This window comes from Nocardioides sp. BE266 (genome assembly GCF_031457855.1).
Lineage (GTDB): Bacteria > Actinomycetota > Actinomycetes > Propionibacteriales > Nocardioidaceae > Nocardioides.
On record NZ_JAURTI010000010.1, the window covers coordinates 56,254 to 138,000 of the forward strand.

Sequence of the window (81,747 nt, forward strand, 5' to 3'; positions counted from 1 at the left end):
GCCCGAGCTCAAGCGCCGCGGCTGCGACGTCGTGGTGATCAGCGCCCACAGCGGCGCCGACACCTCGTCGTCGTACGGCGACGCGCTGCCATGGCCGGAGAACGCCGCCTCCTTGGTGGCCGAGCAGGTTCCCGGCGTCGACGCGATCCTCGTCGGGCACGCCCACCGCGACATCCCCGAGCGCTTCGTCACCAACACCGCCACCGGCCAGCAGGTGCTGCTGGTCGAGCCGGCCTACTGGGGCATGCGCGTGGCTGTGATGGACCTCGACCTCCAGCACCACCACGGCCGCTGGAAGGTCGTCGCCTCCCACGGGCAGACGCTCAACTCCAACACGGTCGATGGCGACCCGAAGGTGCTCGCGGCCGTGCGCCGCCAGCACGAGACGGTCGTCGACTACGTCAACTCCCCCGTCGGCACCTCGGCCGCCGCGCTGTCCGCGGCCCGTGCGGTCGTGGAGGACGTGCCGATCATCGACTTCGTGCAGTTCGTGCAGGCCGACGCGGTGAAGGCCGGGCTCACCGGCGCCGACGCCGCGCTGCCGGTGCTCTCGATCGCCGCGCCCTTCAACCGGGCGGCGTCCTTCCCGGCCGGGCAGGTGACGGTGCGCGACGTCGCGGGCCTCTACATCTACGACAACACGCTGCTCGGCGTGAAGGTCACCGGCGCCCAGGTCAAGGACTACCTCGAGTACTCCGCGCGCTACTTCCAGCAGGTGTCGGGACCCGGCCCGTTCACGATGGCGCAGGTGACCAACGCGGTCACCCCGACCGCACCCAACGGCACGCCCGACTACAACTTCGACACCGTCGCCGGCCTCGACGCCCCGCTGACGTACGACATCGACGTCGCCCAGCCGGTCGGCTCGCGCATCCTCAACCTGTCGTACGACGGCCAGCCGGTCGCGCCGGGCCAGGAGTTCGCGATGGCGGTCAACAACTACCGCCAGTCGGGCGGTGGCGGCTTCCCGCACGTGAGCACCGCCCCGGTGGTCTACAACCGGCAGAACGAGATCCGCCAGCTGCTCATCGACTGGGTGACGGCCAACGGCACGATCGACCCGGCCGAGTTCGCCTCGGTCGACTGGCGGCTCGTGTCGGGCGGCCAGCCGATCACGGTCACCTGATCACGAGCTGATCAGGACCCGGCGCGGCTCCTCGTCCCTGCTCCGATGTCCGGCGGCCACGCCGGCGAGCAGGCCGAGGAGCGCACCGGGGACGACCCAGCGCCAGCCGGACAGCGAGATCCACGACGCGTCGTCCGCCGGCGCCGGGGTCGCCGGCTGGCTGGCGGCCTGGGTCGCGAGGGGCTCACCCGGAACGTTGACGATCGCCGGCCCGCCGTCCTGCTGGACGACGCCGTTCAGAAGGCCGACGAGGCGGTCGGCCGGGCCGAGTTCCTGCCACTGGCCGATGGCGTCCTGGGTGACCGTCGTCGACACCCACGCCGTGCCGTCGGGGTCGATGTGGATCCGGTCCCAGCGCCACGGCGTGACGTCGTGGATCATCCAGGTGAGGTTGTAGTTGTCGCCGTCGTAGCCCGGCGGCTCGGCCTCGCCCACCGTCGCCCCGTCGGGCAGCAGCCGGACGATGGCGTCATAGGCCTGGTCGGAGTAGTAGAGCCCGCCGGCACCCGCGCCGACCTTGGTGACCAGCACGCTGGTGGGGCCTCCCGCGTCGGAGGTGGTGGGCAGCCCGATCAGGGCGGAGAGGGCGAGCACGGCGACGGCCAGGATCCTGCGCATGGCTCCTCCAGTGGAGTGAGGGGATGCAGGAGGTACACCGCCGGTGCCCGCGAGGTTCCCTATTCGCCCGACTCGGCGATCGCGGTCGCCTCCTCCTGCGTGAGGTCGCCCTCGAGGCGCAGGGTGAGGTCGTCGTGGAGCCAGACGAGGGTGGGCGCCGCCAGCCGGGAGGGCAGGTTCCGAACGTCGCCGTCCGGCGAGACGACCGTGACCTCGTGGGGCACCGGGATCCAGAGCGCGTCCCGGCCCGAGACCGTGGCGAACCCCGCGTCGGGCGCGGTCTTCCAGAAGAGCGGCTCGACCGAGCCCCGGAACTCGTCGAGGCGGACCGTCCCACCGTCTGTCTCCCAGCTGAGCGAGACCACGGCCGCGTCTTGTGAGATCTCGACGGCGTCTGGTGCGCCGAGGGCCTCGGGTACGACCGGGTCGAAGCCGGCGCGCTCGGCCGCGTCCTCGAGGCGGACGTCGCCGGTGGCCGGCGGAACGGTCGGCTCCTCGGTCGCCGGGTCGCCCGAGGTCACCGAGACGCCGTGGAAGCCGAACCACTCCCGGATCGTCGCGCCGACCGGCGAGGCGACCACGCCACCGGCGAGCAGGCCCAGGAACACACCTGCCGCCCACCGGCGCCACCGCCGGACGGGCCGCGTCGTGCGGACCCGCTCCATCACGGCCGCCTCGAGCCCGTCGGGCACGTCCACCTTCAGATCGCCGGCCAGCGCGGCCAGCTGCTCCTCGAGCGTCTCAGGCATGGTCCACCTCCTCCCTCGTCGAGCCGAGCTCCTCGCGCAGCCGTTTCAGCCCCCGGCTCAGCCGCGACTTCACCGTGCCGCGGGGCACGCCGAGCACGACGGCCGTCGAGGCCTCGTCGAGGTCGAGCAGGCAGCGGCAGACGACCACGCGTCCCATCGCCTCCGGCAACCGCTGCACCGCCGCGAGCAGCCGCTCCTTCTCCTCGCGGTCGGCCACCTCGGCGGCGGGGTCGATGAGCTCCGGCGGCAAGGATGTCGTTGCGCGTTCCTCGCGCGCTGATCGTCGTACGACACCACGGTGGGCGTTGCGGGTCTCGTTGGCCACGATCCGCAGCAGCCAGGGCCGGAACGGGCGGTCGGTGCGGAAGCGGTCCAACGACCGGTATGCCTTCACCAGCGCCTCCTGCACCACGTCCTCGGCGTCGCCGCCCGCACCCAGCAGCACCGCCGTCCGCATCGCCATCGGGGCGTGCCGGCGCACGAGCACGGCGTACGCGTCGGTGTCACCGGCGCGCACCCTGCCGATCAGCTCGGCATCTGGCGTCGCATCGTCCTCGGCGCTGATCGTCGCTCCCGTCCAGAGGGTCCCAGCACCGTGTCTACACCGCTGGAGCGGTGGAGGTTCCCGTCAGCAGCTCCGGTCTTGACTGGTTCTTGACTGTTCAATGAACATCGCGCCGCAGCCAGCGGGTACGACTCCAGCTCGGCGGAACGTCCGCCGATCCGACCCTGGAGATCTGTGCTCTCACTGACCTACATCAGCTCGACCACCGCAACCCTCACCAAGGAGCAGCTGGACGCCCTGGTGCGCAGCGCTCGAACGAAGAACGAAGGTCTGGGCATCACGGGGATGATGCTCAACGCGCGCGGCACCTTCATCCAGACCCTCGAGGGCCCCCACGAGTCCGTCGATGCGTTGTTCACGCTCATCGACGCCGACCCCCGACACCACCATCTGTTCATCGTCCGCCGCGAGGAGATCGCGACCCGACGGTTCACTGCGTGGTTCATGGGCTACCGCGAGATCTCGAAGGCCACGGCCGAGACCATCCCCGGCTTCACCGACTACCTGCGGACCGGCGAGATCCAGGGCCTGACCTCCCAACGCCACGCCACCCTGACCTCCCACCGCGTCTTCCACGAACGCGTCGCCTGAGCCCGGGTCTCGTCGGCCACGATCCGCAGCAGCCAGCAGCACCGCCGTCCGCATCGCCCTCGGGGCGCGCCGGCGCACGAGTACGGCGTACGCGTCGGTGTCCCGCCGCGCACCTGCCGATCAGCCGATCAGCTCGGCATCTGGCGTCGCATCGTCCTCGGCGCCGATCGTCACTCCCGCGCAGAGGTGTCCCAGCACCGGCCCACACCGCTCGAGCGGCGGTTTCAGCCTTGGTCTACGTCCGCCTGGCGAAGGTGACCTTGTTGTCGGCGTGGATGGTCATGGCGTAGCGCGAGTCGTGGGCGAGGCGGTGGTGGCGGGGGCATAGGAGGCGGCCGAGGGCGAGGTCGGTGAGGCCGCCGCGGGACCAGGGGTCGTCGTGGTGGGCGTGGCAGCCGGAGGCGGTGGTCTCGCAGCCGCGGGCGGTGCAGCCGCCGTCGCGCAGGCCGAGGGCGATGCGCTGTGCTTTGGTGAACAGCCGCCGGCTGCGGCCCAGGTCGAGCGGGATCGAGTGGCCGTCGAGGACGACGGGGATGATGCCGGCCTCGCACGCCAGCCGCCGGGCCTGCCCTGCGCTCATGCGGGAGCCGTCGTCGAGCAGCGCGGTCGCGTGCTCGCCGAGGAGCTGCTCGAGGCTCATGGTGACCACGACGGTCGCGTTGACCCCGGCTGTCTGCGGTGTGGCGTCGGTCGGGTAGCGCTCGACGTACTCGATGAACGCCTCGCCAAGCCGTCGGCGCAAGGGCTTCCAGTCACCGGACTCATCACGCAGCTCGGCCTCGGGGTGGCGGGCCGGGTTCGCGAGAGCGAGGAGGTGCCGCTTGAGCATCGCGCCGATGTGCGAGGGCACGGTGAACCGGCCGTGGCAGCGGCCCTTGCCGTCGTCGACCATGGTGAAGTCGACGGTCGCGGCGGCCCGGGACTCCTCGGCCTCCAGCACCGCCGCCTCCTGGATCTCGCCCAGCTCCGGCGCGACCACGTCGAGGATCCGCCTGCCCAGCCTGCGCAGCGCCTTGGCGTCGTGCTCGGCCGCGGCGGCGAGGAGGTGGTCACGTGCCTGCGCCCGGACCGTCGGGTCGATGATCCGGGTCGCGCCCTCCGCAGTGTGAACGGTGGCAGGGATCGCGTCGACCGCGTGGACGATGACGCGCGCCTGCTCCACCCGCAGCTCGCCTGTGCCCAACGCCCGGCCGGTCGGAGCGTGCAGGTCGTCCTCCAGCGCGCGGCCGAGCTTCGTCAAGCGCGCCGCGTCCGCGTGGGTGTGCCGGCTGCGCCCGGCCCACCACTGGTGGAAATGACGAGCCCCGGTCGCGTCCCCGAGCCGGCGTCGGTCAGCCTCGGCTACCACGCGGCACAGCTCGCGGGTCAGGCGACTCACCGCGGCGTCCAGCTCGTCGACCAGCCGCACGACGTCGTCATCCGACAGACCTCCGAGCGACACCTCGCCCACCTCGGTGAGCGACCCGTGCACCCGCGCCAGCACCTGGCTCACCACCGGCGACGCCTCCGGCTGCGTGCCAGGAGCACGCCACACGTCCGCGTGGGGCTGCTCGGCAGGTACGGCGCTCACTGGCTGGCCCCTCCGCACCCTCATCGGGCGCATGGACGACTTCGGTCGTGGGCCTGGTGTCAGTGAGGTGCGTGCAGCCGGATGTGTGGCTTCAGGAAGGACCCGAGCTCGCTGGCTCGAAACTATGTTCGATTCTACGCGTTGTGTCCGACAGCGTCAACTCCAGAACTGACGGACGTCGGAGCGCTTCGACGCACCTCCGGAGGACGGTGGTCGGGGTTACGCGCTGGCCTCGTCTGTCGCGGTGGCATCGGCGCCGGTCGCGTCGAGGGACCGGGGAGCCAACGGGCGTCGGGCCAGCCAGCCGCACCAGATCGCCAGCCCCGACCAGGCGAGGAACGGGCAGAACCAGACGGGTGTCCAAAGTGAGCCGGTCACGAACCCGCCGGCGAGGATCGTGAGTACGACGGGTTCGCGGTCTGCGGCGCGACGACGCAGGGCGGCCAGTACGAAAAGCAGGAGCCCGGCAACCACACAGGAGATGAACTGCCAAGGCACGAGCAGCACCCACGTCAGGCCGTCTGCCCGACGCGACTCGAACGACTCGGCATAGCTGGCGAACCTGAACGGCCAGAAGTCCGCTGCACCTGCCACCGCGGCAACCAACGCGCACGCCTGAACTCCGCGGCCGAGGACGACGCCAGCTCGACGACGCCCGATGCGGACGTCGGAGCCGGCGCGTCGGACCAGCACCTCAAGCCCTGGGAGCACGAGCAGCATCGCCAGCGGCAGCGCCTTGGCCGCGTCCATCCAGGTCAGGCCGAGGACGAGTCGCTGCTCATTGACCGACGTGCGCCCATGGGCGCTGTACTGCTGAAGCCAGACGGCAAGCCAGACCGATGCTGCGCAAGCCACACACGCCGCGGCAATCCGCAGCAACCCACCCGTCACCGGTCCGGTCACCCCAACAGGGTGCTCCGCCTGTAGACATTTCGACCACCATTTTCGGGCACGCGCAATGACGGGAGCCGCGCGGACCATCGAGTCCACCCGCCTTCACCCGCGGACGCGCTTGCCCGACCGCTCACGTCGCGGCTCCTTCAGCCACGCGGAAGGCGGCGGTTTGACGCACCTATCGCATGAGCTTCTGCAGGTGCGCGGCCGGCGCGCTGGCGCGTACGCTGGTTCAGCGCCGGCCGCGCGAGCCGGTGCCCGCGAGCGCGGCTCGCAGGACATGGAATTGACGCCCGCCGCGCGGCATCCATCCGACGGCCGCATGGCCGCCGTCTCCAAGCGCGATGGTGAATGCCTCGGGAGGGCTGCCCTCTCGCGTCACGTTCAACGGCGCTGTCCACCCCTGTCCGGCTCGCTTGTACCTGGCTCGCAGTTGCGGCTCCCCGCCTTTGGCCGCCCACACCACCAGCGCATCCCCGCGCCGGTTCACTGCGAGCTGCGCGTCGGGGTTGACCGAACCCGGGTGCGTGACGTTGGAGGCAAGGATGCAGGGCCGGCGCCACTCGCCGTCAGCGCGACTCCACCTGATCAACAGGCCTCCGCCGTCCCACCACCCCAGCAGCGCTCGCCCCTTGGTATCTGTGCCTAGGGGGTTCCAGAAGAACCCATCAGTCGGTGCCGGGTGCCGCGTCGGAGACTGCCAGCGGCCCGAAGGGGTCATGCGCACGGTGAACTGCGACCCAGGCACTGGGTCCCCTTCGTACCCAGTGCGATCACGCAGGACCACCGCGGAACCGTCGGCGCTGACAGTCAAGTCGTGACCCAGGAATCCGCCACCGGGGAGACGTTCCGGGGAACCCCACCCACCCTCGACAGTGCGGCGGACTGCGTACAGGCGTTCGCGAGCGTTGTTCCCCCGACTGAACAGCAACACGACCCGACCCGCATCGTCGATACCCGCCTCTCGCAGCGACGCGTCCTTCGCGACCAGCTCCGCGGGGCCCCACCCTGCGCCGGCGGTCGGCCGGTAGGAGGCGAACAGGCGCTGGCGTGGCCCCTCGAACTGAGTCCAGGCCACCACAGCAGCGCCGGACGAGTTCACTCCAAGCGCATGACCCGAGACGAAGCCAGCTCCCAGCACCGCCGGCAAACTCGACCACCCGCCGCCGGACGAACCTCGGTCGGCGACCGTGACCTCGTAGATCTCGTTGAAGTGGGAGGGTCCGCCGGTGTATCCAAGTCCGTCCGAGAACCACATCAGCGTTTGCACGCCTGCCGCGTCCGCAGCCAGGACGTCGTGCAAGCCGGACCCGTGGAACCCTTGGCGGTGCTCGGGATCCGGAGGACCCGCGGGCGACTGAGGGTCGCCGGGTCCGGGCGGGACGTCCAGAGTGCGAATCTCCCCAGCGTCCAACGAGACGGTCCACGCGACCGTCGCCGCGCCGGTGCGACTCACGAACACATCGTCAAGCGTCCCGTACACGGGTAGACGGTGCGTCACGGTTTCGCCCATGCGCCGCAGGCGCTTCGGCTCCGAGAGGCACGGCGCCGGCCCATCGTCAGCAGTTTCTCGAACCGTGCCGACCTCGGTTGCTGTCTCGGTGGTAGCCACTGCTTCTGGCGATTGCTCGCCCGGTGAGCCAGGCGAATCCTCTACCGCACACGCAACTGCGCTGCCCAGCAGCAGCGACACCACCGCCAGGCGGTGAGCGGTGCTCAGTCTGTGGGTGCCCATGCGGCGAGTGTGCGACAGCCATCGCGCTTCCGCCCAGGGCTACCGTCCCGATCACGCCGGGAACTTCAGGCACATGCTCATCGGCATGAGCGTCGCTCCGCGGGCGTCGTTCGGCGGCGCAATGGGTCAGCCTCAGGAACGCAGCAAATCGACGTGAGCGTCGCTCCACGAGACATATGTATTGACTGACATGAGCTCGACGGACGACGAGGTCCCGGGCTTCACTGTCACGCTGCCGAACAGTTCTCCAACATTCTGGTCACCGTCGAACAGATCCACCGTCACGAGCACGTCTTGATACGTGTCGCTGGGGTTGTCGATTGAGATTGTGCCGGCGAACTCACCGGCATCCCCTTGTTTGACGTCCAGGTCGCTGAAGTCGGGGTCGCTGCCGGTCACGGTCTCCGCCCCGCCTCCGCCGAGGGCGTTGGGGATCGGGATGGGTTCGCGACCGGTGAAGCCTGACCAAGCTACGTAGCTGGATACGACAAACGTGCAAACAAGGAGAACCGCGAAGGCTCTCTTGATGCGCTTGATCATCTGTGGACCTTCGCTCGAGGTTGACCAGCACATGATGTCGCGGACCGTCCACCGGCGCTGGAGATTGAGGCACCTCGGGCCGCGCGGCTCGCGGCGAGGTGACGCTGCTTGACCGCTGCTTGACCGAGCCAAACGAACCCTGCGTCAGGCGTAGTCCTTCGCCACGTACCGCCCATCCGGCGTGATCGGGTCGTCGACGTTGATCGCCTCGACCGCCTCGGTGAGCTCGGCCTCCTCGATCGGGGGGCGGCGGTCGAGGTGGACGCCGGCGATCATGCAGCGCACCGATCCCCCGGCCAGCTCGATCGTCGGGATCTCGACCGCGACGATCTCGCAGGACTCCTCGATCGCGGCGACCTGCTCGGGGCGCAGCGAGCGCTTGGCCCGGGCCGACATGGCCATGACGTAGCGGCGCCTGCCCTCCGGCGTACGTCCGCAGAGCTCGACGGCGTTGCCGGCGAACTCCCGGATCTGCTCCTCGGTCAGCTCCACGATGGTGCGGCCGGTGACGGCGAGGCGCTCGCGCACCTGCTCGCGACGGTGCGCGTCGGGGATCATCTCCAGGGCGATCATCGCGACGTCGGTGCCGATGCAGGCGATGACGTTGGTGTGGTAGACCGGCACGCCCTCGGAGTCGACCGCCTCGAAGGCCATCGGCTCGTAGTTGAAGTCGGTGCAGAAGCGCTCCAGCACCGCGACGTCGGCACGGTGGCTGCGCGCCGTGTAGGCGACGCGGGACACGTGGTCGAGCACCATCGCGCCGGTGCCCTCGAGGAAGATGCCGTCGGGCTCGAGGCCGGAGTAGTCGACGATCGTCTGGACGCGGTACTCCGACTTGAGCATCTCCAGCACGTCGGCGCGACGCTCGTGGCGACGGTTGGAGGCGTACATCGGATAGACCGCGACGCTGCCGCCCGCGTGGGTCGAGACCCAGTTGTTCGGGAAGACGCTGTCGGGGCGGGTGTGGTCGTCGTCGTCGAACACGTGCACCCGTACGCCGACCTCGCGCAGCGCCGCCGCGAGCGCATCCATCTCCGCCAGCGCATGCTCCGACGTGGTGAAGTCGGACTGTCCCTCGGGCGCGTCGGCCTGGAAGGCGTTGTCGGCCGCCGTCGCCGGGTTCGGGACGAAGTTGGTCGCGCGGATGAGGATGACTGCGGAAGGGGCCTGGGCACTCACGGGAGGAATGTAGCCGGATCAGAAGCTGCTGGAGCCACCGCCACCGGAGCCACCCGAGCCGCCTCCCCCACCGAAGCCGCTCGACCCGCCGCCACCGCTGAACCCGCCGCCTCCCGATCCGCCCCCGAAGCCGCCGAAGCTGCTGCTCGAGTTGTTGCGGCTGGCCGCCGCGGCCGCTGCCGCCCGGCGGGCCGCCCGGCGCCGCTGCTCGGCGTCGCGCTGGTCCTGGCGGGCTCGCGCCGCGGCCGCGTGGGCGCGGTCCTTGGCGGCGTCGGCACCCGAGGTGATCGCGGCCAGCGAGGCGGTCTCGGCCTCGGCCTCCGCGAGGAGCGACCTGGCCTCCTCGAGCAGCGCCCGGGCGCCACCGCCGACGTCGCGCTGCGACACCTCGCCGGCAGCGGCAGACACGGCGGACGCGGCGCCCTCGAGCGCGCGCTGGGCGGCCTCGTGGTCGGCGATGCCGCGGTCGACCACCGCCCGCGCTCGCACGAGACCGGCCTCGGCCTCGGCGAGCCGGGCGTCGAGCCGGAGGTAGGGCGGCTTGCTCGCCGTGACGTCGGTGCCCACGGCGGACGCGTCGGACCGCAGGGTCGACACGTCGGGCACCTCGGCGAGGAAGGTCATGGCCGCCGGGTGGGTGGTGACCTGCCCCTGGATCGCGTCGGCCTCGACGACCGCGCGCTGCGCCCGCAGCGGCAGGTCGACGGCCAGCGCCCGGAGGTGCTCCTGGGCGGCCGCAGGTGCGCCCGCGTCGGTGGCGACGGACTCGGCGCTCGCCTGGGCCGCGGTGATCTCCTCGCGGGCCTTGGCGAACTGCTGGTCGCCCATCGAGCTGTGCCGCTCGATCGTGGCCAGTGCCCCGTCGAGCGCCTTGCGGTCGGCCGCGGCCCGGTCGACGGTCGACCGGATGCCCTCGACGCAGCTCGGGTCCTGGTCGCGCTCGAGGCCCTCGGTCGTGACGTACGCGTCGGCGATCGCGGCGTCGAGCGCGGTCATCCGCGCGCGTAGGGCTGCCGTGTCGTCGAGCAGCGCGGCGCGGAAGGCGGCCAGGCCGACCAGCCACGCACGATGCCCGTCGAGGTCGGCGGTGGCGCGCTCGAGCAGCGCCGCGGCGTCGCCGTACCTCTGCTCGGTGACCAGCGCCGTGACTGCGCGGGCACCCTCCTCGGCGGTCTGCGGCGCGGGGTCGTTGTCGGTGGTCTGGTAGCCCTCGGAGCGGCGCGCCACGATCAGGCTGGACACGTCGGTGGCGGCGGCACGCAGCCCCTCCACCCGGCCGGGCAGCTCCGCGCGCAGGGTGTCGTAGGCGGAGAGCCGCTCCTCGACCGCAGCCATCGCGGCGCGGGCCTCCCCCAGCCCCTTCGTGGCGATCGTGACGTCGTGGGCGCCGCGTTGCGCCTCGTCGGTGTCGGCCTTCGCGATCGAGGTGGCGGTGTGCCGGTCGGCGAGCTCGAGGTAGGTCGCGGTGGCGCCCTCGCGGGCGGTGACCGCCTCGGCGTGGGCGGAGCGGATGGCGTCGGCGACCGAGTCGCTGACCGCGGGCAGCGCGGCCACGCGGGCGTCGATCAGCTCGTTGCTCTCGTCGAGGTCGAACCACGCCTGCGCCATGTCGGTCACGGCGGCCGTCAGCGCAGCACGAGCTGCGGCACGCTCCTTGCGACGGCGGCGCAGCCGGACCGCGCCGTAGCCGCCCGCGCCGGCGGCGACCAGGCCGACCGGCACGGCCAGGGCCCACGGCTGCACGTCGGTGGTGTCGCTCCCGACGCCCACCCCGGGGTCGACGGGGAAGTCGGTCGGGTAGCCGGTCGGGTCGTCCGTCGGGTCGTTGGTGCCCGGCGTCGCGGCGTAGGCCCGGCCGTAGGCACGGAGCCCGGCGACCATGCCCTCGGTCCACTCGCCGTTGCCGAACCGGGGTCCCATGGCGTTGCGCTCGATGCGCGGACGCGCGGCGTCGAAGCAGTCGAAGGCCCAGCCGTCGTAGTGGCCGCCCTGGCGGCGGTCAGCGATCGAGACGCCGAGGACGAGGAGCGAGCGCCGCCCGCCGGCGCGGAAGCCCCAGCCGCCGCACTCCTGGCGCGCCGCCACCATGGCGTCGTACACGTTACCGGGGGTGTCCTGCCAGGCGATCACCTTGACCGTCACGCGGTCGTCGAAGGCCGCCTTCGCGGCCCGGGTCACGGCCTGCTCGTCGAGCACGCCGGCGTCGTCGAACACGACCCCGGGGTCGCAGAGGTCCCCTGCTGCCGACGCGTGCGACGGCACGAGCGCCATCCCGCACGCCACCACGGCGAGCGCCGCAGCCCTGCGCAACCGACCGGTCATCGGCGATCCCCCACTCCCCCGCGGAACCCGCTGTCTAGGTGCCGGCGGAGATCTTCCCGACGGCAGCCGCCATCAAACCAGCCACCTCGCCCGGATCGTGGCGGATCGCCGAGTCGTAGCAGGTCAGCTCGGTGACGAGCCAGCCCGGCACGTCGCTCGGGCTCCACATGCCCGACGGCACGATGCCGCGCTCCTCGACGAACGCGACCAGGCGCTCGTTGACCTCGTCCGCCTCGCCCTGGGCGTAGGCGAGGAACGTGCCGATGTGCGGCACCTCGGGCCAGGTGGTGAAGCCGTGCTCGTGGAGGGCGGCGGCGAGGTCGATCCCCCACTGGCGGTACGACGCGAACTCGGGGAGGAACTCGCGCAGGCCCTTCAGCCCGCCGATCGCCGCGGCCGTCATCGAGAAGATCGTGCCGCCCATCCGGGCCCGCCAGGAGCGGAGCTCGCCGGCGAGGTCCTCGGGGCACACGACGAGCGCGCCGCTGGCGCCGCCGAGGCCCTTGTAGAGCGAGACGTACATCGAGTCGACGAGCTCGCCGATCTCGGCCAGGCCCTTGTCCCAGTGGGGAGCGGACTCCCAGATGCGGGCGCCGTCGGCGTGGAACGGCACGCCGCGCTCGCGGGCGGCGGCTGACAGCCCGACCAGGTCGTCCCAGTCTGGTAGGAGGCAGCCGGCGTCACGCAGCGGCAGCTCCACCATCACGGCGCCGAGCCGTCCACCGATGGCGGCGAGGGACTCGGCCGTCGCCGTCTCGCGGCCGGTCGTCAACCACTCCAGCTCGAGCCCGAGCACCCGCCGCGGGCCGTCCTGCTCGTGGTGGACGAGGTGCGACAGGTCGGGCAGCGCCACGCGCCGCGAGCCGGACCGGTCGCACCACGCGCGCAGGGCCGCCTGCTGGGCCATGATCCCGCTCGGGAACATCACCGCCGCGGGCTTGCCGAGCAGCTCGGCGACCTCGGACTCGAGCTGCGCGACCGCGCCGCGCTCGCCGTAGCGGTCCCAGTCGAGGTCGTGCTCCTCGGCGAAGGCGGCCAGCTCGGCCAGCATCGCGGCCGGCGTCGATGCCGGTCGCGAGAAGATGGTCTCCGCGGTGGCCGAGGCCGCGCGGAACCGGTCCTGGAGCTCGGTCACCTCAGGCCTGGCGCTTGAACCAGTACGTCGTCTCCGGCCCGGGGATGACCTGGACGAGCTCCCAGCCGTTGACGCCGAGCGAGGTGAGGAGGTCCTCCCACGACTCTGTGCCCGCGACGAGCGCCTCCGGGTCGGCGTTGTAGCCGCCGACCTCGACGTTGCCCTGGTCGTCGACAGTGATCTCGAGGTGTGCCCAAGCAGCCATGCGGCGATCCTGCCATGCCGGTCAACGGCCCAGCGCCCACTCCTGCCGCACGTGGCAGGCCCCCGACTCCCACCACGTCAGCTGGAGCCGGTCGAGGACGACCTCGACCGGAAGCACGTCGGCCAGCAGGACTGCGGTCGAGGCCAGGTCGACGACCTCGGAGGCCGCGTCCACGGTGAGGTGCGGACGCACGTCGTCGAACTCCCCGCCGTACGGCGGCCAGGCGGGGAAGGCGGCCACCAGCCGTGCCGTCAGGTCGCGCAGCGGACCGTCGGGGTCGGGCACGACGTGGATGATCCCGTTGGGGAACTGCGCGAGGTCGGCGAGGCGGACCCGCACCGGCGGAGTCGCGGCCACCAGCTCCGCGATCCGGCCCAGGACCTCGGCCGACGGGTCGGGGTCGAACGGTCCGAGCGCGGTGATGTGGGCGTGCCCGAAGCGCGGGTCGGTGGAGACGAAGCCCGCGTCGTAGTGGGCTGTCCGGGCGCGCACCCACTCCTCGAGCGGCGGGACCGGCAGCTGGAGGACGGAGTGGCCGGTCACGGGCCAAGACTGGCAGGTGCCGACTCCGCATCCGCCCCCTAGGCTGGCCCGGCCATGGACCAGACCCGCATCGCGCCGCCCTCGCCCACCGTCGCCGCCCGCGCGCAGGAGCGCCTCGCCGGGCTCGCCACACCGCCGGGCGCGCTCGGTCGCATCGGGGAGGTCGGCGCCTGGCTGGCCGCCGCCCAGGGCGAGGTTCCGCCGCGCCCGCTGGACGACGTACGACTCGTGGTGCTGGCGGGCGACCACGGCGTCGCCGCGCACGGGGTCTCGGCGTACCCACCGGCGATCACCGAGGCGATGGTGCGCACGATCGTGTCCGGCCGCGCCGGCGTCTCCGCGCTCGCCGCGGCGCACGGGGTGAGCGTCCAGGTCCTCGACGTCGCGGTCGACGCCGACCTCGCCGACCTGCCGCCCGAGGTGACCGCGCACAAGGTGCGGCGCGGCTCCGGGCCGATCCACCTCACTGACGCGCTCACCCGCGAGGAGACCGAGCAGTCCCTCGCCCTCGGCGCGCGGCTGGCCCGCGAGCACGTCGAGTCCGGCGCCCAGCTGCTGATCACCGGCGATCTCGGGATCGGCAACACCACGCCCGCGGCGGCTCTGGTCGCCGCCGTGCTCGGGCTGCCCGCCGACGAGGTGACCGGCCGCGGCACCGGCATCGACGACGACGGCTGGACCCGCAAGCGCGACGTGATCGCCCAGGCGCTCGCCCGCGCCGAGGGCCGCACCGAAGACCCGGTCGACGTCCTCACCGCGCTCGGCAGCGCCGACCTCGCCGCCACGACCGGCTTCCTGGTCTGGGCCTCCACGCTCGGCACCCCGGTGCTGCTCGACGGCCTGATGTCGGTCGCCTGCGCGGTCGTCGCCGAGGCGATGGCGCCGGGCGCGAGCGCGTGGTGGGTCGCCGGGCACCGCTCGACCGAGCCCGCGCAGACCCACGCCCTGAAGTCGCTCGGCCTCGAGCCGCTCCTCGACATCGGCATGCGGCTCGGCGAGGGCTCCGGGGCCGTGGCCGCGCTGCCGGTGCTGCGCTCGGGCATCGCGGTGATGCGGGACGTCGCGCTGCTGTCCGAGATCCTCCCTTCGTGACCCGAGCCTCGACGCTGCGTGACGGCTGGCTGCACGCGACGAGCACCCTGAGCGCCGTCCGGGTGCCCCCGCCGAGCCGGGTCGACCGCGCGGTCGCAGGTACGGCGATGGTGCTCGCGCCGGTGGCCGCTCTCCCCCTCGGCGCGGCCGCGGCTGTCGTCGTGCTCGTCGCCGACCTGGTCGACCTCCCGGCCCTCGCGACGGCGTACGTCGTGCTGCTCACGCTCGCCCTCGGCACCCGCGCCTTCCACTGGGACGGGCTCGCGGACACCGCCGACGGCCTCACCGCCTCCTACTCCCCCGAGCGCTCGCTCGAGGTGATGCGCACCGGGCCCGTCGGCCCCGCGGGCGTCGTCGCCGTGGTGCTGGTGAGCGGGATGCAGGCCGCCGGGCTCACCGCCGTCGTACGCCACGAGCACGCGTGGTGGGCCGTCGGCCTGCTGGTGTGCGCGTCGCGGGCCGCGCTCGCCGTGTGCTGCGTGCGCGGGGTGCCGGCCGCCCGCGCCGACGGGCTGGGCGCGACCCACATCGGCGCCGTCCCCGTCGTCGGGGCGATCGCCACCCTGCTCGTGGCCGCGGTCGCGACGGCGTTCGCCGGGCACGCCCTCGGGTCGGCAGTGCCGACGCTGATCGGTCTCGTGGTGATGGTGGCCGCGGTCCTCGCGCTCCTCCTGCGGTGCGTACGACGACTCGGCGGGATCACGGGCGACGTGCTGGGCGCGGCCACCGAGCTGTCGTTCGCCGTGCTGGTCCTGGCCGCAGCGACCGTCTGAAACGATGGCCGCCATGCGGATCCTGGTCACCGGTGGCGTGCGGTCTGGCAAGTCGACCCACGCCGAGGCGCTCGTCGGCGAGGGCCCCGCGACCTACGTCGCCGCCGGTCCTACGCCCGACGTCGACACCGACCCCGACTGGGCCGCGCGGATCGCCGCGCACCGCGCGCGACGGCCTGCCACCTGGACCACGCTCGAGACCCAGGACCTCGCGACGGCCGTCCGCGAAGCGGACGCCCCCGTGCTGATCGACTGCCTCGGCACCTGGCTCACCGCCGTCATCGACGACGCCGGCGCCTGGGAGCAGGACAACGACGTCGTCCTCGGGCTCGTCGTGGCGCACGTCGACGAGCTGGCCGCCGCGGTGCGCGACAGCGCGCACGACGTCGTCCTGGTGACCAACGAGGTCGGCCTCGGTGTCGTCCCCGAGCACCGCTCCGGCCGGCTCTTCCGCGACCTGCTCGGCACGGTCAACCAGCGCGTCGCCGCGGCCTGCGACGAAGTGCATCTCGTGGTCGCCGGGCGCGTGCTGCGGCTCTAGCGGTGGGCCTTATCGTCGCTGCATGACCTCACTCGTGGCCGAGGTGATGCTCCGGTCGCCGATCGTGCTCGACCGGTCGGCGACCGTGGACGAGGTGCGCACTGTCTTCGCCGGCACCCACGTCCACATGGTGCTCCTGACGCCGACCGGTCGCGTGGGCGAGCCGCTGCTCGGCACGCTCGTCCGCGACGACCTGGCCGCGCCCGAGATGGCCCGGGGTCCGGTGCTCCCCCACGCCCGGCTCGCCGGCCGGACGGTGGGCGCCGACCTGCTTGCGGACGACGTACGACGCTCGATGCAGGCAGCCGGGAAGCGCCGCGCCGCCGTCGTCGACGCCGGCGGGCTGCTCCTCGGGCTGCTCTGCCTCAAGCACCACGGCGGCGGCTTCTGCACCGACGCCGGCGTCGCCTCCCGCCGGGCCGCGCGCAGGTCCGACCAGTCGGAGGCCGTCAGCCGACCGCCTGGAACCTGACCTCGGCCGCGAGCCCGTCGTCGGGGCTGGTGCCACCGCAGGAGTACGCGCTGCCGCCACCGCAGCCGGTCATCCGGGTGCTGCCGTTGGCCAGCGTCACCTCGACCGAGGAGACCTTGCCGTTGACGAACGGCACGATCACGAAGCCCCTGCCGTTCTTCGCGACCGGCACCGGGGTGGTCCACGTGCCACCGCCGGCGCGGTTCACGGTGACGACCGCGCGCGCGACCTTGGCGTCGTCGAGGTCCACCCGCACGAGGAGCAGCTTGCTGCCTGCGAACGGCAGCACCTCGCCGGTGGCGCTGGTGAGGTGGTCGAGGGTGGCGCTGCGTCGTGCGCTGGGCGACTTGCGGGCCAGCTGCACGCTCTCGATCGTGTTCGGCGCGGTCGGGTAGGCCTGCTCGACGGCCTCGTCGTAGGAGTCGGCCGGGTGCTGGTTGGCGTCGGCGTAGGCGGCGTACTGGTCCGGGGTGGACGTGCGGCGCGCGGCGAGCACCTTGTCGATCGCCTGGAGCGAGTAGAGCGTGTTGGGGCGCTTCGTGGTGTCGAGCGCCTCCCAGACCTGGCGAACCAGGTTCGGGACGCCGGCGGTCGTGTCGTCGTACTTCTCGGTCAGGAAGCGCCAGAAGCCCCAGTTGCCGTAGGCCGTGAGGTCGTAGGTGTCGAGCGGCGTCGACGGGCCGGCGAGCGGGTAGAAGGACGGGTCGCCCATCTGGCCGTAGTTGAGGAAGAACGCGTTGTCGTTCACGTCGTCGTAGAGCACGTCCTCCATCGCGGTGGCCGTGGACTCCATCAGCCAGCCGTCGTCCTCGGCGTCGTAGGCGAACTGGACGGCGTGGAAGTACTCGTGGGCGACGGTGATGCCGAGCGCCGCCTGAGGCGAGAGCCACGGGGTGCTGGCGTAGTCGTTGTCGAAGCCGCAGTAGGCGTACCACGCGCTGCCGACGACCGGGCCGTCCGCGTCGGAGCGGCAGTAGCCCAGGGCGCCGACCGAGTCGATGTCGCCGAGGTAGAAGTCCATCCGGGTGTCGCCCTCCTGCCCGGCGTCGGGCAGCGGACGCTTGAAGCCCGCGGCGGCGTAGACGCCGGCGACGTGCTCGATCGTGGCGAACGCCGTCGCCGCGAACTCCGGCGTCGAGGCGTGCGGCCCCTCTTCGACCCAGTGCAGGCAGAAGGCCGCGTTGCACTGCGTCTTCAGGTCGGCGTCGGGGCCGTAGTAGATGTCGCGCGGGTCGTTCGGGTCGTCGGGCGGGGTGGTCGGCCGAGCCAGGAGCCTCTCGGCCGAGGCGCGGTCGGCGCCACGCAGCGCGTCCTTGGCGATGAAGAGGTCGCGCATCGCCAGCGTCTGGTCGACGCCCCGCCCCTGGCCCTGTCCGGCGAGTGCGTCCTGGGCGGCGTCGAGCGCGGCCTCGGCCGCCTTCCTCTCCTGGGTCGTCCCGGCCGAGCCGGGATCGGCGGCACCGGCCGTCGGCGCGACGGCGAGCGTCGTACCGAGGGCCAGGGTCAGCAGTGGGGCGAGCAGGGCGGCACGGGGGTGGGGGCGCATGGCGCAATCACAGCAGCACCACGGGTCCCAGCGCCATGGGTCTCAGGGCTGTTCAGCCTTTCGACCGACGGGTTCGCCCGAAGGTGGCGGCGTACGACATCGATTCAGCCTCGCAGCATGTCGTCCGCCGCCACCTCCAGCACGACGGACCCGAAGGTGGCGGCATACGGCATCGAATCGGCCCCGCAGCATGTCGTCCGCCGCCACCCTCAGAGCCGGCAGGACAAGCGGTCAGCCGGGACGTCACAGGGTGCATGCCGGCGCCGTCCACTGGGTGATGTCCGAGGTGTCGAGACGCGCCAGCATCGGCGTCATCGGCCGCCCCTTCTCCTGGTAGAGCCGCGACCCCGACTCACTGACCACCCACAGCTGGTCGCGGCCCGTCAGCGCCATCCCCTCCGCCCCGGGCACGAACGCGCGGCTCGTGCCGTCGGGGCCGACGAGTACGCCGCACGAGGTGTTCGACCGCGCCAGCCAGAGCCCCGGACCGACGCCGCCGAGCTCGGCCCAGAGGGCGCCCTGGACGTCGGGCGGGATCCGCACCGCGTCGACCGCGTCACCCTCGTCGAGGACGTACGCCGACGAGGCAAGCATCGCGTCGACGTCGAACCACCACAGCCGTGCGGGGTTCTCCGCCCGGAAGCGTCCCAGCCCCAGCCGACCGTCCTTACCGAAGACGGCGAACGACCCGCGCACCGGGTCGGTCAGCGCCCACCCGCGCACGGGCTCGAGGGTGTCGGGGTCGAGCAACCACAGCCGCAGCGTCTCCGCGAGCCAGACGCCGTGCTCGTCGGCCACCACGCCGCCGCCGTGGCGGCACTCGGTCGGCTGCCGCGGCCCGACCTGCCCGACGACCGGGTAGCGCGACCGGATCAGCTCGCCGGACTTCAGGTCCATCGACTGCATCGTGCAGAGCCGGTGCCCGGCGAGCTTGGTCCCGTCGAAGCTCGCGACGTAGGCCGTGCCGTCCGCGATCGTCATCCCCTGCGGCACCAGCCACTCGTCGGCGCCCGGCACCCAGCGACCGGCACACATGGCGTGGTCGTTGGCGAAGCGCGCGAGCTGCGGCGACCCGTAGGACGGCCGGTGGCCCCGCACGTCGGCGTACGTCACGGGTCCGCATCCGGTCGCCGAGTCCAGCTCGGGCCGGACCGTGCACGCGCTCGTGAGCAGGGCGGCCACCACCGCCCCCACGACGCACAGCCGAACCCCCGCCACGCCGCCCACGCTACGCGGCGATTGCCCTAGTCTCCCCGAATGGACCACGCGTCGTTCACGGCAGTCACCGAGTCGGGCGAGCTCGGCGGTCGGGTGGTCGGGGACGGCCCCCGTGTCCTCGCGCTCCACGGCGGGCCGGGCCTGGGCTACGAGTACCTGGGCGACGTCGTGGACGAGGTCGCCGCGCGCTATCGGGTCGCCACCTTCCAGCAGCGCGGGCTGGCGCCGTCCACGCTCGACGGCGAGTTCACCATCGCCGAGGCAATCAGCGACATCGTGGCGGTCCTCGATGCGCTCGGGTGGGCGACGGCGTACGTGATGGGCCACTCGTGGGGTGGGCACCTCGCCTTCCATGCGGCCGCCGCGATCCCGGAACGGTTGGACGGCATCCTCGCGGTCGACCCGCTCGGCGCTGTGGCTGACGGCGGAGCAGCAGCGTTCGGCGCCGAGCTCGTCGCGCGCATGAAGGACGGGAGTCGTGCAGCTCTCGCCGAGCTGACGACCCGCGAGGAGGCCGAGGGCCTGTCCCTCGACGAGGAGATCGAGCAGCTCCGGCTGCTGTGGCCCTCCTACTTCGCCGATCCGGCGACAGCGCCGGAGATGCCGCCGATCAGGATGTCCCCGGGATCGAGCGGAGGGCTGTGGGGTGACCTCGTCGCGCGCCTGCCGGAGCTCGAGGCCGCCCTTCCGACCATCACCGTGCCGACAGGCGTGCTCGCCGGCGAGGGCAGCCCGATTCCCACGACGGCCGCGACCGACACGGCGGACCGCATCCCGGGCGCGTGGTCGTCCGTCGTCCCCGGAGCTGGTCACTTCGTGTGGATCGAGTCACCGGGCACGGTCCTTGCCGCGATGGACCGGCTCGTCAGATCAGCAGGACGTAGGACGCGAGCGCGACCAGCCAGGACACGAAGGAGCCGAGCAGGAAGTACTCCGTCATCTCGTGCACGGTCTGCTGCTCCTGGCGCGAGGACAGCTCGGGGAACCTGAGCAGGCCCTTGGCCGCCACCACGATGCTGGCCGCCGTCACCTGACCGCCCAGCGCCAGGGCGAGGATGAAGACGCGCTCGAGCGGGCCGAGCAGGCGCCCGCCCTTGAGCTGCGTGGGCGGGAGCCCGCCGTCCTTGCGGGGATTGATCGTGCCGGTGGACTTCAGCGCCAGCCGGACGAGCACGTTGCCCGTCGAGAGCTGTACGCCGAAGGCACCGAGGAGGAGCAGGAACCGGTCGGCGTGCAGCCCCTGGACCGCCGGCAAGGAGATGGAGTCGAGCCAGCGGTCGAGGAGGCCACCCGCCTCGGGCGCGAGACCGGAGCAGGCCACACCGGCCACGAGCGCGGCGGTGAAGACCCCGAGCGGCAGCCACGCGGCCGACTGGGCGGGGTGGCCGAAGCCCCACGTCACCGCGAAGCCCCAGACCAGTACCACGACGGCGACCACGAGGAGCGCGAGCAGGTCGCGCCCGGTCGTCAGGTCGGCGAGGACGCCGAGCACCAGCACCGCGAGGACGCCCACCACCTGCGGCAGCACCTTGACCTTGCGCACCGAGTGCGTCAGGTCGGTGACGGCGAACCCGACCAGCAGGATCCCGAGCCAGCTCATTCGTTGTCTCCTACGTCGATTCGCGCTCCCGAGTCCGGGGCCGGCCTCACAGCCGGCGCACCAGCTCGTCGGCGGCCAGCAGGACCCCGAGCCCGTCGGACCGGATCCGCTGCGAGACCGCGGACGGGCTGATGCCCAGCTCCTCCGCGATCTCCTGCTGCTGCCTACCCCTCAGCAGACCATCCAGGACCGACATCGAGCGCTCCGACAGGCCGCTGACGACCTGGTCGCGTGTCATCAGGGCGGCGTTGACCAACGCCGGATCAGGTCCGGCCACGCCCTCGGCGGCGGCGTACGCCGTCCGGACCGCACGCAGGGCAGCCTTGCGCTCGTAGCCCTCCACCGCCTCGATCGCCGACCGGGCGGCCCACCAGCCGGGGCCGTCCTCGACCCGCGGCTCCTCGGACAGGACGAGCACGCGTCCCCACCCGATGCCCTGGCGGACGTCGACGTCGGGCCACAGCGCCATCCGCACCCGGAGGGTGGCCGCCATCGCGTCGCCGAGGTCGGCGAAGATCCCCTGGAACTCGTCGCCCACACCGATCCGCAGCGGGACGGGCGGGGCGTACTCCGTGTTGACGGCGTCGACGGCCTTGACGAACCGGGCGTGGACCGCCGCACGGTCCTCGCGCCGGCGCGAGCCGACGAGGTCACCGATGATCGTCACTGAAGCATCGAGCTTCACGTCACTCATATGAAGAGAATACCTTCTTCTGAGCGAGATGAACAGGGAGGCTTCATTCCCAGAAGACGCGCTCCACCACGGCGTGCGCCCGGCGCGTGGTCCGGAGGTAGTCGTTGACCATCTGGTCCGAGGACCCCGGCGGGTAGCCCAGCACCCGGGCCACCGCGGCCCGCTCGCGGCTGTCGCGCGGCAGCTGGTCGGCGGGCTTGCCCCGGACCAGCGTCACCGCGTTGCGGACCCGGCTGACCAGCCGCCAGGCCTCGGCGAGCGTGCGGGCGTCGTCCTCGGCGATCAGCTCGGCAGCGGCCGCGGCCTCCAGCGCGGGGAGGGTCTGCGGGGTGCGCAGCGCCTCGACCCGACCGGCGTGCCGCATCTGGAGCAGCTGCACCGTCCACTCGACGTCGGCCAGTCCCCCGCGCCCGAGCTTGAGGTGGGTGGTGCGGTCGGCACCCCGCGGCAGCCGCTCGACGTCGACGCGCGCCTTGATCCGGCGTACCTCCACCACGTCCGCGTCGGTGATGCCGTCGGCCGGGAAGCGCAGTGGGTCGATCAGCGCGGTGAACTCGCGCCGCAGCTCCTCGTCGCCGGCGACCGCGTCGGCGCGCAGCAGGGCCTGGAACTCCCACACGTGCGACCACTTGGCGTAGTAGGCGGCGTAGGACTCCACCGTGCGCACCATCGGGCCGTTCTTGCCCTCGGGTCGCAGGTCGGGGTCGACCTCGAGCGGCGGGTCGCTGGCCGGCAGCGACAGCAACCGCCGCACCTCCGCGACCACGGCCGTCGCGAACGACGAGGCGACCTGCGCTTCCACGCCCTCGACCGGGTCGTGCACGAACATCACGTCGGCGTCGCTGCCGTAGGACAGCTCGAAGCCGCCGTAGCGGCCCATCGCGATCACCGCGATCCGGCTGGGCGGCTCGGCGAGGTCGCGCTGGCGGCGTACGGACTCGGTGGCGATGTCGAGGGTGGCCTGCAGGGTGGCGTCGGTGAGCCGGCTCAGGCCCTGCCCGACCAGCGCCACGTCGGTCCCGGCCACGAGCTCGCCGCACGCGATCCGCAGCAGCTCACGACGGCGTACGGCGCGCACCGCCCCGACCGCGGCCTCCGGGGAGTCGGCGCGCTCGACCAGCGCCTCCATCTCGGTGAGGGCCGCCTCGGCGCTGAGCGGGACGAGCGACTCCCCCAGCATCTTCACGCCCTGCGGCTCCCGCTCGAGCAGGTCGGTGGCGTAGCGCGAGGTGCCCAGGAGGTACGCCAGTCGCTCGGCGACCTCGCCCTCGTCGCGCAGCATCGTGAGGTACCACGGCGTCCGGCCGAGGCTCTCGCTGATCCGGCGGAAGCCGAAGAGCCCGGCGTCGGGGTCGGGCGAGTCGGCGAACCACTCCAGCAGCACCGGAAGCAGTGTGCGCTGGATGTCGGAGGTGCGCGACACGCCGCTGGTCAGGGCCTCGAGGTGGCGCAGCGCGGCCTTCGGGTCGGCGTACCCCAGCGCGGCCAGGCGGGCCTCGGCGGCCTCGAGCGAGAGCCGGGCCTCGGTGCCGGCGAGCTTGGCGACGGCGCCGAGCAGCGGGCGGTAGAACAGCTTCTCGTGGAGCCGGCGCACCTCGCGGCGGTGGTAGCGCCACTGCTTGTCAAGCTGGGCGACCGGCTCGGAGAACAGCCCCAATGAACGGCCGATCCGTCGCAGCGAGGCCTCGTCGTCGGGTAGCACGTGGGTGCGGCGGAGCTGGTAGAGCTGGATGCGGTGCTCGAGGGTGCGCAGGAAGGAGTACGCCTCGTGCAGCTTCTCGCCGTCCTCGCGGCCGACGTAGCCGCCCGCGGTCAGCCGCGCGAGTGCGCTCAGGGTGGCGCCCTCGCGCAGCGACGGATCCGCGCGCCCGTGCACGAGCTGGAGCAGCTGCACGGCGAACTCGACGTCGCGCAGGCCTCCCGAGCCGAGCTTGATCTGCCGCTCGGCCTCGTGGGCCGGGATGTGGTCGATGACGCGGCGCCGCATCGCCTGGACGTCGGCGACGAAGCCGTCGCGCTCGGCGGCGCTCCACACCATCGGCTCGATGACCGCGAGGTAGTCGCGCCCCAGCGCGAGGTCGCCGGCAACCGGGCGGGCCTTGAGCAGCGCCTGGAACTCCCAGGTCTTGGCCCACTTCTCGTAGTAGCCGCGGTGGCTCGCGAGCGTGCGGACCAGCGGCCCGTTCTTGCCTTCGGGGCGCAGGTTGGCGTCGACCGGCCAGATGGTGCCCTCGCGGGTGTGGTCGGAGCAGATCCGCATCAGGTGCGAGGCGAGCTGGGTGGCGCTGCGCAGGGCCACGCCCTCGTCCGCGCCCTCCCCTGAATCGGATCGGGTGGGCTCGTAGACGTAGACCACGTCGACGTCGGAGATGTAGTTGAGCTCGTGGCCGCCGCACTTGCCCATCGCGATCACGGACAGCCGCGCCGCGTCGGCGGCCTCGCCGACGCGCGCGCGGGCGACCGCGAGGGCGGCGTCGAGCGTGGCGGCGGCGAGGTCGGAGATCTCCGCGGCCGCGTCGTCGACGCCGACGTGGTGGGCGAGGTCGCGCGCGGCGAGCCGCAGCAGGATCCGGCGGTACTCCACCCGCAGCGCGTCGACGGCCTCGGCGTCGGGCAGCGACGCCACCGGCGCCTCGGTGCGGGGGTCGGCGCCGACGGCCGCGAGCATCGACTCGCGCATGGCGTAGGCCGGGGTGCGGGTGCTGCCCAGCGTCGGGTCGGTGAGCTCGCGCCAGTGCTCGGGGTGGCGGGCCAGGTGCGTCGCCAGCGCGGCGCTCGCCCCCAGCACGCAGCACACGCGCATCGCCGTGCCCTCGTCGTCGGCGAGCTCGGCGAACATCGCCGCGCCCGAGCCCGGCTCGCGCTCGTCGAGGGCCTCGCCCAGCCGTAGCAGCCCGGCGAGCGCGGCGTCGGGGTCGGCGGTGGCGGCCAGCTTGTCCTTGAGCGGCCGCCCGGCAGCGCCGAGCCGCTCGATCCCGGCCGCCGCGGCCGCGCCGTCGACGAAGCCGATCCGCACGAACCCGCCGGCCGACGTCGTGGTCACCGCAGCGCTCCCGCCACCACGAGGGCGAACCGCTCGGTCATCGGTCGCCAGTACGACGCCAGCGCCGGGCCCGCCTCCTCGATCGCCGCCAGCACCGCGTCCTCGTCGAAGCCGCGGCCGACCTCGTCCTCGCGGTCCGTCTCGATCCAGCGGCGGATGATGCCGGCGTGGGCCTCCGGGTGCGCCTGGATGCCCCACGCGCGCGGCCCGAACCGGGCGACCTGCACCTCTCCCCCGGGCGTCCGGGCCAGCACCACCGCACCGTCGGGCAGCGTCACCGCCACGTCGTTGTTCCAGTGGATCGCCCGCTCGTCACCGGTGCGCGCGCCGACCCAGTCGTCGGCCGCGGACTCGTCGGTCCAGCCCACCGGCTGCAGCCCGACCGTCTGACCGCGCGGGTTGCGCTCCACGACCCCGCCGAGGGCGACGGCCATCAGCTGGTGGCCCAGGCAGATGCCGAGCAGCGGCGTGCCCGCGGAGACCGCGTCGCGGATGCCCGCCTTGAGCGGCGCCAGCCACGGATGGAGGTCGTCGTCGTTGGCACCCATCTCGCCGCCCAGCACCACCGCGCCGTCGTACGACGTCAGGGCGGGGAGCGCGTCGCCGACGTAGGGGCGGCAGACCTCCAACGTGCAGCCGGCCTCGACCAGCCACTCGCCCACGAGCGCGGGCGGGCACGAGTCCTCGTGCTCGACGACGAGGATGCGCGGGCTCACCTCAGAGGACCGGGAGCATCCGGTCGCGCTCGAAGGCGGAGACCTGGGTGCGGTACTCCTCCCACTCCGCGCGCTTGTTGCGGAGGAAGAAGTCGAAGACGTGCTCGCCGAGGGTCTCGGCCAGCAGCTCGGAGTCCTCCGCGATGCCGATCGCGTCCCACAGGCTCTTGGGCAGCGGGGCGATGCCGAGCGCCTTGCGCTCGCGCTCGGTGAGCGACCAGACGTCGTCCTCGGCCTCGCGGGGCAGCTCGTAGCCCTCCTCGATGCCCTTCATGCCGGCGGCCAGGATCACCGCGAATGCGAGGTAGGGGTTGCAGGCCGGGTCGATGGTGCGCAGCTCGATGCGGGTCGACTGGCCTTTGTTGGGCTTGTACATCGGCACGCGGATCATCGCCGAGCGGTTGTTGTGCCCCCAGCACACGCCGGACGGGGCCTCGCCGCCGCCGAGCAGCCGCTTGTAGGAGTTGACCCACTGGTTGGTCACCACGCTGATCTCGCTGGCGTGGCGCAGGATGCCGGCGATGAACTGCCGGCCGGTCTTGGAGAGCTGGTACTGGGCACCGGCCTCGAAGAAGGCGTTGCGGTCGCCCTCGAAGAGCGAGACGTGGGTGTGCATGCCCGAGCCCGGGTGGGTGGTGAACGGCTTGGGCATGAACGACGCCCAGATCCCCTGGCCGAGCGCGACCTCACGGACCACGGTGCGGAAGGTCATGATGTTGTCGGCCGTGGTCAGCGCGTCGGCGTACCTCAGGTCGATCTCCTGCTGGCCCGGGCCGCCCTCGTGGTGGCTGAACTCCACCGAGATGCCCATCGCCTCGAGCATGGTGATCGCCTCGCGGCGGAAGTCCGACCCGCGCGACTGGGCGGTGTGGTCGAAGAAGCCGCTGCGGTCGACCGGCTGCGGCTCCTCGCCGGCGCCGGGCATGTCCTTGAACAGGTAGAACTCGATCTCGGGGTGGGTGTAGAAGGTGAACCCCTTGTCGGCGGCCCTGCTCAGCGTGCGCTTCAGCACGTGCCGCGGGTCGGCGTACGACGGGCTGCCGTCGGGCATCACGATGTCGCAGAACATGCGCGCCGTGGCCGGGCCCTCGTCGCCGCCGCGCCACGGCAGGATCTGGAACGTCGAGGCGTCGGGGTGGGCGAGCATGTCGGCCTCGTAGACGCGGGCGAAGCCCTCGATGGCCGAGCCGTCGAAGCCGATGCCCTCGTCGAAGGCGTTCTCCAGCTCCGCCGGCGCCACGCTCACGCTCTTGAGGAAGCCGAGCACGTCGGTGAACCACAGCCGGACGAACCGGACGTCGCGCTCCTCGAGCGCGCGGAGTACGAAGTCCTCTTGCTTGCCCATGGCACCAGCCTAGGGGTCGCGGTCGCTGTTAACGTCGACGGTCCAGCCGCCCGACTCGGGCCCGTCCACCACGGGAAAAGGGAGCTGCTCGATGACCGACCCCTCCGCCGCACCTCGCGACCTGTCCTCGCCCACCACGCCGGACGGGTTCCTCCTGGCCCACCTGGCCGAGGAGACCCGCCAGAAGGCGCGCACCGCGCGTGCCCCGGAAGCCACCACGACCGGTGCCGACCAGGGGCTCCTCGACGCGCTCCGCGACGCCGTCGACGACCTCGCGCCCACCCTGCTCGCCGCCAGCCACGACCTGTCCGAGCACCCGGAGGTGTCCTTCGAGGAGCACCGGTCCGCGGCCGCGCTCGCCGACCTCGTCGAGTCGTACGGCATCGAGGTGGTGCGAGAAGCGCACGGCATGCCGACCGCGCTGCGCGCCGAGGCCGGGCCGGCGGGCGCACCGACCATCGCGGTGCTGTCGGAGTACGACGCCCTGCCGGGGATCGGGCACGGGTGCGGCCACAACGTCATCGCCACTGCGGGCCTGGGCGCGTTCCTGGCGCTCGCCTCGCTGGGCGACCGCCTGCCCGGGCGGGTGGTGTGGCTCGGCACGCCCGCCGAGGAGGGTGGGGGCGGCAAGGAGACCATGGCCGCCGACGGCGCCTTCGACGACGTCGACGCCGCACTGATGGTGCACCCCTTCACCTACGACATCGCCGAGCCGCTCTTCCTCGGCCGGCGCCAGCTCCGGGCGACCTTCACCGGGATCACCTCGCACGCCTCGGCCCAGCCGTTCATGGGCCGCAACGCCCTCGACGCCGTCAACCTGATGTACACCGGCGTGGGCCTGCACCGGCAGCAGATGCCGCCGACCGACCGGGTGCACGGCGTGGTCACCGCGGGCGGTGAGCGCCCCAACGTCATCCCCGAGCACGCCGAGATGCTGTTCTACCTGCGCAGCGAGCACCCCGAGGGGCTCGCGGTCCTCAGCGACCGTCTCGCCGACATCGCGCGCGGCGCCGCGCTGATGACCGGGTGCGGGGTCGGGCTCGCCTGGGACGAGTCACCGCCGTACCTCCCGGTCCGGTCCAACGGGCCGCTGGCCGCCGCGTGGACCACCCGCTACGGCGAGCGCGGGCGCACCGTGCTGCCACCAGACGTGGTGCCTCGGATGTTCGCCGGGTCCACCGACTTCGGCAACGTGTCCTACCGGGTGCCGGGCGTCCACGCGATGGTCCGGATCACCGACGCGGACCTCTCGCTGCACACGCGGGAGTTCGCCGAGGCGGCGGTCAGCGAGGAGGCCGACCGGGTGGTCGTCGACGCTGCCTGGACCCTCGCCGCGGTGGCCGCCGACTGGCTGGCCGACCCCGAGCTGCGCGCGGCTGCGGTGGCTGACTTCGAGGACGCCGGTGGCGCCGTCGACGTGCCGTCCTACTTCGGGGAGGCCTGAGATGGCAGACGACACCGTCACCACCACCCGCACCGACCGGGTGCTCGCCTCCGTCGAACGGGTCGGCAACCGCCTGCCCGACCCGTTCCTGCTGTTCCTCGGCCTGTTCCTGCTGGTCGGGCTGATCTCCACCGGGCTCGAGCTCGCGGGGACGTCGGTGACGATCCCCGGCGCTGACGAGGAGACCGCCGTGCGCGGCCTCTTCACCGGCGAGGGGCTCGCCTGGCTGACGGTCAACCTCGGTGCCAACTTCATCGGCTTCCCGCCCCTGGTCACCGTCGTGACGATCCTCCTCGCGGTGACGGTTGCCGAGCGCACCGGACTGCTCTCGGCCGCGATCCGTGCCAGCCTCGGCTCGGCGCCCCGCTGGCTGCTCCCGTACGCCGTCGGGTTCGTGGGGGTGAACGCCTCGGTGATGGCCGACGCCGCGTTCATCGTCGTACCCCCGCTGGCCGCGATGGTGTTCAAGGCCGCCGGACGGCACCCGATCGCCGGTCTCGTCGGCGGCTTCGCCGCGGTGGGTGCCGGCTACAGCACCTCGATGCTGGTGACCAGCCTCGACGCGCTGTTCGCCGGCATCACCAGCTCGGTCACGGCCGGGCTGCCCGACCCCGGCGCGGCCGTCACCCCCGTGTCGAACCTCTGGTTCAACATCGCCTCGGCCGCGGTGCTCGCGCTCGTCGCCGGGTTCGTGATCGACCGCCTGGTCGAGCCCCGCCTCGTGCGCGAGCAGGCGCCGGTCGACATGGTCGAGTCCGACGACGAGGTGGCGCCCGCGGCCGAGGGGACCGAGGACGTCGCGCCTGCACTGCGCGCCACGCCGACCGACCTCTCACCACACCTCGATCCGGCCGAGCGTCGCGGCCTGCGCATCGCCGGCCTGGTCTTCCTCGCGCTGGCGGCCGTCATCGTGGCGGCGGTGCTGCCGGGTGGATCGCCGTGGCGCAACGACGAGGGCGCGTTCCTCCCCGAGTCACCGCTGCTCGACTCGACGGTCTTCATCGTGTTCGTGCTCTTCCTCGGGCCGGCACTGGCCTACGGCTTCGTCAGCGGGTCGTTGCGCCGGGCCGCCGACGTGCCGGCGGTGATGGGCCTCGGCATCAAGGACATGTCGGCCTTCATCGTGCTGGCGTTCATGCTGGGCCAGTTCATCGCCCTGTTCAACTGGACCAATGTCGGGTCCGCGCTGGCTGTCGCCGGCGCCGACGGCCTGGAGTCGATCGGCCTCACCGGCTACCCGGCGATCATCGGGTTCATCCTGCTCGCGTCGGTGCTCAACCTGTTCATCGTGAGCGGGTCGTCGATGTGGACGCTGATGGGCGCGGTCTTCGTGCCGCTGTTCGCCCTGCTCGGCTACGAGCCGGGCTTCGTGCAGGCCGCGTTCCGGGTCGGCGACTCCGCCACCCAGGTGATCACGCCGATGAACCCCTACATCTGGATCATCCTGGTGATGCTCAAGCGCTACGAGCCCGAGGCCGGGCTCGGCACCGTCATCTCCCGGATGCCCCCGTTCGTGGTGCCCTTCTGGATCTCCTGGGTCGCCGTGCTGACGGTCTTCTACCTCACCGGAGCCGACGTCGGTCCCGGCGTCGGCATCCGGATCCAGTGACTCAGCCCTCGGCGGGCGGGTCGCAGAAGTCGATGTCCTGCCCGCCCATCACGCCGTCGTAGACCCGACGCATCGGCGCGAGCCACCCGGGCGTCGTACGCGCCCAGGCGAGCGTGCCGGGCACCTTCCGGGGGGAGGCGCCCACCACGCGGACCTTGCGGGTGCGGATCGTCAGGTCGTACGACGACTCCGCGGTGCCTCCCCAGCAGGCGCTGGCCCGGCGCTCGGCGCGGGCGTCGCGGAAGCCGACGGTGTCGCCGGGATGCGTCCCGGCGTAGCGCATCGCGACGACCGTGACGTAGCCGAGCCGGCGCTCCCACGGCGCCACGAGGCTCAGCGACAGACCGGCCGTGCGGTCGGTCGGCACCCGGAACGTCACGACGCCGTCGACCACCTCCTTCGACCCGGACTCCCAGACGTCCTCGTAGTCGGAGGTGAGGGCCGAGTGGGCGGTGATGTCGCAGCCCTCGCAGCCGGGCGCGTGGATCGTCAGCGTCGTCCTCGGTGCGGCCCGGTCCACTGCCCGGTCCGCGACGGGCGACGGGTCGGCGAGCGCCGGAGCGGCGACCGGGACGAGGAGGGTGGCGAGCAGTGCTCCCGAGAGCAGGCGTGAGGTCATGGTGTGCGTCGTCTTCCTGTGGGTGGTCATTCCGTCCTACCACCGTCAGACGCGCCACGACCGCCGTCACGTTGCGTGTCCGCACACCTCAGTCGTCGCCCAGGGTGTTGCGCTCGAGCTCGGCCAGCGTCGGCCGGCCGCGGTTGCAGAAGACCTCGAGGTCCACGGAGTTGCGGCCGTCGCTGAAGACCGCGTCCACGTCGTCGTCGGGCCCCTTCTCCCAGCTGACCACCCGCCAGCCGGCCGCCCTGTCGGGGCGCGCGGCGACGCCGTACGCCCAGGTGTCGCGGCACTCGACCACGAACGCGCCCCACTCGCCGGACACCTCGTCGCGGACCTTCGGGCCCTCCGGTGAGGGCGCGTCGCTAGGCACCACGGAGATGTCGCCGCTCACCTCGTCGCCGACCGGGCCGCGGTCGCGGATGGTGGCGCCGACGGTCGAGATGGCCAGTACGCCGACGAGCACCGCGACGGCGGTGACGGCGGCCCACAGGCCGACGAGCAGCATCCGACGTCTCACCGGTCCATCGTGCCCCGTCGTGCACCATGGCGAGGTCAGGCGGTGGTTAAGGGAGCGCTAAGGCGGACGTCGGGCGTGGCGGGGTTCGGTACGGTCCCTGCGTGGCCGAGGTGCTGATCATCGAGGACGACGACCGGATCAGGCCGTTGCTGGTCAAGGCCCTGCGCGAGCTCGGCCACACCGTCACCTCCGCGCCGTCGGGGATGGCCGGCCTCCAGCTCGCCGTGGACTCCTCCCCCGACCTCGTGGTGCTCGACCTCGGCCTGCCCGACGTCGACGGCACGCAGGTGCTGTCGATGCTGCGTGCCGTCAGTCAGGTGCCCGTCATCATCGCCAGCGCCCGCGACGACGACCCGTCGCTCGTCGGCGCGCTCGACGCCGGCGCGGACGACTACGTCGTCAAGCCCTTCACCAGCGCCCAGCTCGACGCCCGGGTACGCGCGGTGCTGCGCCGCGTCGAGTCCGGCCGCGAGCGACCCGCCACGATCACCGTCGGCGGCCTCGTCGTCGACCTCGCCGGTCGGCGCGTGCACCTCGACGACCGCGAGGTCGAGCTCACCCCGCGCGAGTTCGACCTGCTCGCCCACCTCGCCGAGCGGCCGGGTGAGGTGGTGACCAAGCGCGACCTGCTCGTGGAGGTCTGGCGCCAGCCGTGGGGCGGCTCCGACAAGACCGTCGACGTCCACCTGTCGTGGTTGCGTCGCAAGCTCGGCGAGACCGCTGCGGCGCCGCGCTACCTGACGACCGTCCGCGGCGTCGGCGTGCGGCTCGCCGTCCCCGAGGACGGCTGAGGTGCGGCGCAGCCTGCTGCTCACGGCCGCGGCGGCCGTCTCGATGGTGCTGCTCGCGATGCTCGTGCCGATGGCGATCCTGGTGCGCAGCTATGCGCTCGAGGACCGCCTGGCGCGCGCCGCGCTGGAGGTCCAGGCCGTGGAGACCGTCGTCTCGCGGCATGACGACAAGGGCTCGGTCGCGGTCTACGTCGACCGGCTCAACGACGACGAGCCCAGCGCCCGCGTCACCGTGCTCTACCCGGACGGCACGGGCGTCGGGCCCGACCCGGGCGAGGACGCGAAGGTGCTCGACGCCCGCAACACCGGCCGCGCGCGCGTCGACGACGTGTCCGGCGGCTCGCAGATCCTGGTGCCGGTCTCGCGCGGCGGGAACTCCGCGCTCCCCTCGCAGACCCCGGTCATCCGCGTCGTGGTCGACGAGCCCGGGTTCGACTCGGTCGTCGGCCTGGCGTGGGCGCTGCTGGCGCTGCTCGGCCTGGCGCTGCTCGTCGGGTCGCTCGTCGTGGTGGACCGGCTCGGCCGGTCCTTCGTCCAGCCGATCCGGCGGCTCGCCGAGCACACCCAGACCCTCGGCCGTCCCGGCGAGCCCGCTCCGCTGGCCGCCGTCGAGGGACCGGCCGAGGTGCAGGAGCTCGGTGCCGCGATCGACCGGCTGGTCGGGCGGATCCAGCTGCTGCTCTCCCGCGAGCGCGAGTCCGTCGCGGATCTCTCCCACCGGCTCCGCACGCCCGTGACCGCCCTGCGGCTGCGCGTCGAGGCGGTGGCCGACCCCGAGCTGCGCGAGCGCCTCGGCGGCGACCTCGACGCGCTCCAGGCGACCGTCGACGAGATCGTGCGCGAGGCCCGGCGCTCCGAGCGGGAGGGGCTCGACCCCCGCACCGACGTCGTACCGGTGCTGGCGGAGCGGGTACGCCACTGGGCACCCCTCGCCGAGGACCTCGGCCGGCCGTTCGAGCTCGACCTCGCCTCGTCCGGGCCGCTGCTGCGCACCAGCCGCGCGGACCTCGAGGCGCTGGTCGACGTGCTGCTCGACAACGTGTTCACCCACACCGCCGACGACGACGCGGTGCGCGTCACCCTGACGTCGTACGACGACCGGGTGGAGCTGGTCGTCGAGGACGCGGGCCCCGGCCTGCCGAGCGGCCTGGACCCGACCGGGCGGGGCGCCAGCGGTGCCGGCTCGACCGGCCTCGGCCTGGCCATCGCCAGCCGCACGGCCGAGGACTCGGGCGGCGCGCTCACGACAGGTGCTTCGGACATGGGTGGAGCCCGGGTCGCCGTCACGTTGCGGACGGCCTGACCCGGGCTCCTGGCTGGTCGAGAGGGGTGTCCCTCAGACGGTGACCTTCGTCGAGCAGGCGCTGCCGCCGGCCGGCTTCACGGTGAGCTGGTAGGTGTCCTTGCCGCGCGTGTTGCGGGTCGAGGTGTCGAGGTCGAGCTCGCCCTCGTCGTCGGCCTTGAGGGTCCGGGAGACCGCGACCTTGCCGTTGTGGCGGATCGCGACCTGCCAGGTGCTGTAGGCCTTGGCGTTCTCGAGGTCGGCGTCGACGTCGTACCCGCCCCGCTCGCGGTCCACCGAGAGCTCGAAGGTCGCGCCGGCACAGGTGCCGCGGCGCTCGACGTCGGCGTGGGCAGGAGCAGCGACGAGTGCGGTCGAGCCGACGGCAGCAGTGGCGACTCCGGCGATCAGGATCTTCTTCATGGGGTGTCTCCTCGTGTCTGGTGATGTGGTGGTGGGTCGGTCAGGAGCCGAGCGAGGCCGTGCAGGGCTCGCCGTCGGCGGGGGTGAAGGTGGCGGTGTAGGTCGCGTCGCCGGGGTTGCCCGAGCTGAACGCATCGACGTCGATCTCGCCGTCCTCGTCGGTGGTGCGGGTGCCCTCGAGCAGGGACGTGTCGCCGCGCACGAGCGCGACCTCCCACGTCTCGCCGGGGCCGGAGGACTGGATCTCGGCACTCACCTCGGTGCCGCCGTCCTCCCCCTCGACGCTGAGCTCCCAGGTGGCGCCGCCGCACGTGCCGCGCTCGGTGGTCTGGGCCTCGACCTGCCGGTCGATCCCCCACGCGGTGCCGGCACCGACCACGACCGCGGCCGCGACCACGCCGCCGATGACTAGCTTCTTGCGCACTGTTCCTCCTCGTCCGGACGCCGGGCTGGCGTCATGGAAGGAGGCTCGCCGGACCGCGGCTAACCGCGCTCCAGCCCGTGGCTAAGAGCGCGCTAAGGCCGCCCGGCGTCCAGCTCGGGCGGTGAGTGAGGGGGATTCCTACGGTCGGAAATCCTCTTCACGCACCGCTCACGGGCACGGCGTACGACGACACGCCGGCGAGCGGTGAGTGAGGGGGATTCCAGCGGCCAGGAATCCTCTTCACGCACCGCCCGGCGGGACCTCAGGCGGAAGGCACGTCCCGCTCGATCTCGGCGAGCCAGGCGGTGCCCTTGGCGTCGCTCGGCATCCGCCAGTCGCCGCGGGGGCTCATCGTCCCGCTGGCGCTGACCTTGGGGCCGTTGGGCAGGGCGGAGCGCTTGAACTGGTTGGCGAAGAAGCGCTTCACGAAGACCTCGAGCCAGGAGCGGATGTCCTCCAGCGAGTAGGCGACCCGCGCGTCGGACGGGAACCCGGGCGGCCACTCCCCTGCCTCGACGTCCTTCCACGCGTGCCAGGCGAGGAAGGCGATCTTGCGTGGGCGGAAGCCGTGCCGCACGACGTGGGCGAGGGTGAAGTCCTGGAGGTTGTAGGGGCCGACGGAGTCCTCGGTGGCCTGCGGCTTCTTGCCCTCCTCGGTCGGGATCAGCTCGGGGGTGATCTCCTGCTGGAGGATCTCGCCGAGCACCTCGCCGACCTCGTCGCTGAACTCGCCGTGGCTGATCACCCAGCGGATCAGGTGCTGCACGAGGGTCTTCGGCACGCAGGCGTTGACCGTGTAGTGCGACATCTGGTCGCCGACGCCGTACGTGCACCAGCCGAGCGCGAGCTCGGACAGGTCGCCGGTGCCGACGACGATGCCGCCGCGCTGGTTGGCCAGCCGGAAGAGGTAGTCGTAGCGCAGGCCGGCCTGCACGTTCTCGAAGGTGACGTCGTAGACCTTCTCGCCCCGGGAGTAGGGGTGGTCCATGTCCTCGAGCATCTGCTCGGCCGCGGGCCGGATGTCGAGCTCGGCGAAGGTGACGCCGAGCGCCTCGGAGAGCCGGGTGGCGTACGACTTGCTGGTCGCGCCGGTCGCGAAGCCGGGCATCGTGAAGGCCAGTACGTCGCTGCGCGGGCGCCCGAGCCGGTCCATCGCCTTGCACGCGACGATCAGCGCGTGGGTGGAGTCCAGGCCGCCGCTGACGCCGATCACGGCCTTGGGCGTGCCGATCGAGGACAGTCGCTGCTCGAGGCCGGAGACCTGGATGTTGTAGGCCTCGTAGCAGTCGAGCTCGAGGCGCGCCGGGTCGTCGGGCACGAACGGGTAGCGGTCGACCTTGCGCCGCAGGCCGATGTCGCCGGCGGGCGGGTCGAGCTCCCACTCGACCGTGCGGAAGCGGTGCACCCGCTCGTGGTGCGTACGCCGGTTGTCGTCGAAGGAGCCCTGCCGGATCCGCTCCTGGCGCAGCCGGTCGAGGTCGACGTCAGCGATGGTGACCCGCGGGCCGTCGGGGAACCGCTCGCCCTCGTCGAGCAGGTCGCCGCACTCGTAGACGAGCGTCTGCCCGTCCCAGCTGAGGTCGGTGGTCGACTCGCCCTGCCCCGCCGCCGCATAGACGTACGCCGCCGCGCACCGCGCGCTGGCACTGCGGACCAGCAGCCGACGGTCCTCGGCCCTCGCGACGGTGATCGGTGAGCCGCTGAGGTTGGCGAGCACGGTCGCCCCCGCCAGCGCGGCCTCGGCGCTCGGCGGCACCGGCACCCACATGTCCTCGCAGACCTCGACGTGCAGGTCGAGGCCGGGGACGTCGAGGCAGCGGAAGATCAGGTCGGGCCCGAAGCGCACGTCCTGGCCGGCGACGGAGATCCACTCGAGCTCCCGGTCATCGCCCGGGGCGAACCAGCGGCGCTCGTAGAACTCGCGGTAGTTCGGCAGGTACGACTTCGGCGCGACGCCGAGGATCGCCCCGCGGTGCACCACGACCGCGCAGTTGTAGACTCGGTTGCCCTGCGCCAGCGGCGCGCCGATCACCAGTGCGGTCATCAGGTCCGCGCTCGCGGCGACGATCTCGGCGATCGCCTCCTCGACGGTCGCCAGCAGGGTGTCCTGGAGGAAGAGGTCGTCGACGGAGTAGCCGGTCAGGCAGAGCTCGGGGAACACCGCGACCGCGACGTGGTCGTCGTGGCAGGCCTGCGCCTGCTCGATGACGGCGGCCGCGTTGGCGGCGGGATCGGCGAGGTGCACCGGCAGGGTGACGGCCGCGATGCGGGCGAAGCCCTGCGCGTAGGCGGAGTAGAAGTCCACGCCCTCACTCTAGGGAAGGCGAGCCGGCCCGCGGCCCAACCGTCGGGGTAGTCCAGTGACGAATGGCTGCCGCTCCCCGGTAGTCCAGTGGCGAATGGTCGTCCCGGGGACCGCAGGACGACCGAAACCCACTGGATTACCCCGGCAGCCGAAACTCACTGGACTACCCCGGCGTGACGGCGCGAGGGTGCAGGCATGTCGCTCGAGATCACCCGCTGCGTCACCGACGAGGACTACGAGGCCTGGCGCCAGGTGCGAATCGCGATCCTCCCCTACGAGCGCACCGTCTCGGTGGCCGAGCTGCGCGAGGGCGACTCGCCCGACCGGCTGATGGTGCTGGCCCGCGAGGACGGCGTGGTCGTCGGGCACGGCCTGTCCGACCGGTCCGACAGCGCCGGCGGCGGGTCGGTCATCCCGCGCGTCCTGCTCGATCACCGCCGTCGTGGCACCGGCACCGCGCTCCTGAACCACCTCATCGAGCACGTCCGCACCCTGGGCGTCCCGACCCTGAGGGCAGGCGCCGACGACGAGGGGTCGCTCGCCTTCGGCCACCGCTTCGGCTTCACCGAGGTCAACCGGGAGGTCGAGCAGACCTTCCACCTCGACGGTCCGGTCGACGTCGGCGAGACCCCCGTGGGGATCGAGGTCGTCACGGCCCAGGAGCGCCCGGGCCTGTGGGAGGCGTCGTACGAGCGCTTCGGGCTCGAGGCGATCGCCGGCTTCTCGGTCGACACCCCGCTCCAGGTGACGCCGGAGAACTGGGTACGCGAGTGGCTGGGCGACCCGATGTTCCTCGGCCTGGCCGAGGGCGAGGTCGTCGGCTGCGCGGGCCTGGGGCTCGACCCGGACAACCCGACGCGCGCCGAGCACCTGCTCACAGCCGTGCGCAGCGACTGGCGCGGCCGCGGCCTCGCAGTCCACCTGAAGCTGCGCACCCTCGCGTGGGCCTCCGACCACGGGCTGACCGAGGTCTACACCTGGACCCAGGACGGCAACGCGGCCATGCGGGCGCTCAACACCCGCCTCGGCTACGCCACCACCCGCGTGGGGATCCAGCTGGCACGGCCGCTCGACCAGCCCTGAGCACCCTTTACCCCCGCCCGCTGCGCCACTAGCGTCGCGGAGGTGCGCCCACTTCTCCGCACCACCCTCGCCCTGTCCACCGCCGTCCTCACCGCGCTCGCGTTGGTTCCCGCCGAGGCGTCCGCGCCACCGGGCACAGGTGCACGGGCGGCGGTGCCCGACCTGAGGATCCGCACGGTCGCGCGCGGGCTCGAGACCACGTGGGACGTCCAGCAGGCGCCCGGCGGCCGGCTGCTCGTCACCGAGCGCAACCGCGCCCGCATCAGCGTCGTACGCAAGGGGAAGCGGCACACCCTCGCCAAGCTCTCCAAGCTGGTGTGGGTCTCCGGCGAGACCGGCCTGATGTCGATGGCCGTCGACGCCGACAAGCGCTTCCTGTGGGCGTGCCACGGGCACATGACCGGCAGCGGACCCGAGGTGATGGTGTCGCGCTGGCGCGTGGACAAGAAGTGGCGCAAGGTCGCCCACCGCCGCACGATCATCTCCGGCCTGCCGTCGACCAGCGGTCGGCACGGCGGCTGCCGGCTGCTGCTCGAGCGCGGCAGCGACGCCCTGCTCGTCGGCACCGGCGACGCGGCGACCGGCACGAACCCGCGCAACCTCGACTCGCTCGGCGGCAAGGTGCTGCGGGTGCACCGCAACACCGGCGCGCCGATGTCCGACAACCCGTACGCCGGCGCCACCACTGCCCGGCGCTTCGTGTGGACCTGGGGCCACCGCAACGTCCAGGGCCTCGCCCAGCGCGCGGACGGCTCCCTGTGGTCGGTCGAGCACGGCAGCTACCGCGACGACGAGGTCAACCTGCTCGTCAGGAACGGCGACTACGGCTGGAACCCCGTGCCCGGCTACAACGAGTCGGTGCCGATGACCGACCAGTCGCTGCCCGGTGAGCAGCAGGAGGCGAAGTGGTCCTCCGGCGACCCGACGCTCGCGACCTCGGGCGCCGCCTGGGTCAGCGGCGCGAAGTGGGGCGACCTCGACGGCACCCTCGCCGTGGCGGCGCTCAAGGCCGGCGAGGTGCTGTTCATGCGCTTCGACTCCAGCGGCACGCTCCAGTCGGTGGTCCAGCCGCCGGCGCTGCAGGCCTTCGGGCGGCTGCGCTCGATCACCGCGGCGCGCAACGGCGACCTGCTCATCACCACCGACAACGGCAACGACCGGGTGCTGCGGGTGTCCCCGCGCTGACGACGCGTGACCAGCGCCACAGGGTCGCTACCGACGGGTCCGCACTAGCCTGAGAAGTGGTCCGTGGACTCCACCAGGGAGCTGCGAGATGACGAGGAGCGACCCATGCCTGCACCCGAAGAGACCGCCCCCTACGGCTCCGGCCAGGGTGCCCCCGCGGCGGCCCCGGCCAAGCGCGTGCGCACCCATCACCTCCGGGAGATGAAGGAGCGCGGCGAGAAGATCACCATGCTGACGGCGTACGACATGTACACCGCGGCGACCTTCGACGAGGCCGGCATCGACCTGCTGCTCGTGGGCGACTCCGCCTCCAACAACGTCTTCGGCAACGAGACCTCGCTGCCCGTGACCGTGGACGAGCTGCTCCCCCTCACCCGGGCGGTCGCGAGGTCGACCAAGCGCGCGATGGTGGTCGGCGACCTGCCCTTCGGCAGCTACCAGGCCTCCCCCGAGCAGGGCTACCTGACGGCCGTGCGCTTCATGAAGGAGGCCGGCGCCCACTGCGTGAAGCTCGAGGGCGGCGCCGAGATGGCACCGGTCATCGAGAAGTGCACCCGGGGCGGCATCCCGGTGATGGCGCACATCGGCTTCACCCCGCAGAGCGAGCACACGCTCGGCGGCTACCGCGTGCAGGGACGCGGCGACGCGAGCGACCGGGTCATCTCCGACGCCCGTGCGGTGCAGGAGGCGGGCGCGTTCGCGGTCGTCATGGAGATGGTGCCCGGCGACGTCGCCGAGCGGATCAGCAAGGAGCTGACCATCCCGACGATCGGCATCGGCGCCGGCGCGGGCTGCGACGGCCAGGTGCTGGTCTGGCAGGACGCCTTCGGGCTGCGCACCGGCCGGATGGCGCGCTTCGTCAAGCAGTACGCCGACGTGCACTCCGTGCTGCTCGACGCGGCGAAGGCGTACGCCGACGACGTCCGCGGCGGCACCTTCCCCGGCGCCGAGCACACCTTCTGATCAGCTCCAGCCGAGCACCGTCGCGCCGCCGATGACGGCGGCGAGCCACACGACCGCCACCACGGCCGGGAGCACCACGACCGCTCTCGGCCGGGTGGTGAACCACGCGACCGCCAGCAGGAGCGCGCCCAGCCAGACGAGGGCGAGCGCCGCGATCGCCCACCACGGGGCGCCGACGGCGACCGGGGTCGCGCCGATCAGGAACGCGACGCACGCCAGCCCGACCAGCCCCACGAAGGGCCAGGGCGAGAGGGGCTCGCGCGTCAGGCGCGGCTCGCTCAGCTGTCCGGCGTCCCGTCGGTGAGGCCGTTGCCCGAGCCCGGGCCGTCGTCGTTCCACTTCGGGTCGTTGTCCCAGTCCTCGTTGCGCTCCTGGACCTTCTCCAGCGCGCGGGAGGCCTCCTCGGAGGTGGCGTAGGGACCGAGGCGGTCGGCGTTCCTGCAACCGTCGTGGCCCTCGACCGTGTGGTGCTTCAGGCAGAACCAGAACTCGTTGTCGCTCACCCCTCGAAACTACACTCACGCTCGTGCCTGTCGTATCCCCCGCAGAGGTGTCCGCCCGTCGCGCGGTCCCCTCCCACATCGCCCGTCCCGAGTACGTCGGCCAGCCGGCGCCGCAGCGCTTCACCGGCGAGGAGGCCAAGGACGCCGAGACGATCGCGCGGATGCGGGTCGCCGGCCGCCTGGCCGCGCAGGCGCGCGAGCTGGTCGGGCAGCACGTCGTGCCGGGCGTCACCACCGACGAGCTCGACCGGATCGGCCACGAGTTCCTCTGCGACCACGGCGCCTACCCGTCCACCCTCGGCTACCGCGGCTTCCCCAAGTCGCTGTGCTCGAGCGTCAACGAGGTCATCTGCCACGGCATCCCCGACGCCCGCGTCGTCGAGGACGGCGACATCGTCAACATCGACATCACCGCCTTCATCGGCGGCGTGCACGGCGACACCAACGCGACCTTCCTCGCCGGCGACGTCGACGAGGAGTCGCGGCTGCTCGTCGAGCGCACCCGCGAGGCCCTCGACCGCGCCATCAAGGCGGTCAAGCCCGGTCGCCGGGTCAGCATCATCGGCCGGGTGATCGAGTCCTACGCCAAGCGCTTCGGCTACGGAGTGGTCCGCGACTTCACCGGCCACGGCATCGGCACCGCGTTCCACTCGGGGCTGATCATCCCCCACTACGACGACGAGCGCTTCGACGACGAGATCCGCGTCGGGATGACCTTCACCATCGAGCCGATGCTCAACCTCGGCACCCCCGACTACGACATGTGGGACGACGGCTGGACCGTGGTCACCAAGGACCGCCGCCGCTCCGCGCAGTTCGAGCACACCCTGCTGGTCACCGAGACCGGCGCCGAGGTGCTCACGCACCCCTGACACACGCACGAAACACTTCCGGCCCAGGCGCAACACACGCGACACGTTTCCCGTCTAGGGTCCGGACATGCCGCGCCTGTTCGACGACTACTCCACCGGTCGCGCCTACGACGAGATGTTCGACGCCGACAGCGCCCGCGAGCCCTACCTCACCCTGAGCCGCTCCTTCGGCGACCTCGACCCGGACGACGTCGCGGCGCGCGTCGAGGCGCTGCAGACGGCGTACCTCGACCAGGGCGTCACCTTCGACATTGGCGGTGAGGAGCGGGCCTTCCCGCTCGACATCGTGCCGCGCGTGATCGAGATGGAGACCTGGCAGGAGGTCGACGCCGGGGTCCAGCAGCGGGTGCGCGCGCTCGAGGCGTTCCTCGCCGACGTGTACGACGCCGGGCAGGTGTTCGAGGACGGCGTGATCCCCCGCCGGGTGGTGGCGACCTCCTCGCACTACCACCGGGAGGCCGCTGGGGTGCGCCCGCCCAACGGCGTACGCGTGCACGTGTCGGGCATCGACCTGATCCGCGACGACGAGGGCAACTTCCGGGTTCTCGAGGACAACGTGCGGGTGCCGTCGGGGGTGTCCTACGTGATGACCAACCGGCGCTCGATCGCGGCGGCGCTGCCCGAGGCGTTCGCCCACCACCGGATCCGCCCGGTCGCGAGCTATCCGCAGCGGCTGCTCGCCGCGCTGCGGGCCGCGGCGCCTGCCGGTGTCACCGACCCGACGGTCGTCGTGCTCACGCCGGGCGTCTACAACGGCGCCTACTTCGAGCACGCCCTGCTGGCCCGCACGATGGGGGTCGAGCTCGTCGAGGGCCGTGACCTCCAGTGTCGTCGCGGTCGCGTGATGATGCGGACCACGCACGGCCTCGAGCCGGTGCACGTGATCTACCGCCGCGTCGACGACGAGTTCCTCGACCCGGTGCACTTCAAGGGCGACTCGCTGCTGGGCTGCCCCGGCCTGATCGACGCGGCTCGCAGCGGGCAGGTGACGCTGGCCAACGCCGTCGGCAACGGCGTCGCCGACGACAAGCTCGTCTACACCTACGTCCCCGACCTGATCCGCTACTACCTCTCCGAGGAGCCGATCCTCCGCAACGTCGACACCTGGCGCCTCGGCGACGCCGAGGCCCGCGAGGAGGTGATGGACCGGCTCGACGAGCTGGTGGTCAAGCCGGTCGACGGCTCCGGCGGCAAGGGCATCGTGATCGGTCCGCAGGCCGACCGCGCCGAGCTCGACGAGCTGCGCACCAAGGTCGGCCAGGACCCGCGTGCCTGGATCGCCCAGCCGGTGGTGCAGCTCTCCACGGTCCCGACCTACGTCGACGGCACGATGGCCGCACGCCACGTCGACCTGCGGCCCTTCGCCGTCAACGACGGCAGCCGGGTGTGGGTGCTGCCGGGCGGTCTGACCCGCGTGGCGCTCGAGGAGGGCCAGCTGATCGTGAACTCGTCGCGCGGCGGCGGGTCCAAGGACACGTGGGTGCTCGCCGGCTCCTCCAACCAGCCGGTGCACCGCGAGGAGCCGCCGCCGCTCGTGCCCGTCGGCCGGCCGCCGAGCTTCGGCCCCGCCATGGACGAGATCGCCGCCCAGGTCGAGGACCAGCAGCAACAACAACAGCAGCAACAGCACCAGGGCCGCGTCGACCTCGACGGTGCCGGATGCTGAGCCGGATCGCGGAGTCGATGTTCTGGATCGGCCGCTACGTCGAGCGTGCCGAGGACACCGCCCGGATCCTCGACGTGCAGACCCAGCTGCTGATCGAGGACTCGACCGGCGACGAGGAGACGACCTGCCGCAACCTGCTCTCGGTCATGGGTGTCGAGGCCCCGCCGGACAGCCACGTCGACCTCGACGTGGTCCTCGGCCTGCTGGCGTACGACGCCACGGCGCCGGCCTCGATCGCCGCCGTCCTGGCGGCCGCCCGGGAGAGCGCCCGCCGCGCGCGGGAGACGCTGTCGGTGACCATGTGGGAGGCGCTCAACACGACCCACCGCCACGTCACCACCGGCCAGTTCCGCCGGATGGGCCAGGGCAACGGCTTCCGCTGGGTCCGCGACCGCGCGGCGCTGATCAACGGCGCGGCCGACGCGTCGATGACCCGCGACGAGGGCTGGCAGTTCCTCATCCTCGGCCGCACGATCGAGCGCGCCGACATGACGTCGCGCCTCGTCGCGACCGCCGCGCTGGCCGGCGGCGTGGGCTCGCCGTGGTCCAGCACGCTGCGCGCTTGTGGCGGCCACGAGGCGTTCCTGCGCACCTACAAGGGCCTCGAGACCGAGCGCGGCGCCGCGGAGTTCCTGCTGCTCGACCGGCTCTTCCCGCGGTCGGTGGTCTTCGCGCTGTCGCGTGCCGAGCAGTGCCTCGACAACCTCGAGTCGGGCCAGCGCGCCGGCTTCCAGAACGACGCCCACCGGCTCATCGGCCGCACCCGCGCCGAGCTGGAGTACCGCCCGCTCGCCGACGTGATCGCCGACCTCCCCGCCGAGATGGAGCGGCTCCAGCTCACCTGCTCCCGCGCCACGGAGGCGATCACCCACCGCTACTTCGCCGGCTCCGAGGGCACCCACTGGATGGGAGGGCGGATCTGATGCAGCTGCGGATCGTCCACACGACCGGCTTCGAGTACGACGGCCTGGCGCTGGCGTCGTACAACCAGGCACGGATGACGCCCCAGACCAGCCCCGGCCAGATCGTCGTGCACACCCGGCTGCAGGTCTCGCCGACGCCGTGGACCTACGACTACCGCGACTACTTCGGCAACGACGTGACGGCTTTCGAGGTGCTCGACCCGCACGAGTCGATGACCGTCACCGCCGTCTCGACGGTGCACACCGACCGGCCGCCCGCCTCGCTGCCCGCACTCGGGTGGGAGGACCTGGCGACGCCGGAGGTCGCCGACCGGTGGACCGAGTACCTCGCCCTCCCACCCCTCGTCGCGCCGCCCGAGGACCTCGTCACGCGCGTACGACAGATCGCCGAGGCTGCGGGCACACCGGGCGAGGCCGCGCGCGAGGTCTGCTCGCTGGTCCACGCCGAGGTCAACTACGTGCCCGGCGCCACCGACGCCGCCACACCGGCCGTCGACGCGTGGTCCCAGCGGGCCGGCGTCTGCCAGGACATGGCCCACCTCGTGCTCGGCTGCCTGCGCACGCTCGGCATCCCCGCGCGCTACGTCTCCGGCTACCTCCACCCGCAGGCCGACGCCCGCATCGGCGAGACGGTCCAGGGCGAGTCGCACGCGTGGGTGGAGTGGTGGGACGACGGCTGGCACGGCTTCGACCCGACGAACGACCTGGAGCCCGGCGACCGCTGGGTGGTGATCGCGACGGGCCGCGACTACCTCGACGTACGACCCCTGCACGGGATCTACTCCGGTGCCGCGACGTCGTCGATGTTCGTGCGGGTCGACGTCACGCGGATCGCGTGAAGACGGCCCGGCAGCACTAGGATCCTCGGCGAGTGGGTCGGCCGGGCGGCCGCGGCTCCACGCAAGTGGGGTCGAGGAAGGTCCGGGCTCCACAGGGCAGGGTGGTGGCCAACAGCCACCCGGGGAAACCCGCGGGATCAGTGCCACAGAGAACAGACCGCCGGTCTTCGGACCGGTAAGGGTGAAACGGTGGTGCAAGAGACCACCAGTACGCCGGGCGACCGGCGTAGCTAGGCAAACCCCACCCGGGGCAAGATCAGACAGGATGCGTCCGAGGGCGGCCCGCCCGAGCATCCGGGTAGATCGCACCAGGCGGCCGGCAACGGTCGTCGCAGATGGATGGTCGCCCCCGCGTCAGCGGGACAGAACCCGGCCTACAGGCCGGCCCACTCCCCCGCACGTCCGGGCGTTGCCGCGAAGCCCTGCGCGGGGCGGCTGGCACCGCCTACCCTTCCGGTCGTGTCGGGGGATGCGCGTGAGCAGGTCGAGGAACGGATGCGCGAGCTCCTCCTAGGCGGGGACCTCGAGGCGCTGGCGTCGTACGTCGACGGGCTCGACGCGGCCGCGTCGAAGGTCGCGCGGGCATGGGCCACCCGCGCTCGCCGGGCCGACACGTGGAACGCGCATCGTCGCTCGATCTACGACAGCGGGCTGGAGCAGGACGAGATGTACCGCCGGGCGGACGTGATGGACGTCGGGCACGTGCTCCTGATCGGCCACTTCGAGGCTCCGGCTGCGGCCGTGAAGTCCATCTCGCGGTTCAGGCTGGCCGGCAGGATCGATCCCTACCTCGCCTACCTCCGCGGCCGGCTCGAGCGACGCGGCGACGAGTGGGCGCGGGCCTTCTGCGTGGCGGCGGACACGCTCTCGCCGGGCGCGCAGGGCGCCTGGGTCGTCGCTCGGTTCGTCGCGCACTTCGTGGCGGCACACGACCTCCCGGTCCCCACGGGCGCCCTCTTCCACTCCTCGGCGTTCACGGCGGTCTTCGGCTCTGACCCGGAGACGAGCCTGACGAGCCTGGTGCGGGTGCACCCGCTCCTGCCCGAGGTGGTGACCGCCCACCTCGCATCGGGCCAGGCCTACCGGCACCCGGGCCTGCCCGCGACGATCGCGACCCTGGTGGACGAGGGCTGGCTCGACCGCGACCGGGTCGTGGCCGAGGCGCTGCAGCAGCTCACGGCGGGTCACCGGGTCGGGAGCCAGCGGGTGCTCGTCGGCACGCTGGAGCGACTCGGCCTGACGGCCGGTGAGGTCACCGGCGGGATCCCCTTCCTGCTCGGCGCGCTGTCGGCCGCGGACCGGTCGGTGGCCAAGGTGCTGCTGCCCCTGGCGATCGAGCTCGTCGTCACGCCCGACGACCTCGAGGACCTCGTCCGCGTCGTCGCCGGCCGTCCCGAGAAGGGACTGCGCCAGACCCTGGCGAAGGCGCTCGCGCCGCGCCACCTCGGCCAGCGCCTGGACACCGCGGCGCTGGTCGCGGCGATCGACCAGCTGGCAGACCAGGAGACCGACCAAGGGATGCGGGCGGCGTACGAGAAGGCGCGGCTCCGGCTCGGCGCCGCGCCGCAGCAGGCCGAGCCCGTGGAGGTCACGGCCCTCGGGCTCTGGGACCTCGAGCCGGCGCTGATGGACGAGGAGGCCAGCACCCACCACATGCGCGAGTTCAGCTGGCGGGCCCTCCGCTCGGGTGCGGAGAAGCCCGACGGCGACTTCCACGACCGGCTGCTCGACCTCCTCGGCCGGGGGCGGATGACCGAGCTCGACCTGCTCGCCCGGGCGTACGAGCTCGCCGCGGAGGACATGCTCAGCGCCACCCGCGCCGCGGACCTCTTCGAGGCGCTCTTCGTCGGGGGCGCGATGCGCCGGACGTGGACCGTCGCCCTGCGCGTCGCCGACCTGTGCGCGGGTCCGCCCCGCCCGGCGGCGGGGCTCGACAAGCTGCTGCGGGTGCTGGCGACGTACGCCGTCGAGGTGCCCGAGCCCTCGCTCCTGCCGCGCCAGCTGCTGGCGCTGATGCGCGGCTCGTCCAAGGCAGCGCTGGAAGCGCGGCACCTGGCCGAGGTGCTCGGCTCCCCCAGCGACCGGCCGGCGCCCGAGCCCGTGCACCTCGGGCTGTGGCGCGAGGTCACCGAGCCGCTGCCCTGGCGGCTGGCCTACTCCCCCACGCGAGACCTGAAGACCCTCGCCCGCCGGTTGGACGGAGGGTTCGGGGAGATCAGCACCGTGGGTCGGACCACCCTCGAGAGCATCGCGTTCGACGACACCCTCGGCCTGATCGCGGAGCACGGCGCCGAGATGGTCCGGCGCGAGCTCGCCACCCCGTACCGCCACAGCGGGCCCGTCCCCCAGGCGCTGCAGCTCTGGGCGGCCGGCCTGCTGACGACCGAGACGTACTGGCGGATCGCCACGACCGCGGTGCCCGTCTCGGAGGTGCGGGAGACGTGGCGCGAGGAGCTCGGCGCACGTGAGGCGTCCCACCAGGAGTACCGCTGGACCGTGATCGACGGGGTGTCGATGGACCCGCCCGTGATGCCGGACTGGTGGCACTCCTCGCCGCGTCAGCGCATCCAGTTCCTGCACGCCTGCGAGGCGGTGCTCGTGCGGGAGCACGGCGGCCTGCTGCTCAGCACCCCGGACGTCTCCGACGGCAGCCTGGGGCTCACGACCCTGCTCGACCGCCTCCAGCGCGCCTCGCTCGTGGGGCCGATCGACCTCCGCCTCGCCCTGGGCCGGCTCCGTCCCACGACCCCGCAGGACGCGGGGCGGGTGGCGCCGGGGCCGACGACGGACCCTGCGCTCACCACGCCCCGGGGCGACCGCAGCGTCGTGGCCGACGAGGTCGTACGCCGCTGGCTCGGCGAGGGTGGCCTGCGGCTGGTGGCAAAGGAGCGCCCCCACCCGGGGTACTGGTCGTTCGACGCCCTGGCGCCCGTGCCGTGGCGGTCGTGCGAGGCACTGGTGGGCGGCACCGTGCTGGACGGTCCGAGCCACTTCCGCGGCGACGACGTCTGGCTGCTGCCCGGTCGTCCGGAGCTGGCGTCGATCAACCCCCATCACCCGGTCAACGTCGCGGACGTGGGTGGTGACCTCGACGTCACGGTGTGGGACGGCATCCTGGGGTGGCTGGGCACGCACACGATGAACATGACCGACTGGTCCTACACCCAGCTCACGCACCTCCAGAACCAAGGCCGGCTCGACCCTTCGACCGCCGTGGCCGCGGCCACGATGCTGTGGGACGGCGCGCAGCCGCACGTCCTCCGGGACGTGCTCAGCTGGGAGCGCGCCCTGCTCCGTGGCTCGATGCGAGGTCTCTGGCCGGTGGCCGTCGCGATCGTCGAGGCCGGCCTCGCCCGCCGCGAGCGACCCGTCGGCCTCGATGCACTCATCGCGGTCCTGCGCCGCTGGGCCCACGAGGTGCCCGCGGACCAGGTGCCGGCCTGGCTCTCGGGGTCCTGACCCGGGAGCCCGGCGCGTCGGACGACCAGAAGTCGCTGTCGTACGACGCACTGAGCGTGCGTCCACGTCGCCGGGCCCACTTCTGGTCGTCCGACGCGCCTGTGGATGACCGGAGCGGCTGAGGAGCTCCACGCGGGAGTCTGGGTCGATGGATCCGGTGGCAGCGCTCGAGCGGTTGGGAGGCACCTCCGACGCCGCGACCCTGCTGCGACTGACCACCCGCCGGCGTCTGCGCCGAGCGGTGGCTCGAGGGCGGATCCTCACGCCGACGCGTGGCCGCTACTGCCTTCCCGCCGCCAGTGAGGCGGTGCAGGCGGCAGCACGCCTCGCCGCCGTCGTCGGCCTCCGCAGCGCGGCCGCCCACCATGGGTGGGAGCTCGCGGTGCAGCCCGACGCGCCGGAGCTGATGGTCCGTCGAGGGCGGAAGTTGTCCGTGGACCAGCGGACGGACGTCTCGGTCCACTGGACCAATCTCGCCGACGACCAGGTCCACGACGGCGTGACCACTCACCTGCGCACCGTGCTCGACTGCGCACGCGTCCTGCCGTTCACCCAGGCGCTGGCGATCGCCGACTCGGCGCTGCGCCACGGCGACGTGATGCCCGACGAGCTCGCGGCCATCGACGTACGAGGTGCGGGCGCGGCTGCCGTACGACGTGTGCTGAGGCACGCCGACGGTCGCGCTGCCAACCCGTTCGAGTCGGTGCTCCGGGCGCTCTGCGTCGAGGCCGGGCTCGAGGTCGAGCCGCAGGAGACCCTCGACCTCGGCACCGGGGAGGTCCGCCCAGACCTGGTCTGCCGTGTCCTCGGGGTCGTGATCGAGGCCGACTCCTGGACCTTCCACGCGTCCCGCAAGGCGCACCGTCGCGACTGTGCCCGCTACAACCTCCTCACGCTCCGGGGATGGCTCGTGCTGCGGTTCACCTGGGAGCAGGTCATGCACGAGCAGGGGTACGTCAGATGGGTGCTCACCGAGCTCATGCGGAGTGTCGGACGACCACAAGTCGCCGGCAACCTCGCCCGCCCCGCTTGAAGTCCGGGCGCTCAACGAGTTCTGGTCGTCCGACGCGCCGGCGAGCTCAAAGCCCCGGCAGGTGGAGGACGTGGCCGCCGAGGGCCTTGGCGGTGAGGTAGGCGGCGTTGACCGGGCTGAGGTGGAGGCCGGTGTGGACGCGGCGCTCGACCCGGAGGCCGGCGTCCTCGAGCTGGGCGGCCTTGTCGGGGTTGTTCGAGAGCAGGTCGAGGCGGTCGACGCCGAGGGCCTGGAGCATCTGGACGGCCGGGGTGTAGTCGCGCTCGTCCTCGGCGAAGCCGAGCGCGAGGTTGGCCTCGTAGGTGTCGAGGCCCTCGTCCTGGAGCGCGTAGGCGTCGATCTTGTTGTAGAGCCCGATGTCGCGGCCCTCCTGGCGCAGGTAGAGCAGGTATCCCCCGCTCGCCGAGATCCGCGCGACGGCCTCCTGGAGCTGCGGACCGCAGTCGCAGCGGGCGCTGCCGAGGACGTCACCGGTCAGGCACTCGCTGTGCAGCCGCACGAGGGGTACGCCGGACGCGCGGGCGTCGCCGGGCGCATGCGTGCCCAGCCCGATGGCGACGTGCTCGCGCCCGTCGACCAGGCCGCGGAAGGTGATCATCCGGGCGGGCACCGACGACCCGTCGGCCAGCCGCAGCGGCAGCTGGACGTCGCGTCGTACCGACGCAGGGGCGAGGCGGTCGGGGATGCGCTCGACGCTCATGCCGACTCCTCGTCGGTGCGGTCCTCGAACCGGGAGGACAGCGCGTAGCGCAGGAGCACAACGTCACCGATCTGGCGGGTCTCGGCGAGCGTCGCGCGGTGGCCTGGGTTCCACGGGAAGGCGCCGTCGCCGACGAAGCGACGGGCGGCCGAGGAGCCCACGAAGAACGGGGCGACGACGAGGTGGAGCTCGTCGGCGACCCCGCTGGTGAGGAACTGCGTGTGCACCCGCGCGCCGCCCTCGACCATCAGCCGGCGCACCCCGCGGTCCCAGAGGTCCTCGGTGAGCCGTCCGACCCGGACGTCCGCGCCACCGTCGACGACCGTCGCCACGCCGGCCAGGCGGCGCCGCGCGGTGACGACAGACTGGCTGGTGCAGTAGACGAGCTTCTCGCTGTCACCGGTGGCGAAGAAGTTGCTTGCCGCGTCGAGCCGGGCCTGCCGCGTCATGGTCACCTTGGCCGGCGAGTCCGGCAGCCCCCGGGCGCGCCGTCGCTCGCGCAGGGCAGCGTCGCGGACCAGCAGTCGCGGGTTGTCGTCGCGCACCGTCCCGGCGCCGACGAGGATCGCGTCGCAGTCGGCGCGCACCCGGTCCACCCGGTCGAGGTCGGCGTCGTTGGAGAGCACCAGCCGCTCCTCGGTGGCACCGCCGAGGTAGCCGTCGAGCGAGATGCTGCAGCTGAGGATCGTGTACGGCCGGTCAGGCATGGGCGGGTTCTCCTGCTGCGGGGGCGGGTGCGGGCTCGGGGTCAGGGACGGAGATCGCGAGGACGACCAGGCCGGGCAGGCTGGCGACGAGCACGACCGCGCCGTAGGCGACCGCGGTGGCCATCCCGGCCGACGCGCCGAGGCCGGCAGTGCCGAAGGCCCACGCGGCCATGCCCTCGCGCGGCCCCCAGCCGGCGAGGTTGAGCGGCAGCCCGGCGGCGACCAGCACGACGAGCGCGAGCGGCAGCAGCGTCGCGACGGAGGCGTCGACGCCGACGGCGCGGGCGGCCAGGACCAGGGTCGTGACGTAGCCCGCGGTGGCGACGACCGATGCCACCACGACGCCCGGCCACGAGCGTCGTACGAGGAGGGCGAGGCGTACGTCGTCGCGCACCACGCGGGCCGCGCGGCTCCACCAGGCGTCGCGGTCGAGCGTCCGTCTCACCAGCACCACGGCGACAGTCACCGCGAGCGCCACGCCCGCGACCAGCCACGGAAGGGCCGGGCGCACCGGCGACGGGAGCATGGCCAGCACCACCACGGCCAGCACCGCCTGCACGACCTGCCCGGCGAACCGCTCCCACGCCACCGCCCGCAGCGCGCGGCCGGTCGCCCCGGTCGAGCGGCCGTGCACGACCCCTCGGTGCACGTCGCCGAGCACGCCGCCGGGCAGGACGGTGTTGAGGAGCTGGGCGCGGTAGCAGGCCGCGACCGCCCGCGGCAGCGTGATCGCGACATCCAGCTCTCGGGCGACAAGCGTCCAGCGCCACGCGGAGGCGACGGTCGTCACCACGGTCAGGCCGGCACCGAGGAGCAGGATCCGTACGTCGAGGGCGCGCAGGCCGTCGAGGACCGAGTCGCTGCCGACCTCGCGGACGACCAGCGCGAGGATCAGCGCGCCTGCGAGCCAGCGCCAACCGGACGTCAGGGCGTCCCTCATGCCGCCACCTCCGCCAGGGCGTCCGAGACCCGGCCCGCCGTGACCGACCAGCCCTCCAGCAGCGAGCGCCGCTCGAGCGCGGCGGTCCGGAGCCGGTCACGGAGGTCGGCGTCCGCCAGCCAGCCACGCAGCGCGGCGGCGAGGTCGGCGGGATCCCCGGGTCGTACGACGAGGCCGGGCACGGCACCGGTCGCCGACTCGCCCAGCGCCTCGCGCACGCCACCGACGTCGGTCACCACGACGGGCAGGCCGTGGGCGATCGCCTCGGTCAGCACCATGCCGTACGCCTCGGTGCGGCTGGGCAGCACCAGCAGGTCGGCAGCGGCGTACGCCGTCTCGAGGTCCGCGCCGCCCAGTGGTCCGGCCAGCAGGATCCGGTCGGCCACCCCGAGGGCGGCCGCCGCCTCGCGCAGCCGAAGCGTCGCCTCCGGCTCGACCGTGGTCGAGCCGACGCAGGTCCAGGTCCAGGGCAGGTCGCGGAGGTCGGCGAGGGCGGCCAGGAGGTGGTCCTGGCCCTTGATCGAGCTGACGGCGCCGACGGTCAGCAGGGACGCGCCACTCCGCGAGCCCGACGCCACGGCAGCCCGGTCGACACCGGGCCGGGCTACGACGACGCGCTCCGGGTCGAGGTCGTAGGTCCACAGAAGCCAGTCGCGGCACCAGTCGCTCGGCGTGACCACGCCGGCCGCGGCCATGACGACCTGCTGCTCGGGCAGCCGCGCGAGGACGTCGTCGACGCCGACGGGGAGGTGGAGGAGCAGCACGACGCGCAGCCGGCGGCTGGCCGGCAGCATCACCGACGGCAGGCGCGAGGCGAGCAGGCCGTCGACGAGCACCGTTGCGCCGTCGGGCAGGCTGGCCAGCGCCCGCTCGAGGGCCGGCGCCCCGCGGTCCGCCGACCACGGCCAGCCGCCCTCGACCTCGACCAGCCGGACCGTCGTACCGCGCTCGGGAAGCGCCGCGCACAGCCGGCGGTCGTAGGTGTTGCCGCCGCTGGGGCGCGCCGGGTCGTCGATCCCGCCGGGGACCACGACGTGGAGCACCCCGCCCGTCACAGCGCCCGCTCGTAGCTCGCCCACGCCACGTGCGACTCGTGGAGCGTGACGACCAGCCCGGCGAGGTGGTCGGCCGAGCCCATCGCGCCCGACGCGACCTCGTCGGCCAGCCGGTCGGCGACGTGGCGGGCCAGCACCTCGGTCGTGGTGTTGGTGCCTGCGAACGCCGGCACCTCGTCGAGGTTGCGGTAGGACAGCTCGCCGACGACCGCCTTGAGCACCTCGGTCGCGCGGCCGATGTCGACGAGGATGCCGTCGGCGTCGAGCGTCTCGCCGCGGAAGGTCGCGTCGACCACGAACGTCGCGCCGTGCAACGCCTGCGCCGGGCCGAAGACCTCCCCGCGGAAGCTGTGCGCCACCATCATGTGGTCGCGGACCGTCAGGCCGAACACGGGACCTCCTCGTCCGAGGGCGCGCCGTAGGTCACCGCGTGGCACAGCGCCGGCAGCTCACGCGAGACCAGCCGCGGCATCACCTCGGGCAGCGCCTCGAAGTCCGACTCCCCCGTCAGCAGGCAGTCGAAGGCGTCGTCGCGCAGCAGCTCGAGCGCCAGTGCCAGCCGCTCTGATGTCGTACGACGATCGCGGCGCGCGGGCGCGACCCGCCCGACCTGGCTGGCCCGGAGGTTGAGCCGCCCGGAGTGGAAGCTGCCACCGAGCGAGACCGTCGTCGGCTCGTCGCCGTACCAGCTGAGCTCGAGCACGGTGCCCTCCGGCGCGAGCAGGTCGAGCGAGCGCTGGAGGCCCGCCGACGTCGCGCTCGTGTGCACCACCAGGTCGCAGTCACCGCTCGCCTCGCCCGGCGTCGCGAAGCCCACGCCGAGTGCCTCGGCGACCGCCGCGCGGGCCGGGTCGACGTCGACCAGCGTCACCGTCGTGCCCGGCACCCGCGACGCGAGCCGGGCGACGCTGCACCCGAGCACACCCGCGCCCACCACGTCGATCCGGTCGCCGAGGAGCGGCGGCTGGTCCCACAGGGCGTTGAGCGCGGTCTCCACGATCCCGGCGAGCACGGCGCGCCGCACGGGCACGCCGTCGGGCACGACCGTGACCGCGTCGGCCGGCACGACGTAGGTCGTCTGGTGCGGGTGCAGGCAGAAGACCGTGCGTCCGACGAGGTCGGCAGGTCCCGCCTCGACCAGACCGACGTTGAGGTAGCCGTACTTCACCGGCCCGGGGAAGTCGCCGTCCTGGAAGGGCGCGCGCATGACGTCGTACTGGCTGGTGGGCACGCGGCCCCCGAAGACCAGGCTCTCGGTGCCGCGGCTCACCGCCGACCTCAGTGTCCGTACGACGACGTCGCCGGGGCCCGGCTCGGGGAGCGCGACATCGCGGATCTCACCGACTCCCGGCTCGCGCAGCCAGAAGGCCCGCGCCTCCCCCCGAGCTTCGTCCTGCATCCGTCCACCTCTGCCCGATCCCGTGAACCGAACGGGGTGCGACCCCGTTCCCTCCCATGAGCTGACTTGTACCCGGGGTGAACGGAGGGGATGTGCCGACGGTTCAACGCCGCAGCCGTGGTCTCCGGTCGAGGGTGCTGACGGTGCTCGCCCTCGTCCTCGTCGTGCTCGCCCTCCTGGCGCCCAACCACCTCGAGGAGATGACACCGGCCGCGTTCCTGCGGCTGCCCGTCGAGCTGCTCGCGCTGGTCGCCGTGGTGCTCGCCCTACCCGACCGGATGGTGCGTGTACGCCGCCTCCTGGTCGTCGGCGCGGGTGTGCTGCTGGCGCTGGTGACGGTCTTCAAGCTGCTCGACCTCGGCTTCTACCAGGCCCTCAACCGGCCCTTCGACCCGATGATCGACTGGCGCTACGGCGCCGACCTGGTCGAGACCGTGCGCGGCTCCGCCCCCGGCGCCCTGGGTGTCGTCCTCCTCCTGGCGGCCGGCCTCGCGCTGGTGGCCACGCTGCTGGTCGTCCCGCTGGCGGTCGCGCGGGTGACCCGGGTGGCACGCGAGCACCGGCCCACGACCGCACGCGTGCTCGCCGTGCTCGTCCCGGTCTGGCTGGTCCTCAGCCTGCTCGGCGTCCGGGCCGGCACCGTGCCGGTCGCCTCCGAGGCGGCCGCGGCCTACGCCTACGGCCAGGTCGCGCGCGTCCCGTCCCAGCTGCGCGACCAGCGGGAGTTCGCCGCGGCCGCCGCGGCCGACCCGGCCCACGACCTCGCCGCCGACGACCTGCTGACCGGCCTGCGCGGCAAGGACGTGCTGCTCGTCTTCGTGGAGAGCTACGGCCGCGTCGCGCTCGACGACCCTGAGCTCTCCGCCGGAATCGTCGCCGCGCTCGACGAAGGCACCGAGTCGCTCTCGCAGAAGGGACTCACCGCCCGCAGCGGCTGGCTGACGTCGCCGACGTTCGGTGCGCTGAGCTGGCTCGCCCACTCCTCGCTGCAGTCGGGGTTGTGGGTCGACAGCCAGCAGCGCTACGACCACCTCGTCACCACCGACCGCGAGACCCTCACCAGTCTCTTCGGCCGCGCCGGCTGGCGCACCGTGGCCGCCGTGCCGGCCAACAACCGCGACTGGCCGCAGGGCGAGTTCTACGACTTCGACCAGGTCTACGACTCGCGCTCGCTCGGCTACCGCGGCCCGCGCTTCGGCTACCCCACGATGCCCGACCAGTTCACTCTCGACGCCGTACAGCACCTCGAGCTCGCCGCCCGCGACCGGCAGCCGGTGATGGCCGAGATCGACCTGATCAGCAGCCATGCACCCTGGTCGCGCACGCCCCGGCTGATCCCGCAGGACACCGTCGGTGACGGCTCGGTCTACGCCGGGATGCCGGAGACGCTGCCCTCCGAGGCGGATATCTGGCCCGACGCGGGCCGCGTGCGAGCGGCGTACGCCGGTGCGGTGGAGTACTCGCTGCGCTCGATGGTCGCCTACCTCGAGACGTACGCCGACGACGACACCGTGGTCATCATGCTCGGGGACCACCAGCCCGCGACCATCGTCTCCGGGCAGGACCCCGGCCACGACGTGCCGGTCACGATCATCGCCGGCGACCCCGCAGTCGCGGACCGGATCGACGACTGGGACTGGGACCCCGGCCTGCGGCCCTCCGACGACGCGCCGGTGTGGCGGATGGACGCCTTCCGCGACGAGCTCCTCGCCGCCTTCGGCCCCGCGGGACAGACTGGGACCGCGCAGGCGAGCGCGGGGTGAACCGAACGGGCGGTCCCGTCGTTCCCCTTCTCAGGGGTCGAGGGAGGTGACATGCCGAAGGACGAGGTCGCGCTGATGCAGCAGGTGCACGACGAGCACGCCGACGTGCTGTGGCGCTTCTGCCTGCGCCTGGTCGGCAACGACCGCGGCCGTGCCGAGGACGTCACCCAGGAGACGCTGCTGCGCGCCTGGCGGCACGGCACGATCCTCGAGAGCCCGCCCGCGGCCGTGCGGTCGTGGCTGTTCACCGTCGCGCGCAACATCGTCATCGACGACTGGCGCGCCCGGAAGGCGCGTCCCGAGACGCCCGTCGACGAGGTCCCCGAGCAGCGGCGCTCGGTCGAGGACGACGAGAGCGACCAGCTGCTGCTGTCGTGGGTGGTGGCCGAGGCGCTGACCCACCTCTCCGAGGACCACCGCACCGTGCTCCTCGAGTGCTACTACCGCGGGCGCCCGGTCGCCGAGGTCGCCCGCCGGCTCGGGGTGCCGCCCGGCACGGTCAAGAGCCGCACTCACTACGCCCTCCGCGCGCTCAAGCTCGCCCTCGAGGAGATGGGGGTGTCCGCATGAGCTGCATCCACGCCCACGACGACGCGGCCTACGTCCTCGGGGCGCTGAGCCCGGCCGAGCGCCTGGAGTTCGAGCGCCACCTCGCGACCTGCGACGACTGCTCCCGCTCGATCCGCGCGCTCGCCGGCATGCCCGGCCTGCTCGACCTCGTCGACGCGAGCGTGCTGGAGGACCCGCCGGACGACCCGCCGCTCCCCGCCACGCTGCTCCCCTCGCTGACCCAGGCGGTCGGCCTGCGGCGCCGTCGCCGCACCGTCGTGATCGCCGGCCTCGCTGCCGCTGCCGCCGCGGTCGTCGCGCTGGGCGTGCCGCTGGCGCTCCACCGCGACGACGCTCCCCCGGTCTCCGGACCGAACAGCTCGGTGACTCCCGAGCCGGACGTCGAGACGCGTGTCATGTCGCCGCAGGGCGACGTACCCATCGAGGCGACGCTGGGCCTCGAGCAGGTCACGTGGGGCACCCGCATGATGCTGACCTGCACCTACGACAAGGACGCGATCGGCGTCGACCTGCCCGAGCAGGTCGACTACCTCCTCTACGTCACCGACGCCCAGGGCCACAGCGAGCAGGTGGGCAGCTGGACGTCGGTTAGCGGCACCACGATGACGGTGCCGGCCGCCACGTCGGTCACCCGCAGCGACCTCGCGTCGGTCGAGGTGCGGACGCCCGACGGGCGGGTCGTGCTACGACTTGACGCGTGAGGCGAGCGGGTTGTCCACGGCCAGCAGCCGGGCACCCGCGATGATCGCGACGACCTCGGCAGCGGCGGCCACCCACACGGCCCACCCGGTCCAGTTGGCGGTCGTGCCGAAGAGCCCGACCGTCGTCGCCAGCACGAAGGCCAGCAGCGTCGAGAGGCCGAAGCCCAGCGCCAGGAACGCGGGCAGCCAGTGCCGCCACACGACCAGCAGCCCCGCGATCACCGCACCGGCGACGGCGTTGAGCATGAACGACGGACCGAGGAAGTCGTCGTCCTTCGCGAAGTCCAGCCAGAGGTAGAGGTGCACCGCCGCCGAGACGAGGACCGAGAGGGCTGCAAGGACACGCATCACGCTCACCTGTTTCGCTGGAGGGTCTTTCCCTTCCGTACGTCGCGCGCGCCCGTCCGGTTCAGTCCCGCACGTCGCCGCCACAGCCAGACGACGTCCCAGCCGAACGACTCGGCCAGGAGCACGAACGCCACTGCCAGCACGGCGTACGACGTCACGGCCGGGGCGAGCCCGGACGCGGCGAGCGTCAGCGCGATGCCGACGTAGGCCGCGACGACCTTGCGCCAGTAGCGCGGCGGCAGCTGCTGCTGCATCCACGGCAGGAGCCAGGTGGCGACGGCGTACGCGTAGCGCACCACGCCCATCGCCAGCACCCACACGCCGGCGTCGCGGGCGACGAAGACGCTCAGCACGAGGATGAGGAAGGCGTCGGCCTCCCCGTCGATCCGTCCGCCGAAGGCGGAGGCGGTGCCCGTGCGCCGCGCCACCCGGCCGTCGACGAAGTCGAGGACGAGCGCCACCACCGTCAGCGGCACCAGGGCGCTGACCACGTGGGCGCCGGTGAAGGACTGGGCGACCAGCGCGGCCACCGCGCACGCGAGGGTGGCCCTTGTCAGCGTCACCAGGTCGGCCGGTCCGAAGGCTGCGATCCCATCGACGACGGCACGCCGCTCGGTCGCGACCGTCAGCACCAGGGCGCACCCGAGCCCGACGATCCACGCCACCGGCCCGACGCCGAGCAGCACCAGGAGGACCATCAGGCCGGCCACGCACGCGGCCAGCCCACGTCGTACAGCGACCACGGGGCACCTCCCTCACCCACACGTACGGTGCCCAATCCCGCCCGGTTCAACGTTGCTGCCTGCCGGGACCGATTCCGGCGAACCGCCGCGGCGGGGTCGGCGGCGGATCTAGCCTCCAAGTCACCACAGGATCGGGGGACCCATGACCGGACGACCGCTCGCGCTGACGGCCTCCGTCGTGCTCGCACTGGGTGTCGCGCTGTCCGGCTGCGCGGCCGACTCGTCAGCGGGTGCGGACCGCAAGCCGGGCAAGAACGGGGGCAAGGCCCGCTGGACCTGCACCTGGTCGCCGACGATGGACGACGACTGGCACAACGACGCGCTGTGCACCAACGGCACCCGGACCGAGCGTCCCTACCTGCGCCCCCAGGACGACGTGATCGGGCAGGCCGAGCTCATGGAGTCCGCGCGCACATGGGCGCGCCGGCGCAACGGCGGCTGAGCCCTAGGCCAACCGGAACGCCACCTTGCGGGTCTTGGGGTCGGCCTGCACCAGCTCGACGGTGACCTCCTCGCCCAGTGGCAGCTCGTGGCCGGCGGTGACCGTGGCCTCGATGGCCGGGTCCTGGATCGTGACGTCGCCCTTGTTCTTGTCCTTGTCGTCGAGGTCGACCACGACAGCAGTGAAGCTCGCGCCCACCCGGTCGTGGAGCAGCTCGGCCTCGCAGAGGTCGACGACGGCGTTCTCGTACTGGTTGGCGCGGCGGCCGGACTCGCTCATCGTCTCGGGCAGGTCGTGCATCGCGGTGAGGACCCAGTCGGGGACCTCGGTGCCGGCGCACAGCGCCACGCAGATCTCGCCGGCGTAGCGGTCGGCGAGGCGGCGCAGCGGTGCGGTCACGTGGGCGTACTCGGAGGCGAGCGCGGAGTGCTGGGCCTGCTCGGGCAGCTCGCCGTTGAAGGTGACGTAGCCGGCGCCGCGCAGCAGCCGCGTGCACGCGACGACCATCGCCGCGTGCGTGGGCTTCGAGGGGTCGAGCGTGCGGATGAAGTCGGGGTAGAGCTGCTCGGCCGGCCACTCGATCCCGAGCGCACGGGCCGTGCGGTGCAGCCGCTGCACGTCGTGCGGGTCGGCCGGCGGGAGCGTGCGGAGGATGCCGACGCGCGCGTAGACCATCAACGACGCCGCAGCCATGCCGGTCAGCAGGGAGATCTGCGCGTTCCAGTTCTCCACCGGGGTCAGCCGCCGGAACTCCAGCTCCCAGTGGCCGTCGCCAGTCTCGACGAGCTCCTGCTCGGGCAGCGGCAGCGACACGCCCCCGCGGGCGGCCTCGCGCGCCAGGCGCAGCTCGCCGACCTCCTTGAGCAGGTCGATCATCTCCCCCGCCTTGCCCGCGTCGAGGTCGGCCTGCACGGCTTCGTACGACAGCTGGGCCCGCGAGCGCACCAGCGCCCGCTCGACCTGTACGTCGATGCCCTCGCCGACGTCGTCGACCTGGATCGTCCAGAGCAGGGCCGGCCGCACCTGGTCCGGCAGCAGCGACGCGGCCCCTTCGCTCAGCACGGGCGGGTGGAGCGGGATCTTGGAGTCCGCGCCGTAGAGCGTCTCGCCGCGCCGGTTGGCCTCGACATCGACCGGGTCTCCCGGCGCGACGAAGGCGGCCACGTCGGCGATCGCGTAGTGCACGACGTAGCCGTCGCCACTGCGCTCGATGTGCATCGCCTGGTCGAGGTCCTTGGCGCCCTCGGGGTCGATCGTGACGAGCTCGATGTCGGTGCGGTCGAGCTCGGGCAGCCGCGGTGCCGCAGCGGCAGCCTCCGCCGCCTTCTCCACCGCGTCGGGGAAGGTCGCCGAGACCTTCATCTCCTGCTGGATCGCGGCGATGCCGTCACGCATCTCCTGGGCCGTCACGCTGTCGCCGGTCGTACGGACCTTCACCACGCGGTTGCTGGGCATGTCACGACCCTAGCCGGGCGCGACGGAGTCGCGCACGGCGTGGGTCGGGAGGTCGAGTGGCCCCGCGACCGAGGCACGAGGTCGCGACGGGGCGTACCGAGACCAGACCCAGCCAACCCGCACGTCCGCGCCATCCCTACGCTTGCCGCGTGCTGATCCTGCTTCCGCCCAGCGAGGGCAAGACCGCCGCCCGGCGCGGCAAGCCCCTCGACCTCGCCGCGCTGTCGTCGCCCGTCCTCACCCCGACTCGCGCGGCGCTGCTGGAGGCGCTCACCACCCTGTGCCGCGAGGACCCCGAGAAGGCGGCCGCCGTGCTCGGCCTCGGTCCCGCCCAGCGCGACCTCGTCGAGCGCAACGTCGACCTCGCGACGACGCCGACCGCACGCGCCGACGCGATCTACACCGGCGTGCTCTACGACGCCCTGGGCTTCGACACCCTCTCCCCCGCTGCCCGACGTCGTGCGACGTCGCGCGTCGCCGTGACGAGCTCGCTCTTCGGGATCGTCCGCCCCGGCGACCGGATCCCGGCCTACCGCCTCTCCGGCGATGCCGTACTCCCCGGTGTCGGCTCGGTGGCCGGCGCCTGGCGCGAGGTGCTCGGCGAAGCGATCGCCGACGGGATGCGCACGGGCCTGCTCGTCGACCTGCGCTCCAGCACGTACGCCGCCTTCTGGCGCCCGACGAAGGAGCTGTCGCGCAAGGTCGCGACCGTGCGCGTGCTCCACGAGTCGGGCGGGAAGCGGACGGTCGTGAGCCACTTCAACAAGGCCACCAAGGGCCGCATCGTCCGGGCCCTGCTCGAGGACGGCGCCGACCCGCGCACGCCGAAGGCACTGGCCCAGACACTCACCCGCCTCGGCTGGACGGTCGAGGTCGGCGAACCGACACCCAGAGGCACCCAGCTCGACGTGGTCGTGACCGCGATCTAGCGGGGCGGGCGACGCTACTCGACGAGAGTCACCGGATATCCGGTGACTCTCGCCTTTGTGTGGTCGTGATGACGCGCCAGGCACGACACCGATACCGCACAATCGGGAGCGAGATCACCCCAGCCCCTAGCGCAGCGGGATCATGTCCGTCGCCTCGAGCGGGTCGACCCCGCAGAGCGCGAGCAGGTCGGCGATGATCGAGCGCACCTGCGCGAGGATCACCTCGGCCGAGAGGTCGTCGCTGTGCTCGACAGTGGCCGTGGCACGGCCGAGCTTCACCAGGTCCTCGACGACTGCGGTTGCCATCCGGTCCGCGACCAGCTCGTCGGCGACGCGGTCCGCGAGCTCGGCGAGGTCACGCATGAGTGCGGCGTACGACGGCGGCACGGGCTCGCGGCGGTAGACCGCCACCGCCACCCGGCGTACGACGACCCGGGTGTTGCGCAGCGCCACGTCGAGCGGCTCCACCAGCTCGGCGAGCTGCCGCTGGTGCTCGCCGTGGCGGCGCCGGAACGGCGAGGACTGCACGACCGACATCCCCTCCTCCGAGGCCGCACGGAGCTCGCCGATGAGCGCGTCGGTCGAGCGGGCGTCGCGGAGCACCGCGAGCGCCCGCTCGACGTCGCCGTCCCCGAGCCGGTCGGCGCCGGAGCGGAGCAGCTCGACGATCTTGCGGACCACCACGGCGGCCTGGTCGCGCGGCTTGCGCAGCGCGGCCCGCGGCACGACGGTCGCCGCGACCAGCGCGACCCCGCCGCCGATGAGCGCGTCGGTCCAGCGCAGGAACGCGGCACCGGGCGCGGGTGCGAGCGCCGCGACCACGATCCCCTGCACCGCGGCCTGGATGACGATCAGCTGCGCGGCGTCGAGCAGCAGGGCGATCGACATCCCGCACGCCACGATCAGCGCGATCTGCACGCCGCCCGAGCCGATCAGGTGCGTGAGCACGTCGCCCAGCAGCACGCCGAGCGCGACGCCGACGGTGACCTCGGCGACGCGCCGCTGCCGCTGGCCGTAGGACATCCCGAGCGAGACCACCGCGGCGATCGGGGCGAAGAACGGCAGCTGGTGCTGGAAGACGTCCTTGGCCAGCCACCAGGCCACACCGGCCGCGACGGCGCACTGGCCGATCACCCAGGCCTTGGAGCGCAGCCGGGCGAGGCGGGCGCGCAGCGACGTACGACCGCGTGCCGCCATCAGCTCCGCGTCGAGGCGCACCGGGACCCTGCCCTCAGAGTCCCGACTCGTCGGTGCGCACCAGGATGCGCTGGCACTCCTCGCAGCGGATCACCTCGTCGGCGTCGGCCGACCGGATCCGGGAGAGCTCGGAGGCGTCGAGGGTCATGTTGCAGCCGCCGCACTGGCGGGCCCGCAGCAGCGCCGCGCCGATGCCCTTCTGCTCGCGCAGCCGCTCGTAGAGGGCCATCAGGTCCTCGGGCATGCCCTCGGTCGCCGGCCCGCGGGCAGCGGTGACCTCGTCGAGGGAGGCGTCGATGCCGACCCGCTTCTCGTCGCGGGCGGTGACCAGCTCGCCGAGCTTGGCGTCGATGTCGTCGGCGCGGATGCCGAGGGCGTCCAGCACCTGCTGGGCCTGCTCCAGGGCCTCCATCACCTCGAGCTCGGCGTCCTCGAGCGTGGTGATCCGGCGCTCGAGGGAGACCAGCTCGTGCTGCATCCGCTCGAGGTCCTTGGGGTTGGTGACCTGCCCGGTGTCCATCCGGTTGCGGTCGCGCTCGCGGCGGGTCTTGACCTGCTCGACCTCGCGGTCGGCCTTGGTCTGCTCGACGGTGAGGTCGTCGACGACGATGCGGGCGTCGCGCACCTGGTCGGTGATCTCGGTGCGCTCGGCCTCCAGCGCGGCGATCTCGGCGAGCTCGGGCAGGTGGGCCCGCTGGTGCCGGAGCTGCGTGGCGCGCGAGTCGAGCTCGGCGACGTCGAGCAGCTTGAGCTGGTGGGTGGGATCGGCCTTCAACGGCACTCCTGCTTCGACTGCGTGGTTAGTGGCGGAACGTCCACGGGTCGGTGCACTGCGTGCTGACCCGGGTGTCGACCCTATCGCCCACTGCTGCGCGCAGCCGAGCCTCCACCACCGGCAGCCAGGTCCACTCGGCCGCCCAGTGCGCGACGTCCACCAGGGCGGGGCCGTCGTGCTCCAGGAACTCCCCGGCGCGGTGGTGCCGCAGGTCGCTGGTGACGTAGACGTCGACGTCCGACTGAGCGAGCTCGTCGAGCAGGAAGTCGCCCGCACCGCCGCAGACCGCCACCCGCCGCACGGGCCGGTCCGGGTGCCCCGCGACGCGTACGCCGTGCGCGGTGCTCGGCAGCGCCCGCGACACCCGCGCCGCGAACTGGTCGAGCGTGGTCCGCTCGACGGTGCCGATCCGGCCGGTGCCGGTCGTGGCCAGCCCGGGGTCGGCGAGCGGCACCACGTCGAAGGCCGGCTCCTCGTAGGGATGCGCGGCCAGCAGCGCCCGCACCACCGACGTACGACGTCCGCGCGGGGCCACCACCTCGATCCGCACCTCGTCGACGACCTCGAGCTCGCCGACCTGCCCGATCGCGGGCGCCGCGCCCTCGAGCGGGCGGAAGCGCCCCTCGCCGGACATCGACCAGGAGGCGGAGTCGTAGTCGCCGATCCGCCCGGCGCCGGCCTCGTGGAGCGCCGCGCGCACGGCCTCCGCGGCGTCCACCGGTGCGAAGACGACCACCTTGTCGAGGGGCTTGGCCGGACCGGGCCGGATCGGCGACAGGTCGGACAGGCCGAGCGCCAGCGCCAACGACTCCGAGACCCCGGACTCGGCCTGGTCGGCGTTGGTGTGCGCGGTGAGCAGCGCGCAGCCGTTCGAGGTGAGCATGTGGAGGATGCGGCCCTTCGGCGTGGTCGCGGCGACCGAGCTCACCGGCTTCAGCAGCAGCGGGTGGTGCACGACCAGCAGGTCGGCACCCCACTCCACCGCCTCGCGCGCGACGTCGAGCGTCGGGTCGACCGCGAACATCACCTTGCCGACCTCGGCCGACGGGTCGCCGGCGACCAGGCCGACCGCGTCCCAGGAGTCGGCGGTGCCGGGCGGGTACCAGGCGTGCAGCAGGTCGACGAGGTCGGCGAGCGAGGGCATGCCCGGATTATCGGTGATCGAGCGGAGTCGAGATCAGTTGACCTGCCGCTCCTGCCCCTCCCAGTAGGGCTGGCGCAGCTTGAACTTCTGCAGCTTGCCGGTCGCGGTGCGGGCCAGCTCGTCGCGGAACTCGATCGACGTCGGCGCCTTGTAGCCCGCCGCCTTGTCCTTGCACCAGGCGATCAGCTCGGCCTCCTCCGCGCTCGCCCCCTCGGCCAGCACCACGAGCGCCTTGATCGTCTCGCCCCACTTCTCGCTGGGCACGCCGATGACGGCGACCTCGGCCACCGCCGGGTGGGAGAACAGCACGTCCTCGACCTCGATCGAGGAGACGTTCTCGCCGCCGGTGATGATCACGTCCTTCTTGCGGTCGCTGATCGTGAGGTAGCCGTCGTCGCCGATCACGCCACCGTCACCGGTGTGGAACCAACCGTCGCGCAGGGCGGCGTCGGTCTCGTCGGGCCGCTCCCAGTAGCCGTCGAGGATGACGTTGGACTGAGCGAGCACCTCGCCCTCCCCGTCCACCCGCAGCCGTACGCCGATGGCAGGCGCGCCGGCGCGGACCAGCTTGGCCGCCCGCTCCTCCGCCGAGAGGTCGTCCCACTCGGCCCGGCTGCGGTTGACGGTCAGCAGCGGCGAGGTCTCGGTGAGGCCGTAGATCTGCATGAACTCCCAGCCGAGCTCCTCCTGCACCCGTACGACGGTCTTCGTCGGCGGCGGCGCCCCGGCCATGATGATCCGCACCCGGTCGCGTCCGGGGATCTCGCCCTCCCAGTCGGCCGCCGCCTCCAGGACCGCCGCGGCGACGGCCGGCGCGGCGCACATCACCGTCACCCCGTGGTCGCGGACGCGGCGCAGGATCTCGGCGCCGTCGACCTTGCGCAGCACGACCTGCGGCACACCGAGGCCGGTCATCGCGAACGGCATCCCCCAGCCGTTGGCGTGGAACATCGGAAGCGTGTGGAGGTAGACGTCACGGTCGGTGACACCGGCGTGGAGGCCGAAGGTGACCGCGTTGGTCCAGAGGTTGCGGTGGGTCAGCTGCACGCCCTTGGGCCGTGCGGTGGTGCCCGACGTGTAGTTGATCGTCGCCGTCGCGTTCTCGTCCGGCTCCCACGCCCGCGGCTCGGTGCCGGGCGCGGCGAACATCGAGTCGTCCTCACCGAGGACGAACCTGTGCTCGACGTCGATGTCCTTCAACGCGTCGACCAGCTCCGGGTCGACGTAGAGCACCCGGGCGCCGGAGTGGGCCACGATGTAGGAGATCTCGTCGGGACGCAGCCGGAAGTTGATCGGCACCAGCACCCGCCCCGAGCCGCACACGCCGAAGAACGACGTCAGCAGCCGCGCGCTGTTGTGGCTGATCACCGCCACCCGGTCGCCGACCTCGATGCCGAGCTCGTCGAGCCTCGCCGCCTGGCGCTGCGCGAGGGCGTACGCCTCGGCGTAGGTCAGCGTGCCGAGCGAGGTCGCCGGCTGGTCGGGCTCGTCGATGAAGCCGGGACGCTCGCCGTAGACCGCTGCGGCGCGCTCGATGAAGTCGGTGACGCTGAAGGGAACGATCATGCGACCACTGTGGCACGCACGGGTTGGTCCGGGGCTGGTGCGTCGGGACGGTTTCGAACCGCCGACCGCTCGGGTGTAAACCGAGTGCTCTACCGCTGAGCTACCGACGCGCGAGGGCACACACTACGGGACCGGATGGGCCTGCCCTGAATCGCGCGGGCCGGGCGACGAAGGCGGAAAAGAAATGAGTCGAGCCGCTGGCGTCTCGGGTCACCAGCGGCTCAACACGTAGAAGATTACACCGTCGTCCAAACCTGTCCGAGGAAACGCAGATTTCCGCCAGCCGGTCTAGACCACGCGTCCGATCCGCGTTCAGGAGACGGCTGCGTGCAGCTCGCGCAGGTGCTCGTCGAGGTCGCGCCCGTCGGGGTTGGCGTTGTGCACCGACCACCGCAGCCGCCCCTCCATGTCGACGACGTACGACGACCGGCGCGGGGCCCCCTTCACGCTGTCGAAGACCTCGTAGGCCGTCGCCACGGCGCCGTGCGGCCAGTAGTCGGAGAGCAGCGGGAAGTTGAGCCCCTCGGTCTCGGCGAAGGAGCGCAGCGCGTAGACCGAGTCGCACGACAGGGCCAGCACCTCGGTGTCGAACGTCATGAACTCGGCCAGCCGGTCGCGCACGCCGGACAGCTCGCCGGTGCAGACCCCCGTGAAGGCGAACGGGAAGAACATCAGCGCCACCGCCTTGCGGCCGCGGAAGTCGCTGAGCCGCACGTCCTGGCCGAACTGGTCGCGCAGGGTGAAGTCGGGCGCCTCGTCACCGATGCACAGTCCTGGGCCGCTCACGCCCCGCCCTCGCCGTCGCCCTGTGCCGTGTCGTGCTGGGCGAGCTCCCGCTTGAGGATCTTGCCGGTGGCGTTGCGGGGCAGCTCGTCGAGGAAGACGATCTCGCGCGGCACCTTGAAGCGGGCGAGGTTGGCCTTCACGTGGTCGCGCAGCTCGTCGGCGGAGACGTCGCCGCTGCGCACCACGAAGGCCCGCAGCCGCTGGCCGTAGTCGTCGTCGACGACGCCGATCGCGGCCACCTCCTGGACGCAGTCGTGGGTGACCAGGCAGTCCTCGACCTCCTGCGGGAAGACGTTCTCGCCGCCCGAGACGATCATGTCGTCGTCGCGCCCCGCCACATGGAGCCGGCCGTGCTCGTCGTAGTAGCCGACGTCGCCCGAGGACATCAGGCCGTCGACGACCTCCTTGGACCCGCCGTTGGTGTAGCCCTCGAAGAGCAGCCCGTTGCCGACGAAGATCCGGCCGGTCTCACCCTGGGGCAGCTCGCTCCCCGACTCGTCGAGGATCTTCACGACCGTGCCGTAGGGCGGCTTGCCCGCCGAGGTCGGGTCGGCGCGCAGGTCTTCCGGCGTTGCGATCGAGGCGTAGGCGACCTCGGTCGAGCCGTAGATGTTGTAGAGGTTGTCGCCGAACCGGTCCATCCACGCCTGCGCCAGCGTCGCGGGAAGCGCGGACCCCGAGGACGCGACGACCTTCACCCGCGACAGGTCGATGCCGGAGAGCTGCTCGGGCTCGAGCGCGAGCATCCGCTGCAGCATCACCGGGATGACCACCATCGACTGGCAGCGCTCCTCCTGCGCGGTGCGCAGCGCGGTCAGCGGGTCGAAGGAGCGGCGCAGCACCACCGTCGAGCCGAGCAGCATCGCCAGGGCGAGGTGCGCGAAGCCCCAGGTGTGGAAGAGCGGGGCCGCGATGTGCGTGCGCCAGCCGGCGCGCAGCGGCATCCGCGAGAGCAGCGAGACGGCGGCGTCGATGCCGGCCTCATTGCGCGGCGCGCCCTTGGGGGTGCCGGTGGTGCCGGAGGTGAGGATCACGATCCGCGCGTGACGGGCGGGCGGCTGCAGGTCGCCCTCGTCGTACGCCCCGACGAGCTGCTCGAGCGTCTCGCCGTCGGAGTCGCCGTCGGTCCACGCCAGCAGCCGGCGCTCCACGTGGGCCCCGGACAGCAGCCCGGTGAACTCCTCGTCGTGGATCACCATGCTCGGCGCCTCGCGCTCGAGCACGTCGACCAGCTGCGGGCCGGCGAAGGCGGTGTTGAGGTAGAGGATGTCGGCGCCCAGCTTGGCGACGGCGATCGAGGCGTCGATGAAGCCGCGGTGGTTGCGGCACATGACGGCGACCGAGTCGCCCTCGCCCACGCCTCGCTCGGACAGCGCCCGCGCGAGGGAGTTGGAACGGCGGTGCAGCTCGCCCCAGGTCAGCTCGCCGAGCTCGTCGACGACGCCCACCTGGTGGGGTGCGCGGGCCGCCAGCGTGGCGAAGCCACCGGCCGGGCCGGTGCCCCACCGGATGACCACGCGGCCGATGTCGAGGAGGGTGCGCGGGCCGTAGGGGCGGATGATCCCAGCCTGGCCGAGGACCCGCACCGTGGTGCCGATGCCGGAGACCGTGCCCGCGACGTTGCGGACGGCCGCGCGGGCCGCCTCGGTGCTCGCGCCGGTCACGCGGGAGTCTTCGGTGCGACCAGTCGCGTGGCCTGCCAGTCCTTGCTGACGGCCGCCGTGGTGGTCTGCGAGAGGCCCGCGATCGGCGCGGCCTCGGAGACGTCCGCCGCGTCGACGGTGCCGGGCCGCCCGACCTTCGGGGTCAGCAGCCAGATCGAGCCACCGCCGACGAGGTCGGTCAGCGCGTCGACGAGACCGTCGACGAGATCACCGTCGTCGTCGCGCCACCAGAGCACGACGGCGTCGACCACGTTGCCGTAGTCGCCGTCGACCATGTCGGCGTCGATGCAGTCCTCGACGGCGACGCGCAGCTCGTCGTCGGTGTCGTTGTCCCAGCCGAGTTCCTGGACGACCATGCCGGGCTTGAGTCCCAGCCGGTCACCCACTCCGGTTGCCGGGGCAGAATCGCCCACCGTCGAGCTCAACGCGTTGCCTCCCATGTCCCGGTGCGCTGGTCACGCACGGTGACGCACAGTCCACAGGAACACGGCAGGAGCCGCAACCCCGTCCCGTACGACGAGCCGCGCAGGCACGCCTGTCCCACGCTCCGTGGGACTACCGGTGGGTAGATTTCGTGGCGGCCGGACGCGTGACACGATGAGCCCGTGAGTGACGCCGAGAAGTCCAGCAAGAGCCCCGTCGCATCGGTCATCCACGAGGGACTCCCCACCCAGCTGCCCGACATCGATCCCGACGAGACCCAGGAGTGGCTCGCGTCCTTCGACGCGATGCTCGACGACCGTGGTCGCGACCGGGCCCGCTACGTCATGCTGCGCCTGCTCGAGCGGGCCCGCGAGAAGCAGGTCGGCGTCCCCGCACTGCGGTCCACCGACTACATCAACACCATCCCGCCGGAGCGTGAGCCCTGGTTCCCCGGCGACGAGGAGGTCGAGCGCCGGATCCGCGCCTTCATCCGGTGGAACGCCGCGGTGATGGTCTCCAGCGCCAACCGCAAGGGCCTCGAGGTCGGCGGCCACATCGCCACCTACCAGTCCTCGGCCTCCCTCTACGAGGTCGGCTTCAACCACTTCTTCCGCGGCAAGGACCACGAGGGCGGCGGCGACCAGCTCTACATCCAGGGCCACGGCTCGCCGGGCGTCTACGCCCGCGCCTTCCTCGAGGGTCGCCTGAGCGAGGACCAGCTCTACCGCTTCCGCCAGGAGGTCCAGCACGGCAAGGGCGCCGGCCTGCCGTCCTACCCGCACCCGCGCCTGATGCCCGACTTCTGGGAGTTCCCGACCGTCTCGATGGGCCTCACCGCCATCGGCTCGATCTACCAGGCGCGCTTCAACCGCTACCTCGACAACCGCGGCATCAAGGACACCTCGCAGCAGCGCGTGTTCGCATTCATGGGCGACGGCGAGATGGCCGAGCCCGAGTCGCTCGGCGCGATCCGCGTCGCCGCGCGCGAGGAGCTCGACAACCTCACGTGGGTCATCAACTGCAACCTGCAGCAGCTCGACGGGCCGGTCACCGGCAACGGCAAGATCATGCAGGAGCTCGAGGCCAACTTCCGCGGTGCCGGCTGGAACGTCATCAAGGTCGTGTGGGGCCGTGAGTGGGACGCCCTGCTCGCCAAGGACGTCGACGGCGTCCTGGTCAACCGGATGAACTCCACGCCCGACGGCCAGTTCCAGACCTACTCCACCGAGGACGGCGCCTACGTGCGCGAGCACTTCTTCGGCGGCGACCCGCGCCTGCGCAAGATGGTCGAGCACATGTCCGACGTGCAGATCGAGAAGCTGCCGCGCGGCGGCCACGACTACCGCAAGGTCTACGCCGCCTTCGACGCCGCGACCAAGCACACCGGTCAGCCGACGGTGATCCTCGCCCACACCATCAAGGGCTGGACGATCGACGCCCTCGAGGGCAAGAACGCCACCCACCAGATGAAGAAGCTGACCCTCCCGGACCTGAAGAAGTTCCGCGACCGGCTCTACCTCCCGATCAGCGACCGCGACCTCGAGGAGTCCTACGAGAAGACCGGCGGCGCGCCCTTCTACCACCCGGGCGCCGAGTCGGCCGAGATCGAGTACATGCTCGAGCGCCGCAAGGCCCTCGGCGGCTCGATCCCCCGTCGCGTCAACCGGGCCACCGCCCTCAAGCTGCCCGGCGACGAGCTCTACGCCGAGCTCAAGCAGGGCTCGGGCAAGAACAAGTTCGCCTCCACGATGGCCGTCGTGCGCCTGCTCCGCGACTGGATGAAGGACCCGGAGATCGGCGAGCGCGTCGTGCCGATCGCCCCCGACGAGTACCGCACGTTCGGCATGGACTCGATGTTCCCGAGCGCCAAGGTCTACAACCCGGGCGGCCAGCAGTACGAGTCGGTCGACCGCAAGATGCTGCTGTCCTACAAGGAGTCCGCGCAGGGCCAGATGCTCCACGAGGGCATCTCCGAGGCCGGCGCGCTCGCGTCGGCGACGGCGGCAGGATCGGCGTACACCACGCACGGCGAGCACATGATCCCGTTCTACATCTTCTACTCGATGTTCGGGTTCCAGCGCACCGGCGACTCGATCTGGGCGATGGCCGACCAGCTCGCGCGCGGCTTCCTCATCGGCGCCACGGCCGGTCGCACGACCCTGACCGGTGAGGGCCTCCAGCACGCCGACGGCCACTCGCCGCTCCTCGCGGCGACCAACCCCGCGGTCGTGCACTACGACCCGGCGTTCGCCTACGAGATCAGCCACATCATGCAGAGCGGCCTCGAGCGGATGTACGGCACCGGCGGGCCCGAGGGCCACGGCGAGGACGTCATCTTCTACCTCACCGTCTACAACGAGCCCGTGTCCCAGCCGGCCGAGCCCGAGGGCGTCGACGTCGACGGCATCCTGCGCGGCATCCACAAGGTCTCGACCGCCGAGGGCGAGGGGCCGCGCGTCCAGCTCATGGCCTCCGGCGTCGGCTACCCCTGGATCGACGAGGCGGCCCGCCTCCTCGCCGAGGAGTGGGGCGTGCAGTCCGACCTGTGGTCGGTCACCTCCTGGAACGAGCTGGCCCGCGACGGCGCCGCCGCCGAGCAGTGGAACCTGCTCAACCCCGGCGAGGAGCACCGCACCGCCTACGTCAGCGACAAGCTCGCCGGCGTCGAGGGTCCGGTCATCGCGGTCTCCGACTACATGCGCGCCGTCCCGCTGCAGATCGCCCGCTGGGTGCCGGCCGACTACCGCGTGCTCGGTGCCGACGGCTTCGGCTTCGCCGACACCCGCCCGGCCGCCCGCCGGTTCTTCCACATCGACGCGCAGAGCGTCGTCGTGCAGGCCCTGCAGGCACTCGCCGACGCCGGTCGGTTCCCGGTCGAGAAGGTCGTCGAGGCGGCCCAGCGCTACAAGATCGACGACCCGACCGCGACGAAGGACATCAAGCAGGAGGGCGGCGACGCGTAGTCGCTGACCCTGAGCATCACCACCTGGTGGGTCACGCCTCCCGTTCACCCGGGAGGAGTGGCCCACCAGCTGTCTGTCGGCTTTGTCCAAGCCACCAACGACGGCCGCGCGCGAGACTGGTGCCGACGGCACACGGACGAGCACGAGGAGAGACATGGCCCAGCAGACAGCCCGGATCGCGATGGTGACGCTCGACTGCGCGGAGGTCGCGCCGTCGGCCGACTTCTGGTCGGCGCTCCTCGGGTGGGAGGTCGCGGCGAGCAGTGACGACTACGCGATGCTCACCGGCCCCGACGGCTCCCCCGCCCTCGGGCTGGGTCGCATCGAGGACCACCAGCCGCCGTCGTGGCCCGACGACGGCCGCAAGCAGTTCCACCTCGACCTCGCCGTCGACGACCTCGACGCGATGGCCGAGCGTGCCGTGGAGCTGGGCGCGACGCTCGCCGACCCGCAGCCCGGGGAGACCTGGCGCGTGCTGATCGACCCGGCCGGGCACCCGTTCTGCCTGACCGACGCCGCCAACTGGGGCTAGGTCCCGCCTACGCCCCCGCTGCGCGTCGTACGGCGTGCAGGGGTGCGACCGGCGCATCCCCCGCGCCTCCGTACGACGGCGCAAGGGGCGCACCCTCCTCGAGGAGCTCGCGCCACCGGTCGCGGTCGTAGTGGCTCGGCTCGCTCGAGCGGATGAAGTCGCGCACGACCTTCACGAACCGCTCGGGATGGTCCTTGTGCGGGAAGTGGCCGGCGTTCGGGATGATCTCGACCCGCGCGCTCGGCGCGAGGGCGCTGGCGTTGCTGGCGTGGTCGACCGGGATGACCAGGTCGTCGGCACCCCACACGACGCACATCGGCATCGCCTCGGTCAGGTAGGCCCGGTCGGCCATCGTGACGATCTGCCCACGCCAGTCCACGACCGCGCGCACCACGTGGCGGATCGCCGCGCGCGTGTCGGGGTCCTTGAAGGAGTCGTAGATGTCGGCGACCTCGTCGAGGTCGCGCAGCTGGCTGACGCCGCTGGCAGCGAGCACCCGCATCGTCGCGGTCGTGACGTGGCGCAGCCCGGGCAGCGAGAGCACGCCCATCAGCTGCTGGAAGCCAGGCGTGGTGATCGCCCGGATCGCCGGCGTGACCTCGGGGCCGAGACCGCCGGACCCGACGAGGATCAGCCGCTCGGTGCGCTCGGGGTACTGGTAGGCGAACTGCATCGCCACTCCCCCGCCGAAGCTGTGTCCGACGACGGTGGCCGTGTCGATCTCGAGCAGCGTCAGCAGGTCGCGCATCCCGTTGGCGTACCCGCCGACGCTGTAGTCGGCGCGCGGCTTGTCCGAGGCCCCGTGGCCGAGCAGGTCGGGCGCGATGACGGTGTGGGTGCGCGCCAGCGACTCGAGGATCGGGTTCCAGGTCGTGTGGTCGCAGGCGAGGCCGTGCAGCAGCAGGATCGCAGGCCCCGAACCCATCCGGACGTACGCACGGCGGTGCCCGTGCACGGTGACGTACTGCAGGTGCGGGCTGCTGCGACGGGGCACGCGTTCTCCAAACCAGTTGGGCCAGTCGGGACAGGTTCCGGATTCAACCAGACCGGTCCCCCGGACGACCGCCACGCAAGCCGCCGATGCGAAGTCGTGACCTGGCGCACCGCACGAGCACCGATCGGGCGGGGCGCCGTGGCTTCGTGGGAATCCCACTACGGACCCGACCGCACTACAGTCGACCCATGCCCGCCTCACGACGTCGTGCCGCCGACGCGCTGCGGAGCTCGTCGGGAGCCCTGAGCACCGCCGCCACGGGCCGGATGTCGAGCGACCTCCCGTGGTTCGACGACCTCAGCGCACAGGACCGCTCCTGGGTCGGGCTGATCGTCCAGGCCGGCATCAGGGGCTTCGTGGAGTGGTACGACGTCGAGGTCGAGGCCTCGGCCCACGATCCCCTCGACGTGGTGGTCTTCGGCGCCGCCCCGCGCGAGCTGACCGGCGTCATCTCGCTGCAGCAGACCGTCGAGCTGGTGCGGCTGAGCATCCGCGTGGTCGAGACCAACATCGACGCCCTGCTCCACCCCGAGGATGTCGGCGAGGTGCACCAGGCCGTGCTGCGCTACGCCCGCGAGGTCGCCTTCGCGACCGCCGCCGTCTACGCCCGCGCCGCGGAGTCCCGCGGCGCCTGGGACGCCCGGCTCGAGGCCCTCGTCGTCGACGCGGTGGTCCGCGCCGAGACCGACGAGTCCGTGTTGTCCCGCGCCAGCGCCCTCGGCTGGGGCGCGCACGGCGACGTCGCCGTGGTGCTGGGGTCCGTGCCGCCCCACCGTGCCGAGATCGACGTCTTCGAGTCCGTACGACGTTCGGCCCGCGCCGGCGACATGGACGCGCTCTGCGCCACCCAGGGCGACCGGCTGGTCGTCGTCCTCGGCGGCGTCGACGACCCGCTGAAGGCCGCCACCCGGCTGCTCGACCACTTCGGCGACGGACCGGTCGTCGTCGGACCGGTGACCGCCGACCTGGCCCACGCCAACGCCTCGGCCCGCGCCGCGCTCTCGGCCCACCGGGCGGCGACCGGCTGGCCCGACGCGCCCCGGCCCGTCGCCAGCCGCGACCTGCTGCCCGAGCGGGCCCTCTCCGGCGACGGCCACGCCCGCCGGCACCTCGTCGACGACGTCTACCTGCCACTGGTCGCCGCGCGGGGCACGCTGTTGGAGACCCTGGGCGCGTGGTTCGAGCACGGCTCGTCGATCGAGGGCACCGCACGGGCGCTCTTCGTGCACCCCAACACGGTGCGCTACCGGCTGCGCCAGATCGCCGAGGTCACCGGCTGGTCACCCACGCGTCCCCGGGAGGCCTTCACGCTGCAGCTGGCGCTGATCCTAGGGCGTCAGTCCGGTCGGACGGAACTGTAGGAACCCTACAAGGAACTGGGGGTCACTTTCGTCGGCGTCGGACCCGCGACGAGGCCCCGCGGTTCGGCACAGTGGACTCGTGCTCGTCATCGTCGCCCCCGGTCAAGGGGCCCAGACCCCCGGTTTCCTCACGCCCTGGCTGGAGGACCCCACCTTCGCCGCGCGGTTCGACTGGCTGGCCACCGTGGCCGGCATCGACCTCGCCCACTACGGCACCGAGGCCGACGCGGACACCATCCGCGACACCAAGATCGCCCAGCCGCTGCTGGTCGCGACCGGCCTGATCGCCGCACTCGACCTGTTCCCGCACCCCGCCGACGCGTTCGCCCGCATCGGTGCCGTGGCGGGCCACAGCGTCGGCGAGATCGCCGCGGCCGCCGGCGCCCGCGTCATCACCGCCGAGCAGGCGATGGTGCTGGTGCGCGAGCGCGGCAACGCGATGGCCGACGCAGCCGCCGTGACCGCGACGGGCATGACCGCCGTCCTCGGCGGTGACCGCGACGAGGTGCTCGCCACCATCGAGCGCCACGGCCTCACCGCCGCCAACGACAACGGCCCCGGCCAGGTGGTCGCCGCCGGCACGATGGAGCAGCTGGCCGCCTTCGCCGACGCCCCGCCGGAGAAGGCGCGGATCATGCCGCTGAGCGTCGCCGGCGCCTTCCACACCGCGCACATGTCCCCGGCCGTCGACCGGCTCGCCTCGCTGGCCCGCTCGGTCTCGACCCACGACCCGCGCACCCCGGTCATCTCCAACCGCGACGGCCAGGTCGTCCACGACGGCCGTGACGTGCTGCGCCGCATCGTCGGCCAGATCGCCAACCCGGTCCGCTGGGACCTCTGCATGGAGACGATGAGCGACCTCGGCGTCACCGGCATCCTGGAGATGCCGCCGGCGGGCACCCTCACCGGCATCGCGAAGCGCGCGCTCAAGGGCGTCGAGACCTTCGCCCTCAAGACCCCCGACCAGCTCGACGCCGCCCGCGAGTTCTGCGACAAGCACGGCGAGGCCTCGATGATCGAGACCACCCCGACCTGGCGGATGATCGTCTCGCCGGCCAAGGGCACCTTCCACCTCTCCCCCGAGGCGGCCGACCTCGACGTCCTGCCGCCCGGTGCGGAGATCGGCGCCGTCGCCAGCCTCCGCGACCGCACGCAGGTCAGCGCCCCGCACGGTGGCTCCGTCGTGGAGTGGCTCGTCGAGGACGGCGACCTGGTCTCCCCCGGCCAGCCCCTGCTCCGCCTGCACCCCGAGGCGACCCACTGATGGCCCCGATCTCCGGCACCTCCGGTTCGGCGCACGCGCGGATCCTCGGGATCGGCACCTACCGCCCGTCCCGCATCGTGCCCAACTCCGAGGTCGTCGACGCGATCGACTCCAGCGACGAGTGGATCCAGCAGCGCTCCGGCATCAAGACGCGGCGCTTCGCCACGCCCGAGGAGACGGTGCAGATGATGAGCGTCGCGGCCTCGCGCGACGCGATCGAGCGTGCCGGTCTCAGCCCCGAGCAGATCGACTGCGTCGTCGTGGCCACCGTCAGCCACCTGCTGCAGACCCCGGCCATCGCGCCCGCCATCGCCCACGAGCTCGGCACCGACCACGCCGCGGCGTTCGACATCTCCGCGGCGTGCGCGGGCTTCTGCCACGGCGTCGCGCTCGGAGCCGACATGGTCCGCGGCGGCAGCGCCGGCCACGTGCTGGTGATCGGCGTCGAGCGGCTCTCCGACATCACCGACATGCGCGACCGCGGCACCGCGTTCATCTTCGCCGACGGCGCCGGCGCGGCCGTGATCGGCCCGAGCGACACCCCCGGCATCGGCCCGGTCGTGTGGGGCTCCGACGGCGAGCAGTACGACCTCATCCGGCAGCGCGAGGACTGGCGCGACGTCGTCGGCGACGACGACAAGCCCGGCAGCGGCCTGATGCCCCACCTGACCATGCAGGGCAACCCGGTCTTCCGGTGGGCGTCGTTCACGATGGCCAAGGTCGCCCAGCAGGCCCTCGACGCCGCCGGCGTCAGCCCCGAGGACCTCGACGTCTTCGTGCCCCACCAGGCCAACATGCGCATCATCGACGCGATGGCGCGCTCGATGAAGCTGCCCGAGCACGTCCGCATCGGCCGCGACATCGCCGACCAGGGCAACACCTCCGCCGCGTCGATCCCGCTCGCGCTCGACCGGATGATGCTCGAGGGCGAGGCCCGCAGCGGCGACACCGCGCTGCTCATCGCCTTCGGTGCCGGCCTCGCCTACGCGGCGCAGGTCGTCACGGTGCCCTGAGCGGCACCCCACCAGTTCTGACCCAGCACCACCACCCCACCAGAAGAAGGGAAGGCCCCATGGCCACCACCGAAGAAATCCGCGCCGACCTCGCCGACATCGTCAACGAGGTGGCCGGCGTCGACGCCGACGACGTCCAGCTGGACAAGTCCTTCGTGGACGACCTCGACGTCGACTCGCTCTCCATGGTCGAGGTCGTCGTGGCCGCCGAGGAGAAGTTCGGCGTGACCATCCCCGACGACGAGGTCAAGAACCTCAAGACCGTGGGTGACGCCGTCGCCTTCATCGAGCGCGCCCAGGGCTGAGCCCTCCGCGGACGTCACGAGCGGCCGACCAGCCTCGGCCGCTCGTGACCACGGACTCCAGACCACCTCAGCGAGAAACGGAAACCCACTGATGCCCTCGACCCGCATAGTCGTCACCGGCCTCGGCACCACCTCCCCCGTCGGAGGGGACGTCGCCTCCACGTGGCAGGCGATGCTGTCCGGCACGTCCGGCATCAAGCACCTCACCGACGAGTGGGCCGAGTCGCTGCCGGTGAAGATCGGCGGCCGCGTCGCCGTCGAGCCCACCGAGGTCCTCGAGCGCGTCAAGGCGCGCCGCCTCGACCGCTCCAGCCAGTTCGCGATGGTCGCCGCCGACCAGGCGTGGGCCGACGCCGGCCTGGAGGACTCCGGGCTCGAGCCCGAGCGCCTCGCCGTCGCCCTCGCCTCCGGCATCGGTGGCGTGACCACGCTCCTCGACAACTACGACACCCTGCTCGAGAAGGGCCCGCGCCGGGTCTCCCCCCTCGCGGTGCCGATGCTCATGCCCAACGCCCCCGCTGCCAACGTGAGCCTGAAGTACGGCGCCCGCGCCGCGGTGCACGCGCCCACCTCCGCCTGCGCCTCCGGCAACGAGGCCATCGCGATGGGCATCGACATGATCCGCCTCGGCCGCGCCGACGTCGTGATCGCCGGCGGCACCGAGGCCGCGATCCACCCGCTCCCGATGGCCGCCTTCGCCAACATGATGGCGCTCTCCAAGACCGGCACCGACGACGGCGTCGACCCGACCACCGTGTCCCGCCCGTGGGACAGCGGCCGTGACGGCTTCGTCCTCGGCGAGGGCGGCGCCGTGCTGGTCCTCGAGTCCGAGGAGCACGCCCGCGCCCGCGGCGCCAAGGTGTACGCCTACGTGCTCGGCGCCGGCATCAGCAACGACGCCCACGACATCGCCCAGCCCGACCCCGAGGGTCGCGGCGGCACCCGCGCCATCAAGATGGCGATCCGCGAGGGCGACGTCGACCCCGCGACCGTCGTCCACGTCAACGCCCACGCCACCTCCACGCCGAAGGGCGACATCGCGGAGGGCCTGATGCTCCACGCCGTCCTCGGCGAGCACGTCGACCGCTGCGTGGTGACCAGCACCAAGTCGATGACCGGCCACCTGCTCGGCGGCGCCGGCGCCCTGGAGGCCGTGGCGACCGTGATGGCGCTGCACGACCGCGTCAGCCCGCCGACGATCAACCTCGACGACAAGGACGCCGAGGTCGACCTCGACATCCCGACATCGAAGCGCGACCTCCCCGAGGGCGACATCGTGGCCCTCAACAACTCCTTCGGCTTCGGCGGCGCCAACGTCGCCGTCGCCTTCGGCAGCGCCTGATCCGCACCAGCCCCTCGGAAGGACTCCACCACTGTGACTGCCACCGCCGCCAAGCCCGCCAAGCTGCCCCGCGAGGACGACCCGCGCAACCCGGTGCACCGCCTCACGGCGCTGCTCGACGAGGGCACCCTCGAGCTCATCACCCCCGACGACGAGTCGGGCATGCTCGCAGCCGTGGGCCGGGTCGACGGCACGCAGGTGGTCGCGTTCTGCAGCGACGCCACGGTCATGGGCGGCGCGATGGGTGACGTCGGCTGCCGGGTCGTGGTCGACGCCTACCACCGCGCGCTCACCGACGGCGTACCCATCATCGGGCTCTGGCACTCCGGCGGCGCGCGCCTGGCCGAGGGCGTGCTGTCGCTCCACGCGGTGGGTCGCATCTTCCAGGTGATGACCCAGGCCTCCGGCGTGATCCCGCAGATCTCGGTGGTGCTCGGCCCCGCGGCCGGCGGCGCCGCCTACGGGCCTGCGCTGACCGACGTGGTAATCCTCGGCCCCGAGGGCCGCATCTTCGTGACCGGCCCCGACGTGGTGCGCTCGGTCACCGGCGAGGACGTCGACATGCTGCGCCTCGGCGGCCCCGAGCCGCACGGTCGCCGCTCCGGCGTGGTCCACATCCTCACCGACTCCGAGCGTGAGGCCCTCGACAAGGCCCGCACGGTCGCCTCGCTGCTCGGCGCCCAGGGCAGCCTCGCGGCCGAGTCGGTCGAGGACCGCGACCTCGACGCGCTGCTCCCGGAGTCGAAGAAGCGTGCCTACGACGTGCACCCGCTCGTCGAGGGCCTGCTCGACGAGGGCACGATGCAGGAGATCCACGCCCGCTGGGCGCCCAACATCGTCACCGCGCTCGGCCGCTTCGGCGGTCGCACGGTCGGCGTCGTCGCCAACAACCCGCTGCGCCTCGGCGGCTGCCTCGACTCGCTCTCGGCCGAGAAGGCGTCCCGCTTCGTGCGCATGTGCGACGCGTTCGGCGTGCCGCTCGTCGTCATCGTCGACGTCCCCGGCTACCTCCCCGGCGTGGGCCAGGAGTGGGACGGTGTCGTACGCCGCGGCGCGAAGCTGCTGCACGCCTTCGGCGAGTGCGTGGTCCCCCGCGTCACCCTGGTCACCCGCAAGACCTACGGCGGCGCCTACATCGCCATGAACGCCCGCTCGCTGGGCGCCACGCGCGTCTTGGCCTGGCCGGGCGCGGAGGTGGCCGTGATGGGCGCCGTGGCCGCGATCCGCATCCTGCACCGCCGCAAGCTCGCCGAGGTCTCCCCCGAGATCCGCCCGCAGGTCGAGGCCGAGCTGGCCGCCGAGCACGAGCGGATCGCCGGTGGCGTCGACAAGGCGGTCGAGATCGGCGTGGTCGACGAGGTCGTCGAGCCCAGCCGCACCCGCAGCGCGATCGCCGCGGCGATGCGCCACGAGATCGACACCGTCGGCGTGCGCCGCGGGCACCACGGCAACATCCCGCTCTGAGCCACCACCGAGCCGACCTGGGGCGTAACGCACGTCACAGGCCGTCGTTGGACCTCTGAACCCTCGGAGGTGCCCCATGTCGAGCCTGCTCGCTGCCGCCGTGCTCACCACGGCGAGCGTCCTGCCCCTGCCCCTGCCCGTCCCACTGACGCCCGGTGCTCCGGCCACGCAGGAGCAGCCCCAGGCGCAGCAGGTCGAGGTCACGGGAGTCCTCGACGCCCCCGACGGCCGGCTCAAGCGCGGCTGCAAGGACTACCACTACACCTACGCGGTGCAGACGCCGTCGATCGACTGGACCTTCGACATTTCGATGCAGGACCGCGCGGGCAAGGGCGTCAACGCGCAGTCGCTCATCGGTCCCAACGACCCCAAGTCGGGCGTCCTGGACTTCCGGCTCTGCCGCTGGGCGACGAAGGCGGGCGTGTTCACGCTCACGGGTGAGCTGGTGTCGTACGACGGCGCGGACGCGACCACGGTCAAGGTCATCGAGTCGTTCCGGCTGCGCAAGCGCAACCCGTGACGGCAGGCAGCGCCTGCCGAACGCTCAGACGACCTGGTGCAGCCAGCGGACGGGTGCGCCCTCGCCCGCGTGCCGGAAGGTCTCGAGCTCGTCGTCCCAGGGCTTGCCGAGGAGGTTGTCGATCTCGAGGAGCAGCGTGGTGTCGCCGAGGGCTGCCTTCACGACGGCGGCCTTGAGGCGGTCCTCGGGGATGAGGATGTCGCCGTGCGGTCCGGTGATCGCGTGGAAGATGCCGAGGTCCGGCGTGCACGAGAAGCGCGTGCCCTCGGTGGAGCTGGTCGGCTCCTCGGTGATCTCGAAGCGCAGGTGGTTCCAGCCGCGCAGGGCGGACGCCACCGCGGCCGCCGTGCCGGCCACGCCGGTCCACGACAGCTCGGCGCGGTAGGAGCCCGGCTGGGCAGGCTGCGGCGTCCAGTCGAGCGAGACCGCGACTCCGAGCACCCCGCCGACCGCCCACTCGATGTGCGGGCAGAGTGCGGAGGGAGCAGAGTGCACGTAAAGAATGCCCCTCGTCGCCGGACCGTCCGGACGGGAAGCAATGCGTGTGGTCACCGTGACCTCCTTGAGTTCCGACGCTCCAGATGCGCCTTCCCCAGCGTTCTGTCGTCAGTGCTCAACGAGAGTCGAGTGACACGTATGTGATTAGTGGCTCCATTGTGACCCATGAGGCGCCCGAACGCCAGCGCATCGGGCGCTCCGGGTCACGCGCGGCGGCTCAGGCCTGTCGGCGCTCCAGCATGTCGGCCCGCTCGGCCGCGTCGGTGAGCTCCTCGGAGTCGATCGCGTGGGTGCGGTGGAACCACGCCAAGGCGTCGGACTCGCGGCCCGCGGCCTCGAGGGTGTCGGCGTACGCGTAGCGCAGGCGTACGACCCACGCCTGACGGCTCTTCGAGGTCAGCGGGGCGAGCTCGAGCGTGCGCAGCGCGGCGTCGAGCTGGCCCATGTCACGACGGGCACCCGCCTCGACGAGCGTCATCTCCGCCTTGGCCTCCGAGGCGAAGTTCGCCACCGAGGGGCTCTTGGCGAGCTTGATCGCCTGCTCGGGGTTGCCGAGGGCCCGGTGGCAGTCGGCCATGATCGGGAGGTAGTCCGTGGCGCCGTTCATCCGCTTCGCCGCGCGGAGCTCCGCGAGCGCTTCGGCGTAGTGGCCGGCTGCGTACGCCGACTCCCCCGCGGCCTCGCGGACGACCGCGATGCGCGACGCGCGGGCACGGGCTGCCAGCGCGTGCTGGTAGGCCAGCTCCGGGTTCTCGTCGATGAACATGCCCGCAGCAGCCAGGTGACGCGCCACGCGGGCCGCCAGCTTCTCCGGCAGGCCCTTGAGCTGGGCACGCACGCCCCGATCGAGCTCGGCGCCGGTGATGTTCTCGGGCAGGTCCGGACCGTCGTAGGCCGCCTGCTCGGCGGTGCGGGCCTTCTCGACCGTGCGCGGGCGGAACGCCTTCTGCGCGGAGTTCGACGGCCGCTTCCCACCGGGCTTCCCACTGGGCTTCCCGCCGGCCTGACCGCCGGTCTTGCCCTGGTAGCCGCCACGCGAGGACGAGCCGCCCTTGCCGCGGGGAGCGTCGTCGCGGGATCCGCGTCCGCGCGAGTCGCTGCTGCGGGAGCCGGACGAACCGCCACGCGACGACGAGGACCCACCTCGGCCACCACCGGACGATCGTCCGGCACCGGATCCACCTCGTGACGGACGCTGTCCTCGACGGTCCTCGGCCACAGCCGCACACTCCTTCTTCAGCTCTGCAAGCGCTTGCCCCCGCTCCGGGAGCCACGGTACTCATACCACCCGTGAAATGGCGCAGGGGCCACCAGATTCCTGGTGGCCCCTGCCAAATGTATGTCCGGCGGCGTCCTACTCTCCCACAACCTCTCGGTTGCAGTACCATCGGCGCTGAAAGGCTTAACTTCCGGGTTCGGTATGGGACCG

78 protein-coding genes, 1 tRNA gene, 1 rRNA gene and 1 other RNA gene (1 of these 81 only partly in view) are annotated in these 81,747 nt (G+C 72.5%); 35 read left to right on the top strand and 46 right to left on the bottom strand.

Annotated elements, in window-relative coordinates:
- On the top strand, nucleotides 1-1,126 hold the 3' portion of the coding sequence (locus tag J2X46_RS22085) for a 5'-nucleotidase C-terminal domain-containing protein (protein WP_310254425.1). Its footprint begins 707 nt before the window's first position; the window shows 1,126 of its 1,833 coding nt (coding positions 708-1,833); its start codon lies beyond the left edge, outside the window; it ends in the stop codon at nucleotides 1,124-1,126.
- Here the strand turns inward: J2X46_RS22085 and J2X46_RS22090 are convergent, their stop codons facing one another.
- The 3 genes from J2X46_RS22090 to J2X46_RS22100 are packed head-to-tail and all read right to left on the bottom strand — an operon-like array spanning nucleotide 1,127 to nucleotide 3,010.
- Nucleotides 1,127-1,744: a hypothetical protein gene (locus J2X46_RS22090; RefSeq protein ID WP_310254427.1), complete on the bottom strand. Its 618-nt coding sequence runs from the start codon at nucleotides 1,742-1,744 to the stop codon at nucleotides 1,127-1,129. It abuts the gene before it with no gap.
- A 59-nt stretch (nucleotides 1,745-1,803) separates the two neighbouring features.
- Nucleotides 1,804-2,493 carry a hypothetical protein gene (locus J2X46_RS22095; RefSeq protein ID WP_310254429.1) on the bottom strand — a complete coding sequence of 230 codons (690 nt, stop codon included), beginning with the start codon at nucleotides 2,491-2,493 and terminating at the stop codon, nucleotides 1,804-1,806.
- Entirely contained in the window at nucleotides 2,486-3,010 is a 525-nt protein-coding gene (locus J2X46_RS22100) for an RNA polymerase sigma factor (RefSeq protein ID WP_310254430.1), read from the bottom strand. Before J2X46_RS22100 ends, J2X46_RS22095 begins: the two co-directional genes overlap by 8 nt.
- A gap of 222 nt (nucleotides 3,011-3,232) precedes the next feature.
- Between J2X46_RS22100 and J2X46_RS22105 the strand changes: the two genes are divergently transcribed.
- Nucleotides 3,233-3,649 (top strand): BLUF domain-containing protein, encoded by a 417-nt coding sequence (locus tag J2X46_RS22105; protein WP_310254432.1) that lies wholly within the window; start codon nucleotides 3,233-3,235, stop codon nucleotides 3,647-3,649.
- 235 nt (nucleotides 3,650-3,884) lie between these two features.
- Here J2X46_RS22105 and J2X46_RS22110 read toward each other — a convergent pair whose 3' ends face one another.
- The 9 genes from J2X46_RS22110 to J2X46_RS22150 all read right to left on the bottom strand — a co-directional run bounded on the left by J2X46_RS22110 (nucleotide 3,885) and on the right by J2X46_RS22150 (nucleotide 13,772).
- Entirely contained in the window at nucleotides 3,885-5,219 is a 1,335-nt protein-coding gene (locus J2X46_RS22110) for a DUF222 domain-containing protein (RefSeq protein ID WP_310254434.1), read from the bottom strand.
- A gap of 219 nt (nucleotides 5,220-5,438) precedes the next feature.
- Nucleotides 5,439-6,122 (bottom strand): hypothetical protein, encoded by a 684-nt coding sequence (locus J2X46_RS22115; RefSeq protein ID WP_310254436.1) that lies wholly within the window; start codon nucleotides 6,120-6,122, stop codon nucleotides 5,439-5,441.
- A 223-nt stretch (nucleotides 6,123-6,345) separates the two neighbouring features.
- Entirely contained in the window at nucleotides 6,346-7,848 is a 1,503-nt protein-coding gene (locus tag J2X46_RS22120) for a hypothetical protein (RefSeq protein ID WP_310254438.1), read from the bottom strand.
- Between the two features lie 132 nt (nucleotides 7,849-7,980).
- Entirely contained in the window at nucleotides 7,981-8,388 is a 408-nt protein-coding gene (locus J2X46_RS22125) for a hypothetical protein (protein ID WP_310254439.1), read from the bottom strand.
- A gap of 144 nt (nucleotides 8,389-8,532) precedes the next feature.
- Nucleotides 8,533-9,567 carry a citrulline utilization hydrolase CtlX gene (gene ctlX / locus J2X46_RS22130; protein ID WP_310254441.1) on the bottom strand — a complete coding sequence of 345 codons (1,035 nt, stop codon included), beginning with the start codon at nucleotides 9,565-9,567 and terminating at the stop codon, nucleotides 8,533-8,535.
- An 18-nt stretch (nucleotides 9,568-9,585) separates the two neighbouring features.
- The gene (locus J2X46_RS22135) at nucleotides 9,586-11,889 is read right to left on the bottom strand and encodes a TPM domain-containing protein (RefSeq protein ID WP_310254443.1); all 2,304 of its coding nucleotides are present in this window, start codon (nucleotides 11,887-11,889) and stop codon (nucleotides 9,586-9,588) included.
- A 34-nt stretch (nucleotides 11,890-11,923) separates the two neighbouring features.
- Nucleotides 11,924-13,024 carry a beta-eliminating lyase-related protein gene (locus J2X46_RS22140; RefSeq protein WP_310254444.1) on the bottom strand — a complete coding sequence of 367 codons (1,101 nt, stop codon included), beginning with the start codon at nucleotides 13,022-13,024 and terminating at the stop codon, nucleotides 11,924-11,926.
- 1 nt (nucleotide 13,025) lies between these two features.
- Nucleotides 13,026-13,229 carry a hypothetical protein gene (locus J2X46_RS22145; protein ID WP_310254445.1) on the bottom strand — a complete coding sequence of 68 codons (204 nt, stop codon included), beginning with the start codon at nucleotides 13,227-13,229 and terminating at the stop codon, nucleotides 13,026-13,028.
- 21 nt (nucleotides 13,230-13,250) lie between these two features.
- Nucleotides 13,251-13,772 carry a 2'-5' RNA ligase family protein gene (locus J2X46_RS22150; protein WP_310254447.1) on the bottom strand — a complete coding sequence of 174 codons (522 nt, stop codon included), beginning with the start codon at nucleotides 13,770-13,772 and terminating at the stop codon, nucleotides 13,251-13,253.
- 54 nt (nucleotides 13,773-13,826) lie between these two features.
- Between J2X46_RS22150 and cobT the strand changes: the two genes are divergently transcribed.
- Genes cobT through J2X46_RS22170 form a run of 4 tightly spaced genes read left to right on the top strand, consistent with a single transcriptional unit; the run spans nucleotide 13,827 to nucleotide 16,650 of the window.
- Nucleotides 13,827-14,864, top strand: coding sequence for a nicotinate-nucleotide--dimethylbenzimidazole phosphoribosyltransferase (gene cobT / locus J2X46_RS22155; protein ID WP_310254449.1), 1,038 nt, complete (start codon nucleotides 13,827-13,829; stop codon nucleotides 14,862-14,864).
- Nucleotides 14,861-15,637, top strand: coding sequence for an adenosylcobinamide-GDP ribazoletransferase (locus tag J2X46_RS22160; protein ID WP_310254451.1), 777 nt, complete (start codon nucleotides 14,861-14,863; stop codon nucleotides 15,635-15,637). Before cobT ends, J2X46_RS22160 begins: the two co-directional genes overlap by 4 nt.
- Nucleotides 15,638-15,650: 13 nt before the next feature.
- The gene (cobU, locus tag J2X46_RS22165; RefSeq protein WP_310254453.1) at nucleotides 15,651-16,178 is read left to right on the top strand and encodes a bifunctional adenosylcobinamide kinase/adenosylcobinamide-phosphate guanylyltransferase; all 528 of its coding nucleotides are present in this window, start codon (nucleotides 15,651-15,653) and stop codon (nucleotides 16,176-16,178) included.
- Nucleotides 16,179-16,200: 22 nt separating this feature from the next.
- Nucleotides 16,201-16,650, top strand: coding sequence for a CBS domain-containing protein (locus J2X46_RS22170; protein ID WP_310254455.1), 450 nt, complete (start codon nucleotides 16,201-16,203; stop codon nucleotides 16,648-16,650).
- Here the strand turns inward: J2X46_RS22170 and J2X46_RS22175 are convergent.
- The gene (locus J2X46_RS22175) at nucleotides 16,628-18,196 is read right to left on the bottom strand and encodes an MXAN_6640 family putative metalloprotease (protein WP_310254456.1); all 1,569 of its coding nucleotides are present in this window, start codon (nucleotides 18,194-18,196) and stop codon (nucleotides 16,628-16,630) included. The two genes, J2X46_RS22170 and J2X46_RS22175, sit on opposite strands and share 23 nt — an antisense overlap.
- 243 nt (nucleotides 18,197-18,439) lie before the next feature.
- Nucleotides 18,440-19,414 (bottom strand): hypothetical protein, encoded by a 975-nt coding sequence (locus tag J2X46_RS22180; protein WP_310254458.1) that lies wholly within the window; start codon nucleotides 19,412-19,414, stop codon nucleotides 18,440-18,442.
- 39 nt (nucleotides 19,415-19,453) lie between these two features.
- Between J2X46_RS22180 and J2X46_RS22185 the strand changes: the two genes are divergently transcribed.
- Entirely contained in the window at nucleotides 19,454-20,404 is a 951-nt protein-coding gene (locus tag J2X46_RS22185; RefSeq protein ID WP_310254459.1) for an alpha/beta hydrolase, read from the top strand.
- 656 nt (nucleotides 20,405-21,060) lie between these two features.
- Here the strand turns inward: J2X46_RS22185 and J2X46_RS22190 are convergent.
- From J2X46_RS22190 to glnA, 4 genes are read right to left on the bottom strand one after another with little or no spacing between them, the layout of a single operon-like run.
- On the bottom strand, nucleotides 21,061-21,708 hold the full coding sequence (locus J2X46_RS22190; protein ID WP_310254460.1) for a SatD family protein: 648 nt from the start codon (nucleotides 21,706-21,708) through the stop codon (nucleotides 21,061-21,063).
- Between the two features lie 43 nt (nucleotides 21,709-21,751).
- Nucleotides 21,752-24,751 carry a bifunctional [glutamine synthetase] adenylyltransferase/[glutamine synthetase]-adenylyl-L-tyrosine phosphorylase gene (locus J2X46_RS22195; protein ID WP_310254461.1) on the bottom strand — a complete coding sequence of 1,000 codons (3,000 nt, stop codon included), beginning with the start codon at nucleotides 24,749-24,751 and terminating at the stop codon, nucleotides 21,752-21,754.
- A complete protein-coding gene (locus tag J2X46_RS22200; protein WP_310254462.1) occupies nucleotides 24,748-25,467 on the bottom strand; it encodes a type 1 glutamine amidotransferase in 720 nt (239 codons plus the stop codon). Before J2X46_RS22200 ends, J2X46_RS22195 begins: the two co-directional genes overlap by 4 nt.
- A 1-nt stretch (nucleotide 25,468) precedes the next feature.
- The gene (gene glnA, locus J2X46_RS22205) at nucleotides 25,469-26,812 is read right to left on the bottom strand and encodes a type I glutamate--ammonia ligase (protein ID WP_310254464.1); all 1,344 of its coding nucleotides are present in this window, start codon (nucleotides 26,810-26,812) and stop codon (nucleotides 25,469-25,471) included.
- A 91-nt stretch (nucleotides 26,813-26,903) separates the two neighbouring features.
- Between glnA and J2X46_RS22210 the strand changes: the two genes are divergently transcribed.
- A complete protein-coding gene (locus J2X46_RS22210; protein WP_310254466.1) occupies nucleotides 26,904-28,256 on the top strand; it encodes a M20 family metallopeptidase in 1,353 nt (450 codons plus the stop codon).
- Between the two features lies 1 nt (nucleotide 28,257).
- On the top strand, nucleotides 28,258-29,865 hold the full coding sequence (locus tag J2X46_RS22215) for an AbgT family transporter (RefSeq protein ID WP_310254467.1): 1,608 nt from the start codon (nucleotides 28,258-28,260) through the stop codon (nucleotides 29,863-29,865).
- A 1-nt stretch (nucleotide 29,866) separates the two neighbouring features.
- Here the strand turns inward: J2X46_RS22215 and J2X46_RS22220 are convergent, their stop codons facing one another.
- Entirely contained in the window at nucleotides 29,867-30,484 is a 618-nt protein-coding gene (locus J2X46_RS22220) for a hypothetical protein (RefSeq protein WP_310254468.1), read from the bottom strand.
- 88 nt (nucleotides 30,485-30,572) lie between these two features.
- Nucleotides 30,573-31,004: a hypothetical protein gene (locus tag J2X46_RS22225; protein ID WP_310254470.1), complete on the bottom strand. Its 432-nt coding sequence runs from the start codon at nucleotides 31,002-31,004 to the stop codon at nucleotides 30,573-30,575.
- Between the two features lie 101 nt (nucleotides 31,005-31,105).
- Between J2X46_RS22225 and J2X46_RS22230 the strand changes: the two genes are divergently transcribed.
- Nucleotides 31,106-31,795 carry a response regulator transcription factor gene (locus J2X46_RS22230; RefSeq protein WP_310254472.1) on the top strand — a complete coding sequence of 230 codons (690 nt, stop codon included), beginning with the start codon at nucleotides 31,106-31,108 and terminating at the stop codon, nucleotides 31,793-31,795.
- A gap of 1 nt (nucleotide 31,796) precedes the next feature.
- Nucleotides 31,797-33,098, top strand: a complete 1,302-nt coding sequence (locus J2X46_RS22235; RefSeq protein WP_310254474.1) for a HAMP domain-containing sensor histidine kinase — start codon at nucleotides 31,797-31,799, stop codon at nucleotides 33,096-33,098.
- Between the two features lie 33 nt (nucleotides 33,099-33,131).
- Here J2X46_RS22235 and J2X46_RS22240 read toward each other — a convergent pair whose 3' ends face one another.
- The 3 genes from J2X46_RS22240 to J2X46_RS22250 all read right to left on the bottom strand — a co-directional run bounded on the left by J2X46_RS22240 (nucleotide 33,132) and on the right by J2X46_RS22250 (nucleotide 36,229).
- On the bottom strand, nucleotides 33,132-33,500 hold the full coding sequence (locus J2X46_RS22240) for a hypothetical protein (RefSeq protein ID WP_310254476.1): 369 nt from the start codon (nucleotides 33,498-33,500) through the stop codon (nucleotides 33,132-33,134).
- A 40-nt stretch (nucleotides 33,501-33,540) separates the two neighbouring features.
- Nucleotides 33,541-33,924, bottom strand: a complete 384-nt coding sequence (locus tag J2X46_RS22245; protein ID WP_310254478.1) for a hypothetical protein — start codon at nucleotides 33,922-33,924, stop codon at nucleotides 33,541-33,543.
- Between the two features lie 262 nt (nucleotides 33,925-34,186).
- Complete coding sequence (locus tag J2X46_RS22250) at nucleotides 34,187-36,229, bottom strand: NAD(+) synthase (protein WP_310254479.1); 2,043 nt, start codon at nucleotides 36,227-36,229, stop codon at nucleotides 34,187-34,189.
- 195 nt (nucleotides 36,230-36,424) lie between these two features.
- Here J2X46_RS22250 and J2X46_RS22255 point away from each other — a divergent pair, with 195 nt between their 5' ends.
- The 3 genes from J2X46_RS22255 to panB all read left to right on the top strand — a co-directional run bounded on the left by J2X46_RS22255 (nucleotide 36,425) and on the right by panB (nucleotide 39,460).
- Entirely contained in the window at nucleotides 36,425-37,312 is an 888-nt protein-coding gene (locus J2X46_RS22255) for a GNAT family N-acetyltransferase (protein WP_310254481.1), read from the top strand.
- Nucleotides 37,313-37,354: 42 nt separating this feature from the next.
- Nucleotides 37,355-38,497, top strand: coding sequence for a PQQ-dependent sugar dehydrogenase (locus J2X46_RS22260; protein ID WP_310254482.1), 1,143 nt, complete (start codon nucleotides 37,355-37,357; stop codon nucleotides 38,495-38,497).
- Between the two features lie 105 nt (nucleotides 38,498-38,602).
- Entirely contained in the window at nucleotides 38,603-39,460 is an 858-nt protein-coding gene (gene panB / locus J2X46_RS22265) for a 3-methyl-2-oxobutanoate hydroxymethyltransferase (RefSeq protein WP_310254484.1), read from the top strand.
- On the opposite strand, the gene J2X46_RS22270 is transcribed toward panB, so the two are convergent.
- Nucleotides 39,461-39,694, bottom strand: coding sequence for a hypothetical protein (locus J2X46_RS22270; RefSeq protein ID WP_310254485.1), 234 nt, complete (start codon nucleotides 39,692-39,694; stop codon nucleotides 39,461-39,463).
- A 44-nt stretch (nucleotides 39,695-39,738) separates the two neighbouring features.
- The gene (locus J2X46_RS22275) at nucleotides 39,739-39,963 is read right to left on the bottom strand and encodes a hypothetical protein (RefSeq protein ID WP_310254487.1); all 225 of its coding nucleotides are present in this window, start codon (nucleotides 39,961-39,963) and stop codon (nucleotides 39,739-39,741) included.
- 23 nt (nucleotides 39,964-39,986) lie between these two features.
- Between J2X46_RS22275 and map the strand changes: the two genes are divergently transcribed.
- The 7 genes from map (at nucleotide 39,987) to J2X46_RS22310 (ending at nucleotide 48,755) form a co-directional block, all read left to right on the top strand.
- Complete coding sequence (gene map / locus J2X46_RS22280; RefSeq protein WP_310254489.1) at nucleotides 39,987-40,835, top strand: type I methionyl aminopeptidase; 849 nt, start codon at nucleotides 39,987-39,989, stop codon at nucleotides 40,833-40,835.
- A gap of 67 nt (nucleotides 40,836-40,902) precedes the next feature.
- Entirely contained in the window at nucleotides 40,903-42,501 is a 1,599-nt protein-coding gene (locus tag J2X46_RS22285; protein ID WP_310254492.1) for a circularly permuted type 2 ATP-grasp protein, read from the top strand.
- A complete protein-coding gene (locus tag J2X46_RS22290) occupies nucleotides 42,495-43,424 on the top strand; it encodes an alpha-E domain-containing protein (protein ID WP_310254494.1) in 930 nt (309 codons plus the stop codon). Before J2X46_RS22285 ends, J2X46_RS22290 begins: the two co-directional genes overlap by 7 nt.
- Nucleotides 43,424-44,263, top strand: coding sequence for a transglutaminase family protein (locus tag J2X46_RS22295; RefSeq protein WP_310254496.1), 840 nt, complete (start codon nucleotides 43,424-43,426; stop codon nucleotides 44,261-44,263). The genes J2X46_RS22290 and J2X46_RS22295 overlap by 1 nt, the downstream gene beginning before the upstream one ends.
- A 33-nt stretch (nucleotides 44,264-44,296) precedes the next feature.
- Nucleotides 44,297-44,656, top strand: an RNA gene (rnpB, locus tag J2X46_RS22300) — RNase P RNA component class A.
- 66 nt (nucleotides 44,657-44,722) lie between these two features.
- On the top strand, nucleotides 44,723-47,722 hold the full coding sequence (locus tag J2X46_RS22305; RefSeq protein WP_310254498.1) for a hypothetical protein: 3,000 nt from the start codon (nucleotides 44,723-44,725) through the stop codon (nucleotides 47,720-47,722).
- A 148-nt stretch (nucleotides 47,723-47,870) separates the two neighbouring features.
- On the top strand, nucleotides 47,871-48,755 hold the full coding sequence (locus J2X46_RS22310; protein WP_310254500.1) for a DUF559 domain-containing protein: 885 nt from the start codon (nucleotides 47,871-47,873) through the stop codon (nucleotides 48,753-48,755).
- Between the two features lie 46 nt (nucleotides 48,756-48,801).
- On the opposite strand, the gene ribA is transcribed toward J2X46_RS22310, so the two are convergent.
- The 6 genes from ribA to J2X46_RS22340 are packed head-to-tail and all read right to left on the bottom strand — an operon-like array spanning nucleotide 48,802 to nucleotide 53,556.
- Entirely contained in the window at nucleotides 48,802-49,455 is a 654-nt protein-coding gene (ribA, locus tag J2X46_RS22315) for a GTP cyclohydrolase II (protein ID WP_310254502.1), read from the bottom strand.
- Nucleotides 49,452-50,162, bottom strand: a complete 711-nt coding sequence (locus J2X46_RS22320; RefSeq protein WP_310254504.1) for a RibD family protein — start codon at nucleotides 50,160-50,162, stop codon at nucleotides 49,452-49,454. Before J2X46_RS22320 ends, ribA begins: the two co-directional genes overlap by 4 nt.
- The gene (locus J2X46_RS22325; protein ID WP_310254506.1) at nucleotides 50,155-51,102 is read right to left on the bottom strand and encodes a lysylphosphatidylglycerol synthase transmembrane domain-containing protein; all 948 of its coding nucleotides are present in this window, start codon (nucleotides 51,100-51,102) and stop codon (nucleotides 50,155-50,157) included. The genes J2X46_RS22320 and J2X46_RS22325 overlap by 8 nt, the downstream gene beginning before the upstream one ends.
- Entirely contained in the window at nucleotides 51,099-52,157 is a 1,059-nt protein-coding gene (locus J2X46_RS22330; protein WP_310254508.1) for a glycosyltransferase family 4 protein, read from the bottom strand. The genes J2X46_RS22325 and J2X46_RS22330 overlap by 4 nt, the downstream gene beginning before the upstream one ends.
- On the bottom strand, nucleotides 52,154-52,549 hold the full coding sequence (locus J2X46_RS22335) for a 6-carboxytetrahydropterin synthase (RefSeq protein WP_310254510.1): 396 nt from the start codon (nucleotides 52,547-52,549) through the stop codon (nucleotides 52,154-52,156). Before J2X46_RS22335 ends, J2X46_RS22330 begins: the two co-directional genes overlap by 4 nt.
- A complete protein-coding gene (locus J2X46_RS22340) occupies nucleotides 52,537-53,556 on the bottom strand; it encodes a zinc-binding alcohol dehydrogenase (protein ID WP_310254512.1) in 1,020 nt (339 codons plus the stop codon). Before J2X46_RS22340 ends, J2X46_RS22335 begins: the two co-directional genes overlap by 13 nt.
- Before the next feature lie 143 nt (nucleotides 53,557-53,699).
- Here J2X46_RS22340 and J2X46_RS22345 point away from each other — a divergent pair, with 143 nt between their 5' ends.
- From J2X46_RS22345 to J2X46_RS22355, 3 genes are read left to right on the top strand one after another with little or no spacing between them, the layout of a single operon-like run.
- The gene (locus J2X46_RS22345; RefSeq protein ID WP_310254513.1) at nucleotides 53,700-55,319 is read left to right on the top strand and encodes a sulfatase-like hydrolase/transferase; all 1,620 of its coding nucleotides are present in this window, start codon (nucleotides 53,700-53,702) and stop codon (nucleotides 55,317-55,319) included.
- A gap of 51 nt (nucleotides 55,320-55,370) precedes the next feature.
- Complete coding sequence (locus tag J2X46_RS22350) at nucleotides 55,371-55,889, top strand: sigma-70 family RNA polymerase sigma factor (protein WP_310254515.1); 519 nt, start codon at nucleotides 55,371-55,373, stop codon at nucleotides 55,887-55,889.
- Nucleotides 55,886-56,590: a zf-HC2 domain-containing protein gene (locus J2X46_RS22355; protein WP_310254517.1), complete on the top strand. Its 705-nt coding sequence runs from the start codon at nucleotides 55,886-55,888 to the stop codon at nucleotides 56,588-56,590. Before J2X46_RS22350 ends, J2X46_RS22355 begins: the two co-directional genes overlap by 4 nt.
- Here J2X46_RS22355 and J2X46_RS22360 read toward each other — a convergent pair.
- Together J2X46_RS22360 and J2X46_RS22365 are read right to left on the bottom strand one after the other, a co-directional pair.
- A complete protein-coding gene (locus J2X46_RS22360; RefSeq protein WP_310254518.1) occupies nucleotides 56,573-56,938 on the bottom strand; it encodes a hypothetical protein in 366 nt (121 codons plus the stop codon). The genes J2X46_RS22355 and J2X46_RS22360 overlap by 18 nt on opposite strands.
- Before the next feature lie 5 nt (nucleotides 56,939-56,943).
- Nucleotides 56,944-57,681, bottom strand: a complete 738-nt coding sequence (locus tag J2X46_RS22365) for a CDP-alcohol phosphatidyltransferase family protein (RefSeq protein WP_310254520.1) — start codon at nucleotides 57,679-57,681, stop codon at nucleotides 56,944-56,946.
- Between the two features lie 142 nt (nucleotides 57,682-57,823).
- Between J2X46_RS22365 and J2X46_RS22370 the strand changes: the two genes are divergently transcribed.
- The gene (locus J2X46_RS22370) at nucleotides 57,824-58,123 is read left to right on the top strand and encodes a hypothetical protein (protein WP_310254522.1); all 300 of its coding nucleotides are present in this window, start codon (nucleotides 57,824-57,826) and stop codon (nucleotides 58,121-58,123) included.
- A 3-nt stretch (nucleotides 58,124-58,126) separates the two neighbouring features.
- On the opposite strand, the gene J2X46_RS22375 is transcribed toward J2X46_RS22370, so the two are convergent.
- Nucleotides 58,127-59,578 carry an RNB domain-containing ribonuclease gene (locus tag J2X46_RS22375; RefSeq protein ID WP_310254524.1) on the bottom strand — a complete coding sequence of 484 codons (1,452 nt, stop codon included), beginning with the start codon at nucleotides 59,576-59,578 and terminating at the stop codon, nucleotides 58,127-58,129.
- A 149-nt stretch (nucleotides 59,579-59,727) separates the two neighbouring features.
- Between J2X46_RS22375 and yaaA the strand changes: the two genes are divergently transcribed.
- A complete protein-coding gene (yaaA, locus tag J2X46_RS22380; protein ID WP_310254526.1) occupies nucleotides 59,728-60,507 on the top strand; it encodes a peroxide stress protein YaaA in 780 nt (259 codons plus the stop codon).
- Nucleotides 60,508-60,633: 126 nt separating this feature from the next.
- On the opposite strand, the gene J2X46_RS22385 is transcribed toward yaaA, so the two are convergent.
- The 8 genes from J2X46_RS22385 to J2X46_RS22420 all read right to left on the bottom strand — a co-directional run bounded on the left by J2X46_RS22385 (nucleotide 60,634) and on the right by J2X46_RS22420 (nucleotide 68,079).
- The gene (locus tag J2X46_RS22385; RefSeq protein ID WP_310254528.1) at nucleotides 60,634-61,725 is read right to left on the bottom strand and encodes an FUSC family protein; all 1,092 of its coding nucleotides are present in this window, start codon (nucleotides 61,723-61,725) and stop codon (nucleotides 60,634-60,636) included.
- A gap of 13 nt (nucleotides 61,726-61,738) precedes the next feature.
- Nucleotides 61,739-62,479 (bottom strand): C4-type zinc ribbon domain-containing protein, encoded by a 741-nt coding sequence (locus J2X46_RS22390; RefSeq protein WP_310254530.1) that lies wholly within the window; start codon nucleotides 62,477-62,479, stop codon nucleotides 61,739-61,741.
- A 25-nt stretch (nucleotides 62,480-62,504) separates the two neighbouring features.
- Nucleotides 62,505-63,623 (bottom strand): Nif3-like dinuclear metal center hexameric protein, encoded by a 1,119-nt coding sequence (locus J2X46_RS22395; protein ID WP_310254532.1) that lies wholly within the window; start codon nucleotides 63,621-63,623, stop codon nucleotides 62,505-62,507.
- A 33-nt stretch (nucleotides 63,624-63,656) separates the two neighbouring features.
- Entirely contained in the window at nucleotides 63,657-65,189 is a 1,533-nt protein-coding gene (locus tag J2X46_RS22400; RefSeq protein ID WP_310254534.1) for an AMP-binding protein, read from the bottom strand.
- A 35-nt stretch (nucleotides 65,190-65,224) separates the two neighbouring features.
- Nucleotides 65,225-65,299: transfer RNA gene (locus J2X46_RS22405), tRNA-Val, on the bottom strand.
- 202 nt (nucleotides 65,300-65,501) lie between these two features.
- The gene (locus J2X46_RS22410; protein ID WP_310254536.1) at nucleotides 65,502-65,975 is read right to left on the bottom strand and encodes a peroxiredoxin; all 474 of its coding nucleotides are present in this window, start codon (nucleotides 65,973-65,975) and stop codon (nucleotides 65,502-65,504) included.
- Nucleotides 65,972-67,639, bottom strand: coding sequence for an AMP-binding protein (locus J2X46_RS22415; protein ID WP_310254538.1), 1,668 nt, complete (start codon nucleotides 67,637-67,639; stop codon nucleotides 65,972-65,974). The genes J2X46_RS22410 and J2X46_RS22415 overlap by 4 nt, the downstream gene beginning before the upstream one ends.
- Complete coding sequence (locus J2X46_RS22420; protein ID WP_310254540.1) at nucleotides 67,636-68,079, bottom strand: DUF3052 domain-containing protein; 444 nt, start codon at nucleotides 68,077-68,079, stop codon at nucleotides 67,636-67,638. The genes J2X46_RS22415 and J2X46_RS22420 overlap by 4 nt, the downstream gene beginning before the upstream one ends.
- Before the next feature lie 165 nt (nucleotides 68,080-68,244).
- On the opposite strand from J2X46_RS22420, the gene aceE reads away from it, so the two are divergent.
- The gene (gene aceE / locus J2X46_RS22425) at nucleotides 68,245-71,025 is read left to right on the top strand and encodes a pyruvate dehydrogenase (acetyl-transferring), homodimeric type (RefSeq protein ID WP_310254541.1); all 2,781 of its coding nucleotides are present in this window, start codon (nucleotides 68,245-68,247) and stop codon (nucleotides 71,023-71,025) included.
- A 154-nt stretch (nucleotides 71,026-71,179) separates the two neighbouring features.
- Nucleotides 71,180-71,557 carry a VOC family protein gene (locus tag J2X46_RS22430; protein ID WP_310254542.1) on the top strand — a complete coding sequence of 126 codons (378 nt, stop codon included), beginning with the start codon at nucleotides 71,180-71,182 and terminating at the stop codon, nucleotides 71,555-71,557.
- A gap of 7 nt (nucleotides 71,558-71,564) precedes the next feature.
- Here J2X46_RS22430 and J2X46_RS22435 read toward each other — a convergent pair whose 3' ends face one another.
- Nucleotides 71,565-72,551, bottom strand: coding sequence for an alpha/beta fold hydrolase (locus J2X46_RS22435; protein WP_310254543.1), 987 nt, complete (start codon nucleotides 72,549-72,551; stop codon nucleotides 71,565-71,567).
- Nucleotides 72,552-72,739: 188 nt separating this feature from the next.
- Between J2X46_RS22435 and J2X46_RS22440 the strand changes: the two genes are divergently transcribed.
- From J2X46_RS22440 to J2X46_RS22470, 7 genes are all read left to right on the top strand, one after another.
- On the top strand, nucleotides 72,740-73,912 hold the full coding sequence (locus J2X46_RS22440) for a helix-turn-helix domain-containing protein (RefSeq protein WP_310254544.1): 1,173 nt from the start codon (nucleotides 72,740-72,742) through the stop codon (nucleotides 73,910-73,912).
- Between the two features lie 79 nt (nucleotides 73,913-73,991).
- Nucleotides 73,992-75,176, top strand: a complete 1,185-nt coding sequence (locus J2X46_RS22445; protein WP_310254546.1) for an acyltransferase domain-containing protein — start codon at nucleotides 73,992-73,994, stop codon at nucleotides 75,174-75,176.
- Entirely contained in the window at nucleotides 75,176-76,189 is a 1,014-nt protein-coding gene (locus J2X46_RS22450) for a beta-ketoacyl-ACP synthase III (RefSeq protein WP_310254548.1), read from the top strand. The genes J2X46_RS22445 and J2X46_RS22450 overlap by 1 nt, the downstream gene beginning before the upstream one ends.
- Before the next feature lie 59 nt (nucleotides 76,190-76,248).
- The gene (locus J2X46_RS22455; protein ID WP_310254550.1) at nucleotides 76,249-76,494 is read left to right on the top strand and encodes an acyl carrier protein; all 246 of its coding nucleotides are present in this window, start codon (nucleotides 76,249-76,251) and stop codon (nucleotides 76,492-76,494) included.
- A 91-nt stretch (nucleotides 76,495-76,585) separates the two neighbouring features.
- The gene (locus J2X46_RS22460) at nucleotides 76,586-77,836 is read left to right on the top strand and encodes a beta-ketoacyl-[acyl-carrier-protein] synthase II (RefSeq protein ID WP_310254552.1); all 1,251 of its coding nucleotides are present in this window, start codon (nucleotides 76,586-76,588) and stop codon (nucleotides 77,834-77,836) included.
- A 33-nt stretch (nucleotides 77,837-77,869) separates the two neighbouring features.
- Nucleotides 77,870-79,300 (top strand): carboxyl transferase domain-containing protein, encoded by a 1,431-nt coding sequence (locus J2X46_RS22465; RefSeq protein WP_310254554.1) that lies wholly within the window; start codon nucleotides 77,870-77,872, stop codon nucleotides 79,298-79,300.
- Nucleotides 79,301-79,376: 76 nt separating this feature from the next.
- Nucleotides 79,377-79,820, top strand: coding sequence for a hypothetical protein (locus tag J2X46_RS22470; protein WP_310254556.1), 444 nt, complete (start codon nucleotides 79,377-79,379; stop codon nucleotides 79,818-79,820).
- Between the two features lie 24 nt (nucleotides 79,821-79,844).
- On the opposite strand, the gene J2X46_RS22475 is transcribed toward J2X46_RS22470, so the two are convergent.
- From J2X46_RS22475 to rrf, 3 genes are all read right to left on the bottom strand, one after another.
- Nucleotides 79,845-80,360: a DUF3145 domain-containing protein gene (locus tag J2X46_RS22475; RefSeq protein ID WP_310254560.1), complete on the bottom strand. Its 516-nt coding sequence runs from the start codon at nucleotides 80,358-80,360 to the stop codon at nucleotides 79,845-79,847.
- 175 nt (nucleotides 80,361-80,535) lie between these two features.
- A complete protein-coding gene (locus J2X46_RS22480; protein WP_310254557.1) occupies nucleotides 80,536-81,537 on the bottom strand; it encodes a tetratricopeptide repeat protein in 1,002 nt (333 codons plus the stop codon).
- 122 nt (nucleotides 81,538-81,659) lie between these two features.
- Nucleotides 81,660-81,747, bottom strand: a 5S ribosomal RNA gene (gene rrf, locus J2X46_RS22485); the annotation flags it as partial.

Bases quoted from the DNA above. Each gene is read 5' to 3' on its own strand.
- J2X46_RS22090 (WP_310254427.1), bottom strand. From the start codon at position 1,744: ATGCGCAGGATCCTGGCCGTCGCCGTGCTCGCCCTCTCCGCCCTGATC.
- J2X46_RS22095 (WP_310254429.1), bottom strand. From the start codon at position 2,493: ATGCCTGAGACGCTCGAGGAGCAGCTGGCCGCGCTGGCCGGCGATCTG.
- J2X46_RS22120 (WP_310254438.1), bottom strand. From the start codon at position 7,848: ATGGGCACCCACAGACTGAGCACCGCTCACCGCCTGGCGGTGGTGTCG.
- J2X46_RS22125 (WP_310254439.1), bottom strand. From the start codon at position 8,388: ATGATCAAGCGCATCAAGAGAGCCTTCGCGGTTCTCCTTGTTTGCACG.
- J2X46_RS22135 (WP_310254443.1), bottom strand. From the start codon at position 11,889: ATGACCGGTCGGTTGCGCAGGGCTGCGGCGCTCGCCGTGGTGGCGTGC.
- J2X46_RS22145 (WP_310254445.1), bottom strand. From the start codon at position 13,229: ATGGCTGCTTGGGCACACCTCGAGATCACTGTCGACGACCAGGGCAAC.
- cobT (WP_310254449.1), top strand. From the start codon at position 13,827: ATGGACCAGACCCGCATCGCGCCGCCCTCGCCCACCGTCGCCGCCCGC.
- cobU (WP_310254453.1), top strand. From the start codon at position 15,651: ATGCGGATCCTGGTCACCGGTGGCGTGCGGTCTGGCAAGTCGACCCAC.
- J2X46_RS22170 (WP_310254455.1), top strand. From the start codon at position 16,201: ATGACCTCACTCGTGGCCGAGGTGATGCTCCGGTCGCCGATCGTGCTC.
- J2X46_RS22175 (WP_310254456.1), bottom strand. From the start codon at position 18,196: ATGCGCCCCCACCCCCGTGCCGCCCTGCTCGCCCCACTGCTGACCCTG.
- J2X46_RS22185 (WP_310254459.1), top strand. From the start codon at position 19,454: ATGGACCACGCGTCGTTCACGGCAGTCACCGAGTCGGGCGAGCTCGGC.
- J2X46_RS22190 (WP_310254460.1), bottom strand. From the start codon at position 21,708: ATGAGTGACGTGAAGCTCGATGCTTCAGTGACGATCATCGGTGACCTC.
- glnA (WP_310254464.1), bottom strand. From the start codon at position 26,812: ATGGGCAAGCAAGAGGACTTCGTACTCCGCGCGCTCGAGGAGCGCGAC.
- J2X46_RS22210 (WP_310254466.1), top strand. From the start codon at position 26,904: ATGACCGACCCCTCCGCCGCACCTCGCGACCTGTCCTCGCCCACCACG.
- J2X46_RS22215 (WP_310254467.1), top strand. From the start codon at position 28,258: ATGGCAGACGACACCGTCACCACCACCCGCACCGACCGGGTGCTCGCC.
- J2X46_RS22220 (WP_310254468.1), bottom strand. From the start codon at position 30,484: ATGACCTCACGCCTGCTCTCGGGAGCACTGCTCGCCACCCTCCTCGTC.
- J2X46_RS22240 (WP_310254476.1), bottom strand. From the start codon at position 33,500: ATGAAGAAGATCCTGATCGCCGGAGTCGCCACTGCTGCCGTCGGCTCG.
- J2X46_RS22255 (WP_310254481.1), top strand. From the start codon at position 36,425: ATGTCGCTCGAGATCACCCGCTGCGTCACCGACGAGGACTACGAGGCC.
- panB (WP_310254484.1), top strand. From the start codon at position 38,603: ATGCCTGCACCCGAAGAGACCGCCCCCTACGGCTCCGGCCAGGGTGCC.
- J2X46_RS22285 (WP_310254492.1), top strand. From the start codon at position 40,903: ATGCCGCGCCTGTTCGACGACTACTCCACCGGTCGCGCCTACGACGAG.
- J2X46_RS22290 (WP_310254494.1), top strand. From the start codon at position 42,495: ATGCTGAGCCGGATCGCGGAGTCGATGTTCTGGATCGGCCGCTACGTC.
- J2X46_RS22295 (WP_310254496.1), top strand. From the start codon at position 43,424: ATGCAGCTGCGGATCGTCCACACGACCGGCTTCGAGTACGACGGCCTG.
- J2X46_RS22310 (WP_310254500.1), top strand. From the start codon at position 47,871: ATGGATCCGGTGGCAGCGCTCGAGCGGTTGGGAGGCACCTCCGACGCC.
- ribA (WP_310254502.1), bottom strand. From the start codon at position 49,455: ATGAGCGTCGAGCGCATCCCCGACCGCCTCGCCCCTGCGTCGGTACGA.
- J2X46_RS22320 (WP_310254504.1), bottom strand. From the start codon at position 50,162: ATGCCTGACCGGCCGTACACGATCCTCAGCTGCAGCATCTCGCTCGAC.
- J2X46_RS22325 (WP_310254506.1), bottom strand. From the start codon at position 51,102: ATGAGGGACGCCCTGACGTCCGGTTGGCGCTGGCTCGCAGGCGCGCTG.
- J2X46_RS22340 (WP_310254512.1), bottom strand. From the start codon at position 53,556: ATGCAGGACGAAGCTCGGGGGGAGGCGCGGGCCTTCTGGCTGCGCGAG.
- J2X46_RS22350 (WP_310254515.1), top strand. From the start codon at position 55,371: ATGCCGAAGGACGAGGTCGCGCTGATGCAGCAGGTGCACGACGAGCAC.
- J2X46_RS22355 (WP_310254517.1), top strand. From the start codon at position 55,886: ATGAGCTGCATCCACGCCCACGACGACGCGGCCTACGTCCTCGGGGCG.
- J2X46_RS22360 (WP_310254518.1), bottom strand. From the start codon at position 56,938: ATGCGTGTCCTTGCAGCCCTCTCGGTCCTCGTCTCGGCGGCGGTGCAC.
- J2X46_RS22370 (WP_310254522.1), top strand. From the start codon at position 57,824: ATGACCGGACGACCGCTCGCGCTGACGGCCTCCGTCGTGCTCGCACTG.
- J2X46_RS22375 (WP_310254524.1), bottom strand. From the start codon at position 59,578: ATGCCCAGCAACCGCGTGGTGAAGGTCCGTACGACCGGCGACAGCGTG.
- J2X46_RS22395 (WP_310254532.1), bottom strand. From the start codon at position 63,623: ATGCCCTCGCTCGCCGACCTCGTCGACCTGCTGCACGCCTGGTACCCG.
- J2X46_RS22400 (WP_310254534.1), bottom strand. From the start codon at position 65,189: ATGATCGTTCCCTTCAGCGTCACCGACTTCATCGAGCGCGCCGCAGCG.
- J2X46_RS22420 (WP_310254540.1), bottom strand. From the start codon at position 68,079: ATGGGAGGCAACGCGTTGAGCTCGACGGTGGGCGATTCTGCCCCGGCA.
- J2X46_RS22430 (WP_310254542.1), top strand. From the start codon at position 71,180: ATGGCCCAGCAGACAGCCCGGATCGCGATGGTGACGCTCGACTGCGCG.
- J2X46_RS22440 (WP_310254544.1), top strand. From the start codon at position 72,740: ATGCCCGCCTCACGACGTCGTGCCGCCGACGCGCTGCGGAGCTCGTCG.
- J2X46_RS22450 (WP_310254548.1), top strand. From the start codon at position 75,176: ATGGCCCCGATCTCCGGCACCTCCGGTTCGGCGCACGCGCGGATCCTC.
- J2X46_RS22455 (WP_310254550.1), top strand. From the start codon at position 76,249: ATGGCCACCACCGAAGAAATCCGCGCCGACCTCGCCGACATCGTCAAC.
- J2X46_RS22460 (WP_310254552.1), top strand. From the start codon at position 76,586: ATGCCCTCGACCCGCATAGTCGTCACCGGCCTCGGCACCACCTCCCCC.
- J2X46_RS22470 (WP_310254556.1), top strand. From the start codon at position 79,377: ATGTCGAGCCTGCTCGCTGCCGCCGTGCTCACCACGGCGAGCGTCCTG.